Annotated in this window: 92 protein-coding genes and 1 tRNA gene; 46 read left to right on the top strand and 47 right to left on the bottom strand. The window is 30.1% G+C overall.

Annotated elements, in window-relative coordinates; translation table 11 throughout:
• Positions 1-410 precede the first annotated feature (410 nt).
• Positions 411-3,824 (top strand): hypothetical protein, encoded by a 3,414-nt coding sequence (locus tag Q0997_RS14675; protein ID WP_299890116.1) that lies wholly within the window; start codon positions 411-413, stop codon positions 3,822-3,824.
• A gap of 157 nt (positions 3,825-3,981) precedes the next feature.
• Complete coding sequence (locus Q0997_RS14670) at positions 3,982-6,411, top strand: helix-turn-helix domain-containing protein (protein ID WP_299890115.1); 2,430 nt, start codon at positions 3,982-3,984, stop codon at positions 6,409-6,411.
• 39 nt (positions 6,412-6,450) lie between these two features.
• On the opposite strand, the gene Q0997_RS14665 is transcribed toward Q0997_RS14670, so the two are convergent.
• The 4 genes from Q0997_RS14665 to Q0997_RS14650 all read right to left on the bottom strand — a co-directional run bounded on the left by Q0997_RS14665 (position 6,451) and on the right by Q0997_RS14650 (position 11,642).
• On the bottom strand, positions 6,451-7,230 hold the full coding sequence (locus Q0997_RS14665; RefSeq protein ID WP_299890112.1) for a T9SS type A sorting domain-containing protein: 780 nt from the start codon (positions 7,228-7,230) through the stop codon (positions 6,451-6,453).
• Positions 7,231-7,242: 12 nt separating this feature from the next.
• Complete coding sequence (locus Q0997_RS14660) at positions 7,243-8,679, bottom strand: hypothetical protein (RefSeq protein ID WP_299890110.1); 1,437 nt, start codon at positions 8,677-8,679, stop codon at positions 7,243-7,245.
• A 10-nt stretch (positions 8,680-8,689) separates the two neighbouring features.
• Complete coding sequence (locus Q0997_RS14655) at positions 8,690-10,156, bottom strand: SUMF1/EgtB/PvdO family nonheme iron enzyme (protein ID WP_299890109.1); 1,467 nt, start codon at positions 10,154-10,156, stop codon at positions 8,690-8,692.
• A gap of 343 nt (positions 10,157-10,499) precedes the next feature.
• Positions 10,500-11,642 carry an acyl-CoA dehydrogenase gene (locus tag Q0997_RS14650; protein WP_299890107.1) on the bottom strand — a complete coding sequence of 381 codons (1,143 nt, stop codon included), beginning with the start codon at positions 11,640-11,642 and terminating at the stop codon, positions 10,500-10,502.
• Between the two features lie 91 nt (positions 11,643-11,733).
• Here Q0997_RS14650 and Q0997_RS14645 point away from each other — a divergent pair, with 91 nt between their 5' ends.
• From Q0997_RS14645 to Q0997_RS14595, 11 genes are all read left to right on the top strand, one after another.
• Positions 11,734-12,798: an anhydro-N-acetylmuramic acid kinase gene (locus Q0997_RS14645; RefSeq protein ID WP_299890105.1), complete on the top strand. Its 1,065-nt coding sequence runs from the start codon at positions 11,734-11,736 to the stop codon at positions 12,796-12,798.
• Positions 12,799-12,947: 149 nt separating this feature from the next.
• Positions 12,948-14,174 (top strand): Glu/Leu/Phe/Val dehydrogenase dimerization domain-containing protein, encoded by a 1,227-nt coding sequence (locus Q0997_RS14640; RefSeq protein WP_299890104.1) that lies wholly within the window; start codon positions 12,948-12,950, stop codon positions 14,172-14,174.
• Between the two features lie 3 nt (positions 14,175-14,177).
• On the top strand, positions 14,178-15,569 hold the full coding sequence (gene nhaD, locus Q0997_RS14635; RefSeq protein ID WP_299890103.1) for a sodium:proton antiporter NhaD: 1,392 nt from the start codon (positions 14,178-14,180) through the stop codon (positions 15,567-15,569).
• 51 nt (positions 15,570-15,620) lie between these two features.
• Positions 15,621-16,322: a MotA/TolQ/ExbB proton channel family protein gene (locus Q0997_RS14630; RefSeq protein WP_299890102.1), complete on the top strand. Its 702-nt coding sequence runs from the start codon at positions 15,621-15,623 to the stop codon at positions 16,320-16,322.
• Between the two features lie 10 nt (positions 16,323-16,332).
• Entirely contained in the window at positions 16,333-16,725 is a 393-nt protein-coding gene (locus tag Q0997_RS14625; RefSeq protein ID WP_299890099.1) for a biopolymer transporter ExbD, read from the top strand.
• Between the two features lies 1 nt (position 16,726).
• Positions 16,727-17,809: an energy transducer TonB gene (locus Q0997_RS14620; protein ID WP_299890101.1), complete on the top strand. Its 1,083-nt coding sequence runs from the start codon at positions 16,727-16,729 to the stop codon at positions 17,807-17,809.
• 76 nt (positions 17,810-17,885) lie between these two features.
• A complete protein-coding gene (locus tag Q0997_RS14615; RefSeq protein WP_299890100.1) occupies positions 17,886-18,587 on the top strand; it encodes a MotA/TolQ/ExbB proton channel family protein in 702 nt (233 codons plus the stop codon).
• 10 nt (positions 18,588-18,597) lie between these two features.
• On the top strand, positions 18,598-18,990 hold the full coding sequence (locus Q0997_RS14610; protein WP_299890099.1) for a biopolymer transporter ExbD: 393 nt from the start codon (positions 18,598-18,600) through the stop codon (positions 18,988-18,990).
• 35 nt (positions 18,991-19,025) lie between these two features.
• Entirely contained in the window at positions 19,026-19,928 is a 903-nt protein-coding gene (locus tag Q0997_RS14605; protein ID WP_299890098.1) for an energy transducer TonB, read from the top strand.
• A 2-nt stretch (positions 19,929-19,930) separates the two neighbouring features.
• On the top strand, positions 19,931-21,148 hold the full coding sequence (locus tag Q0997_RS14600) for a folylpolyglutamate synthase/dihydrofolate synthase family protein (RefSeq protein WP_299890097.1): 1,218 nt from the start codon (positions 19,931-19,933) through the stop codon (positions 21,146-21,148).
• A 64-nt stretch (positions 21,149-21,212) separates the two neighbouring features.
• Positions 21,213-21,287 (top strand) — tRNA-Val (locus tag Q0997_RS14595).
• A 124-nt stretch (positions 21,288-21,411) separates the two neighbouring features.
• Here Q0997_RS14595 and Q0997_RS14590 read toward each other — a convergent pair.
• Together Q0997_RS14590 and Q0997_RS14585 are read right to left on the bottom strand one after the other, a co-directional pair.
• Positions 21,412-21,900, bottom strand: coding sequence for an outer membrane beta-barrel protein (locus Q0997_RS14590; protein WP_299890096.1), 489 nt, complete (start codon positions 21,898-21,900; stop codon positions 21,412-21,414).
• 50 nt (positions 21,901-21,950) lie between these two features.
• Positions 21,951-23,024 (bottom strand): hypothetical protein, encoded by a 1,074-nt coding sequence (locus Q0997_RS14585; RefSeq protein ID WP_299890095.1) that lies wholly within the window; start codon positions 23,022-23,024, stop codon positions 21,951-21,953.
• 208 nt (positions 23,025-23,232) lie between these two features.
• Here Q0997_RS14585 and Q0997_RS14580 point away from each other — a divergent pair, with 208 nt between their 5' ends.
• The 4 genes from Q0997_RS14580 to Q0997_RS14565 all read left to right on the top strand — a co-directional run bounded on the left by Q0997_RS14580 (position 23,233) and on the right by Q0997_RS14565 (position 27,742).
• Positions 23,233-25,446 (top strand): HAMP domain-containing sensor histidine kinase, encoded by a 2,214-nt coding sequence (locus Q0997_RS14580; RefSeq protein WP_299890094.1) that lies wholly within the window; start codon positions 23,233-23,235, stop codon positions 25,444-25,446.
• A 3-nt stretch (positions 25,447-25,449) separates the two neighbouring features.
• Complete coding sequence (locus Q0997_RS14575; RefSeq protein ID WP_299890093.1) at positions 25,450-26,166, top strand: LytTR family DNA-binding domain-containing protein; 717 nt, start codon at positions 25,450-25,452, stop codon at positions 26,164-26,166.
• Between the two features lie 143 nt (positions 26,167-26,309).
• The gene (locus Q0997_RS14570) at positions 26,310-26,741 is read left to right on the top strand and encodes a hypothetical protein (RefSeq protein WP_299890092.1); all 432 of its coding nucleotides are present in this window, start codon (positions 26,310-26,312) and stop codon (positions 26,739-26,741) included.
• Positions 26,742-26,962: 221 nt separating this feature from the next.
• The gene (locus Q0997_RS14565) at positions 26,963-27,742 is read left to right on the top strand and encodes a dienelactone hydrolase family protein (RefSeq protein WP_299890091.1); all 780 of its coding nucleotides are present in this window, start codon (positions 26,963-26,965) and stop codon (positions 27,740-27,742) included.
• Here the strand turns inward: Q0997_RS14565 and murF are convergent.
• Entirely contained in the window at positions 27,728-29,011 is a 1,284-nt protein-coding gene (gene murF / locus Q0997_RS14560) for a UDP-N-acetylmuramoyl-tripeptide--D-alanyl-D-alanine ligase (RefSeq protein ID WP_299890089.1), read from the bottom strand. The two genes, Q0997_RS14565 and murF, sit on opposite strands and share 15 nt — an antisense overlap.
• Positions 29,012-29,079: 68 nt before the next feature.
• The gene (gene gldJ, locus Q0997_RS14555) at positions 29,080-30,762 is read right to left on the bottom strand and encodes a gliding motility lipoprotein GldJ (RefSeq protein WP_299890087.1); all 1,683 of its coding nucleotides are present in this window, start codon (positions 30,760-30,762) and stop codon (positions 29,080-29,082) included.
• A 265-nt stretch (positions 30,763-31,027) separates the two neighbouring features.
• On the opposite strand from gldJ, the gene porU reads away from it, so the two are divergent.
• From porU to Q0997_RS14520, 7 genes are all read left to right on the top strand, one after another.
• A complete protein-coding gene (porU, locus tag Q0997_RS14550; protein ID WP_299890085.1) occupies positions 31,028-34,903 on the top strand; it encodes a type IX secretion system sortase PorU in 3,876 nt (1,291 codons plus the stop codon).
• 32 nt (positions 34,904-34,935) lie between these two features.
• Complete coding sequence (gene porV / locus Q0997_RS14545) at positions 34,936-36,177, top strand: type IX secretion system outer membrane channel protein PorV (RefSeq protein WP_299890083.1); 1,242 nt, start codon at positions 34,936-34,938, stop codon at positions 36,175-36,177.
• A gap of 94 nt (positions 36,178-36,271) precedes the next feature.
• Complete coding sequence (gene cdd / locus Q0997_RS14540; RefSeq protein WP_299890081.1) at positions 36,272-36,754, top strand: cytidine deaminase; 483 nt, start codon at positions 36,272-36,274, stop codon at positions 36,752-36,754.
• 110 nt (positions 36,755-36,864) lie between these two features.
• Positions 36,865-37,866, top strand: coding sequence for a pyruvate dehydrogenase (acetyl-transferring) E1 component subunit alpha (gene pdhA, locus Q0997_RS14535; RefSeq protein ID WP_299890079.1), 1,002 nt, complete (start codon positions 36,865-36,867; stop codon positions 37,864-37,866).
• Between the two features lie 5 nt (positions 37,867-37,871).
• The gene (locus Q0997_RS14530) at positions 37,872-39,488 is read left to right on the top strand and encodes a pyruvate dehydrogenase complex dihydrolipoamide acetyltransferase (protein ID WP_299890077.1); all 1,617 of its coding nucleotides are present in this window, start codon (positions 37,872-37,874) and stop codon (positions 39,486-39,488) included.
• Positions 39,489-39,586: 98 nt separating this feature from the next.
• On the top strand, positions 39,587-40,576 hold the full coding sequence (locus Q0997_RS14525; protein WP_299890076.1) for a M20/M25/M40 family metallo-hydrolase: 990 nt from the start codon (positions 39,587-39,589) through the stop codon (positions 40,574-40,576).
• Positions 40,566-41,252, top strand: a complete 687-nt coding sequence (locus tag Q0997_RS14520) for an SDR family oxidoreductase (RefSeq protein ID WP_299890074.1) — start codon at positions 40,566-40,568, stop codon at positions 41,250-41,252. Before Q0997_RS14525 ends, Q0997_RS14520 begins: the two co-directional genes overlap by 11 nt.
• A gap of 137 nt (positions 41,253-41,389) precedes the next feature.
• On the opposite strand, the gene Q0997_RS14515 is transcribed toward Q0997_RS14520, so the two are convergent.
• Positions 41,390-41,812, bottom strand: a complete 423-nt coding sequence (locus Q0997_RS14515; RefSeq protein WP_299890073.1) for a hypothetical protein — start codon at positions 41,810-41,812, stop codon at positions 41,390-41,392.
• 184 nt (positions 41,813-41,996) lie between these two features.
• On the opposite strand from Q0997_RS14515, the gene Q0997_RS14510 reads away from it, so the two are divergent.
• Positions 41,997-42,551, top strand: a complete 555-nt coding sequence (locus Q0997_RS14510) for a thioredoxin family protein (protein WP_299890071.1) — start codon at positions 41,997-41,999, stop codon at positions 42,549-42,551.
• Positions 42,552-42,554: 3 nt separating this feature from the next.
• On the opposite strand, the gene Q0997_RS14505 is transcribed toward Q0997_RS14510, so the two are convergent.
• Genes Q0997_RS14505 through Q0997_RS14495 form a run of 3 tightly spaced genes read right to left on the bottom strand, consistent with a single transcriptional unit; the run spans position 42,555 to position 44,450 of the window.
• On the bottom strand, positions 42,555-43,049 hold the full coding sequence (locus Q0997_RS14505; protein ID WP_299890069.1) for a hypothetical protein: 495 nt from the start codon (positions 43,047-43,049) through the stop codon (positions 42,555-42,557).
• Between the two features lie 10 nt (positions 43,050-43,059).
• A complete protein-coding gene (locus tag Q0997_RS14500) occupies positions 43,060-43,563 on the bottom strand; it encodes a hypothetical protein (protein WP_299890068.1) in 504 nt (167 codons plus the stop codon).
• Positions 43,560-44,450: a hypothetical protein gene (locus Q0997_RS14495; protein ID WP_299890066.1), complete on the bottom strand. Its 891-nt coding sequence runs from the start codon at positions 44,448-44,450 to the stop codon at positions 43,560-43,562. Before Q0997_RS14495 ends, Q0997_RS14500 begins: the two co-directional genes overlap by 4 nt.
• 133 nt (positions 44,451-44,583) lie before the next feature.
• Here Q0997_RS14495 and Q0997_RS14490 point away from each other — a divergent pair, with 133 nt between their 5' ends.
• Both Q0997_RS14490 and ctlX read left to right on the top strand, forming a co-directional pair.
• Positions 44,584-45,435, top strand: coding sequence for a DUF4349 domain-containing protein (locus tag Q0997_RS14490; protein ID WP_299890064.1), 852 nt, complete (start codon positions 44,584-44,586; stop codon positions 45,433-45,435).
• Positions 45,436-45,512: 77 nt separating this feature from the next.
• Complete coding sequence (gene ctlX / locus Q0997_RS14485; protein WP_299890062.1) at positions 45,513-46,448, top strand: citrulline utilization hydrolase CtlX; 936 nt, start codon at positions 45,513-45,515, stop codon at positions 46,446-46,448.
• A 1-nt stretch (position 46,449) separates the two neighbouring features.
• Here ctlX and Q0997_RS14480 read toward each other — a convergent pair whose 3' ends face one another.
• Both Q0997_RS14480 and Q0997_RS14475 read right to left on the bottom strand, forming a co-directional pair.
• The gene (locus Q0997_RS14480) at positions 46,450-48,528 is read right to left on the bottom strand and encodes a tetratricopeptide repeat-containing sensor histidine kinase (protein ID WP_299890060.1); all 2,079 of its coding nucleotides are present in this window, start codon (positions 48,526-48,528) and stop codon (positions 46,450-46,452) included.
• Between the two features lie 330 nt (positions 48,529-48,858).
• The gene (locus Q0997_RS14475; RefSeq protein WP_299890058.1) at positions 48,859-49,485 is read right to left on the bottom strand and encodes a chromophore lyase CpcT/CpeT; all 627 of its coding nucleotides are present in this window, start codon (positions 49,483-49,485) and stop codon (positions 48,859-48,861) included.
• A 110-nt stretch (positions 49,486-49,595) separates the two neighbouring features.
• Between Q0997_RS14475 and argS the strand changes: the two genes are divergently transcribed.
• A complete protein-coding gene (argS, locus tag Q0997_RS14470) occupies positions 49,596-51,389 on the top strand; it encodes an arginine--tRNA ligase (RefSeq protein ID WP_299890057.1) in 1,794 nt (597 codons plus the stop codon).
• Positions 51,390-51,391: 2 nt separating this feature from the next.
• On the opposite strand, the gene Q0997_RS14465 is transcribed toward argS, so the two are convergent.
• Positions 51,392-52,969, bottom strand: a complete 1,578-nt coding sequence (locus Q0997_RS14465) for a T9SS type A sorting domain-containing protein (protein ID WP_299890056.1) — start codon at positions 52,967-52,969, stop codon at positions 51,392-51,394.
• Positions 52,970-53,099: 130 nt separating this feature from the next.
• Positions 53,100-53,279 carry a hypothetical protein gene (locus Q0997_RS14460; protein ID WP_299890055.1) on the bottom strand — a complete coding sequence of 60 codons (180 nt, stop codon included), beginning with the start codon at positions 53,277-53,279 and terminating at the stop codon, positions 53,100-53,102.
• Between the two features lie 776 nt (positions 53,280-54,055).
• On the opposite strand from Q0997_RS14460, the gene Q0997_RS14455 reads away from it, so the two are divergent.
• On the top strand, positions 54,056-54,436 hold the full coding sequence (locus Q0997_RS14455) for a Fur family transcriptional regulator (RefSeq protein WP_299890054.1): 381 nt from the start codon (positions 54,056-54,058) through the stop codon (positions 54,434-54,436).
• Between the two features lie 18 nt (positions 54,437-54,454).
• Here Q0997_RS14455 and Q0997_RS14450 read toward each other — a convergent pair whose 3' ends face one another.
• From Q0997_RS14450 to Q0997_RS14425, 6 genes are all read right to left on the bottom strand, one after another.
• Entirely contained in the window at positions 54,455-54,832 is a 378-nt protein-coding gene (locus tag Q0997_RS14450) for a MerC domain-containing protein (RefSeq protein ID WP_299890117.1), read from the bottom strand.
• 241 nt (positions 54,833-55,073) lie between these two features.
• Complete coding sequence (locus tag Q0997_RS14445) at positions 55,074-55,505, bottom strand: DUF3995 domain-containing protein (protein ID WP_299890053.1); 432 nt, start codon at positions 55,503-55,505, stop codon at positions 55,074-55,076.
• Between the two features lie 93 nt (positions 55,506-55,598).
• Positions 55,599-55,799: a hypothetical protein gene (locus Q0997_RS14440; RefSeq protein ID WP_299890052.1), complete on the bottom strand. Its 201-nt coding sequence runs from the start codon at positions 55,797-55,799 to the stop codon at positions 55,599-55,601.
• A 522-nt stretch (positions 55,800-56,321) separates the two neighbouring features.
• A complete protein-coding gene (locus Q0997_RS14435; protein WP_299890051.1) occupies positions 56,322-57,533 on the bottom strand; it encodes a thioredoxin family protein in 1,212 nt (403 codons plus the stop codon).
• A gap of 2 nt (positions 57,534-57,535) precedes the next feature.
• The gene (locus Q0997_RS14430) at positions 57,536-58,543 is read right to left on the bottom strand and encodes a helix-turn-helix transcriptional regulator (protein WP_299890050.1); all 1,008 of its coding nucleotides are present in this window, start codon (positions 58,541-58,543) and stop codon (positions 57,536-57,538) included.
• A complete protein-coding gene (locus Q0997_RS14425; RefSeq protein ID WP_299890049.1) occupies positions 58,536-59,498 on the bottom strand; it encodes a hypothetical protein in 963 nt (320 codons plus the stop codon). The genes Q0997_RS14430 and Q0997_RS14425 overlap by 8 nt, the downstream gene beginning before the upstream one ends.
• Positions 59,499-59,957: 459 nt before the next feature.
• Here Q0997_RS14425 and Q0997_RS14420 point away from each other — a divergent pair, with 459 nt between their 5' ends.
• The 3 genes from Q0997_RS14420 (at position 59,958) to Q0997_RS14410 (ending at position 63,262) form a co-directional block, all read left to right on the top strand.
• On the top strand, positions 59,958-60,587 hold the full coding sequence (locus Q0997_RS14420; protein ID WP_299890048.1) for a SprT-like domain-containing protein: 630 nt from the start codon (positions 59,958-59,960) through the stop codon (positions 60,585-60,587).
• An 83-nt stretch (positions 60,588-60,670) separates the two neighbouring features.
• Positions 60,671-61,750 (top strand): mannose-1-phosphate guanylyltransferase, encoded by a 1,080-nt coding sequence (locus tag Q0997_RS14415; RefSeq protein ID WP_299890047.1) that lies wholly within the window; start codon positions 60,671-60,673, stop codon positions 61,748-61,750.
• Between the two features lie 3 nt (positions 61,751-61,753).
• The gene (locus Q0997_RS14410; protein ID WP_299890046.1) at positions 61,754-63,262 is read left to right on the top strand and encodes a DUF389 domain-containing protein; all 1,509 of its coding nucleotides are present in this window, start codon (positions 61,754-61,756) and stop codon (positions 63,260-63,262) included.
• Position 63,263: 1 nt separating this feature from the next.
• On the opposite strand, the gene Q0997_RS14405 is transcribed toward Q0997_RS14410, so the two are convergent.
• Positions 63,264-64,022, bottom strand: a complete 759-nt coding sequence (locus Q0997_RS14405) for an ABC transporter ATP-binding protein (RefSeq protein WP_299890045.1) — start codon at positions 64,020-64,022, stop codon at positions 63,264-63,266.
• Positions 64,022-64,759 (bottom strand): ABC transporter permease, encoded by a 738-nt coding sequence (locus Q0997_RS14400; RefSeq protein ID WP_299890044.1) that lies wholly within the window; start codon positions 64,757-64,759, stop codon positions 64,022-64,024. Before Q0997_RS14400 ends, Q0997_RS14405 begins: the two co-directional genes overlap by 1 nt.
• 112 nt (positions 64,760-64,871) lie before the next feature.
• Here Q0997_RS14400 and pafA point away from each other — a divergent pair, with 112 nt between their 5' ends.
• Positions 64,872-66,533, top strand: a complete 1,662-nt coding sequence (gene pafA, locus Q0997_RS14395; RefSeq protein ID WP_299890043.1) for an alkaline phosphatase PafA — start codon at positions 64,872-64,874, stop codon at positions 66,531-66,533.
• A gap of 93 nt (positions 66,534-66,626) precedes the next feature.
• Here pafA and Q0997_RS14390 read toward each other — a convergent pair whose 3' ends face one another.
• From Q0997_RS14390 to rsfS, 6 genes are all read right to left on the bottom strand, one after another.
• Positions 66,627-66,893 (bottom strand): acyl-CoA-binding protein, encoded by a 267-nt coding sequence (locus tag Q0997_RS14390; protein WP_299890042.1) that lies wholly within the window; start codon positions 66,891-66,893, stop codon positions 66,627-66,629.
• A 5-nt stretch (positions 66,894-66,898) separates the two neighbouring features.
• Positions 66,899-67,549: a phosphatidylserine decarboxylase family protein gene (locus Q0997_RS14385; RefSeq protein ID WP_299890041.1), complete on the bottom strand. Its 651-nt coding sequence runs from the start codon at positions 67,547-67,549 to the stop codon at positions 66,899-66,901.
• Positions 67,539-68,360 carry a phosphatidate cytidylyltransferase gene (locus tag Q0997_RS14380; RefSeq protein ID WP_299890040.1) on the bottom strand — a complete coding sequence of 274 codons (822 nt, stop codon included), beginning with the start codon at positions 68,358-68,360 and terminating at the stop codon, positions 67,539-67,541. Before Q0997_RS14380 ends, Q0997_RS14385 begins: the two co-directional genes overlap by 11 nt.
• A gap of 3 nt (positions 68,361-68,363) precedes the next feature.
• On the bottom strand, positions 68,364-68,972 hold the full coding sequence (locus Q0997_RS14375; protein ID WP_299890039.1) for an LUD domain-containing protein: 609 nt from the start codon (positions 68,970-68,972) through the stop codon (positions 68,364-68,366).
• A gap of 112 nt (positions 68,973-69,084) precedes the next feature.
• Positions 69,085-71,031: an ATP-dependent zinc metalloprotease FtsH gene (ftsH, locus tag Q0997_RS14370; RefSeq protein ID WP_299890038.1), complete on the bottom strand. Its 1,947-nt coding sequence runs from the start codon at positions 71,029-71,031 to the stop codon at positions 69,085-69,087.
• A gap of 9 nt (positions 71,032-71,040) precedes the next feature.
• Positions 71,041-71,412 carry a ribosome silencing factor gene (gene rsfS / locus Q0997_RS14365; protein ID WP_299890037.1) on the bottom strand — a complete coding sequence of 124 codons (372 nt, stop codon included), beginning with the start codon at positions 71,410-71,412 and terminating at the stop codon, positions 71,041-71,043.
• Between the two features lie 105 nt (positions 71,413-71,517).
• On the opposite strand from rsfS, the gene Q0997_RS14360 reads away from it, so the two are divergent.
• A complete protein-coding gene (locus tag Q0997_RS14360; RefSeq protein WP_299890036.1) occupies positions 71,518-72,249 on the top strand; it encodes a biotin--[acetyl-CoA-carboxylase] ligase in 732 nt (243 codons plus the stop codon).
• Here Q0997_RS14360 and Q0997_RS14355 read toward each other — a convergent pair.
• Both Q0997_RS14355 and pyrE read right to left on the bottom strand, forming a co-directional pair.
• Entirely contained in the window at positions 72,246-72,641 is a 396-nt protein-coding gene (locus tag Q0997_RS14355) for an SRPBCC family protein (protein WP_299890035.1), read from the bottom strand. The two genes, Q0997_RS14360 and Q0997_RS14355, sit on opposite strands and share 4 nt — an antisense overlap.
• A gap of 87 nt (positions 72,642-72,728) precedes the next feature.
• Positions 72,729-73,373 (bottom strand): orotate phosphoribosyltransferase, encoded by a 645-nt coding sequence (gene pyrE, locus Q0997_RS14350; RefSeq protein WP_299890034.1) that lies wholly within the window; start codon positions 73,371-73,373, stop codon positions 72,729-72,731.
• A gap of 133 nt (positions 73,374-73,506) precedes the next feature.
• Here pyrE and Q0997_RS14345 point away from each other — a divergent pair, with 133 nt between their 5' ends.
• Together Q0997_RS14345 and Q0997_RS14340 are read left to right on the top strand one after the other, a co-directional pair.
• Positions 73,507-74,088 carry an NUDIX domain-containing protein gene (locus tag Q0997_RS14345; protein ID WP_299890033.1) on the top strand — a complete coding sequence of 194 codons (582 nt, stop codon included), beginning with the start codon at positions 73,507-73,509 and terminating at the stop codon, positions 74,086-74,088.
• A 239-nt stretch (positions 74,089-74,327) separates the two neighbouring features.
• Positions 74,328-76,196, top strand: coding sequence for a T9SS type A sorting domain-containing protein (locus Q0997_RS14340; protein ID WP_299890032.1), 1,869 nt, complete (start codon positions 74,328-74,330; stop codon positions 76,194-76,196).
• Positions 76,197-76,269: 73 nt separating this feature from the next.
• Here Q0997_RS14340 and Q0997_RS14335 read toward each other — a convergent pair whose 3' ends face one another.
• Entirely contained in the window at positions 76,270-78,018 is a 1,749-nt protein-coding gene (locus Q0997_RS14335; protein WP_299890031.1) for a M14 family metallopeptidase, read from the bottom strand.
• Between the two features lie 133 nt (positions 78,019-78,151).
• Between Q0997_RS14335 and Q0997_RS14330 the strand changes: the two genes are divergently transcribed.
• The 4 genes from Q0997_RS14330 (at position 78,152) to Q0997_RS14315 (ending at position 84,784) form a co-directional block, all read left to right on the top strand.
• Complete coding sequence (locus Q0997_RS14330; RefSeq protein ID WP_299890030.1) at positions 78,152-78,517, top strand: hypothetical protein; 366 nt, start codon at positions 78,152-78,154, stop codon at positions 78,515-78,517.
• Between the two features lie 94 nt (positions 78,518-78,611).
• On the top strand, positions 78,612-80,234 hold the full coding sequence (locus tag Q0997_RS14325; RefSeq protein ID WP_299890029.1) for a SulP family inorganic anion transporter: 1,623 nt from the start codon (positions 78,612-78,614) through the stop codon (positions 80,232-80,234).
• Positions 80,235-80,319: 85 nt separating this feature from the next.
• On the top strand, positions 80,320-82,485 hold the full coding sequence (locus Q0997_RS14320) for an ATP-binding protein (RefSeq protein ID WP_299890027.1): 2,166 nt from the start codon (positions 80,320-80,322) through the stop codon (positions 82,483-82,485).
• A 157-nt stretch (positions 82,486-82,642) separates the two neighbouring features.
• Positions 82,643-84,784: an ATP-binding protein gene (locus Q0997_RS14315; protein WP_299890024.1), complete on the top strand. Its 2,142-nt coding sequence runs from the start codon at positions 82,643-82,645 to the stop codon at positions 84,782-84,784.
• A 67-nt stretch (positions 84,785-84,851) separates the two neighbouring features.
• On the opposite strand, the gene Q0997_RS14310 is transcribed toward Q0997_RS14315, so the two are convergent.
• From Q0997_RS14310 to Q0997_RS14295, 4 genes are all read right to left on the bottom strand, one after another.
• Positions 84,852-85,298: a HEAT repeat domain-containing protein gene (locus tag Q0997_RS14310; protein WP_299890022.1), complete on the bottom strand. Its 447-nt coding sequence runs from the start codon at positions 85,296-85,298 to the stop codon at positions 84,852-84,854.
• A gap of 61 nt (positions 85,299-85,359) precedes the next feature.
• The gene (gene coaD, locus Q0997_RS14305) at positions 85,360-85,818 is read right to left on the bottom strand and encodes a pantetheine-phosphate adenylyltransferase (RefSeq protein ID WP_299890021.1); all 459 of its coding nucleotides are present in this window, start codon (positions 85,816-85,818) and stop codon (positions 85,360-85,362) included.
• Positions 85,819-85,842: 24 nt separating this feature from the next.
• Entirely contained in the window at positions 85,843-86,448 is a 606-nt protein-coding gene (locus Q0997_RS14300; RefSeq protein WP_299890019.1) for a zinc-ribbon domain-containing protein, read from the bottom strand.
• Positions 86,449-86,486: 38 nt separating this feature from the next.
• Positions 86,487-87,461 (bottom strand): D-alanine--D-alanine ligase, encoded by a 975-nt coding sequence (locus tag Q0997_RS14295; protein ID WP_299890017.1) that lies wholly within the window; start codon positions 87,459-87,461, stop codon positions 86,487-86,489.
• A 147-nt stretch (positions 87,462-87,608) separates the two neighbouring features.
• On the opposite strand from Q0997_RS14295, the gene Q0997_RS14290 reads away from it, so the two are divergent.
• The 6 genes from Q0997_RS14290 to Q0997_RS14265 all read left to right on the top strand — a co-directional run bounded on the left by Q0997_RS14290 (position 87,609) and on the right by Q0997_RS14265 (position 92,171).
• Positions 87,609-88,166, top strand: coding sequence for a PASTA domain-containing protein (locus tag Q0997_RS14290; protein ID WP_299890015.1), 558 nt, complete (start codon positions 87,609-87,611; stop codon positions 88,164-88,166).
• Positions 88,166-89,203 carry an RluA family pseudouridine synthase gene (locus tag Q0997_RS14285; RefSeq protein ID WP_299890013.1) on the top strand — a complete coding sequence of 346 codons (1,038 nt, stop codon included), beginning with the start codon at positions 88,166-88,168 and terminating at the stop codon, positions 89,201-89,203. Before Q0997_RS14290 ends, Q0997_RS14285 begins: the two co-directional genes overlap by 1 nt.
• Positions 89,204-89,286: 83 nt before the next feature.
• On the top strand, positions 89,287-89,940 hold the full coding sequence (locus tag Q0997_RS14280) for a VOC family protein (protein WP_299890011.1): 654 nt from the start codon (positions 89,287-89,289) through the stop codon (positions 89,938-89,940).
• A gap of 23 nt (positions 89,941-89,963) precedes the next feature.
• Positions 89,964-90,722: a peroxide stress protein YaaA gene (yaaA, locus tag Q0997_RS14275; protein WP_299890009.1), complete on the top strand. Its 759-nt coding sequence runs from the start codon at positions 89,964-89,966 to the stop codon at positions 90,720-90,722.
• 42 nt (positions 90,723-90,764) lie between these two features.
• Positions 90,765-91,487, top strand: a complete 723-nt coding sequence (locus Q0997_RS14270) for a hypothetical protein (protein ID WP_299890008.1) — start codon at positions 90,765-90,767, stop codon at positions 91,485-91,487.
• Between the two features lie 9 nt (positions 91,488-91,496).
• On the top strand, positions 91,497-92,171 hold the full coding sequence (locus Q0997_RS14265) for a uracil-DNA glycosylase family protein (protein ID WP_299890006.1): 675 nt from the start codon (positions 91,497-91,499) through the stop codon (positions 92,169-92,171).
• Between the two features lie 38 nt (positions 92,172-92,209).
• Here Q0997_RS14265 and Q0997_RS14260 read toward each other — a convergent pair whose 3' ends face one another.
• The 10 genes from Q0997_RS14260 to Q0997_RS14215 form a co-directional block, all read right to left on the bottom strand.
• Positions 92,210-92,539 carry a hypothetical protein gene (locus Q0997_RS14260; protein ID WP_299890005.1) on the bottom strand — a complete coding sequence of 110 codons (330 nt, stop codon included), beginning with the start codon at positions 92,537-92,539 and terminating at the stop codon, positions 92,210-92,212.
• A gap of 277 nt (positions 92,540-92,816) precedes the next feature.
• Positions 92,817-93,467, bottom strand: coding sequence for a hypothetical protein (locus Q0997_RS14255; RefSeq protein WP_299890003.1), 651 nt, complete (start codon positions 93,465-93,467; stop codon positions 92,817-92,819).
• Positions 93,468-93,569: 102 nt separating this feature from the next.
• On the bottom strand, positions 93,570-94,748 hold the full coding sequence (locus Q0997_RS14250; protein ID WP_299890001.1) for a nitrate/nitrite transporter: 1,179 nt from the start codon (positions 94,746-94,748) through the stop codon (positions 93,570-93,572).
• Positions 94,749-95,096: 348 nt separating this feature from the next.
• The gene (locus Q0997_RS14245; protein WP_299889999.1) at positions 95,097-95,858 is read right to left on the bottom strand and encodes an HAD domain-containing protein; all 762 of its coding nucleotides are present in this window, start codon (positions 95,856-95,858) and stop codon (positions 95,097-95,099) included.
• 162 nt (positions 95,859-96,020) lie between these two features.
• A complete protein-coding gene (locus Q0997_RS14240; protein ID WP_299889997.1) occupies positions 96,021-96,608 on the bottom strand; it encodes an HAD family hydrolase in 588 nt (195 codons plus the stop codon).
• A gap of 176 nt (positions 96,609-96,784) precedes the next feature.
• Positions 96,785-97,699, bottom strand: coding sequence for an alpha/beta hydrolase-fold protein (locus Q0997_RS14235; protein WP_299889995.1), 915 nt, complete (start codon positions 97,697-97,699; stop codon positions 96,785-96,787).
• 145 nt (positions 97,700-97,844) lie between these two features.
• Entirely contained in the window at positions 97,845-99,068 is a 1,224-nt protein-coding gene (locus Q0997_RS14230) for a hypothetical protein (protein WP_299889993.1), read from the bottom strand.
• 180 nt (positions 99,069-99,248) lie between these two features.
• Positions 99,249-99,731: a hypothetical protein gene (locus tag Q0997_RS14225; protein WP_299889991.1), complete on the bottom strand. Its 483-nt coding sequence runs from the start codon at positions 99,729-99,731 to the stop codon at positions 99,249-99,251.
• A gap of 261 nt (positions 99,732-99,992) precedes the next feature.
• Positions 99,993-101,009: a hypothetical protein gene (locus tag Q0997_RS14220; RefSeq protein WP_299889990.1), complete on the bottom strand. Its 1,017-nt coding sequence runs from the start codon at positions 101,007-101,009 to the stop codon at positions 99,993-99,995.
• A gap of 160 nt (positions 101,010-101,169) precedes the next feature.
• A complete protein-coding gene (locus Q0997_RS14215) occupies positions 101,170-102,162 on the bottom strand; it encodes a kinase (RefSeq protein WP_299889989.1) in 993 nt (330 codons plus the stop codon).
• Between the last annotated feature and the right edge of the window lie 94 nt (positions 102,163-102,256).

Genomic DNA, 102,256 nt, shown 5'->3' with positions numbered 1-102,256 from the left:
GTAGGTCGTCGCCTTTTTTAATCCTCAACATGTATTTGTTGAGGATTTTTTTTGTTTAATACTTTTATAATCATAATACGTATTGTTCAGATACGTATGTAAGTTTTTAAATAATGAAGTTGTTCTTATTCTCTTCAAATAATTAAGAAACAACTATGCCTACTATTTATGAATTGCTGTTAATAAGCTATTTATGTTTAGTGTTATTATTAACTAAATTTAAATGTATTATTAATTCAAATTTATTGGGTGGGAAAAACTACCCTGATATAATTAGTATGATGGAGTATTTGTCTTTAATTTTATACAAATATCATAATCTGTTATTTTTTCTAGAATAATTAAACGTAAAAAATTAAAGAAGGAATATTAAGATTAATAAACCCCAATCCTAACTAATTATCTAAGTCATGAAGAATTTATTAATGGTAGTTGTATTTGTTTTAACAGCAAATCTTAGTGCTGCACAAACGTTTAATTATCAAGCAGCCGTAAGGGATGCTGGAGGCGATTTAATTATAAATCAAAATATTGGTGTTCAAGTCAGAATATTAGCAGGTTCTACTACTGGTCAAGAGGTGTTTGCAGAACTATGGAATACTGATACAAATCTTAATGGTGTTTTTGATTTGACTATAGGAAACGGTCTAAATATTTCTGGAAATCTAGCATTACTAGATTGGGGAAATGTTAGTTATTTTCTTGAGATTGCTATTGATGAAACCGGAGGAACAACATATATAGTCATTGGAGCAACAGAATTATATGTGGTGCCAATTGCAATGACCTCTTTGCAATTTGAAGCACAAGTAGGAACTACCGATGTAATTCAATTGGCTCAAACAGTGAGTCAAAATACAGGAAGTATTGCTAACTTAAATGGTATCTTTGTTGATCAAACTGCCCGTATTTTAACTCTAGAAAATCAAAATTTGGACGCTAGATTAACACTAGTTGAGACAGAAATAGCACAAAATACTGCAGCCATAGCTTTAAATACGGCTAAAGAAACAAACGCAACACACACCGGTGATGTTACAGGAGCGACAGTTTTAACAATTGCAGAGAATGCCGTTACTACAACAAAAATAAACAATGGAGCAGTAACTGCAAATAAGTTAAATGCTGCTAACGGACATATTTTAATAGGAAATGGAACTACGGCAACAGAATACGTTATTACTGGAGCTGCTAGTATGTCGCCAGATGGTATATTGTACTTAGAACCAGAGGCAGTAACGTCTAACATAATTGCAGATGCTAGTATTGTAACTGCTGATCTTGATGTTGCCGAAATTTCTGGAGGAACAGATGATTTAACGTCTGATACAGAATTAACAGAAGCTTTGGCAGCTCAGGCCTTAAATATAACTGGCACACCTTCAACTATACCCATGTTTACTACAGCTTCAACAGTGGGGAATTCTCAACTATCAGATAATGGAAGTACGATATTTGTAGGGAATGGTCCAGGAACTGGAAATCTTAATGTTGCAGGTAACTTAAATTACACTGGAGATTTTGTGAGTACCGGTACCGGTAATTTATTTTTAAATAGTTGGGATGTTTATACAGATTCTAATGTTTTTAATTTAAGTGAATCTGGTGTAGCACCACGACTTAGTATAATACCTGGAGGAAATGTAGGTATTAGTGTACAAAACCCAACACAGGCTTTAGATGTTTTAGGCAATATAAATGCAAGTGGAGACTTGTACTTAAAAGGCCAAAAGATTATTTCGAATGATGGTTTCGGACGTTTAGAGTTTTTTGATGATGTTGGTAATGAGCATTTAGAACTTAACCAATATTTTACTCATTTTAGTGGAGCCAAAGTGTTAATAGATCAAGATCTAATTCTAACTCAAAAATTAGGATTGGGGAATGGAACGAATGATCCTTCTGCGACACTGGATGTATTAGGTACTGTGAAAATTGTTGATGGAACGCAAGGTATTGCTAAAGTGTTAACTTCTGATGCTTCTGGAAATGCTACATGGCAAGACCCAGCTGCAATCGCAGATGGTTCTATAACAGAAACTAAATTGGCATTTGATACAGCTACACAAACAGAATTAGATTTAAAAGCAAATAGTGCAAGTCCAATTTTTACAGGAGATAATGTAGTATTCCTAAATACAGGGAATTTTAATTTAAATAATAATTTGGGGCAAACATTTTTAAGCAGTAATCAAATTTTTAATGACGCTCAGGATAATTTTTTTAATGGGGTATCTGTAGAATTTAATAATCAAATAACAAATTTTAATAGCGGAGTATTAAACATATTAAATAGCCCACAAGTAGCTGGTCATGTTTTGACAGATGTTAATGGAGATGGTAATGCTACATGGCAGGCACCAGTAATGCAAACTATAGCAGATGGTTCTATTACTGAAGCAAAATTAGCTTTCGATACAGCAACACAAACAGAATTAAATTTAAAGGCAAATTTAACTGGCGCTAGTTTTACAGGAGATATAAATGCAGTAAATATAAATGCATCTAATAATCTTAATGCTACAGGGAGTGTTATTGTTTCAGGAGATGTTCTTGGAACAAATTTACAAGCAATAGGAGGAAATGTTTCAACTAATGAAATAGTTGAATCTACCGCTAACAATGGAGTTATAATAGATGGTGTAACTATAAAAGATAATAATATTGTTACTTCTACAATAACTATAGCTAATGGTGCAGGTGCTAATAAGGTACTAACTTCTGATGCTTCTGGTATTGCCACTTGGCAAGCACCATCGACATCAGGAGCAATTGCAGATGGATCTATAACAGAAGCCAAATTAGCCTTTGATACAGCTACACAAGCAGAATTAAATTTAAAAGCCGATAGCGCTAATCCTACTATTACAGGAATGTTAACCACCGATAATTTAACAGTGAATGGTACTACGAGCATTAATACTGGAAACGTTTCTTTTGCCTCAACAGTACCTTTAGTTGAATTTTCAAACGGACAAACTAATTTTGGTCAAGTAGCATCATTTAATGCTGTTGCAAATTTTAATACATTTCAAACCAATTTTAATACGGGAGATGTAAAGTTTGCTAATAGTTCTATGAATTCTGGTTATGTATTAACAGATGTTAATGGTGATGGTATTGCCACATGGCAAGCACCAACAGCTACAGCAGCAGTAGCTGATGGCTCTATTACAGAAACAAAACTCTCTGCCTCTGTTAATACTAGTTTAGATTTAGCAGATACTGCGGTACAACCAGCTGCATTAAATACAAAAGCAAATCTTGTTAGTCCAACATTTACAACACCAAATTTAGGGGTTGCAACTTCAACATCAATTAATGGTGTGGCATTAACGAATGGAGGTAATCCAACAGCATACTTAAATGCTGCAGGTACATATACTGTACCCGCAGGAGCATCTGCGCCAACAACTTATGTGGTTGGAACCAATTACCCAGAATTAGGTGGTATTGTAATTTGGGTCTCATCAAATGGACAACATGGTTTAGTAGCAGAAGCAACTGATATGTTAACCTCTGGTGTTACTTGGTATAATGCTCAAGACTTGACTAGTAATCCAAGTAACCATAGTGGTGCTGCTAATCAATTTGCAGATTGGCGTGTGCCAACAAGATCTCAGGCATATATAATGCATTCAGTAAATGCTACATCTTTGTATGGTAACTATTGGACTTCTACTGAGTTAAATACACCTCCATCACTGGAAGAAAAAGCGATACGTATGGAATTATACAATGTTGGTCCAACAAATCAAATTACGGAATCACCATTTCCTAAGTCTAACGCAGATGTCAATATGCGTTCAGTTAGAACTTTTTAATTAAGATTAATAATTATACTTACAGTATAATAATATAATCTATTGTAAATTAAACAAAGCCATGATATACTCATGGCTTTTTTTATTTTTCTTAAAAACGCATCATAAATAATTTCCAATTTCATTATCTTCAAACACTATAATTGGAAGATGTTTAATGGATACAAATAAGGAATTAGATTTAGCTTGGAATTTTGTTAGTAACACAGATAGAAACGTGTTTTTAACTGGTAAAGCAGGTACAGGAAAAACCACGTTTTTACATAAGTTAAAGATGAATTCTTTAAAACGTATGGTAGTAGTGGCTCCAACTGGAGTAGCTGCTATTAATGCTAAAGGTGTTACAATACATTCGTTTTTTCAAATGCCTTTTGGACCTATTTTGCCTAATGAAGATACTTCTGGATTTAATAGGAAATTTAATAAAACTAAGATCAATATTATTAAGTCACTAGATTTATTAGTAATCGATGAAATTAGTATGGTTCGTGCCGATCTATTAGACGGTATTGATAAAACTTTACGACGTTTTAGAAATAGAGATAAAGTTTTTGGAGGAGTTCAACTATTAATGATTGGTGATTTGCAACAACTATCACCTGTTGTTAAAGAAAATGAATGGCATTTATTAAAACCGTTTTATAAAAATGCTTTCTTTTTTAGTAGTTTGGCTTACCAGCAATGTAATGCTATAACTGTTGAATTAAAACATATTTATAGACAGGATAATCCTGTATTTATTAATATTCTTAATGAAATTAGAACAAACACATTAACAGAAGCTTCTGCTAATGAATTAAACAAGAGGTTTCAACCTGATTTTATTCCTGAAGAAGATGAAGGCTATATTTCTTTAACAACACATAATAATAGAGCCGAAAAAACTAATAATGAAGAATTAGAAAAATTAAAAGGCAAATCTGTTAGATACAAAGCAAATATAGATGGCAAATTTCCAGAGTTTTCTTTTCCTAACAAAGAAGAACTAATATTAAAAGTTGGAGCTCAAGTCATGTTTATTAAAAATGATAGTTCTGTAGAGAAACGTTATTTTAATGGAAAAATAGGTAAAGTCATTTTATTAGATAAAGATGAAGTTGTTATTAAATGTCCAGATGATGATTATAATATAATTACTACTCCAGAGGTTTGGGAAAATATAAATTATACGGTTGATAAAGAAACCAATGCTATTACAGAAAATAAAATAGGATCCTATACTCAAATGCCTTTACGATTAGCGTGGTCAATTACAATTCATAAAAGTCAAGGTTTAACTTTTGAAAAAGCAATTATAGATGCACAAGGTGCTTTTGCACATGGACAAACATACGTAGCTTTAAGTCGATGTAAAAGTTTAGAAGGTTTAGTTTTAAAAAGTAAAATAAGTTCTAGCCAAATTATTAGTGATAGTAATGTGATTTCTTTTAATAAAATGGCTGAGGAAAATCAACCGAACGAAATAATTTTACAGCAATCAAAGTCTGAATTCCAATTAAATTTAATTTCAGAGCTATTCGATTTTTATAAGCTTTTATATCCAATTCGTCGTATTTTAGATATTTATTACAAGAATAGAGCTAGTATTGAAGGCAATTTAGAAACACCATTATTAACTATTAAAGATTGTGTTACTAGTTTATTGAAGATAGGAAATGGGTTTAAAGCTCAAGTAAAAACTCTACTTTTAGACGAAGAAACTCCAGAATCAAGTAAAACTATTCAAGAACGTTTTATAAAAGCAATTCAATATTTTAGTAATGAAACTAAAAAAAATATAATTGATACATTTAAAACGTTTGGATTTACTACCGATAATAAAGCTATTGAGAAAGATATTAATAAAGCTCTTGATCTTTTTGACGAGTTATTAGGAGCTAAAAAACTATACTTTGAAGGATTAGCTAAAGGTTTTAATACTAACGAGTTTTTAGAATTAAGAGCAAAATCTGTTTTCTTAGCAAAAGACAAACCTAAGAAGCCCAGAAAGGCAGTAATAGATGGTACTACTAATGTTGAATTATTTGAACTATTACGAACATTAAGAAATGATATAGCAAATGATAAAGATTTAATTCATTATCAAGTATTCACCCAGAAAGCATTATATGAAATGTGTGAAACCTTGCCAACAAATAAAAAAGAGCTTTTAAAAGTTAATGGATTTGGTAAAGTACGAGTTGAAAAATATGGAATTGCTATTTTAAAAGTAATACGAGAGTATTGTGATGAAAATAATATTGAAACCTCTATAGATGTTGATATATTTGAAGAGCTTAAACCAAAAAGACAAAAAGGGGATACAAAAAAGATATCTTTAAAATTATTTAAAGAGGGAAAAGCTATAGAACAAATAGCTTTTGAACGGGATTTAAATGTAAATACAATTACTGGGCATCTAGCAAGTTTTTTGTCTTCAGGTGAAGTGAAAATCACCGATTTAATTTCTAAAAAACATTATGAGGAATTAAAAATAATTATCCCAAAACATAAATTTGAAAACCTCTCAGATTTAAAACACCAAATAGATGATAAGTATACTTATGGGGAATTACGTTTGGTTTTAAATGATTTATCTAATAAATAAAAAAGGCTTCAGAAAAACTGAAGCCTTTTTTATTTAAAATTAATCTACAATAAGTCTTTTTATTATTTTAGACTTATCTACAATTATTGAGATTAAATACAAACCTGAAGAGATATTACTAACGTCAATTGTATTTTCTTCAGATAAATCAAGAAATACTTGTTTCCCTAATACATCATATATTTCAATTTTGAAATTAGTTATAGTATTAGGAACTAGAATTTGCACAATATCTTTTGCGGGGTTCGGAAATATTGAATAGCCAGTTATTTCATTTTCAACTGTTCCTAAAGTTGCAAAATTATATGATGTTGTTCCTGTTTGTCCCATATAGTTGTCTGTAGCCGAATCCATAAGATCTCCAGATAATGTTCCTATAAAGAAAGCATTAAAAATATTTGGTGCTGCCATTGCTAATGCAGAAGTATTATCTAATAAACTTATAGAGCCAGTAGTAGGAGATCCGTTAACATCAAATGTAGTTAAAACAATAGGAGTGCCAGCTGTATGAGCGGGCAATACTATATCTTGTACTAAGTTAAATGCTATAGCATCTTCTCCTGGGTTAAATGCATCTATACTTGTAAAAACTGGTACTGAATAACCTCCCGTTACATTAGATATAGTAATGTTATCTGGTATTGTTATCGTAAAGTTTTGATCATTTATGTATGGATGCGGTGCTGTTGAGTTGAAATCAGGCACAGCAGCTACCGAATAATTATATCCACTATTTTGAATAAGTGTTAACTCGTATGTTTGTGCCTGAATTGCTAATGCAAAGACTAAAGCGAGTAATGTTATTAATTTTGTTTTCATTTCTTTTCTTTTTTAATTAGCGCCTTCCGGCAATTGTTGCGTAAAAAGATATGTTGAAGTTGGAGGTCCTCCAAATATTGTATTAGATGGATTGTTAAATATATTACTTCTTATATGTAATATATCACTAGAAGCTCCAGAATAGACTGTAACACCATCCATATCCACATCAGTATTATTATAGCCCTCAGATGGATAACTTGCCACTGGAGGTCCTCCAAATACTGAATTATTAGGGTCATTAAAAACTTGACTTCTTACAGATGGTACATCTGATAATGATCCAGAGTAATTTATACGTCCATCTCCATTTGCATCACCTGCCCATAAAGCATTATTACCAGAAGGTAGTAATACTTGAGCATCTGTTCCAAATGTTGCCGTAATAGGATTTGAAAAATCTATATTAGTTGTTACTACAGATAAAGGAATAGATTTTAAAGTCATAATACCTAAATGATTTCTATGTTTTATAACTACATAATATGAATCTGTAAAGCCTTCTAACGTAATAGTAGATAAACCATCTAACCCAACAACATCTCCGTCACGTTGTAATAATGCAGATCTATCATCTACAATACTAGTATTATCTGTATTGCTTCTAATCTCTATCCACACCCAATCTACTATATCATCTGATGCTAATCCAGTTCCAGATGTTCCTCCGGTATTTAATACAGAAGCATTAATAGTACTCATATCAGGATAAGGACTCATTGTTGGTATAATACCATCTGTTCTTAATATATCGTTCATTAATCCTGGATTCGTTGGATTTATAATAGGTCCTTGTAATATGGCTTTTATAGCTAATCGTAAATCTACTATTTGATTAGGATCTAAGAATACATTTTCTTGTCTTACAGAGAATCCGTCACCATTACTTCCTTGATATAGAACCACTAATGAGATGTTTTCCAGCGTTGTTGCACTTAATATTCTATTTGAAAATCCGTCACCATTACTTCCTTCGTATAGAACTGTAAGTGATGTGTTTTCAAGAGTTGTAGCAGATAGCATTCTGTTAGAAAATCCATCGCCATTACTACCATCATATAATACTGCTAGATTAGTATTTTCAAGTGTAGTAGCAGATAGTGTTCTGTTAGAGAATCCATCTCCATTACTTCCTTCATACAATATTGCTAATTGTTCATTATTAAGTGTAGTAGCCGATAGTATTCTGTTAGCGAACCCATCACCATTACTTCCGTCGTATAATATTGCAAGTGAGATGTTTTCAAGTGTAGTAGCCGATAGTATTCTGTTAGAGAACCCATCACCATTACTACCATCATATAGTATTTCAAGAGAAAGATTTGTAAGTGTTATGGATGATACAGCTGTGTTATCGTATCCATCACCATTAGATCCTTCAAATTGAGCAGCAACTTGCATACTATAGAGAAGAGAAACAAATAATAAGAAAATAATTCTTTTTTTCATCTCCTTCATCTTATGGTGCAGTTCTTACAGCTCTAAAGCCTAGTCTATTATTTCCACTTGCAATTACAGATGCTCCATCAAACCTATCAGAAACTCTAATAAAATCAGAACCATTTAACCAGCTTCCTCCTCTATAACTATATCCATCTCCAGTTGTATTGTTTGGCCAGTTAATAGCTGTTCCATTTCCTGTAGAACTAATAATTCCATTGCCATGAATTCCTGTAAAGTTTCTTCCTTGAGCAGTTCCTACTGTCACACATCTTTCATATAAGTTTCCAGAAAGTTCCATAATACCGTAGTAGCTTCCACCTGTTTCTTCTCGATTATTGTTTACAGCACTCGCAGCGAAAATTCCATTACGTAATGGCCCGTCAATGGCTCCGTTGGTGATAGAATAAATTGCATTTCCAGTGTTTGTTTCTGGGTTTGTAACACGTTCACTTGAAAAGCCAGAGTTTACTAAAGTATAATCGTTTGATGCTATATTAGCACTTCCCCATGCAAATTCTCCAGATTTTGGTAATATAGGTCCTCTACACGCTTTTTCATATTCTAATTCTGTCATAGGTCGCATTCCTGTCCAGTCCATATATGCATTCATGTCTCCTGGATCTAAATATGCAACAGCTCTATCTGGAGCAGTTGTAGTTGCACTTGCTGTACCTCCGGTCCATGAAATTGTATTTCTACTTACTACTGCATCACTATTTTTGTGTGTAGCATCTGTGATGTCTCTGTTCGTTTTTTGTGTTTCTGTTAAACTATTAAAAAAACCTAACCATTGTGACTCTGTAACTTCATATTTCATACTGTAAAAAGCGCCAAATCCTTTAGGGTAAGAAGCAGATAAGCTACCAGTTTGGTCACCTCCGTTTGAATTATCACCAGTATAGTATAAATTTCCTGATGTGTTAGCTATGGTTAATACGTTTTCTGAAGTTACTCGGTATGAAGACGAAGTAGAAAAACCACCAGAATGAAATTTGTTTGTTTCATCACCAGTAGTACCACCTACATAAAAAGAACCTTCTGGCACATATACCATTTCTATGGCAAATACTTGAATGTCTATGATGTCATTAGTGTCTGTAGAACCAAAGTTCCAACGTAATTGTGTGTTTTGAAAATTTACGTTTCCACTTCCGTTTGAGTCTCTATAAATAAAAGCTCCCATACCGTCAGAGGTAACATCTAATGTACTTCCTGATGCAGCAACAGAATTAGCTTGACTTACAATACCATGAGTCCAGTTTCCATTGTTTACTCTGTATTTTATAAATACCCAAGCAGCGTCCCAATTAGAAGGTCCAGAGCTTATTCTCCATGAGTTTTCCCAAAAAAGGTCAAATTCTACGTGTACCCAGTTTGAGACTTCATTTAGATTTTCAAGTGATATATTATTCACTTGGATGTTGTTAGCTCTAGTTGTTAAAGCGAAACAAAACAGCATTAAGATTAGTGTAAATTTTTTCATGAGTTTTAATGTATTGATTAATAATAGTTTGTTTTATTAATGATGTACTAACAAGAAAGGTTAACAAGAATGAAAAGTTTATTTCCTAATAGTACTTTTTAAATGAGTTTAAAAAAATACAATAGGATAGAACAAACTAGTTAGGTACTTTTTGAGTAGTAATGAATCATTAGTTTTAATTTTGATAAATAGCTGATTCAAATCTAAGTAAATACTCTTTTTGATGATTGTGAATTTGTATGGATGGAATGGAATTTTGTGTATTTGGTTTTAATTTTAATTTTTTTGCAAAAAAAAAGCGTAGCCAAATAGCTACGCTTAATAAATAAATATTAGTTTAATATTATCCTCTTATTACGCCTCTAGAAATTACTATTTTTTGTATTTCAGAAGTACCTTCATAAATTTGAGTGATTTTTGCATCACGCATTAATCGTTCTACATGGTATTCTTTTACAAAGCCATTACCACCGTGAATTTGCACAGCCTCAACAGTTTGTTCCATTGCAACTTTTGAAGCATATAGTTTTGCCATTGCACTAGACATGTCGTAGTTGTTACCTTGATCTTTATCCCAAGCAGCCTTCATAACTAAATGTCTTGCAGCTGTGATTTCTGTATACATGTCTGCTAATTTAAAAGCAATAGCTTGGTGATTACATATTTCTGTTCCAAAGGCTTTTCGTTCTTTAGAGTATTTTAATGCAAGTTCGTATGCACCTTGAGCAATTCCTAATGCTTGCGAAGCAATACCTATACGCCCTCCAGATAATGTTTTCATTGCAAATTTAAAACCAAAACCATCTTCGCCTATTCTATTTTCTTTAGGAACTTTTACATCATTAAATTGTAATGTATGTGTATCACTACCTCTAATTCCTAATTTATCTTCTTTAGGCCCAACATCAAATCCTGGAGTTCCTTTTTCTACAATAAAAGCATTAATACCTTTGTGGCCTTTATCTTTATCTGTTTGAGCAATTACTAAGTAAACATCTGCTCGTCCACCACTAGTAATCCAGTTTTTAGTACCATTAATTACATAATGATCGCCTTTATCTATAGCTGTCGTTCTTTGAGAAGTAGCATCACTACCAGCTTCAGGTTCACTTAAACAAAAGGCTCCAACAAACTCACCAGTTGCAAGTTTGGTTAAGTATTTTTGTTTTTGTTCTTCATTTCCATAAGCTTCAAGACCATAGCATACTAAAGAATTATTTACAGATACAATTACAGAAGCAGAGGCATCAATTTTAGATAATTCTTCCATAATTAAAACATAAGATGTCGCATCCATTCCGCTTCCTCCATATTTTGGATCTACCATTATGCCCATAAATCCTAAATCACCCATTTTTCTAACTAATTCCTGAGGGAATTGTTGTTTTTCATCACGTTCTATAACGCCAGGAAGTAATTCGGTTTGTGCAAAATCGCGAGCCGCATCGCGTATCATTAAATGTTCTTCGGTTAAACTGAAATCCATGTCTTAGTATATTGTTAATTTGATAAAATAAGAGTGCAAAGATAACTTTTAATTGTCTTTTTTTCAATAGATATTCCTATTTTTACTTTATATGGTAAAAAAGGAATATAATGTTATTGGAGTAATGTCTGGCACTTCATTAGATGGAATTGATTTAGCACTAGTTACTTTTAATTTTAATGATAAATGGTCCTTTAAAATAAATATAGCTGAAACCATTTCTTATACTGATGAATGGCTAAGACAATTAAAAAACTTAGTAGCATATTCAAAAGAAGAATTAAGAAATCTTGATTTTGAATATACTAATTACCTAGCAGATTTAATTGCTCAATTCATTTCAAAAAATAATGTCAAAAATATTGATGCTGTATGTTCCCATGGGCATACAGCTTTACATAAACCCGAGGACGCATTAACATACCAAATTGGAAATTTAAGTATTCTTGCAGAGAAATTGAATTTAAATGTTGTTTGTGATTTTAGAGTTCAAGATGTTGAGTTTGGAGGTCAAGGTGCACCTTTGGTACCTATAGGAGATGAATTGTTATTTGAAAATTATGATTATTGTTTAAATTTAGGAGGGTTTGCAAATATTTCAACTCAAATAAATAAAAAAAGGATAGCTTTTGATATTTGTCCAGTAAATATTGTGCTTAATAAATATATTTCGAAACTAGGTTTAGAGTACGATGATAAAGGGAGTTTAGCTTCCCAAGGAGAAATAAATAGTGATTTATTGAATGTGTTAAATGATATTCAGTTTTATAAAGAAGGTTATCCAAAATCGTTAGGTTTAGAATGGGTTAATAAAGCGGTTTTCCCTTTAATTGATTCTTATGACCTTAGCACAAAAGATATATTGAGAACTTTTGTTGAACATAGTGCCATACAAATTGCCACTATAATAAATCAAAAGTCGCATGCTTCAGTTTTAGCTACTGGAGGTGGCGTTTTTAATAGTTTTTTAATTTCTAGAATAAAAGATTTAACTAATAATGAAATAAAAATACCTTCTAAAGACATTATAGAATATAAAGAAGCATTAATTTTTGGTTTTTTAGGAGTTTTAAAATTACGAAATGAGAACAATTGTTTGGCTAGCGTCACAGGAGCAAAAAAAGATCATTCTTCAGGTGTCGTTTTTCAATTTTAAAATTTTAATAATTTTAACTTTATCGTTTTTAGTTTTTTATATTTGTTAAATTAAAATTTAACTATCAAGAAATGAATCAACTTTAGCTACACTTCTTTCAAACACCACAGACCTAATTATTAAAGTTTAAAAGATTCAAAACTAACTAAATGAAAGAGTTACTAAAAAAATACGAAAATAAAGAACCCGAAATAGTCTTTAACTGGAAAGATTCTGAAACAGATGCTGAAGGCTGGACAGTTATAAACTCGCTTAGAGGTGGAGCTGCAGGAGGCGGAACAAGAATGCGAAAAGGCCTTGACATGAATGAGGTTTTATCACTTGCAAAAACAATGGAAGTTAAGTTTACCGTTTCTGGCCCAGCAATAGGAGGCGCGAAATCAGGTATAAATTTTGACCCTAAAGATCCAAGAAAAAAAGGAGTTTTAGAACGTTGGTATAAAGCTGTTTCTCCATTATTAAAAAGTTATTATGGTACTGGAGGAGACTTAAATGTTGATGAAATCCACGAGGTTATTCCTATTACAGAAAGCTCTGGCGTATGGCATCCACAAGAGGGCGTTTTTAATGGGCATTTTAAACCAACAGAAGCAGATAAAATAAATAGAATTGGTCAATTAAGACAAGGCGTAATAAAAGTAATAGAAAACCCAGGTTATTCGCCAGATGTAACAAGGAAATATACTGTTGCAGATATGATTACTGGTTATGGAGTTGCAGAAGCAGTAAAACATTATTATGAAATTTATGGAGGAAGTGTTGTTGGAAAACGAGCTGTAGTTCAAGGGTTTGGAAATGTAGGTTCTGCGGCTGCTTTTTATTTAGCACAAATGGGCGCTAAAGTTGTTGGTATTATTGATATATCTGGTGGTGTTATTAATGAAAATGGATTTTCTTTTGAAGAAATCACTAATTTCTTTTTAACTAAAAATGGAAACACTTTAGCTACAGATAATATGGTTCCATTTGCTGAAATGAATGAGCGTATATGGTCTTTGCAAACAGAAATTTTTGCACCATGTGCAGCTTCTAGATTGATTACTCAAGATCAAATAAGTCAAATGATAAATACAGGATTAGAAGTTATTTCTTGTGGTGCTAACGTACCTTTTGCCGATAAAGAAATTTTCTTTGGAAGTATTATGGAACATACAGATGAAAAAGTAAGTTTGATTCCAGATTTTATTTCTAATTGTGGAATGGCAAGAGTTTTTGCATATTTTATGGAACGTAAAGTGCAAATGACTGATGAAGCAATTTTTAATGATACATCTAATATTATAAAACAAGCAATTCAAAACGTTTACAATAGAAACTCTAGTAAGAGTGAGATAAGTAAAACGGCTTTTGAAATTGCATTAAAACAACTAGTATAACATATGGAAACAGTAATTATTCTTGTCTTTGTCTTTGGTTATTTAGCCATTACATTAGAGCATAGTATAAAAATAGATAAGTTGATTCCTGCTTTAGTCATGATGGCTATAAGCTGGGCATTAATATCTTTAGGTATAGATTCATTTCCTTCTTGGTTTGACTCTGCTAAGCATGCTTTAGTTGAAAATTTTCCAGCATTAGGCCATGAAGATAAAATGCATTTAATGGAAGAAACATTATTGCATCATTTAGGTAAGACCGCAGAGATATTAGTGTTTTTATTAGGAGCAATGACCATTGTTGAAATTATAGATTATTTTGATGGTTTTTCAACAATAAAGAGTTTTATCAAAACTAAAAAGAAATCAAAAATACTATGGATTTTTTGTGGTTTAGCTTTTGTACTTTCTGCGATAATAGATAACCTAACTGCTACTATAGTTCTAATTTCTATTCTTCAAAAAATCGTTAAAGATAGAAGCGTACGTATTTGGTATGCAGGTTTAATAATTATTGCAGCTAATGCAGGTGGAGCATTTTCACCTATAGGAGATGTAACAACTACTATGTTATGGATTGGAAATAAGGTTTCTACAGGGTACTTGTTTGGTTATTTATTTTTACCATCGTTGGTTTGTATGATTGTACCAGCTTTTATAGCATCATTTTTACCAGCCTTTAAAGGAAATCTAGAAGTTGAAGCTGAAGACGATAAACCAAAAAGTAGGTTTAGTGGGACAATGCTGTATTTAGGTTTAGGAGCAATAATATTTGTTCCAATTTTTAAAGTTATTACACATTTACCACCTTACGTAGGTATGATGCTTTCTCTTGGAGTTGTGGCTATATTTGCAGAAATCTATAGCTCTTCAAAATTTAGTTTAACAGAAATAGATGATGAAACTAGTGAAGCACATGCGCACCATAGTCCTGTACATCATTCATTATCAAAAATAGAATTACCAAGTATTTTATTCTTTTTAGGAATCTTAATGGCTGTAGCTGCTTTAGAATCTTTAGGAACACTATTTGGTTTTGCATCAACTTTAAAAGAATCAGTACCTTTAATGGGAACTGAAATGGCTGGCACAGAAGTGTCTGATTTGGTTGTTTTATTACTTGGTGTAGGATCTGCAGTAATTGATAATGTACCATTGGTAGCAGCAAGTTTAGGTATGTTTACGGAAAGTATGGATGACCAATTATGGCATTTTATAGCTTACTCAGCAGGTACTGGTGGAAGTATGTTAATTATTGGATCTGCAGCAGGTGTTGTGGCTATGGGAATGGAGAAAATAGATTTTTTCTGGTACCTTAAAAAGATATCATGGTTAGCATTAGCAGGTTTCTTAGCAGGTGCAGTAGCATTTTTATTTACTAGAACATTATTTTAACATACGCTAAATAAAATATTAGCGTTATATTAAACCAACAAAAACCATAATATGTTAAGTACATTAATACAAGACACAGCTCAAGATGCAGATGCATTATTAGAAGGCGAATCAGTAGAGAAGACACTCTCAATAGTAGAACTTATAACAACAGGCGGCACAGCAGGTATTATAATTATAGCCCTATTATTCGTTTTATTTATAGTAGCCTTATATATTTATTTTGAGCGCATATTAGCAGTAAAAGATGCCTCAAAGGTAGATTCTAATTTCATGAATCAAATTAGAGATTATGTTAGTGATGGTAAAATAGATTCAGCACAAAACTTATGTTCACAATCTAATACGCCAGTATCTAGATTAATAAGCAAAGGTATTTCAAGAATAGGCAAACCATTAGAAGATATAAATACAGCAATAGAAAACGCAGGCCGATTAGAAGTTTATAGACTAGAGAAAAACGTAAGTGTTTTAGCAACAATATCAGGTGCGGCACCCATGATAGGCTTTCTTGGAACAGTAATTGGTATGATATTATCAATATTTGAGATTGCAAATTCGGGAGGATCAATAGATATAAAAACATTAGCCGATGGATTATATACAGCCATGACAACAACAGTAGGAGGCTTAATAGTTGGTATTGTAGCCTATATAGCCTATAATCATTTAGTAGTAAAAACAGACAAGGTTGTGTATCAAATGGAAGCTAATTCGTTAGATTTCTTAGATCTTTTAAATGAACCAATTTAATATTTGATATATGAATCTACGCGGAAGAAATAAAGTAACACCAGAATTCAATATGTCATCTATGACCGATATTGTATTCTTATTGCTTATCTTTTTTATGATTGCGTCTACATTGGTTTCAGCCGAAGCAATAGATTTATTATTGCCAAAATCGTCAAGTAAGACGACACAGACAAAAAACGTAAATGTAAGTGTAAACAAGAAGAATGAGTATTTTGTAGATATGAAACAGGTTTCTAAGGATAGATTAGAAGCAGAAGTGTTAGCAAAAGTAGGAGCATCTGGAACAGAGAGTATAACAATACGATCAGATGAGAGTGTGGAGATGAAGAATGTAGTTTATATAATGGATATAGCAAATAGAAATAAGATTAAGTCAACATTGGCAGTAAAGTCACAATAAGATGAAGTATTTAGAAACAAAACACGAGCGTAATTCAGCAAAAATTACAACTTTAATAGTCATTATTTTAGTATTACTCTGTTTTGTTGTCGGTCAAGATTATAAAGAAGAACCAGAAGAATATGGAGTAGCTATTAACTTTGGTAATGCTAGTGCTGTTAATGATAGTGTAGAACCAGATAGTTTTGAGGAATTTGAAGAAACAGAGTCTGAATCGGAAGAAATAGAATCAGAAGATAATGTAGAAGAAGATAATGTAGAAGAAGAGATTGAGGCAGCTACTGAAGAACTGGAAGCCGCAGAAGCAGCGGCTGAGGAAGCTGCTGCAGAAGAAGCCGCAGCAGAACAAGAAGCTGCAGAGGCTGCCGCCGCTGAAGCTGCTGCCGCAGAAGAAGCTGCCGCTGCAGAAAAAATATTAGCGCAACAGGCAGAAGAAGCGCTTAAAATTAAAAATGAAAAAGAAGCTAAAGAAGCAAAAGAGAGATTAGAAAAATTAGAAAAAGAAGCAAAAGAAAAAGCTGAAAAAGCTGCTGCAGCTAAAAAAGCAGCCGAAGCAAAGGCAAAAGCAGATAGAGAAGCAAAGGAAGCAAAAGCTAGAGCTGTAGCCGAAGCAAAAAAAGCAGAAGCAGATAGAATAGCTAAAGCCAAGGCTGCAAAAGCTAAAGCTGATGCCGCAGCAAAAAAAGCAGCTGCAGCAGCGGCCGCAAAAAAGAAAAGTCAAGGATCTGGAGAAGTCTCTTTTGCTTTAATTGAAAATGTGCCAATTTATCCAGGTTGTGAAGGAGGCGATAATAATGCCAAGAAAAAATGTATGAATGAAAAAATTAAGAAATTTCTTGGCGAGAATTTTAATAAAAGCTTAGCATCAGATTTAGGACTTTCTGGAATACAAAAAATGGGAGTTTCTTTTAAAATAAACCAAACAGGAAATGTCGTTGGTATTAGAGTTAAAGCGCCAGACCCAAAATTAGCAGAGGAAGCTAAACGAGTTGCTAATCTATTGCCTAAAATGAAACCAGGAATGCAACAAGGTAAGCCCGTTACAGTTCGTTATTTCTTGCCTCTTAATGTTAAAGCAGATTAACTTTTTACTTAAAAAGACACTTTTTAAAACATTTATACTAATATTAACGTTATATAACCCCAACAAAAACCATAATATGTTAAGTACATTAATACAAGACACAGCTCAAGATGCAGATGCATTAATAGAAGGCGAATCAGTAGAGAAGACACTCTCAATAGTAGAACTTATAACAACAGGCGGTACAGCAGGTATTATAATTATTGCCCTATTATTCGTTTTATTTATAGTAGCCTTATATATTTATTTTGAGCGCATATTAGCAGTTAAAGATGCCTCAAAGGTAGATTCTAATTTCATGAATCAAATTAGAGATTATGTTAGTGACGGTAAAATAGATTCAGCACAAAACTTATGTTCACAATCTAATACGCCAGTATCTAGATTAATAAGCAAAGGTATTTCAAGAATAGGCAAACCATTAGAAGATATAAATACAGCAATAGAAAACGCAGGACGATTAGAGGTTTATAGACTAGAGAAAAACGTAAGTGTTTTAGCGACAATATCTGGTGCGGCACCCATGATAGGCTTTCTTGGAACAGTAATTGGTATGATATTATCAATATTTGAGATTGCAAATTCGGGAGGATCAATAGATATAAAAACATTAGCCGATGGATTATATACAGCCATGACAACTACAGTAGGAGGCTTAATAGTTGGTATTGTAGCCTATATAGCCTATAATCATTTAGTAGTAAGAACAGATAAGGTTGTGTATCAAATGGAAGCTAATTCGTTAGATTTCTTAGATCTTTTAAATGAACCAATTTAATATTTGATATATGAATCTACGCGGAAGAAATAAAGTAACACCAGAATTCAATATGTCATCTATGACCGATATTGTATTCTTATTGCTTATCTTTTTTATGATTGCGTCTACATTGGTTTCAGCCGAAGCAATAGATTTACTATTGCCAAAATCGTCAAGTAAGACGACACAGACAAAAAACGTAAATGTAAGTGTAAACAAGAAGAATGAGTATTTTGTAGATATGAAACAGGTTTCTAAGGATAGATTAGAAGCAGAAGTGTTAGCAAAAGTAGGAGCATCTGGAACAGAGAGTATAACAATACGATCAGATGAGAGTGTGGAGATGAAGAATGTAGTTTATATAATGGATATAGCAAATAGAAATAAGATTAAGTCAACATTGGCAGTGAAGTCACAATAAGATTAAGTCAACATTGGCAGTGAAGTCACAATAAGATGAAATATTTAGAAACAAAACACGAGCGTAATTCAGCAAAAATCACAACTTTAATAGTTTTGATTTTAGTATTACTGTGTTTTGTAGTTGGACAAACGTATCAAGATCCACCAGAAGAGTATGGAGTAGCTGTTAATTTTGGTAATTCTGCAGTAGGCAGTGGTAATGTTCAGCCAGATAAGCCAGTAAAATCAAAAGATTTAAATATAAATAAGCAACTGCAAGAAGCTAATTCTGAACCTACTGAAGCTAAAGAAAGTGAAGAAGTATCAGAGCAAGCTGCTACATCTGAAGCTGTAAAAGAAGATGTTTTAACTCAAGAATCTGAAGAAGCGATTGCAATAAAAAAAGCTAAAGAAGCAAAAAAAGCTAAAGAAAGAGCAGAGGCAGAAGCTAAAGCCAAGGCAGATAGAATAGCAAAAGCTAAAGCAGATGCCGAAGCAAAAAAGAAAGCAGAAGAAGCTAAGAAAAAAGCAGAGCTAGATGCTATGATGGGCGGTATGAATAATACAGATGGTGAAGCTTCTGGAAGTGAAGGAAACGATACTCAAAATGGAGATAAAGGACAGCTAAATGGTAATCCATATGCACCAAGTTATTTTGGAGATTCAGGAACAGGAAATGGAGGTGTTGGCTCTGGATTAAATGGACGCGGGCGCGGACGCTTTAAAGAAATAAAACAAAAATGTAACGAGTCTGGTTTAGTTGTAGTTAGAATTGAAGTAGATAGAAGTGGTAAAGTAGTGAAAGCAGAACCAGGAGTAAAAGGGACTGAAAATACAGCATCTTGCCTTTTAGAACCAGCAAAACAGATAGCATTGTCTGGAAAATGGCCGGCAGATTCTAAAGCACCAACTAGACAAATAGGTTTTGTAAGTATAGACTTTAAATTAGGTCAATAGAAATGACATATAATGATACCGTAAATTGGATGTTTTCTCAACTTCCTATGTATCAAAAACAAGGAAAAAGCGCATATAAGGTAGATTTATCTAATACTATTTTATTAGCCAATCATCTAGGTAATCCAGAAACTAAATTTAAATCTGTTCATGTAGGGGGAACTAATGGTAAAGGTTCCACAAGTCATATGCTATCTTCAATACTTCAAGAAGCAGGATACAATGTTGGTCTCTATACGTCTCCGCATTTAAAAGATTTTAGAGAACGTATAAAAATTAATGGAAAAGAGATTAGTAAACAATATGTTATTAATTTTATAAAGAGGAATAAATTTTTTTTTGAAGAAAATAACCTTTCTTTCTTTGAAATGACTGTTGGTATGGCATTCGAATATTTTGCCAAGAAAAGAGTTGATATCGCAATTATAGAAGTTGGTTTAGGAGGTAGACTAGACTCAACTAATATTATAACACCAGAAGTTTCAGTTATTACTAATATAGGAATTGATCATACCCAATTCTTGGGTAATACTTTAGTTGCTATTGCAAAAGAAAAAGGAGGTATTATTAAAGATAGTATTCCAATAATAATAGGAGAAACCCAAGAAGAAACTCAAGCTGTTTTTAAAAAAATTGCTGGTGAAAAACAATCTAAGTTAGTTTTTGCAGATCAAGTAGAAAAAGAGATGTATAAGAGTGACTTATTAGGGAGTTACCAATCTAAAAACATTAAAACAGTTATTCAAACTATTAAAGAATTAAGGCTTCAAGAGTATAATATCTCAAATAATGATTTAAAAAAAGGGTTAATAAATGTTGTGAAAAACACTAAACTTTTAGGGCGTTGGCAAATAATTCAAGACAATCCTAAAGTAATAGCAGATACAGCTCATAATAAAGAGGGTTTAATTTATACGATTAAACAACTTTTAAAAGAAGAGTATTATCGTTTGCATATTGTATTTGGAGTAGTAAATGACAAGGATTTAGATTCAATAATAGATATATTACCTAAAAAATGTACATATTATTTTTGCAAACCAAATATTCCAAGAGGTAAGAAAGCTAAAGACCTTAAAGATTATTTTATAGATAAAGGCTTCAAAGGAGAAGCTTATGATTCTGTAAATGAAGCGTATAAAACAGCTTTAGATTTAGCAGATAAAAAAGATGTGATATATATTGGAGGTAGTACTTTTGTTGTCTCAGAAATTATTTGAAAATTTTTTCAAAAAACCTTTTGTGAATTCAAAATCTCATGTATATTTGCACACCTAATAATTAGGGCGCGTAGCTCAGTTGGTTCAGAGCACTTGGTTTACACCCAAGGGGTCAGGGGTTCGAATCCCTTCGCGCCCACATAAAAATCCTCACTTAATAAGTGAGGATTTTTTTATTGAGAAATATTTAAAATATAAGTTATAGATAAAACCCCAATGTGAAATAGCATTGGGGTTTTTAGTTATAATATTTAGTTAATCAATTAAAAATTATAACCAATTCCTATATGTAATGTGTTTATGTCATAATTATCTATAGTTCTAGATACTTGTAACCCGTATCTAGCTTGAGCATATAATTTATCAGAAATTAAATAACCTAATCCAGCAGATACATCAATACCAAAAGCACCTTTATCTATATCTTCTAACAAGTAATTTATTTGTGGACCAGCTTGTATATTAAACTTATCTGTAATATTATATTTAACCATTACTGGGACATACAATGAGTTTAAATCTTTTACTAGACTAAAAAGTAATGAAGGTTGTAAAGCTATTTTATCACTCAAATCAAATTGATAGCCGGCACCAGCATAAAAACCGATTTCAGATTCTGATGCGCTTGCCCCCATAACTTCTACAGATGTATTTACTAAAGAAAGTCCTGCTTGAGCCGAAAAGCCTTCTTGAGCCTTTGATGATATTGTAATGCTAAAAGCTATTATTAATGTTAAAAATAATTTTTTCATAATGTTACTTGTTTTTAATATTTGGATTTATAATTAATTGTTTTAAAAATTTATTGTTTGTCGCCATCAAAATCGATGGCCATAATTTCTCCGTCAATACTCAAGTCTTTAAAAGTCATGTCTATTTCAATAGCAGCTGAATATTGCCCTTCTATAACGACTGAAGTATATTCTTCAAAATTGTTTATTCTCCCAAATTGTACACCATGAATAGATGGAAGGTTGTTGCTAAAATCTAATCTGTAAGTTTTACAACCAGTTTCTACTATTTTGCAGATGCCTTTTTTAGTATCGGTTCTATAGCCATTTAATTTGCCTTTGTAAAAACCTATAGCATGTTTTGGTAATTGTGAAATTTCATGTGAACCGCATTCATAATAATGTTGAGATGTATTTTCATGTGAACAATTAGATATAGAACAATTTGTCCAACCATAACAAATCTCTACTTGTACATTAGGTTGGTGATGTCCAATATTAATACTACCATTAATGCTTACTCCAGTACTGTTAGTACTAATGTTAACATTGCCATTATTTATATTAACACTATCATTAGTTGCTCTTATACCTTGGGTTTCATTGTGTAATTCAACTGTGTTATTGTTTCTAATGGTTTGGTTGCCATTTTGTACAAAAACACTATTACTATCTGTTGCTATAGATTGCTCTCCATTGCTAGAAATTATAGAGGTGTTATTTTGGCTATTATGACTAATATCTATTGCTCCGCTAAAGCTTAAAATATTTGAATAGCCGGAAGTTGAGTTAATTACTAAGTCTCCATCTTCATCAACTATAACAGCAAATGTTTTTCCTTTATATATAAAAGAAGAAGTATAGGTGTCATCATCTTTTGAAAATTTTATATTTCTAATAGATTGAATACCATTACTAAAAGTAAAGATATAGCTTGAGTTTCTGCTCCGTTTTATGGTACAACTACCATTGTTTTTCATGGTGTTATTTGTCATTAAACTACCGTTATAGGTACCAATTAAAAAAGAAGGTAACTGGGAGTTTACTTGTACTAGACTTATGTTAAATGCTTTTGTTGTTAAGGCACTTAATAAAATAACAGTAGTAATTATTAGCTTTGTTTGATTTAATGTAACTGTTTTCATAATATTTTGGATTTAATTAATAGTAATACATTTAATTACTTACTGTAAAAGTATTTTGAAAACTGAGATGATAATTTTGTTTGAGGTTGTTTGGTATAATTACGTGGTTTAATGTTATTTTTTACGGGATTAATGATTTTTAAACTAATAAATGATTAACTAAACCAAATACGAATTTTGTATTTTAGTTGTTAGTAAATATGTTATTTTGAAAAGAACACTAGTATTAATTCTACTTTTTTTTGTAAGTGTAGCTTATACACAAGATTTAATATATCAAGACTGGAAGAAAGGTCTAAGTGATATAACAACAAATGACTCTATAATTAATTATAGTAAATCATATATTAATAAAGTGTCAAACTCTCAAAAAGTAGAGATTTACAAGCACATAGCTAAAACTTTTTATACTTCCAGTAGAGATTCCTCTCTATTTTATTACAATAAGGCCATAGAAATTGGTGAGTCTATTAAAAACAAAGAAATTCTTATTGCAGTATATATTTCTCAAGCAGGTTTTTATATGGATATTGAGGATATTGAAAAAGCAGAAGTATCTATAGAAAAAGCAAAATTTTACTATGAAAAATATAATGACAGTAAATATAGTGTCGACTATTATGGGCAATTAAGTAGATTAAAAGGTCTTAAAGGTGAAACTGAAGAATCTTATCGTTTTATGAACAAATCTATAGATTTAGCTCATAAAATTAATGATACAATAACTTTGCCCAATTTGTATCATAATTTAGGGATACAATATTATAATGACAGTAAATTCGAAAAAGCAACATCATCTTTTATAAAAGCTTTAGAATTAAAAGAAAGACAAGGCGTTTTAGATGTAGATGTTACTTATTATATGCTAGGGTATATTTATTCTGAAAATAATAATAAACTTTTGGCTAAAAAATATTTAAAGAAAAGTATAGAAAGCTCAAAAAAATCTGAAAATCAATTCATATTACTTTTTAGTCATGCTATGATTTCTAAAAGCTATACTAAAGAGAAGTTATATGATAAGACTATTAAGCATTTGGATTCGGCAAAGCGCATAGCTCAAAATCTTAAAATGTCTGAACGCGAAGCTCAAATAGATTTAGAAATAGGTCATTTTTACCTTAATCAATATAAAGACTATGAAACAGCTAAAAATTATTATGATGGTGCATATCTTATAGCCAAGAATAGTAATATCCCGCATATAAAGCGAAATGCTGCACGTGCTTTGTTTAATCTTAACTTAATTAAAAAAAAATATAAAAAAGCATATAAATATTTAAATGTATTAGAAGTTGTTGTAAATAACGAATATGCACCTACAATAGATGATAAAAGCGAGGTGTTTTTGGCGAAAGGAAAATATTATAAAGCAACAGAAGATTATGAGCAATCATTAAATAATTATTTGTCATACTATGCTTTAAGAGATTCAATTAGTTCTGTAGAATCCAACACTAAAATAGCAGAATTAGAAAAAAAATATGATACCCAAGGTAAAGAATTAAAAATAATTGCACTTGATAAAGAAAGAAGAGAGCAAGAGCTTTTAACACAAAGAGCTAAATCAAGACAGAATATGTTTTTATTATTGGCAGGATTGTTAGCTTCTGGTTTAGTCTTTGGTTTTTGGATTAACAGTAAGTTAAAAAAACAAAAACGAGAATTGTCAAATGCAAATAATAGTTTAAATAAAGTAAATGGAATTAAAAACAGGCTTTTTTCAATCATAGCTCATGATCTAAGAGGTATGTTAATTCCTTTTCAACGTGCAGGAAAAGTGCTAAGTCATCATGTAAATAAAAAGAATTACGATCGAGTTAAAGTATTGTCTAACGAGTTGCAAAACAATTCTAATAACTTATCTAATATGTTAGATAATTTATTAAACTGGTCTTTAGTACAAATGAATGGTTATGTTTTTAAAGTAGAAGAGTTGTCTTTAAAGAAAGAGTTTGAAAACTTGATCTCAAACTTCAGACAGCACTCTAAAGATAAGGAGACTAATCTTGAATTAATTTACACTAAAGACCATAGTATTCTTTTTGATAAAGGAGCGTTTCATATTATTTTTAGAAATCTCATAGGAAATGCTTTAAAATATACTGAAAACGGAACGATAAAAATTGAATTTGAAAAAGAGTTTAATATTTTAAAATGTTCAGTAAGTGATACAGGAGTAGGAATGAGTGAAAATCAACAGGCTCAATTATTTCAATTTGAAGGAAATAATTCGGCAATAGGAACGCAAGGAGAAAAGGGCACAGGAATTGGCTTGAATTTAGTACATAGATTTGTAACTATGCAAAAGGGGAAAATTTCAGTATCATCTAAATTACAAATAGGAACCCGTTTTGATTTAAGTTTTCCTATTTTAGAAACATCAAAAGATATTGTAGATAGTAATTCCATTTCAGCTTAAAAAATGACAGTATACGTAGTAGAAGATGAAGTCTTTCAATTAGAAGATATTTTAATTACATTAGAAACATTAGAGTATGACGTTATAGGTACTAGTGATGACCCTTTTGAAGCTCAAGAACAAATAGGAGAATTACAACCAGAAGTAGTTTTAATGGATATTCATTTAAACGGTAAACAAGCAGGAGTCGCTTTAGCAAAGCGTTTAGTGGAGTCTCATAATATTCCTATTATTTTTACATCTTCAGAAAAAGGAAAAGATGTTATTATAGAAGCTGCAGAAGTTTCTCCAATTGCATATTTAACGAAACCAATAAATGAAAAAGATTTAAGAGCAGCACTTTTAATAGCTGAAAGTAAAACTTCTAATGTTCAAGATTTTGAAGTTACCTCGAGTGTTGATGAATTGTTTATTAAAAACGGAAATAAACTAATTAAAGTTCTAATATCTTCTATACTCTTTGCGCATACAGATACTAAAAACTACTGCACTATTGTAACAGATGAAGGAAAAAAATATTCAGTTAGGAATTCTATTTTAGGATTACATAAATTACTTAATTCCGAAATGTTTATTCAAACACATCGTTCTTATATTATTAATTGGAAGAAAGTAGATTCGTTATACGAATCTGATCAAACTATAGATATAAAAGGTTATACGGTACCTGTTGGGAGAACTTTTAAGGCTCAATTGTATAAAAAAATAAACATTGTATAAATCTTAAAAAACGTTTAGCAACAACATATAGTAATTCGTCCGCTTTAATATGGCATTAAGCCACATCTTCTAAAATTCAATTTGAATACCCTTTAGTTTTGAATAAAAATTAATCCAAAGTATTAACTTAAAAATTCAAAACAATGAAAACTTTAAAAACACAATTTTCAACAGTAGTAAAAACAGTATTAATATTAACCTTATTATTATCTTTTTCATGTAGTAAAGATGACGATAATTCCGAACCGCAAGGCGTTACTTATGTAACATTGCCAGCATCTGTTATTAATACATATACAGGAACATTAGCATACCAAACACCATCTGCAACAGTTCCAATAGAAAATACAAACGGAACAGCAACAATAGTAGCTACAGGAGATAAAGTTTATAAAATTACATTTAGTGATGGCGTACCCGAGTTAACTGGTTTTAGATTCATTTCCTCAAATGGCAATTTTACATCTGCTACTACTGGTAATAGTTCAGAAGGTGTTTCTATAAATGGAGGGACAGAACTATCAGTAGGAATTACTGCAAATGGAAGTAATTGGAGTTTTTCTGGAGATAATTAAAAATAGATTTAGTCTTATATTAACCTTTGTATTCAAGCTTCAGTAGTAATACTGAAGCTTTTTTTCGAGTTTAATGGATTTTCTCGTATTAAATAATCACAACCAAAAAGTGATAAACACGCAAAGGAATGTCTTTATTTTATATAAGTAAAGATAAAGTAACCAGCTACTTATGTAGCTGGTTATGTTTTATTTTTTATCTTTAATTTAAAATAGTCACAATGAGAAAAATAGTGTTATGCGTTTTATTTTTAAGTCTTATTATAGCTTGTAAAACAGATAAAAAAAAAGAGCAAATTGTTAAGAACGAGATTGAAGTTGTAGAAAAGAAAACTTTAAAAGAAACTATTACTTTTCCGTCTAAAGATGGATTAACAATTACTGCAGATGTTTATAAAGTAAATAATAAACCAGTATCTATACTATTATGCCATCAAGCTGGATTTAGTAGAGGTGAATATAAAGATACTGCTGTTAAATTAAATGAATTAGGTTATTCTGTAATGGCTATAGATCAGCGTTCTGGTAATATTGCAAATGATATAGTTAATGAAACTGCTAAGTTAGCTAAATCTAAAGATCTGGGAACAGCTTTTTTAGATGCTAGACAAGATATAGAAGCTGCAATAGACTATACTTATATAAATAATGGTAATAAAGAAATACTATTAGTAGGAAGTTCTTATTCTGCAACTTTAGCACTTTTAATAGCCAATAAAAATGATAAAATTAATGCAGTTGCAGCATTTAGCCCAGGCGAATATTTTAAAGGAATGAATATTCAAGAATCTATAAAAACATTGTCAAAACCAGTTTTTGTTACTGCATCTAATAATGAAACCAAAGCATTAGAGGAGATGATGAGTAAAGTCAATAAAGAAAAACTAGTACATTATAAACCTAAAGAAAAAGGGATACATGGTTCAAGAGCATTATGGATTACTACTGAAGGTGTAGATGGCTATTGGAAAGCTTTTAAATCATTTTTAAAGCAAATCTAAAATACGCTCTAAAGCCATACCTCTAGAACCTTTAATAAGAATCGTTGCATTTTTATAAGAATTAGAATCAAATACTTCTTTTAAATCTTCAAAAGACTCATAACGCTTAATATAATCTAAATTGCTCGTGCTCTTATAGAAGTGTTCACCAACTAATATGGCTTGTTGAATGTTTAATTTTTCTATTAGGTTACTAATCTCTTGGTGTTCTTCTTCTGAAGAAGAACCAAGCTCAAACATATCTCCAAGTATTACAATTTTACTACTGTCAGACAAATTTTCGAAATTAGAAAGAGCTGCTTTCATACTACTAGGATTAGCATTGTAAGCATCTAAAATAATTTTATTAGTAGACTTTGTAATAATTTGAGAGCGATTATTAGTTGGGACATAGTTTTCAATACCTTTTTTTATAGAATTAATATCTACATTAAAATGTTTAGCAATAATTACTGCTGCACAAATATTTGTAAAGTTGTACTCTCCAATTAAATTAGAATTTATAACAACATTATCAGCTTTAAGAGAAACAAAAGGGTTTGCGTTTGTGGAAATTATATTGTAATAATTTTCATCTGTTTTACTAAATCCAATTTTTTTCGTGTAAGCATTAAGCTTTTCCTTTTGTAAATTATCATCAGCATTTAAAAAAATATGCTTGTCGTTATCCATGAGGAATTTATAAAGCTCGCTTTTACCTTTTATAACACCTTCAATACCTCCAAAACCTTCTAAATGGGCTTTCCCAAAATTGGTAATATAACCAAAGTCAGGTTTTGCTATTTCGCATAAAAATTCAATTTCTTTTAAGTGATTAGCTCCCATTTCTACGATACCAATTTCTGTTTCTTTGGTCATAGATAAAATGGTTAGAGGTACTCCAATATGATTATTTAAATTACCAACAGTTGCTGTAGTATTATATTTTTGAGATAGCGTAGCATTAATAAGTTCTTTAGTAGTCGTTTTTCCATTACTACCTGTTAAGGCTATTATGGGAGTATTTAAGTAATTACGATGATAAGTAGCTAGAGCTTGTAAAGTTGCAAGACTATCATCAACTAGTATGGTTTGAGAAGAAGTATTATATTCTGCTTCATCAACAATTGCATATTTAGCTCCTTTTTCTAGAGCCATTTTTGCAAACTTATTGCCATTAAAATTATCACCTTTTAAGGCAAAGAATAAATTGTTTTGCGAAACTTTTCTAGTATCAGTACTAATACTATTACAGTCCAAAAAAAGAGAATGAATGTAGTTTATTTTCATGAAATAAAAATATAAAAAAAGTCCTAACTAAATTGTTAGGACTTTTAAATAATTTAAGACTAAAAGTATTAGTTTTTAGTTTTGTTTTTATTTTTTGATTTAGAACCTACTCTAGACATAGCACATCTAAATCCAATATAGTCTGTAGCCATATTTTGCGGGAAATAGCGTCTTTGTGCTGGATCTAACCAATATTCTCTATCTCTCCAAGAACCTCCTTTGTATACACGAACTTCATCGTTAATAAGAGATGTTCTTTTGTTCGATTTATCCCATTCTCTAATCATAGTTCCAGTAGAATCGTATTCTATACTGTGATTAGGTGAATTATACATTTTACGTGTAGTTGTTGCAGTTTCTTCAGATTCAACTTCATCATCAAATCCTTCGTCATATAGACGAGAAGATTGTTTGTCTCCATCTCTAAAGTTACGGTTATCACTTCTGTCAAAGTTTGTTCTTAAATACGTCTCATTTTCATCTACAGGTTGAGTTGCAATTTCTCCTGGTAAATCTCGAGCAATAACTTTTCCGTTAGGTAAAGTATCGTATACAATCTCATCAGTAGTAACAATTTTTACTGTACCATCTTCATTAAGAACATTCTTAGTATAAACATTTCCACGGTAATAATTGAAATCGTTAAATTCATCATCTACAATAGGTCTGTAAACATCAGCAACCCATTCAGCAACGTTACCAGCCATATCATATAAACCATAATCATTAGGCTCATAAGATTTTACTTGAGCAGTAATATCTGCACCATCATCAGACCATCCAGCAATACCACCATAATCTCCTTTACCTTGCTTAAAGTTAGCTAATTGATCACCACGAACTTTACGCTTGCCTGAACGAGTATATTGTCCATCCCAAGGATATTTTTTACGTCCTCTATATACATTATAACTTCTTAATTCAGATAAACCTAAAGCAGCATATTCCCACTCAGCTTCTGTTGGTAGTCTATATTTAGGAGAGATAACTCCTGTTTGTCTAGAAGCAAAAACATTTATTTCGTTTCCTTCTTTATCTAATTGAGGTTTTAATTTACCTCCTCTAATTATATCTTCATTTCCACCAAAAGTTTGCGTTGGTGTATTTATATATGTATCTGTATTAAAGTTAGCATCAGCAGTAGCTTCTAAATGGCTATCTTGTTTTAAATAACCTTCTCTTTGAAGCGCCATTTCTTGAACTCTATCCGATCTCCAGTTTGCATATTCAACAGCTTGAATCCAACTAACACCAACTACTGGATATTGTCCATACCCTGGATGACGTAAATAGTTGTTTGTCATTACCTCATTATAACCTAAACGATTTCTCCATACTAATGTATCAGGAACAACACCATCATAAATCTTACGGAAATTTTCATCCTCTGGAGGATAAATTTCTTTTATCCAATCTATATACATTAAGTAATTTTGATTGGTAACTTCAGTTTCATCCATATAGAACGATTGAATATGTTGTTGATTAGGTGTGTTATTCCAATCATGCATAACATCATCTTGAACACGACCCATTGTAAAAGTTCCACCTTCAACAAATACAGTTCCAGGAGGTGTTTCTTGTTCTTTAAATTTAGTGTTGTATTGGAAACCTCCATCTTTAGAGTTTATGTCCCAACCGGTAGCACTATCAGTATTAGAACCTCCTCCAGATCGACCACAACTAACCAAGGTAAGCGAAACCGCTATTGTCATTAGAATCCTTGATAAAATTACTTTTTTCATATTCATACGTTTAAGTAAAATAAATTTTATTTTTGGTGACGCAATATAAGAATTAAAGCCAACTTTACAAGTTATTTTTCGAAAATTGATTAAAAAAAATTGCATTTCATCCTGTTTATTTACATTACATCGATGGTTTTTTTTAGCATCATCTCTGTTTTGAAACTGTATAACGTGCCTTTTTTTAATTTATTATTGTAATTTTGAACTCTTTTTAAGAAAAAATTAAGATACCAATAATAACAATGAAATAACTTCGTTATTAAAAGCAATGAAAAAGATACTATTTGTAATTACTATGCTAGCTTGTGCTACAGTTTTTTCTCAGCAAAAAAAGTTTAGCCTTAATTGGGATGGGGTTAAAACCTTTCAGGCTGGAATATATGATATTCAAGTTCCTGCTTTTGCTTCTAAAGAGAATTTTAAATTTTCTCTTAAGGATGGATTGCAATTTGTTTCACAATGGAGTATTGATACTAAGATTAATGAACAGAGTGTTTCTATATCTAATGTATCTTATGCTACGATATCTAAAGATCAGCTTAAAAATTTAGACCTGTCTACTATTCCTAATACTATAAAAGTAGAACTTAAAAATGCGATTGATAGAGATAAAAATTATGCAGCATTAAGTGTCTCTGCCATTATTAAAAACAATAATGTATATAAAAGAATAACATCTTTTACTATTAATTACAATGTTTCACAAAATAGAGTGTCTTTTAATAGAAACCCACCAATAACAAACTCTGTATTAAATTCTGGTTCATGGTATAGATTTGCTATTAATGAAACAGGTGTTTATAAATTGTCTAAATCATTTTTAAGTCAATTAGGAATCAATACAGCTAATATTGACCCTAGAACCATTAAAATTTATGGTAATGGAGGACAAATGTTACCTTTTCTTAATAATGCAAACTATCCTCTAGATCCAATTGAAAATGCAATTAAAGTAATTGGCGAGGAAGATGGAGTGTTAAACGATAGTGATTATATATTGTTTTACGGGATTGGTCCAAAAGGAAGAGTAGAAGTACCTACAATTAATACTAATTTGAATCCTTATATTGATAATGCGTTTTATTATATTTCTTTTGGTTCTGGATTAGGTAGACGTATTCAACCTTTTCAAGAGCCTACAGATCCAGTAACTTTATCTATTAATAAGTTTCAAGATTATAAATATCATGAAGTAGATGAATTTAGTTTAGGATTGGTAGGACGTAGATGGTTTGGGGATAAATTTGATATTGAAACATCTAAAAATTTCGATTTTAATTTTCCAAGTATAGATACTACCACACCAATAAATATTAAGCTTATAGCTGCTACTACATCTGGGAATACTGTAAATATGCAGGTTAATGCTAATGGAAATGCGCTAACAACACTTGTTATACCTGGAGTTGTTGATCCTAATGTGGTTTCTGAAGTAGAATATGTAGGAGTAGTACCAGTTGCAAATGATAATGTTACCGTACAACTAAATTATGATAACCTAGGCGTGCCAAGTGGAGCAGGTTATATAGATTATCTTTCAATTGAAGCAACACGATTACTAGTTTTTAATAGTATTCCATTAGAGTTTAAAAATAATGAGACAGCTCAAGCTTCTGGAGTTGGAGAATATACTATAACTAATGCAGGTAATTTATTAGAAGTTTGGAATGTAACGGATAATGTTAATGTAACGAATAAAATTAATGATGGATCAGCTACGTTTAGTTATAAATCTACACTAGGGGCTTTAAAAACATATGTTGCTATTGGTAATTCTGGGTTTAAAACACCAATAGTGCCATCAAATACTAGAGTTGCAAATCAAAATATAAAAGGTACAATATTTAATAGCGCTCAAGGTAATTTTGAAGATATAGATTACCTTATTGTTACGCCGAAATCACATTTAAATCAAGCAGAAAGATTAGCTCAAATTAACAGAGTTCAAAATAATTTAACTGTAAGAGTTTTAACAGCAGAGTCTATATATAATGAGTTTAGTACAGGTAATAGAGATATTTCAGCTATTAGAAATGCAGTAAAATATATATATGATAATGCAAGTACACCAGACAATAGGATAAAGTATTTATGTTTATTTGGAGATACCTCTTTTGATTATAAAGGAAGATTATCTTCTAATACTTACAATCTACCATTGTGGAATGCCTACAGCAGTTTTAATTATACTAATTCATTCATTTCTGATGATTTTTATGGTTTTATGGACCCAGATGAAGGTGATTTAGATAATTCAAATAGTACAGATAAATTAGATATAGCCGTTGGAAGAATTCTTGCAGATTCTCCACAAAGAGCTAAGGAAATGGTAGATAAAGTTCAGTTGTATTATGACAAAGAAGCCTATGGAAGCTGGAGAAATAATGTACTATTTGTTTCTGATGATATTGATGAAGCATGGGAACAAATATTGCAAGAAACTACCGATGAAATAGCAGATACACTTTCAGATGAAAAACCATTTTTTAATCCAGTAAAAATACATTCAGATTCATTTCAACAACAAGCATCAGCTGGAGGTGATCGTTATCCAGATGTTAGAACAGCTATTATTGATGCTATTGATGATGGTGCTTTAGTTGTTAATTATTTTGGTCACGGAGGAGAAGATGGGTTTGCCTTCGAAAGAATTTATGAAAAATCTGATGCGCCAAATTTAAGAAACGATTGTAAATTAACAACGTTTGTTACTATTACTTGTGATTTTACAAGATTTGATAACCCTTTGAGGGAAACGGCAGGAGAACTTACTTATTGGAATAAAAATGCAGGTGCCATTGCTTTAATTACTACAACAAGAGAGATTTTTGTAAGTGTAGGAGTAACATTCAATAAGAAATTGGATGAGTATCTGTTTTCTTATAATGATACAGATAATTTTAGTGATTTTGAATATCCTACAATGGCTGAGGCACTTAGATTAACTAAAAATGATCCATTAATAAATGCTCAAAAAGAGTTAGTGTTTTTTATAGGAGACCCAGCTATGAAATTAGCTATTCCTGAACCTAATGTTAGACTAACAAGAATTAATGATTCTCCTGTTGTTGGAAATACAGAGGTTTTAGAAGCGCTTAGTTATGCAAAATTAGCTGGAGAAGTAACCGATATAAACGGAAATGTATTATCTAACTACAACGGAAGATTGATTACTACCATATACGATAAACCAATACAACGCCAAACATTGGGTAATGATAATGTAGCAGAAGGTGGACAAGTAATTAAATTAGATTATGAAACTTTAGGACCTGTTATTTTTAGAGGGCAATCTACAGTCACAAATGGTGAATTTGAATTTGATTTTATAGTACCACGCGATATTGGAATACCTGTAGGTTATGGTAAAGTAAGTTTTTATGCCTCAACAGAAAGCCCTTTAAGCGATCAAACTGGTGCAACAACAAATACACTTCAAATAGGAGGTGTTAATGTAAATGCAGCAGAAGATAATCAAGGACCAAACATTGTCTTGCATATGAATGATGAAAGTTTTGCTTCTGGAGGAATTACTAACGATTCTCCAACTTTATTAGTTAAACTCCAAGATGAAAACGGTATTAATACTGCAAGTGGTATAGGACATGATATTGTTGCTATTATTGATGATGATGAAGTTAATCCATTTGTTTTAAATAATTTTTATGTTACGGAATTAGACGATTATACTAGAGGAAATTTAAGTTTTCCGTTTAGGGATTTAAAACCAGGACTGCATACCTTAAAATTAAAAGCCTGGGACGTTTATAATAATTCATCAGTTGCAGAAATTCAATTTAGAGTATTTGACGAAAACGAAACATTAGTAATCGAAAACGTATTAAACTATCCTAATCCATTTATTAACTATACAGAATTTTGGTTTAACCATAATAGCTCTGAAATATTAAATGTTTCTGTTCAAATTTTTACTATTTCTGGTAAGTTAGTGAGAACATTAAATGGGCAAACAACTGGTGTTGGTACTAAATCTACAAGTTCTACTTCTAGAGATATTGTGTGGGATGGAAGAGATGATTTTGGAGATAAAATAGGTAAAGGAACTTATGTTTATAAACTAAAGGTACATTCACCTACAACGAATAAAACGGTAGAGAAAATAGAGAAACTTGTAATCCTGTAATAAAAAATTATATTTGCTTAATAAATTAGTATATGAAAAATAGAATAATAATAGTACTTACTGCATTTTTAGCCCTTAATTTAAATGCACAAACCACAGTTATAGCTGATAACGACTCAAGAGTTATTACTACCGGAGTTCCTTTTTTATTAATAGCTCCAGATGCTAGGGCAGCTTCAATGGGAGATATGGGAGTAGCTACATCAGTAGATGGCTTTTCTCAACAATGGAACTCTTCAAAATATGTATTTTCAACAGCTAAATCTGGATTTGCTATAAGTTATACACCTTATTTAAGTAAATTAGTAAAAGATATATTTTTAGGAAATGTCACTTATTTTAATAGAATAAATGAACAGAGCGCATTTAGTGCTAGTTTTAAATATTTTTCTTTAGGTGAAATTGAGTTTGTAGAAGATGAATTTTCTGAAGCTTTGATTCAAAAACCTAATGAGTTAACTATTGATTTAGCTTATGGCTTGAGATTAAGTGATCAATTTGCAATGTCTGTAGCCATGAGATACCTGCGTTCAGATTTAAAATTAAACTTTGGAGATAACGATACAACTGCTGGAAGTACTTTTGGAGTAGATATATCAGGTTTTTATCAAAGTGAAGAAGAAGCTTATAATGATTTTAATGGACGTACTAGATTAGGTTTTGCATTACAAAATTTAGGTCCAACATTTAAATATGATCAAGGAGGTCAAGAGAATTTTCAGCCAACAACGCTTCGTTTGGGAGGTGGATTTGACTTTATTTTTGATCAGTATAATAAATTAGCAGTTACAGCAGAAGTTGCTAAACTATTAGTGCCTACACCTCCGGTAACTGGAAAAGAAAGAGAGTTTACAGATGCTAATGGAGATGGTGTTTATAATCCAGATGATGGAGATACTTTAGGAGCAGTAGTAAATGATCGCGTAATTATTGATGGAAAAGAAAATCAAGGAGTAGGTTTTATTTCAGGTATATTTCAATCGTTTGGAGATGCACCAGGTGGTTTTAAAGAAGAGTTACAAGAGTTTACTTATGCAGTTGGAGCAGAATATTTATATCAAGATTCTTTTGCTTTTAGAGCAGGATACTTTAATGAACATGAAACAAAAGGAGCACGTAAGTTTTTTGCATTAGGTGCTGGTTTTAAGTATAATGTGATGAATATTGATTTGTCATATTTATTCTCTGCATCAAAAGTACCAAGCCCATTAGAGAGTACATTACGTTTTTCTTTAACGTTTAATCTAGGAGCTAATACTTATGATGAGTACTAAATAAAGAAAAAACAAAAAATCACAAAAAACTATTGCCAAAAGCAATAGTTTTTTTGTCTAAAATAGTTTCATATATTAGTATTAATATAGTTTTATGAAAGAAATAAAAATAGAATCTACACTTTATGCTTATGAATCAGTAGAAAATCTACCTCAAGATATTCAAGAGTTAATGAGCGAAGCTGTAGAAGTAAGAAACAAAGCCTATGCGCCTTATTCGAAATTTAATGTTGGAGCAGCTCTATTATTAGAGAATGGAGAAGTAATCTCTGGTAGTAACCAAGAAAATGCATCTTATCCTTCTGGGTTATGTGCAGAACGTACAGCTATTTATTATGCAGGAGCAAAATATCCTAATGTAAAAATTGTAAAAATGGCTATAACTGCAGCTTCTCAAAAACAAAAAACAGAAAACCCTATACCGCCGTGTGGTGCTTGTAGACAGGCTATTGCTGAATATGAAATTAATCAAGAGACACCAATAGAGATTTACTTTATGGGAGAAATAGGGAAAGTTATAAAATCTAATTCTTTAGCTAATTTGCTGCCGTTAAGTTTTGATAAATCTAACCTATAACGATTTCGTGAAATTTTATCTAAAAATCTACTCATTTTAGTCAATTTTCATTTTTGCTATACCAATTCAAAGTATTACTTTTGTTATCCGTTGACTTAAAACGAAACTAAATGCAAAAAGTAACAAAAGAAGTATACCTTAAATGGTATGAAGACATGTTGTTCTGGAGAAAGTTTGAAGACAAGCTAGCTGCAGTTTATATTCAACAAAAAGTAAGAGGATTTCTTCACTTATATAACGGACAAGAAGCTGTATTAGCAGGAGCATTACATGCAATGGACTTAACAAAAGACAAAATGATTACAGCTTATCGTAATCATGTACAACCTATTGGAATGGGTGTAGATCCTAGACGCGTAATGGCAGAATTATATGGTAAGGCTACCGGAACATCTAAAGGACTTGGTGGTTCTATGCATATTTTTTCTAAAGAGCATCGTTTTTATGGCGGTCATGGTATTGTAGGAGGTCAAATTCCATTAGGAGCAGGAATTGCATTTGGAGATAAGTATCATGATAAAGATGCAGTTACAATATGTTGTTTTGGAGATGGAGCTGCACGTCAAGGTTCGTTACATGAAACATTTAACTTAGCAATGTTATGGAATTTACCTGTAGTATTTGTTTGTGAGAATAATGGCTATGCTATGGGAACCAGTGTTGAGAGAACAGCAAACCATACAGATATATGGAAGTTAGGTCGTGGTTACGAAATGCCTTCTGGTCCTGTAGATGGTATGAATCCAATTAAAGTGGCCGAAGCATTTGATGAAGCAATAACTAGAGCTAGAACTGGTGGTGGACCAACATTTTTAGAAGTTAAAACATATAGATACAGAGGACATTCAATGTCCGATGCTCAACATTATAGAACAAAAGCTGAAGTTGAAGAATACAAAAAAATAGACCCTATTAAGCAAGTGAAAGACATTCTTTTAGAAAAGAAATACGCTAGTGAAGAGGATATTAAAGTGATAGATAAACGTGTTAAAGCTTTAGTTTCTGAGTGTGAGAAATTTGCTGAAGATTCTCCATATCCAGAAAAAAGCGTGATGTACGATGCTGTATATGAGCAAGAAGATTATCCTTTTATAGACCATAAAATTAAATAACGACTATGGCAGAAGTAATTAACATGCCGCGATTAAGCGACACAATGGAAGAAGGTACAGTCGCAACTTGGTTGAAAAAAGTTGGCGATAAAGTAGAAGAAGGAGATATTTTAGCTGAAATTGAAACAGATAAAGCTACTATGGAGTTTGAATCTTTTAACGAAGGTGTTTTACTTTATGTAGGTATTCAAGAAGGAGAAACTGCCAAAGTAGATACATTATTAGCAATTATTGGAGATGAAGGAGAAGATATTTCTGGTTTGTTAAAAGGAAATACTTCTGAAGACCCTAAAACTGAAGCGTTAAAAATAGATGAGCCAAGCGTAGTTAATACGTCTTCTAAAACAGAAGAAGCATTACCTGAAGGTGTTATTGTAGTAACAATGCCACGTTTAAGTGATACTATGGAAGAAGGTACGGTAGCTACTTGGTTAAAAAAAGTTGGAGAAACTGTTGAAGAAGGAGATATTTTAGCTGAGATTGAAACAGATAAAGCGACAATGGAATTTGAATCATTCCAAGCAGGAACTCTATTACATGTTGGTTTAAATGAAGGAGAATCTGCAAAAGTAGATGCTTTATTGGCTATTATTGGTCCAGCTGGAACAGATGTGTCTTCTCTTGCTAAGAACTTTAAAGTAAATAGTGGTTCTGATGCTACTGTTGTAGAAGAAACCCCAAAAGAAGTAGAAGAGAAAAAAGAAGCGCCTAAACAAGATGTTCAAGCCTCAATTTCAACTTCAAATTCAGGTTCTAATGGAAGAGTATTTGCTTCTCCTTTAGCTAAAAAGATGGCTCAAGATAAAGGAATTAATTTATCTCAGGTAAATGGATCTGGTGAAAACGGACGTATAGTAAAGAAAGATATAGAAAATTATACTCCAACAAGTACAGGAGTACAATCATCTACACCTGTAGCTAAATTTGTAGCTTCTGGTCAAGAAGATTTTGACGAGAAAGCAAATTCACAAATGCGTAAAGTAATAGCTAAACGTTTAGGTGAATCTAAATTTACTGCGCCACATTATTACTTAAATGTAGAGTTTGATATGGAAAATGCTATAGCTTTCCGTGGGCAATACAATTCTATTCCTGATGTGAAAATTTCTTATAATGACATGATTATTAAAGCCTGTGCTTTAGCATTACGTCAGCATCCACAAGTAAATTCGCAATGGTTTAGTGATAAAATTAGAACTAATAACCACGTTCATATTGGGGTGGCAGTAGCTGTAGATGAAGGTTTGGTAGTACCTGTAGTAGAATTTGCTAATGAGCAAAGTTTACCTCAAATAGGGGCTTCAGTTAGAGATTTTGCTAAGCGAGCAAGAGCTAAAAAGTTAACACCAGCAGAAATGGAAGGCAGTACATTTACTATATCTAATTTAGGTATGTTTGGGATTGAAAGTTTTACTTCAATTATAAATCAGCCAAACTCTGCAATTCTTTCGGTTGGAGCTATTGTAGAAAAACCAGTAGTAAAAGAAGGACAAGTAGTACCTGGTCATACTATGAAATTAACATTAGCATGTGATCATAGAACTGTAGATGGAGCTACTGGAGCTCAGTTTTTATTAACCTTAAAAGGTTATATTGAAAACCCAGTAACTATGTTAGTATAAAAAGGTGTTCTAAACACTAAAAAGAATCTTATAATACAAAACCTATTTCGATAAAATGAAGTAGGTTTTTTTTATCTTTAAACTCAAATAAAATTTAGATGAAAAAAACAATTTCAATTATAGTATTAGCATTGCTTTTAATCTCTTGTGGGGCTAAATTAAAAGGTAATGATGGGAAACCTGGAAAAGATGGAGTAAGTTCAAAAACTGTAACTATTACAAGTGATGAGGTTAAAGATATTGTAGCTTTTTTAGCATCAGATGATCTTGAAGGAAGAGATACTGGAAGTGCAGGAATTGAATCTTCTGCAAAAATGATTGAATATAAATTTAAAGAAATGGGGCTAAAACCTTATTTCGATGCAACATCATATAGAGATAACTTTAAAATTGGAGAGATGGACGCTTTTAATGTTGTTGGATACCTAGAAGGTAGCGATTCAAAGTTAAAAGAAGAATTTATTATTATTGGTGCGCATTACGATCATATTGGTATAGGGAAAGATGTTAATGGCGATACAATTGCCAATGGAGCTAATGATAACGCAGCTGGTACAAGTGCTGTTTTATCTTTAGCAAAATACTTTGCTGCAAAAAAGAATAATAAAAGGAGTTTATTGTTTGTTACATTTACTGCTGAAGAAAAAGGATTATTGGGGTCAAAACATTTAGCAGAAAGATTAAAAGAGCAAAATTTTAATCTCTATACTATGTTTAATATCGAAATGATAGGTGTGCCTTTTAAAGCTAGAGATTATGAAGCATTTGTTTCTGGATATGAATTATCAAACTTTGCAGAAAAAGCTAATGAATATGCTGGTAATAAGCTGTTAGGTTTTTCAGAAGTTTCAAAAAAATATAGCTTATTTAAACGCTCAGATAACTACCCGTTTTACCAAGCATTTAAAGTGCCATCTCACACTGTTTCGTCTTGTGATTTAACTAATTTTGATTTCTATCATCATGTAGATGATGAAATAGATAAATTAGATTATCCATTTATGGCTAGTTTAATTAATAAAATGGCACCAGTTATTGAGGCAATGAGTAATACAGCAACTAGAGAAATTAGAATGAATGACAACTAAAAACATAATCATCACTGGAACAAGTAGAGGTATTGGTTTTGAGCTAGTACATTTATTTGCAGATCAAGGACATAATGTATTAGCATTATCTAGAAATGCACAGCCTGTTAGTAATTTGCATTTTGATAATATTACTTCTTTTGCTTTCGATTTAAGTAAAAAAGAAGATTATAAAAAAGTAGAAGACTTTATAAAAAATGAGTGGCAACATGTAGATGTTTTAATAAATAATGCAGGGACATTATTAAATAAACCATTTGTGGAAACCACAATGGAAGATTTTGAATATGTTTATAAAACAAATGTGTTTGGTGTAGCAGAAATGACACGTTCTGTGTTACCTTTTATGAAGAGCAATGGACACGTAGTGACCATTAGCTCGATGGGCGGCGTACAAGGTAGTGTTAAGTTCCCAGGGTTGTCTGCTTATAGCTCAAGTAAAGGAGCAGTGGTTACTTTAACAGAATTGTTGGCGGAAGAATATAAAGAAACGGGACCTAGTTTTAATGTGTTGGCCTTAGGAGCCGTGCAAACAGAGATGTTAGCCGAGGCTTTTCCTGGTTATCAAGCACCAACAACTGCTATAGAAATGGCAGAATATATTGCCAATTTCTCTTTAAATGGGAATAAGTATTATAATGGAAAATTATTGCAGGTTTCTAATTCTACACCTTAAATCAAATCTAATTTATATAACTATAAATATTAAAAGTATAACTAGAAGAATTAATATTGCCCAAGCAATTATGACTTTAAATTGTTTGTAGTTTGTTATAGTATCCCGCCAGAGTTATTTTTTTAATTTAATAAACTTTACGAACGCTCTAAAGCTGCGTAGGCATCTGCTCCAGAAAAAGCTTCTGTAGGGAATACGTTGTATTCTAATACTTCTATAATTTTAATAAGTTGTTGGAAGTCTTTCTTTTTATAGATGTTTTTTAACTCATCATCAAATTTAAAAAACATTTCAGACGTATTGTTCTCTGAGTCTTTTCCGTAGAAAAATAAAATTTCATTATTTTTTGGTTTAAAAAAATGATAGTCAGCTACAATACTAGCATCTTTTAAATAATAAATTTTAAGATTAATTTTTTCTGCATCAATATCTTTTTGAAGGTTTAATTCTTCAGGATGTAATCTATAGCGTGTTACTTGTAAAAGAGAGTCTTGATTGTTGTTTTGAGCTATTGAAAATAAAGAGAAAAAAGAAAATAGGAGTATAAGGGAATACTTCATTTAAGGGAATGGTGTTTTAAGGGTTGCTATCAATTATATAACTAAATTGAGTAAAATATATTAAATAAACAAGTTTTTTGTTAAAATGTTTACCATGGTATATTTTACTTCTTTGTAGTCACGTTATTTTTTAAGGGTTTCATAATTAGTATCTTTGCTATATACGTTAAAAATTAAGTTTTGGATGGCATTAACAGAATCAAATAGTTTTAAAAATGGAACCGTAGCACCAGATTTTTCTTTAATAGATACAATTAGTGGAAAAACAATGAGTCTACAAGAACTAAAAGGAAATAAAGGAACAGTAGTAATGTTTATTTGTAATCACTGTCCTTTTGTAGTACATGTAAATCAAGAATTGGTGAAATTAGCTAACGACTACAAGAGTAAAGATATTGGCTTTATTGCTATAAGTAGTAATGATGTTAAAAACTATCCACAGGACAGACCAGAATTAATGAAACAAGTAGCAGTAAATTTAAATTACCCATTTCCATATTTATACGATGAAACACAGCAAGTCGCTAAAGCTTATGATGCCGCTTGTACTCCAGATTTTTATGTATTTGATGGAGATTTAAAAGCGACATATCATGGGCAGTTAGATAATTCAAGACCAGGAAATGGTTTGCCTGTTAATGGGGAAGATTTGAGACAAGCCATTGAGGCTGTTTTAAATAACAATTCGCCTATTGAAATTCAAAAACCTAGTATTGGTTGCAATATTAAATGGAAATAGTACTTATATGTTTAGCTGTTTATTAATTTCTTTTTGGTAGTTTTTTGTGTAGTGCTCACCAAACGTATCAATAACTACAGCAATAGCAAAATGAATCATTAAAGCTGTTAAGATTCCAAAGTATTGTGGTTTAAGTGTTGCTTTAGATAATATAATTGCTAGAATTAAAAAGAGTGATCCGTAAATACATTTTAGAATAAAAAATAGCTTTAAATTTCTCTCGATTACTATTTTGTCTTTTTCTAAATAATCTTTAGGTGCATTTTCATAAACTTCAATCTTGCTATTTACTTTTGTTTCATTATTTACTATAAAATAGCCCGTTATAAAAACTCCTGCTTCAATAGTGCCTATAATAAGCATAGTTATGGCGAATGCTTTAAATTGAGGTTTAGTTAGTAAAAAGAAAAGACCAATAATTATAGATAGTACTCCAATAATTCCTGTGCTTAACCCTAATAAACGTTCACTTTGTAAATAGTGTGATACAAATTCCATGATTTTAAATTTAATTTTTTTTAAATTTTATCTTTTTTGATTTTACAGCTTTACCATCAATATGTATATTTTGTGTTGTTATTTCTGCCCATATAGAATCTTGTTGGCTTTTATTACTTGAAACAACATCGTAGTATATTTTTAATTTTTGTACGCTATCTGAAAGACTAATTACTTCTCCTTTTAAAGTAACATTTTTAATAAGCACATCACCTAAGGTTTTAAAACTCTCATCTGTATAATTTTTTAATTGAGATTCTATCTTTTCATTAAACTCTGGGTGTTTTTCTTTTAGTGCTAATAAATCGTATAGCTCTTGAAGCTTTTCTGTACTTATATCTTTATAAGAAAAACTATTGTTTCCTATTATTTCAATACGTTCAGATTCTTCAATAGCACTTTCTTTGTATTCAGAGATATCTATTTCATTAGCCTCCATATCCATACTTTTCATGGCATCATTTTTACAAGACATTATAATTAATAGAATAAAAATATAGGTTAGTTGTTTCATTTTACTATAAATTTTAAAGTTGCAATCTTTCCATTCTCTATAGTTTTGTCAAGAATTTCTATGCGTTTTAAGCTTTTAGTTGGAATGGTAAGCATACTAATAAACTCTTCTTTAGAATATAATTCTATAGCAATGTTATTTTTAAATAGTCTATATATTTTTGCATCATTAGCAATAAGTGAGTTTAATGTTGTTATATGCTTTTTCCAGTCTTTAATGTTTCCATTAGCATAATAATGAAGCATTAAAGCATAATCGTCTGGTTTTATTTTAATGACTTGATTGGAATTAGAATTAACGTTTCTAACAATAGTGTCGGTTTTATGATATGGAGATTGGACTACAAACTTAATAACATCACTTTTGCTCTTATAAGAGAAACAACCTAGACTATCTGTTTTTAAATATATAGGAGATTCATTGTCTTGAAGTATTTTAATATCAAGAGGAATAGAAGTAATGTTTTCATTTTTAATAGCATCTATAAAACAAAATTCAAAAGTGTTTTTAGAAGATAGATTTATGGCTAAAAGCGCTATAGGAATAATTATTAAAAACCAAAGTTTTGGTAGTGATCTTTTCTTTGTAAGTTTTTTTTGCGTTGTATTTTCTGCTTTAAAAGTATTCCAATTGGTATAGCCTGCATAATTACATAATAGGTTTAATACATCTATTCTAGGTAATTTTTCTGGCGTATTTTTTATATAAGTATAAAACCATTTTTCACTTATTTTTCCTTTCACTTTATCTAACAAATCATTTTGAAAAGCAGCAATTTCTTCTCCTTTCCAATTTTCAATAGAAGATGTAGTACTATTGTTCTCCAAAAATGTAGTTTCTATAGCTTGTTTTAATGTATCGAAAAGATGTTTGTTAATAGTATTCAAATTAAACTAAATGCTTAATTGTTAGTGTTTTGAAAATTGTAAAACAGTTTACAATTGTTTTACAAGGGCTTTTCAAAAGAAAAGTATGTAAACAAAATATGTTTGCTAAAGTAATTCTTAAAAATATAAAATTATGACAGCAAAAACATTAAAAACAGTATTTAAAATTTTAGTAATAACATTAAGTGTATTCATCTTTGGATGTAAAAATGATTCATACAAAGAATCTGTTATGGCAAATGAAGTAGATATTTCAGAAAACTTCGAGACTATCTCTGCAGAACAAACGATTGCAAAATTTGCCACAGAGCAAACCAATGTACCTTTAGATTTAAAAATTATAAAATCTGCTACAGCTAGGTATCAGGTTAAGAATGTTAAACAAGCTACTAATAAAATTAAAATCGTAGCGCGAGAATATGGCGCGTACATTTCAGATTTAAGGTTTCAAAACGACTTATATAGAAAAGAAAATAGATTTACTATTAAGGTACCACAAAAACATTTTGATAAAGTAATGGATTCTGTAAACGTAATTGCAGATTTTGTGGAGTATGAAAACATAACCACAAAAGATGTTACAGAAGAGTATTTAGATATAGAAGCACGATTAAAAACGAAGCTAGAAGTAAAAGCACGTTACGAGTTAATATTGCGAAAAAATGCAGAAACAGTAGAAGATATTTTAAAAACCGAAGATAAACTACGTATTATACAAGAGGAAATAGAATCTGCTCAAGGACGCTTAAAGTATTTAACAAATAAAGTTGCTTATAGTACAATACAAATAGACCTGTATGAGTCTGTAGATTATAAAGAAGAACCAAAGAGCTATACTAAAACGTTTTGGAGTAAAACTAAAGACGGCCTTTCTAATGGCTGGTCTTTTATAGAAGCATTTATTATTGTTCTTATCAATATATGGCCATTATTAATTATAGGCGTATTTTCTTTCTTTATAATTAGAAAGCGTTTAAAAAAGTAGAGTAGATTTAATAATGAATGAAAATAGAAAATATGAAAATCATATTTTCTATTTTTGCATTTTAAAATTTTCTAAAAATGCAGCAAACAACAAATACTATATTAATGATTCGTCCAATCGGGTTTAGAATGAACGAACAAACGGCAGTAAATAACTATTATCAAAAGGTTTTAGATAATACATTACCCGAAACAGTTAATGCAAAAGCGCAACAAGAATTTGATGATTATGTTGCTAAATTACGTGCTGTTGGTATTAATGTGGTTGTAGTGGAAGACACAAAAGAATTTGATACACCAGATTCAATTTTTCCAAACAATTGGATTTCTTTTCATGAAAATGGGAATGTAGGTTTATATCCTATGTTTGCTGAAAACAGAAGATTGGAACGTCGTGAAGATGTTTTAGAACAATTAGAAACTGCTGGTTTTAAAATTAATGATATTGTAGACTACACATCGGCTGAAGATGAAGATGTTTTTTTAGAAGGTACAGGTAGTTTATTGTTAGATCGCGTAAATAGAAAAGCATATTGTGCATTGTCTCCAAGAGCAGATGAAGATTTATTTATAGAATTTTGTGAAGACTTTGAATACACACCAGTAATTTTTACAGCAAATCAAACAGTAGAAGGAAAGCGTAAAGCGATATACCATACCAATGTTATGATGTGTTTGGGAGAGACGTTTGCCGTAATTTGCCTGGATTGTATAGACGATAAAAAAGAGCGTAAACAAGTTATAAAAAGCTTAACAGATGATGGGAAAGAAGTGATTAGAATCACAGAAGCTCAAGTAAATAACTTTGCTGGTAATATGCTGCAAGTAAAAGGGAAAGATGATAAATTGTATTTAATAATGAGTCAAGCAGCATACGATTCATTATCTGAAGCTCAAATAAAGATTATAGAAAAACACTGCGAAATACTATCTAGCTCTTTAGATACTATTGAGGCTTGCGGTGGCGGAAGTGCTCGCTGTATGATGGCTGAGGTATTTCTACCGAAGGGATAGTTCAAGTGTTTACAGGATCTTCAACTCTAGTTTTAGGCAGTTCCACGAAAAAGGTGCTGCCTTTATTAATTTCACTATCTACCCAAATTCGACCATCGTTAAGCTCTACAAGTTCACGACAAATAGTTAAGCCTAAACCTGTTCCTTTTTCATTACCAGTTCCAATGGTAGTAAAAGTATTATTACCAAATAATTTTTGTTGGTTTTCTGTAGAAATACCAACTCCTGAGTCTGATACACTAAAAATAGCTTTGCTATTACTTATGGTATTAGCTATGGTTATTGTGTCGCCAGATTTACAAAATTTTACTGCATTTGCTAATAAATTTTGAATAATAATCTCAACCATACTTTTATCTGCATAAATAAAATCGCGTAAAGTATTATCAATAAGTAATACGCCTTTAGTTTGCATTTTCTGCTCAATTAATTTTATCTTTTCGTAAAACACTTCTTGAACATCAAACAATGACGGTTTAGGTTTTAAAGATTGCATTTGCGACTTAGACCAATTCAGTAAATTGAATAATAACAAAGAAGCGTTATTGGCATTTTCACTCAATTCAGGTAATAGATTATGAAACTCTTCTTGAGACAATTGGCCTTCTTTTAATAAATCAATAAACCCTTTAGTAGATGTTAAAGAATCTTTTAAATCATGAGACACTATAGAAAACAATTTGTCTTTTACTTTATTTATATTTTCTAAATGTTTACTCTGTTCTAAAATGGCTTCGTTTTGCAATTCTATTTTTTGATTTTTAGCTTCTAAATCACGAGTGTATTTTGCACTAGTATTACGTTTCATATAAAATAAAACGAAGAATACGAGTACAATTGCGAATGCAGCTAATAGTGCATAAAAAATAAGTTTTAAACGATCTAATCTTTCTTTTTCTACTAGATTTTTATCTGTGTCGGCTTTCGATGTTAAAGGGATAACAACATTATCATCTTCAATAAAACTTTCATTTAACTCACTATCATCAATTAAAGGTTTGGCATATCTAGGTTTTTCTGCATCTACCTTTTTTTGAATCTCTATAATTTGATTTTGCCAGCCAAAAGCACCTTCAAAATCACCTCTAGTAGAGTCTAAAGATTTCATGAGTTTATAATTTTTCAATAAACCCAATGTATTATCACTTTGTCTACCTAAATTACCAGCTTCTAGAAGTTGATTTTCTGCTATTTTAAAATTCCTTTTGACTAAATTTAATTCTCCTAGATTGTTAAGAGAGTTAAGAATGCCTTTTTCGTTTTTTAGTTTTCTATTTAATCGTATAGCTTTTACTAAATAGTCTGCTGCAATTTTATAATCTTCTATTTTAATATAAGCACTACCTAATTCTGGAAGAATTTCGGCTTTTAAATCATTATCATTAGTATTAGCATAGTTAAGTGCATTTTCATAATAACGTATGGCTTTATTATAATCCTCTTTTTGAAGATATAATTGCGCTAAATTTTTATTAGATACAATTAGGCCTTTAGTGTCATTTATTAGTTCTTCTACTTCTAAGCTTTTTAAATTATAATCGATTGCTTTTTCGTAAGTGCCATTATTTTGATATGCTTTTGCTAAACTTTTATATGTAGACGCTAATTCATTATTGAGTTGTTTTTTTTCTAAAACTTTAATTGCAGATAGAGCATATCTCAACCCTTTACCATAGTTGCCTCGCTCTATTTCTATAACACCTAATTGACTGTTTACTTTAGATACAGAAATAGTATCCTTTAGTTTTGAAAATAGACTTTTAGCTTTTTTATATTGACTTAATGCATTAATATAATCGTCTTTCTTTTTAAAAATTAAGGCTTTATAATAAACTACATTAGCTAAACCATTCTCATAAGCTATTTCTTCAGATTTTTTTTCAGTTCGTTTAATAAAATTTAAAGCACGATCGTAATTTTCAGATTCGTAAAGAATTTTAATAATTTTTAGAGACGTATTTACTTTCGTAGTATCATTATCTTGAAAGGTTAAATCAAGCATAAGGTTTTCTACCTCGTTATCTTGTGAATAACTAGATATAGCGAAAATTAAACATAAAAGCACTAATAGTTTCTTCATGTTACTCTAAAAAAATTACAACATAAAAATTAACTAAAAGCTTTTGAAAAGTATGTAATAATGGATTACAGTGAATTCAAACATTTGGTTAGGTAAAGTATTAATTATTTGTTGTTAATAGCTAATAACAAAAATTCAAAAAAGTCGATGAAAAAACGAATTTATAGGATTTAAAGTCAATATATTAGTTGAACTGATTAACGGTAAATTTCACCATGTAATATACCGAGAAACTTGTGTTTACGTGTTAAATCACTCGGTTTTTCGATAAAATGCAATTAACTAAATGGAATAGGTTTAAAAGAACGATAAACAGTAGGTTTCACTGTTTTACTTTACTGTTTTATTAAAGATATAACCGCTTTTTTCGGCACCCCAAACGTATTCATTATCTTTATTAAAACCTCTATCCCAAGACATAATTTTATCTTTTGTTATTTCTACTTGAGAGGTTGCATAACTTGCTCCTCTCATAGTGCTTTCGCAAGTATTAATACCAGTTGCTCCTTTGTATGTGTTTTTAGCTATTTTTTGTAAAATAACTTCACATCCGTTTTTAAGTTCTAATTGATCTAAGTTTATAGAATCGAACGCCTTAGGTGTCTTCCATTTTCCAATCCAAAGTGAGTCATTAGGTATTTTATATATATAACTACCAATAGTACTATCACTTAGTTTTTTTAATTCATATACACGCTGCCTGTATGGTTTATTTTGCATGCTACTAAGTGCTTGTTCTACATATAAAAAATGACCTTTGCCTTCCCAAATAGGATACATGTGTAATGAAATATTATAATAAGTACTATCTGCTTTTGCTTGTGCTCCAGAGTCAAAAGAACCTTGCATTAAACTATATAAATTGTCTATAGATGCATCTTTAGCGTCATTAGTTTTAATGTCATCTTTACATGATGTTAAGCAGGTAAGTAAAAATAAAAATGTAAAATATTTCATAAATAAATTGGTTAGTTTTTTAAAAAGATAAAGATATAGAATTACATAGGAAACCTATAATTTACACGAAATAAAAATACTATCTTTGTCCGTCTAAAAAACAACTGTAAATGAGCCTGCAAGACACTTTATCAAATCATGTAAAACAAGCTGTGAAACTAATGTTTCAAGCAGATTTAGAAAGCGTAGAATTTCAAGCAACACGTAAAGAGTTTGCGGGAGATATCACTGTTGTTGTATTTCCAATGCTAAGAGTTGTTAAAGGTAACCCTGTGCAAATAGGTGAAACTATAGGTCAATATTTAGTTGATAATGTTGAAGAGGTAAAAGCTTTTAATGTTGTTAAAGGGTTTTTAAATATAGAAATTAATGATAGTTATTTCGTTACGTTTTTCAACACTATAAAAGATAATGACGTTTACGGATTTATAAAGACTAATACAGAAGATAAAGCTGTTATGGTTGAATATTCTTCACCAAATACAAACAAACCGTTGCATCTTGGGCATATTAGAAATAATTTATTAGGGTTTAGTGTCGCTGAAATTTTAAAAGCTTCTGGTCGCGAAGTATACAAAACACAAATTATTAATGATCGTGGTATTCATATTTGTAAAAGTATGTTGGCATGGCAACGTTTTGGTAATGAAGAGACACCAGAGTCAACTGGGCTAAAAGGAGATAAGCTAGTTGGGAATTATTATGTGAAGTTCGATCAAGAATACAAAAAAGAGATTGAAGTTTTAAAAGGGCAAGGTAAGACTGAAGAAGAAGCTAAAAAAGAAGCACCTATTTTAGTTGAAGCACAAAATATGCTTTTAAAATGGGAGTCAGGAGATAAAGAAACCGTTGCATTATGGGAAACAATGAACCAATGGGTTTATGATGGTTTTAATGTAACTTATAAAAACTTAGGAGTAGATTTTGATAAACTATATTATGAAAGTCAAACCTATTTATTGGGAAAAGAATTTGTTGATGAAGGCTTAAAAACAGGTGTTTTCTTTAAAAAAGAAGATGGATCTGTATGGTGTGATTTAACAGAAGATGGTCTAGATGAAAAAATAGTATTACGTAGTGATGGTACAGCTGTTTATATGACCCAAGATATTGGTACAGCGATACAACGTGTGAAAGATTTTCCTAATGTTGGTGGTATGGTTTATACTGTTGGTAATGAGCAAGAGTATCATTTTCAAGTATTATTCTTAATTATAAAAAAATTAGGATTCGATTGGGCTAAAAATCTATTTCATTTAAGTTACGGTATGGTAGATTTACCTAGCGGTAAAATGAAGAGTAGAGAAGGAACTGTTGTAGATGCAGATGATTTAATTACTGGTATGGCAACTACTGCTCAAGAAATTTCTGAAGAATTAGGGAAGTTAGATGGTTATTCTAAAGAAGAAAAACAAGAGTTATATAAAACCATAGGTCTAGGTGCTTTAAAATATTACCTTTTAAAGGTCGATCCTAAAAAGCGTATTTTATTTGATCCAAAAGAGTCTATAGATTTCCAGGGTAATACTGGACCTTTTATTCAATATACATATGCTAGAATACAATCTATTTTGCGTAAAGCTAAAGTTAATAATGTTGTTTCTTCTAGTTTAGTTGAATTGTCGTTAGAACTACATGACAAGGAAAAAACATTATTAAAGCAATTACAGTTATTCCCAGAAGTGATTCAAAATGCAGCAAATAATCATAGTCCAGCATTAATAGCTAATTACATATACGAATTAGTAAAAGATTATAATTCATTTTTTCAAAATTTACCTATAGTTATGGGCAATGACGATGAGCAATCTATGAATTTTAGAGTACAATTATCGCAAACCGTTGCTAATACTATTAAAAACGGATTTAGCTTATTAGGTATTAATGTACCTGAACGTATGTAAGTTTACTCTATTATAATCTTTTTTGTAAACGTAGCAGTATCTGTTTTAAATTTAATAAAGTACACTCCAGTTTGTAGTTGCTGTTTTAAATCTAGAGTAAAACTACTATCTATATTTTGCTTTTCAATAGAGGTTATTTTTCTGCCTTCTATAGTATAAATATCTAACGTAACTGTATCGTTTTTTATAGCTCCTAAATTAATTGTTATATTTCCATTACTTGGATTAGGATGTAAACTAAATGGAGTATCTAGAGTGTCTTCTTCAACAGATAATGCTGGGTTTACTTGCATGAATATTTTATAATCATCGCAGGCACCTAAAATAATGTCCATTAAGCCGTCATTATTAATATCAATATAATCGTGATCGTAAGTTGAAACGTTCCAAGCATTAATAGTCGAACCGTAAGGATGAATAATATTACCGCTATAGAGGTTTTCATTTTCAAAAATTATAAATCGTCTGTTTGCAGGTGTTTCACATGGAGGTAAATCTGTATCTACACTAGACAAACCAATATCTAAATCACCATCACCGTCAAGGTCAACCATTTTTACATTTCCTCCAAAGCCATCGGTTCTATTGGTAGCCATGCTTTGTTGGGTTACTGTTACGCTTTGGTCTATAGTAACACTTGTTATTTTATCTATATAATCTGCTGCATCATCAACTAAATAAAAATCTAAAAACCCATTATCATTTAAATCTCCAGCAGTAAACATGTATGGATCTGGACCAGGTAATCTATGCCAATTTGTAAAGGTACCTGCACCATTATTAAATAATACTAAAGTCCCTTTAGTATTAAATGGAGCGATATTATTTAAACCTAGGTTTTTTATAATGTCTAGATCGTTATCATTATCTATATCATGAAATTCTACACCTGTACCAAAGCTGGAGTTTCTTAAATCTCCCATTCGTGTTTGCGTTTCCTCAGTAAAAACACCTGTGCCATCGTTTATTAATAAAGCATCTAAAGCATTACCAAAAGGATCATAATTTACCATAAATAAATCTGGATAGGTGTTACCAGTTAAATCACCACTCCAACCGGCACAAAACTGAATAGGATTAACAGTAATGGTTGGTAATCTCGTGCTAGATTCATCTATAAAACCAAGCCAATTTCCATTAGTGTCTTCACCTTGATTAATAAATAATTTGGGCTGGTCTTCAAAAGTGTTAATAATAAAAAGATCTAACCAAGTGTCTTTATTAACATCAACGCAAATAATATCTCTAGCATCTGTAGAACTCGATAAAAATGCAGGCGCATAAACATCGGTTTTGTCTTCTAAAACGCCATTTTCATTCATAAACAATAAATCTGTCTTACCTCCAGCAGATGAGAAAGGTGTTTTTCTAACGACCACTAAATCTGTAAAGCCATCATTGTTAAAATCGCCAACAGCTAAATCTTTTTCTTGATCATCAACTTTTGTATTGTCTGTATTGTCAGATATATTTACAACATTTATTCTAGTACTAGTTTCTTCAACAAAGTCTATCCATTGTGCTTGTGTTTTAAAACAGAATAGACATAGTAAAACTGCAAAAAAGTAATTTGTTTTCATCTCAATCTTTTTTTATTATTAAAAATATAAATAGATTAAGTAATAAGATGTTGGGGATATCTTTTTCTGAAGCTTAAATTTAGTAAAGTAAATTAAATCAATGAGTTAAAAAATGAAATAATCTTTGAATTTAACCAAAAGCATCTTTTTTTAAGTTTTCATCCTGAGCATCGTCTTTTGTATCTAATTGTTCAATAAGATGTTTTGGTAAGTTATCTTTCCTTTTAAATGTCATAGGAAAAGGTATAGCGCATGCAATAGCTATAAATACTATTAACGCTACTAATCGTAGTTGTTTTTTTATATTCATAATTGTGAATTTTGTAATTATTTAAATCGAGAAGAAAAGGTTATTTATAACCTGGTTTAAATAATTGTAGAATTCACAGTGTTTATTAGAAGTTGAGCTTTTAGTATAGAATAGAGACGCCCAGTCTTAAAATGATTATAAAGATTATTCTGCTTAATAAAAAGTATATGATTGTAATCTTCAGTTTTCTTTTTAAAGCTAAAGTATTGTAGTTTATAGAACGAAAACGAGTCGTCTTTTGTTTGTAGTATCTTATTATAATTTACATAATAAGCAAGTTGTTTCCTCGTCTCTTTAATTTGTATCCATTCTGTAGTGTTGCTAACAAAAGTTGTTGTACTAGCATTTCCAGAATAAGAGATTAGCGATGCTAATACCGTTAAACTATAAAGCCATTTATGTAGTTTTAAGTAGAACATTACTATTTAAAGATAGTGAATTTAGAATTGGGAGTTGGGTTTAAAAACTACTATTTTAAAAATGTTTTTATGCTTTTTTATCTAACTTTATGCAAAATTAGTATAAAGAAATTGGCCTTTTGAATCTGTTTTTTTCAATACCTTTCATGAAACTTAAAAAAAATGTGGAAAGATTCAAAAGGTTCAATTTCTAATAAAATTCAAAAAATGTACATAATCCAAAATGTACACAATCTGAAAATGTACATAATCCAAAAAATGTACAAATCAGTTTAATTAATGTAATACTAATGCAACTGAGTTGCAAATATAAATAAAATATTTTGTTTAGCAACTCAGTTGCATTATATTTGTTTTATGGGGATATTAAGAAAAACAAAATCTGTAAAAATATTACTTGAGGAATTTGATAAGAAATCAAGCGCTATTTCAGCTATAACTTTAGTAGAACGTCTTGCTTCAGAGTTAAATAAGACGACAGTTTATCGTGTTTTAGATAAACTTGAAGAAGATAAAGTTTTACATTCTTTTTTAGGAAAAAATGGGCATAAATGGTATGCCAAATGTAATGGTTGTTCTGTATCTGGTCATCAAGATTCTCATCCTCATTTTCAATGTTCAGATTGTGGTAAAGTAGATTGTTTATCTACAGATGTTCTTATTCCAAAAATACCTAACCGTAAAGTAGATGTATCTCAAGTTTTGCTTCAAGGTAAATGTGAAGAATGTTATGTTTAGTGCATCATGTGTCATGATTTATTCGTCGCTTATACAGCATCTATTTGTATTACATTTACAATATTTTAGATTATATAAATGCAGAATCACTAACGCTATTGCGGGAACATAAATAAGATTATCATTTAAAACCAACCACTCCAATTTTTCGTTTACTATTACTAAGAACAGTAGAAACCAACTTAGCCACAATAAAGGCTTTATCCAACTATTTGAACTTGTTTGTGTTGACTTGTAAATCGCAAAAAAGGAAATAATTAAGAAAAAATAATCAATAAACTGCCACCAAGTTGGAGCTGCACTACAACAGGTTACCGAACAAGTTTGTACTATAAAAAGAAAAGGAGTAGCAATACAATGTATTAGACACAAAGTACTTGCAATAGCTCCCAACATATCTGATTTACGCGTTATAAATACCATTTAATTTCTAGTTAATGCAACTGAGTTGCAAATATAGGTAAGAGCTTTTATTAATACAACTAGGTTGAGTTCTTTTTGTAGTTATAATAAAAAAATAAAATTATTGAGGTATTAATTAGTGAATTTAGCCATTACTTCTGTTGTATCTTATAAATAGAAAAGGAGTAACTTATATATTGCTTTTATTGATATAAGTTTTATGTCAACTAGAGAGTTATATATGTATTAATTGAATGAGTATTCCAATGATTCCAATAATTAAACAAAGTGGAGAAAATACTTCTGTATCTGCTTTCGAGAATTTAGTGTTTTTTATTTTTTTGAAAAACCCAACATAATTGAATTCGCCAATAGCACGCAAAATAAAAATAGAAGGTATAAACCAATATCCGTAGTTTATTATCCAATTCGGAATTTGAACATTAATGAGTCCAGATTTTACGAGATATAGTAACCCAAATAGAGTTAATGTGAGTCCTACTATTAAGGTCGCTAATTTAGGAATAGATAAATTACTTAACTCATTTTCTTTTGTGGGAATAACACTTTTTAAACCCCAAACACCTCCAAAAAGCCAATAGAAATGAAATCCACCAAGTACTGTAAAAATTAAGAATAGAAATATAGATAGGGCTACAATAACCATAAGATTGAAATTTTAAAAAAGTGTTCTATATATTAGTTTTAATTCAAACAAATTTAGAGTTATGTATTATAGCTACCACTTAACTTTGGGTAATTAATGTTTTTTAGAAAGTTGATTTCTAATCCTACTTAAAGATTGTGGTGTTATACCTAAATAGCTAGCAATGTGTTTCAATGCGTATTTTTGAAAAAAGTTAGGTTGCTCTTTTAAGAGTAATAAATACCTGTCTTTAGGCGCTAAAAATAACAGTTGTTCTGTTCTACGTTTACTGTTTATAAAAATTTGTTCACTCATAATTCTACCAAATGTATTCCAATAGAAAGAAGTTTCGTAAAGTGAATGTAGTCCAGTTCTGTCTAATAAAATGACCTCAGCTTTTTCAATAGATTGAATCCATAATGTTGATGGCTTTTGGCTTATAAAACTTTCGTAATCTGTAATAAATTCGTTTTCAGATTTTAGTAAAAGATTGGTTTCAATAAGATTATCGTCTCTATGATAAGATCTTATTGAACCAGATTTAATAAAGGCAATGAAATCGCATATATTGGGAGGATTTAGTAATTGCTCATTTTCATTAAATTGAACAATTCTTAAATAAGGTTTTATTGCCTCCCAATCATTTTCTTCTATAGGAAGAAACTTGTTTAGTATGTATTTTAATGTTTCGATTTTTTAATTGTTTTTACTCAATTATGTAATATATAGTTTTATTTAATTAGTGGTTGGATTAGTCTAATCAAATATTAAATAAAAAAGAATACTATGAATTTAGTTTGTTTGTTCTAGATTGAATAAATGAATTTAATCACCTAGTTAACTAATCATTTTAATCAGTTTTTCCATGCTTTCAGTATTCTCTTCTTTCTTTTTGGCAGTTTCTATCGCCAATAGAGCAATTTTTTTTGCTTCTTTTTTATCTCCAGATTTGTACATTAAATAAGCATAAGTGTCTAAATAGGAATAGGTAGGTTCTTCTTTTATAACCACTTTCATCCATTTAAGACATTCTTTTATAATCTCTTGATTCTCGCAATCTTCATAAACTTGCCAACAAAAATGGTTAACATATTCGTTATTAAACTCACCTTTGCTTTTTAAATTTTTATTAATTTCAAAAACCTTGTCCCATTTGTTTTGAGCCTTTAAAAAGTCTTTTTCAAAAGAAGGTAGAATATCGTCTGTCCATTTTTTGCTTAATCCAGCTTTCGCATAGATAACAGCAGCGTCATATTTACTTTGACTTTTTTCTGATATTGCTTGGTCAAATTTACTTGACGTTAAAAAATACATCATTATTTCAACATCGGTTTTGCCGTAAAGGGTTAAATATTTATCTCTGTTTTTTAGAATAGTTTCTGCGATATCATTTGTAGATTCCTTAGCGAAGTATATTAAAGTTGAAAAATATTCTTCTGAAAAAATATCTTTTTCAGTTTTTAAATATTCATTAATCTCTAGAGGATTGATTCTAGTATTAGTTCGATCTATATAATCAACATAAAACTTCGGGTATTTAGATACCTCAATCTTATTAGAATATCCTTTTAATATTTTATTTTTTCTATTTAATTCAATACCATTATTTGTGAACTCTAATACGTTTTTATTTAACGATTGAAAGTCTACTCCTGGAAAACCGTATTTCCTATTTAAAACATATCCTTTTTTATTAATAATAAGCCCTGTTGGATAACTACTTACATGATGTTTTTTGGACAGATGAAAAATACTGTCATTTTCTGCATTGTATTTTAAAAGAATAAAATCCTTTCCAAGAACCTGCTTAATAGAATCGTTTTGAAAGATTAATTTGTCCAATTTCTTACACGGAGCACACCATGTTGTATAAAAGTCGATAAAAATTAATTTATCTTGTAGTGATGCTACTTCTATGGCTTTATTGTAGTCTTGGTCAATAATTATTAAACCTTGCTCAATAGAGCTCAAGTTGTTTTTAGATGGTCCTTTTTCGTTTTTACAACCGAGTAATAATAAGGTTAAAACGATTAATTTTATAGTTTTCAAAATTATTTGGTTTTTAAATGTATTGCCTCTTTTCTAGATTTTATTTTTAATTTAGAATAAATACTACCAACATGCGATTTTACTGTAGATAATTCAATATTACATTCAGCAGATATTTCTTTATTAGTCAACCCATTTCGTATTAAATTGAATATTTTTCGTTCTTGAACACTTAATTTTTTAATGTTTTGATTCTTCTTTTTAAAATAAATTAAGAGGCTTATAAAAAGGATACTAATTGTAATGATTAAAATAATAATGTAGTTTATATTTTTATTATTTGTAGAGCCATTATTAAACGGAAGTTGTTGTCGAAAAGATTTAAAATAAGAACTGTTTTCGTTTTTCCATTTAGATAAATAAGTTTTGTAAAATTCTGGGTTTTTTAAGTAATCTGTTTGAAAATCAATATGGTATATAGCATAAAGCGAAACCAAAGAATTTGAGCTCGTATCTGCTACCACTTTCAGTTTTTCTGAAACGACCTCCTTTATAAATTCTTTTTCTATTATAGAGTTTTCATAGTCTATGGAGTTTGGGTAATTAGATAAGTTTTTAATGTGGTTAAAGGTTTTCATATAGTTAGCTCCTTCAATTCTTGTATTTAAGAATATTGGTATGCCTTCTGTATTGAATAGTTCTATTTTAGAATCTCGTTGCGCTATTAAGAATATAAAGTTTTCGTCGCTACTACCAATAATTAAAGAGTTTGGCGAAACATCTTTTTTAACAACGTGTAAGCGTAATAATGACCATTTATCTGGAACCTTGGTTAAATCAATTTTGAAGTAACCAAGACTGTCAATAATTGCGCTTGTAATTATAATATCATTAGAAACAGCGTATTCTTTCTCAAATGTTTTAATGTATGATACATATATTTTTCTTTCCCAAGTATCATCTAATATCAATTTGCCTGATATTTGACCAGTATTTTTAGAAAACACTTTAGTTTGACTACATAATATTAGAACTAGAATGACTAAAGTGTTTTTTAATATTTTATTCATTCATAGTTGGTTTTATATATTTAGAAACAGACATAGCCACATTACCTTCAGATTCATAGGAAGAAATTTTTATTTTCCAATCTCCAACTTTAGCATCTGGAATTGTTTTATCAAAAGCTCCCGAGGTATATTCTAACGCTTCTTTCTCTTGGTTTGAAATCGATTGTGAATTGAACTTTAATGATAGTTCTCCTTCTTTGGTTCCTTCAGGGTTATAGATTTCAATTAAAGCAGTTCCCGAGCTAATATTTGCTCTTATGCCAATGCGTAATGTTGTTTTAGAAGTGACTTTAAAAAGTATAGGTTTGCTACTATTGTTAGATTGCTTTGAGAGTGTTATATTTTTTGTTAGAATATTTTCAGCATTCTTTCTCCATTCTTGAGCTTTTTTTCTTTCTTTTTCAGCCTTTATTCTTTGAATTTCAGCTAATTTTCTTTGCTTATCAGCTTTTGCTCTTTCAATGTTAGCTTGCTTTATTAGCTCAATAGTTTTTAGTCTTTGTATTCCACTCTTTACTCTTTGTTCATCAGCTTTTTTTCTTTCAATATCTGCTAACTTCCTTAATTCATCAGCTTTTTTTCTCTGGATAACAGCGAGTTTTCTTTGTTTATCAGCTTTTTTTCTTTCTATAGCAGCTAATGCCCTTTGTTTATTAGCTTTTTTTCTCTGTATTTCAGCTATTCTATGTTGTTCTTTTACTTTGGCTAAAAACTCTTCTTTCTGTTTTTCATAACTAATAAGTTTTATGTTAAATTCATTATCTGTTAAGCCTTTTGCTTTTAACTGCTTAATGTAAGCAGCTCTATGAATCTTCCAGCTCTCTTTTGGTGTGAAACTACCCTGAGATTCCGGTGGATAGATATAGTTGTCATTTAAAGAGTCTTTTTTCACTTGAGAAAAGGTAAAGCTGCTACTTACAAGTAAAACGAATAATAAAAATGTGCTTTTTTTCATATTGATAAAATTAATATTAATAATTACTTTGAAAGCAAATTTAATTTGAGTTTTAATGAATTAGTTAATAATTAGGGTAGGAAAAAAGTATGAATGAAGTATGAAATATTAAATACTACCGATTATTAGCTGTCTTATTCTTAGTAAGTTTTTATGTTTAAAAAATTATTGATTTACTACTTATTAACCTCTTTCAATAATTTAGGGTGGGAAAAACTACCCTAATAAAAATAGGATAAGGACTTATTTAGTCTAAACTTAGCGCTAAATTTTACACGCTATTAATCAATCTTATTCACCTCATTCAATTAGCTTAATTGTTTGGGGTGAAATTATATTAATACTAATTGGTAGCAAATGGTTTTTATTTACTGTTTAATAACGTAACAGATAATAGTAAAATCGTATTAATATTGAAATAGCATTGTAAACAAATCACTTTCTCTTATTTTTGTACCAATGCAAAACACCTTACATAAGCATATTCCAGAAGCAGCAATACCTCAAGTTTTACAATTATTAAAATACGATAATTTAGTTGTTTTGGTAAAAAAAGAACGTAAAACACGACATGGTGATTATAAAGCCTTACCAAATGGTAAACATCAAATTACTATAAATGAAAACTTAAATCGCTATCGTTTTTTAATTACTCTTATTCATGAAATAGCACATTTTGAAGCCTATAAACATTATGGCAAATTTATAAAGCCTCATGGGATGGAGTGGAAACGAACATTTCAACATTTAATGCTACCTTTTATTAACCCAGAAGTATTTCCATCGACTATTTTGCCCCTTTTAGCGAATCATTTTAGAAATCCTAAGGCTAGTAGTGATACAGATGCGAAATTAGCTTTAGCTTTAAAACAGTTTGATGCACCTAACAATAAAAACTACATTTTTGAAATACCATACGAAGAAGCATTCAAGTTTAGAAATAATAAAGTTTTTAAAAAAGTAAAAAAACGAGTAAAACGTTACGAATGTGTTGAGATTAAAACAGGAAAAGTGTATCTTTTTAGTCCCAATGCAGAAGTAGAATTAATACGTTCTCATGAAAGCGAGATTGTTGTTAACAAAAAATAGCTGTAACACTTTGTGCAATAGAGAGTCAAACTAATAGAAATTAAGATATTGAGTAGATTAAGGTCTTGCAATAACAAAAAAATATGAATAAAAATTATTATGCAATATTAATGGCTGGAGGCGTAGGATCACGTTTTTGGCCAGTGAGTACTCAAGATTTTCCTAAACAGTTTCATGATATGTTAGGAACAGGAGATACGCTTATTCAAAAAACATTTAAACGTTTAGCAAATCTTATTCCTCAAGAAAACATTTTTATTTTAACTAACGAACGCTATAATGATTTGGTTTTTGAACAATTGCCAGGTGTTACTAAACGACAAGTTGTTTTAGAACCAGCAATGCGTAATACGGCGCCATGTATTTTATACGCCTCATTAAAAATACAAAAAGAGAATCCAGATGCGGTTATGATTGTGGCACCTAGCGATCATTGGATAGAAGATGAAAAAGCATTTAGCGATAATGTACAGGACGCTTTTAATTTTTGTTCTAAAAGTGAGGCATTAATGACTTTGGGTATAAAGCCTACTTTTCCAAATACAGGATATGGTTATATTGAATTTGATAAAAACACCAATGAAACTATTAAAGCAGTAAATCAATTTAGAGAAAAACCAGATTATGAAACTGCAAAAGATTTTATTGCGCAAGGTAATTTTTTATGGAATGCTGGTATTTTTATATGGAGTGTAAAAAGTGTTTTGAAAGCATTTAAAAATAATCAGCCAGAATTATTTTTACTTTTTGAAAATGGTATTGCAGTCTATAATACAGATTTTGAAGACGATTTTATTAGAGATAATTATGGTAAAGCAGAAAATGTTTCTGTGGATTATGCCATTATGGAAAAGTCGCAAAATGTATATGTACTACCAGCGACATTTGACTGGAATGATCTAGGTACTTGGGGTAGTTTATATGATAAGTTAGATAAGGATAATGATAATAATGCAGTTGTAAATGCAAGAACACTTACTGAAGATGCTTCGGGAAATATGATACGCACCAAAAGTGATAAAATAGTTGTCATTGATGGCTTAGAAGATTATATAATTGTAGATAAAGATGAGGTGTTATTAATCTATCCTAAAACAAAAGAACAAGATATTAAAAAAGTACTCCAACAAGTAAAAGAGAAGTTTGGAGAGCAATATGGTTAAAATATGAGTGAAGAAAGTAAATTTAATTTTTCTGAAGAACAGGCTAAAAGCCAAACAGAAAAAAAGGACGAAGCAGTAAAACAATCTAAAGAAACTGTAAAAAAAGATGCCGTTAGTTTTATTGAAAGCACAAAAACCTTTTTTAAAGAGCTTTTAGATTTTAGACATGATACAGATCGTGATGCTACAATAGAGGCTATTAAAGCAGATATACCTTTTAAAGGTGCTACAGCATGGATTTTAATTTGTTCCATATTTGTGGCTTCGGTTGGTTTAAATGCCAACTCTACAGCTGTAGTTATTGGAGCCATGTTAATTTCACCATTAATGGGGCCAATTTTAGGTATAGGTATGTCTATAGCTATCAATGATATAGATACTTTAAAAAAGTCTTTAATAAACTTAGCGGTAATGATTATTTTAAGTTTATTAACGGCTTATCTTTTCTTTAAATTTTTTCCATTACATGAAGATTCATCAGAATTATTAGCAAGAACAAAACCAGATATTAGAGACGTTTTAATAGCCTTTTTTGGAGGTTTAGCATTAATTATTGCGAGAACTAAAAAAGGTACAATAGCTTCAGTGATTTTTGGTGTTGCAATTGCGACAGCATTAATGCCGCCTTTATGTACTGTTGGTTTTGGTTTAGCAAAAGGTGGTGAATACGGATTTAAATATGCCACAGGAGCAATGTACCTATTTACTATTAATACAATATTTATTGCGCTAGCTACATTTATTGTATTGAAAGTGTTACGTTTTCCAATGCTTAAATATGCGAATTCTAAAAAACGTAAACGTATCGCTCAATTGGCTTCTATACTTGCAATATTGGTAATGATTCCAGCTGTTATGACTTTTATAGATGTTTATAAGCAAAGTAAATTTGAAAATCAAATTGCTCGTTTTATAGAAAATGAAATAGAAGGGAATGATGCTTTAAATCTGTTAGACCATGATAAAGATTATGATGATAAAATATTCGAATTAAATTTCTTAAATGAAATTACTGAAGCAACAAAACAAGATTTATTAAATGAAATAAAAAATAATCCTATATACCCAGACTTAAGAGATGTAGCTCTAAAGTTAAAAGGTAATGATACAAAGAGTTATGAATTAATTTCAAATGCATATAAAGATACTCGGGAGGAATTAAAGAAGAGTAAGAATATTATTGCTGGCCTACAAAAAGAAATAAGTGAGCTTCAGGAAGAGGTTACTAATTTAAATAAACAACTAGAACAAAAAACTAACGTTAAGACTGGAATATCATTTACGGCGCTTGCAAAAGACGCTAAAATTAGGTTTAAAGATTTAGAGTTCTTTAGTTATGCTAAAATGTTAGAATCTAAAGATTTTATAAAAGTAGATACTGTATCTGTAGCACGTTTAAAATGGAATACGGCTTTAAGTGATAGTTTAAAAACAATTAAGGAAAAAGAATTAAGTCAATGGTTAAAACAAACCGTAAAGACTAAAAAGGATATTGTTATAAAAAGAGAGTAACTTATTTATTTAAGCTTTCACGTACTTTTCTAAATAGGTTAGAAGAATAGACAAAATCGGTAACAATTTCGTTATCGGTTTTAAATATATTGTGTTTAGAACCTTCCCATTCTTTTAAGCCATAACGTAAGAAAACAATTTTCTCTCCTATTTCCATAACAGAATTCATGTCATGAGAGTTTATTACGGTAGTAATCTCATATTCTTCCGTAATTTCTTTAATTAAATTATCTATAACAATGGCAGTTTTTGGATCTAAACCGGAGTTTGGTTCATCACAAAATAGATATTTTGGTTTATTCACAATTGCCCTTGCAATAGCAACACGTTTTTGCATACCACCAGAAGCTTCGCTTGGCATTTTTTTATGAGCGTCAGGTAGATTTACACGATTTAAAACAAAATCTACGCGATCCATCATCTCACTTTTACTTTGTTTTGTAAACATGCGTAAAGGAAACATAACATTTTCTGCAATGGTCATAGAATCAAAAAGTGCACTACCTTGAAAAACCATTCCCATGTCTGCTCTTAAATCACGTTTTTTGTCTTCAGATAGTTCTGAGAATATTTTACCATCATAAGAGATGCTGCCTTTCTCATAATCAAATAAACCTAAAAGACACTTTAAAAAAACGGTTTTTCCAGAACCACTAGTTCCAATAATAAGATTGGTTTTACCTTTTTCAAATGTGGCACTAATACCTTTTAAAATATGTGCATCTCCAAACGATTTTTCTAAATCTTTTACTTCTATCATTAGCTTAATAACATTTGGGTTAATACATAGTTTAAAAGTATAATGGCAACACTAGTCCAAACAAAAGAAGTGGTACTGGCTTTTCCAACTTCTAATGCACCACCTTTCATAAAATAACCATGATAAGAAGGTATTGTGGCTAATACAAAGGCAAAAAGTAGTGTTTTAATAAAAGCATATACTATTTGAAAAGGGATTAATTCTGTTTGAATTCCAATAATATAATCATCTGCAGAAGAATAACCTCCCAAAACACAAGCGGTTAAACCTCCAAAAATCCCCAAAAACATAGCAATAGAAATCACAAAAGGATATAACATTAAAGCAATAAATTTTGGAAATACTAAATAATTTATAGAATTAATACCCATGACTTCAAGTGCATCAATTTGTTCTGTAACTCTCATGGTTCCAATACTTGATGTTATAAAAGATCCTACTTTTCCGGCCATAATAATAGAAATAAATGTGGGAGCAAATTCTAAAATAACAGATTGTCTAGTGGCAAAGCCAACAAGGTATTTAGGTATTAAAGGATTGTTGATGTTTAACGCAGTTTGTATAGTAATTACGCCACCAACAAAAAATGAAATAAAAGCTACAATTCCTAAAGACCCTATAATTAAATCATCTATATCTTTTAATATAAGTTGTTTCATTACAGACCATTTCGTGGGCTTACGAAACATCTCTAAAACCATTAAAAAATATGTGCCAATATTATGTAGGTACTGCATAGTAATATTTATAATGCTAAAGTATAAAAATCTAATGACGTATTTAACGATTAATTTAAATTAAGATAAACTAAAAAATGTATTTTTGAAAACGTTACAAAACAAAACAAAAATGAGATTTCAATTAAGTTTATTATTTGCACTATTACTTTTTAATTGTAAGGCACAAAACAATATTATAACATCAAAAGATACTGGTAAGGTATCTATAAATACGCAGCCTAAATTAGTAATTGGGATTGTTGTAGATCAAATGCGTTATGATTATTTGACACGATTTTATGATAAATATGGAGATGGTGGATTTAAACGTATGGTGAATGAAGGATTTAATTGTAAAAACAATCATTATAATTATGTGCCAACCTATACTGGTCCAGGACATGCTTCAATTTATACTGGGACTACACCAAAGTATCATGGTATAATAGCAAATAACTGGTACGATAAGTTTATTAAAGAAATGGTGTATTGTGCAGAAGATAGTAATGTCTTGGCGGTGGGAAGTGAGTCTGAGCTAGAGCGTATGTCTCCACATAGAATGAAAACAACAACGTTTAGTGATGAAAATAGATTATTCACACAAATGAAAGGAAAAACCATTGGTATTTCAATAAAAGATAGAGGCGCAATACTGCCTGCTGGACACTCTGCTAATGCGGCTTATTGGTTTAGAGGAAAGAATGAAGGAAACTTTATTACAAGTACTTATTATATGAAGAACTTACCAAAATGGGTTAGTGATTTTAACACATCTAATGTGTCTGAAAGCTATTTGAAAGAGTGGAATACGTTGTATGATATTAATACATATACCGAGAGTGGAAATGATTTAAATGCATATGAAGGCGGATTTAAAGGGAAAGATCAAGCAGTATTTCCTTATGATTTAGCGAAACTTAAAGATCAAAATGCTGGTTTCGATATTATTAAAGGTACACCATATGGTAATAGTATTGTTGCCGATTTTGCTATTGCTGCGATAGAAGGTGAGCAATTAGGACAAGATACTATTACAGATGTGTTAACGGTTAGTTTTTCTAGTACAGATTATGTAGGGCATAATTTTGGAGTGAATTCTAAAGAAATTGAAGATACTTATCTACGTTTAGATAAAGATATCCAGCGTTTACTTAATACTTTAGATTCTAAAGTTGGAGCAGGCGAATATACTGTGTTTTTAACGTCAGATCACGGAGCAGTTGAGGTGCCATCATATTTACAAAGTCATAACATACCAGCTGGATATTTTGATAAAGATGCTTTTAAAAAACAATTAGATAGTTTCATGGCAGAGCGTTTTAAAGCTTCAGATTTAATTGAAAATATCAGTAATAATCAGTTGTTTTTTAATAAAAAGCGCTTAAAGGCTTTAAATATTTCTATAGAAGAAGTGCAAGATGCATTAGTACAAGAATTAATTAATTATAAAAATATAGATAAAGTATATGCTTCTAAGACTTTTCAAACTGCTTCTTTTGGTAGTGGAGTTGAAGCATTATTGCAAAATGGTTATAACCAAAAACGATCTGGAGATATAATAATGGTTAAAGATCCAGCAGTTATTAGCTACAGTAAAACAGGCTCTACACATGGTTCTGGTTTAAATTATGATACTCACGTACCATTATTGTTTTTTGGAAAAGGAATTAAAAAGGGCAGTACACAAGTTAAAACAGAAATTATAGATATAGCACCAACAATATCTGCATTATTGGGTATAAGTTTTCCTAATGGGGCTACAGGAGATGTTTTAGAATTTGTTGTTGATTAAATATTTTGCCATTCCTGTAAAAGCAGGAATTTATTTTAAAGGATGTTATTAAATTGTGGATTCCTACTTTCGTAGGAATGATAAGAAGTTGTTTTATTTTCTATACAAAAAGTAATTATTCACTAGCGCAACATAAGCTTGTTTGGCCTCATCTTCAGAAATATCTTGAATTTGGAATAAGGCGTTAGTCTTAAAGGCGTTAATTATTGGTGTTCGACTACTTGGTCGCTCGTAATTATTAGTTGCTTTTTTATAGTAGGCATAAAGTCTTAATAGAAAATCTGCAGGAAAAGGTTCTGTATGCGCATTTATACGCTCTACAGCATCTTTAAAGGCAATATCTATTTCTTCAGAAGTCATGTCTATTACATTTCGGCAATGATACTTTCACCACCACGAACTTTTTGGTTTAATTCTACTTTAATGTTGGTATCTAAAGGTAAAAATAAATCTACTCTTGAACCAAATTTTATAAATCCAGAGTCACTACCTTGAGTAACATCTTGTCCCGCTTTAGCGTAATTTACTATTCGCTTAGCTAAAGCTCCAGCAATTTGACGATATAATACTTTACCGTAGCTTTTGTTCTCTACAACAACAGTTGTGCGTTCATTTTCTTCACTAGCTTTTGGATGCCAAGCAACAAGGTATTTTCCAGGATGATATTTACTGTATTCTACTTTGCCAGCAATAGGATAACGTGTTACATGCACATTTAATGGAGACATAAATACACTAACCTGTAATCGTTTTTCTTTAAAAAACTCTGGTTCAAAAACTTCCTCTATAACCACAACTTTCCCATCTACAGGAGAAACCACAGTCTTATCATCCGCATTTGTATTACGTTTCGGGTTTCTAAAAAACTGAAGTATTAGATATAAGAAAACAGCAAGTGTAGCAAATAAAAGGTATTGTAACCAATTAATACTTACAAAGCGGTCTACAACCATAAATAGGCCGATAACAATAATAAAAGTGATTAAAATAATTTTATGTCCTTCTTTATGAAACATACTGTAAAATTCTTAAGAATAAATAAATAAATGGTGCTGCAAAAATAACACTATCAAAGCGGTCTAACAAACCGCCATGACCAGGCATAATTACACCGCTATCTTTTACGCCTGCTTGACGTTTAAATTTCGATTCAATTAAATCACCTATGGTACCTATGAAACTTATTATGACACTTAAAATTAACCAGTTATTAAATGTCAATGTTTCGGTATAAGTGAAAATAAAATAACTAGCAATACATGCAAAAAGTAAACCTCCAAGAAAACCCTCAACTGTTTTCTTAGGTGAAATACTTGGAAACAACTTTTGTTTACCAAAGTTTTTACCTACTAAATAAGCAAAAGTATCATTAACCCATACAATAATAAAGGAACCTAAAAGTAATTTAGGTGAATATTCATTTTTATAATATGGAATTAATATTAAGAAAATGAAAGCACTAGAAATATAAAAAGTAGTTAATATATAACGTTTTGATTCAAACATTGGAATTACCTTTTCAGAAAATAAATCCTTGACTAGTAATAAGTGTACAAAAATGGAAATAACCATAAGTATTTGCGTAGCCTCATCGATACCCATTGATGAGTTCATGAATAACCTCCAATAGCCAAATATGATATAAATTACAGTAAATATAATATATGGAACTACACTTTTAAGTTGAATTAGTTTTTTAAACTCGGCTAAACAAAGCAATCCGAATATAAAAAATACAATAATAAGTGCATGTTGAAAAAAAAGAGAGCCTACTAAAAGTGTTACATAAAGTAATCCAGATAGTGATCTAGTTAAAGTTTCTTTCATTGCTTATAGGTCTTCTAAAAGCAACAAATATAAGTTTTTTGAAGCACTACCATAGCTTAAAAAGTCTTTTTCCTCAACGTTTTTAAAATGTTTAATGGTAGTGATATTAGTAGGGAGTTTTTGTTTGTTTTTAGTTTTTATTTGGCGTAAACCTTCGCCAATATTAGTTACAATCTGACTTGTAGTAGCAAAAACGATAAAATTATTAGGGAATTCAGGTAGCTTTTTTTCTGCAATTTGGTTGGATGAAATTAATAAAGAGCCATCATCTGCAATTAAGTTTTCGCATGTTGTAAAAAAGAAAGTAGCATCTTTGGGATAATCTGCAAACGTTAGCGTAGCATTTTTAAAACGATCTTTTAGGTTTTTATCATAAAAATATACTGGTTGTTCTTCCCATTTATTTTCTTTTATAATTGCATTTAGATTTTCATAAACCTCATCTAAATTTTCACTGTACAAGAACTTGCCACCATTAGATTTAAAGTTTATTGTAAAACTTTCATCTATTGGTAGTTTAACCTGAGGCATGTATTTACCTCTTTCATCGTTTTTTATTTCTTCTTTCTCTTTATTAGATTTAGAACGAAAGATGTTTCTAAATATGCTCATTTACATTGTTGCTATTATCAAAACACATAGGGATATTTCGTAAATATAAAAAATCTCAAACGAACAATACTGTTAATTTGAGATTTTTAGATTTATTTAAGTTTTTTATGTGCTATTCTTCTTCCTCAGATTTAACATTAGGTTTAATGTCTGCAAAAGGACGCTTTCCTAAAATCTCTTCTAAATCATCTTTAAATATCACTTCTCTTTCAATTAATCTTTGTGCTAATTTATCCATGACATCACGTTTAGATGCTAATAAATCTAAAGCGCGTTGATATTGGGTTTCTACAATGTTTTTAATTTCATTGTCAATAAGCTCTGCGGTTTTTTCACTATATGGTTTTACAAAACCATTTTCTCCAGCCGGATCATAAAATGTTACATTACCAACTTTTTCATTTAATCCATATATCATAACCATAGCTTTCGCTTTTTTAGTTACGCTTTCTAAATCACTAAGTGCGCCTGTAGAAATTTGATCAAAGACTATTTTTTCGGCAGCACGTCCACCCATAGTTACACAAATTTCATCTAAAAACTTACTTGTTCTAGTTATATATGCTTCTTGTGGTAAATACCAAGCTGCTCCAAGTGATCTTCCACGTGGTACAATTGTCACCTTTACTAAAGGATCTGCATGTTCTAAAAACCAACTTACAGTAGCATGACCTGCTTCGTGATAAGCAATAGTTCTTTTTTCTTCTACAGAGAATAAATTACTTCTTTTTTCAAGTCCTCCAACAATACGATCTACTGCATCTAAGAAATCTTGTTTTTCAACAGCTTTCTTATTGGTTCTAGCTGCAATTAGTGCTGCTTCGTTACATAGATTTGCTATATCTGCTCCAGAAAATCCTGGCGTTTGTTTAGCTAAAAAGTCAATGTCTAAACCTTGTACTTTTTTAAGTGGTCTAAGATGGACTTCAAAAATAGCGCGTCTTTCTGTTAAGTTAGGTAAATCTACATAGATTTGCCTGTCAAAACGACCAGCACGCATTAAGGCTTTGTCTAATATATCGGCTCTGTTAGTTGCAGCTAATACAATAACATTTGTATTTGTGCCAAAACCATCCATTTCTGTTAATAATTGGTTTAATGTGTTTTCACGCTCGTCATTACTCCCAGACATAGCATTTTTACCTCTTGCTCTACCAATAGCATCAATTTCATCAATAAATATAATAGCTGGAGATTTCTCTTTAGCTTGTTTAAATAGATCTCTAACTCTTGAAGCTCCAACACCTACAAACATTTCTACAAAATCTGAACCAGATAAAGAAAAGAAAGGTACTTTAGCTTCACCAGCTACGGCTTTTGCAAGTAATGTTTTTCCTGTTCCTGGAGGTCCAACTAAAAGAGCTCCTTTAGGAATTTTACCTCCTAAAGAGGTATACTTTTCTGGATTTTTAAGGAAATCTACAATTTCTTGCACTTCTTCTTTAGCGCCTTCTAATCCAGCTACATCTTTAAATGTTGTTTTAACCTCTGTGTTTTGATCAAAAAGCTTTGCTTTAGATTTTCCAATGTTGAAAATCTGACCGCCGCCGCCGCCGCCAGCACCGCCAGACATACGTCTCATAATAAAAATCCAAACTCCAATTAATAATACGAAAGGTAATAGGCTAAAAAGCAGGTCACTTAGTTGACTGCTTTCTCTATCAAATTCGTATTCTACAGTAAGCTTGTTTTCTCTAATGACTTTTCTAAATTCATCTTCAAAGATTTTATCATTTCCGTACTCGTAATTATAATTTGGAACTTTAGAACCTATAAAAGAAATTGATTTTTGAACAGATTTTTTATGTTCAGCTTTCTCTTCAGCTTCTTTAGTTAAATAAATTTTAACCCGTTTAGTATTGGTTATAACATCAAATGTTTTAATGTCACCTTGTTCGAGGTAATTAAAAAATTGTGTCGTATTTATTTTATTTGCATCACCTGCATCATTGTTTCCAAAAATGAGAACAGCTAAAAGTGCTGCAACGATACCTCCATATAACCAAGACGTATTAAACTTAGGTTTTTTTGGAGTTTCTTTCTTTTTATTTTCTGCCATGAAATGGATTTAAAATTTTGATTCAATAACTGTTGTTTTGGCATCACCCCAAAGACTTTCTATATCATAATACTCACGAATATGTTTTTGAAATACGTGTACAACAACGTTTACATAGTCCATTAAAACCCATTCGGCATTATCTTCGCCTTCAATGTGCCAAGGTTTATCCTTTAATTCTTTACTTACTTTTTTTTGTATGGCATTAACAATTGCATTTACTTGCGTGTTAGAAGTTCCTTCACAAATAATAAAGTAATCGCAAACTGTATTTTCAATTTCTCTAAGATCAAGAATATTTATGTCTTTTCCTTTTACATCTTCTATGCCGCTAATAATTGTAGTTATTAGTGCATCAGCATTAGCTTGTGTTTTAACCATTAATTAGATTTAATTTGTGCAAAGTTATTATTTTTTGGTTCTTTATACTTTAAAAAAAGGATAAGATTATTATAATAAATAACAATACGAAGATAACCAATTTATATGCGTATAATCAAACTTGATGCCATCGATTCTACAAATACTTTTCTTAAAGAAATTAGTAGTGCAGATGTTATTGAAGATTTTACAGTTGTTGTAGCAAAACATCAAACTCATGGTAAAGGACAAATGGGGAAAATTTGGAGTGTAGAAAGAGGGCAAAACCTTACTTTTAGTGTGTTTAAGAGCATTACGTTTCTATCTTTTGAAAATCAGTTTTGCTTAAGTATGGTTACTGCGTTAGCATTAAAGAAAACCTTAAACGCTTTTAATATACCTAGATTAAGTGTTAAATGGCCAAACGACATTTTGTCAGCAGATAAAAAAATTGGCGGTATTTTGATTGAAAATGTCATAAATCAAAATCAAATTGTGTCATCTATTATTGGAGTAGGGTTAAATGTAAATCAAACAACATTTGATAATTTGCCTAGAGCTACATCAATGAAAAGTTTATTAGGGAATAATTTTGATTTAGATGAGGTGCTTCAAAAATTTATAGATCACCTTAAAGCGTATTTTTTAATTTTAGAAACAGGCAAAATAGAAACCATACGAAAAGAATATCTTTCTAATTTGTTTAGAAAAAATAAACCTTCAACATTTAAAAATATTGAAGGTCAATTATTTTCAGGTTTTATAAAAGGTATTTCTAAAACAGGAAATTTAATAGTGTTATTGGAGGATGAGATTTTAGAGGAATTTTCTCTAAATCAAATCACTTTATTATATTAAACAGCTCTTTGCATATTAGAGGCTAAAGTGTCTATAAACTTACTAATAGGGCCTTTTATCATCATAGCCATCATAGCATTAAATTCTCCTTCAAAAAGTAATTGTACTTCACTAGTATTATCATCAATCGCCGCTATGTTTCCAACTAATGCAAAATCTATTTTACCACCAGCTGCACCTAAAACTATTTTATTTGGCTTTATAGCTTCTTTCTTTTTTAAAATAATTTCTGGCATGCCTTTTAATGCAAATAAAAATTTATCTTCATCTAAAACTTCAAATTTACTTATGTTTTCAGGCATTAAACTTTCGAAATTTTTAACATCAGTTAAAAAGTTAAAAGTGTCTTGAGCAGATTTTTGTATGGTAACTTTTTGGGATTCTAATTTCATCTTATTGTATTATGTTTTTATTAAAAAGTAGTATTCTTAAAAATTTGGTTAATCCTTTTTTAAGAAACAAGTTCTAATTAGTGTATATCAATTTGCGTTCCATTCACTAGGATTGGCATTCCAATTTGATAATGTTTGTAATTGCTCTTCTGTTATATAATTTGTTTCTGCAGCTTCAACAAGTAAATTTTCATAATTACTAAGCGTATGAAGTTGTGTATTTTCATTTTCAAAGTTCTCTTTAGCAATGTCAAATCCATAAGTAAATATAGCAACCATACCTTTTACATTTACGTTTGCATTTTTTAAAGCACGAACAGCATTTAAACTGCTCTTTCCTGTGCTAATTAGATCTTCAACAACAACAACATTTTGTCCGCTTTCTATAAATCCTTCAATTTGATTTTGTCTACCATGACCTTTTGCCTCTGGTCTAACATATATAAAAGGTAACCCTAAATATTCAGCGACTAACATGCCAATACCAATGGCTCCTGTTGCCACACCAGCTATTGCATCTGGTTTACCGTAATGTTGTTCAATAAATTTACCTATTTCTTCTCTAATGTAATTTCTAATAGGAGGAAATGATAGAATAATACGATTATCACAATAGATAGGTGATTTCCATCCAGATGCCCATGTGAAAGGATCGTTAGGTTGTAGTTTAATAGCGTTTATTTGTAATAACACTTTTGCAGCTTGCCTTGCGGCGAATTTGTCAATTATCATAGTTGCAAAAATAAGGAATATTTAATTTTAGAATGATACTTCATGAATGAAAAATTATTTTTTTTAAGATGCTTTTTTCTAAATTAAAAAATGATATTTTTACGACAACCTAAAACGTTTGTAATATCTAACCATGCACTACATTTTTGTTAATGATAAACCTATAATTTTAACTACTAAAGTTGAAAAGGAAACAAATTTTAAAAACTTTTTATTAAAAGATGTTTCTATTGATACAATTATAAAAACAATATCTAAACGAAAAATAGAATCTGTAAGACTTATTCATCATAATCCTAATACTATTCTAAAAAAGTTTCTTGCTAAATTACCAAATGTTGTTGCTGGAGGCGGAAAAGTTTTTAACAATAAAGGAGATGTCTTGTTTATTTTTAGAAACAATAAATGGGATTTACCAAAAGGGAAAAGTGAAGGGAAGGAATCTATAGAAGAAACCGCTATAAGAGAAGTTGAGGAAGAGACAGGTGTTAACGGGTTAAAAATAAATAAGCCTTTAGAAACAACATATCATATTTTTAAAAGGAATGATAAGTTAAAAATAAAGATTACTTATTGGTTTGAAATGAATACCAACTTTGAGGGAGAGCTATTTCCTCAAGAAAATGAAGGTATTACAAAAGTAGCTTGGTTAAATAAAGAAGAGGCAACCAAAGCTCTTAAAAATTCTTATGCAAATATTAAATTATTAATATAATTTAAAGTTAATATTGTTTTTTTTCTTCATAATCTTTTTTGTGTTAAAAGCAATAACTCTAGGTAGTTATATTTTTTTATTCGTTTAATGGTAGTATTTTTCCGATTGAAATTTCTTACATTATTTTGTTTCCTTAAAAAGAACCACTTAAACGAATATTATCGTAAATAGACTAATATAATTTAGCGTGATTGATAGTTTTTTTAGTTTTCGGCGTTATTATCAATTAAATCTAAATTATGAAAACAACATTACTCTACCCATCACGAAAATCCACATTATTAGCGAGTCTAACTGTCTTATTTTCGTTTATTTTTTCAATACAATCTTATGCAACAACTGATTGTGGGCATATTTCAGGCTTTCAATTTTCTAATGGAAATTCTTCTGTAGATATTGTTGATGGTGGTACTTATTCGATAAGTGATCTGCCTTCTAATTTTTATATAGATGTTCTAGTGACGGGATACTCAGAAAGTGCTCGTATTACAGTGAAAAACAAAAATACAGGTCAATATGTGACGGTTTTTGAAAATTATTTGCCATATACTTTTCCTAATGGAGGAAGTGCTTTAAATTATGGACCAGGTAAGTATAGAGTATATTCTAAAATATATAAATATAATAATTGTCAATCTTCTTCTTGCGATTTTGAATATGTAGATTTTACATTAACTAATACTCCGCCATGTGGACAAATTGAAGGGTTAGAGTTTTCTAATGGTACAGATACAGTTGCTATTGTAAATGGAGGAAGCTATGATTTAGGATCATTACCATCTAATTTTTATATAGATGTAAAAGTTTCTGGATTAACAGAAAGTGCATTTAATAGAGTTAGAAACTTAGATACAGGAGAAGTGTTTACTAATGGCGAAAATGTATTGCCATATACATACCCAAGCGGTAATGCAGCATGGAACCTCGGAACAGGAACTTTTCAATTTTATTCTGAAATTTTTAAGTACAATAATTGTCAAGGAACTAAATGCGACCATATATGTATAACATTTACTATTACTGAAGATACTTGTGGGGAAATAGCTGAATATCAATTTGCAAATGGTACAGATGCTATTACAATTGTAGATGGAGAAACATATAATATTAATGATTTACCAGCTGATTTTTATATTAATGGTTTAGTTTCTGGAAATTCTGAAAGCTTTGGATATAAAGTAACAAACTTAGGTACTGGAGAGGTATATAACATTATAGAAAATTATATTGATTATACTTTCCCAGCTGGAAATGCAGCATGGTTTTTAGGAACAGGAACTTTTGAGGTGCAAGGTTCATTATTTAGCGGTAATTATTGTGGAGGAACTAAATGTGATGACGAGACTATTACATTTACATTAGAAGATGTAGTAGAAGAAGTTTGTCAAGCTGCAGCAGGAAACACAATAACAGATGAAACGGTGTTTTTAATTGCTCCAGGAGTTGATAATCCTGTTGTTACAATTATACCCGGTCCAGATACTGTTTTACCTGAAAACTATAGTTATGCTACATTGTTATCTAAAAATAATGTCATTAGATATATGGCTACAGGATTGTCTTTAGAATTAGTACAGCCAGGAAATAGTTTTAAAGTACATTTATTAGTTTATGATCCAACAACTTTAGATATAAATACAATTACATTAGGAGTTACTACAACTCAAGATATTCTAGATACAATTACTAATAATGATTTATGTGCATCATTAGATAGTGAAGGAGTTGCTATAACTATTATTAATGGAGGAGTAGATGAAAAAATGGCTGTTGATGATGTTAAAGTAACAGTAGATCCTATTAAAAATAATACACAAATAGTATCTATTGACGAGAAATCTGAAACTATTAGTGGGAATATAGATATTAAATTATATCCAAACCCAGTAGTTGATGATTTAAATGTGGAGCTATTATTATTAGATTCTGAGGTTATGAATTATAATATGGTAGATTTAAATGGAAGACAAGTACTTTCAGGATCATTTGATAATTCAACATTTGGTAAAACTAAAATTGATGCTAGATCATTAGCTTCTGGATTATATATATTAAGTTTTAAATCTAATTTTAGAACTTTTAGCAAGAAAATTCAAATTAATAAATAAGAATTATTCTTATAGTTGAAATAAAAAAGCTGTTGCAATTGCAACAGCTTTTTTATTTCAACTATTTTTAACTTTAATCTTTTAGAATTCTATAAATAGGATATTGCATATGTGCTTTTTCATAGTTTTCACTATGCTTATGTAACCAGTCTAATTGGGCATACCAGTTTTTTGCAAATTTTTCGTCTTTATTTTTTTTAGTTTCGAATTCTATTTTTAATTCTTCATTGTTGTGAAGTAATTCTTTGGCTTTATCTTCCCATACATATGCCGAAAAGCCTTCTTTTTGTTGTAATATAGTATCAAAGAAATTCCAATTAAAAAAAGAGTCTGGAGCTTGAGGTTCTAATGTTTCAAGTAAATAACGTACTGCATTTTGATTTGTTGAAACGATATAGTCTCCTTTGCTAAAATTAAGACTTGTTTTGTTAGACTCTACAGAAGTATTGTAATGTAAATAATGACCTTCGTATGGCGTTTTTCTTGTGTCATACTTCTTAATTCTATACAGCTCAATAGTAATCGTTGAATCTTTTTTTAATTCTCTTAACGTTACATTATTCAATTGTAATAATTTTATAACATTATGCCAGCCTTTTGGAATTATATATGCCTTTGGAATAGAAACCGTTTTTGAAGATTTAAAGTAATTTTGATAAATAACATCTTTTGTAAAAGGTTTACTTCGATTATATTTTAAGCGGTCTTTTCCAGTAATTTTACTTACAATAGTTTCGCCTTCATAACCTTTAAATTTTAATGTGGAAGATTTTTCGGAATCAACTTGCCAATCTAGAACATAATCTTTACTATTTATAAAGCTTTTCTTATTTTTAATTCTAAGTTTCGAAATTTTATTACCGTTAGATTCCGTAATTTCTATCATGCTTTTCATTAATTCATAAGTACCTTCAACTCGTTGTTTATATGGTTTTAACATATGTGTTTCTACCATCATTCCTAGAGTATTAAACAAAGTCGCATATCCTGTTGAATAACGTGGGTAATCCATAAATTGAGAAAAACCATTATCGGGAACCTTATTGTATACGTTAACATAAGGAGTAATATCCCAATCTTTTTCTTTTAGTTTTTGTTCCAGTTCTGGCATCATTTCATTATTTAGATAATTGCCTAAAACTCCTCCTAGTTTATTATGTTGGGTAAATAAATGTGTAAGTGTATACTGGTAATCTGCACCATTACTTACATGGTTGTCTATAAAAACATCAGGTTGTATTAAATGAAATAGTTTAGTGAAAGTTTTAGCATTTTCAGTGTCACATTTAATAAAATCTCTATTTAAATCGAAATTACGAGCATTGCCTCTAAAACCATAAGATTCTGGTCCGTTTTGATTGGTTCTTGACGTTGAATTGCGATTTAAGCTTCCTCCAACATTATAAATAGGAATAGTTACAATAACAGTACTATCTGGCGTTTTAATTTTCCCTTCAACAATGTCTCTATATAACATCATTGTGGCATCAATACCATCACTTTCACCTGGATGGATACCATTATTAATAAGTATAATGCGTTTTGTTTTTCTTATCTGAGAAAAGTTAAAGTCATTATCGCTATTATATGTTATAACGTGTAGCGGTTTTCCAGAATCAGTAATACCTATAGAGTCAAATGAAATTGATGCATAGGTTTTAGATAAGTTTTTATAAAAGCTAATGGTTTCTTGATAGGTAGCGGTTTTCGTGCCTTCAGATTTTTCAAATACAGTTGTAAAGTCTACGTTAGGTTTTTCTTTTTTAGAAGAACAAGCAATAAAAAAAACAATTAAAATAGATGATAGTAAATAACGCTTCATTATAATAAACTTTACAAAGTTGAATAATATTTTACTCAAACTTAATCAAAAAAAACTCATAAATACCAAGTGAATAATTAGACAATTCTTATTTTATTATATTTGATTGCTTACTTATCTAAACCAACCACTTATGAAAACTTTTAATTTACCTTTTGGTATAATTAATATTCTTAAAGAAAATATAGCTGAAGTTATTATTTCTGAAGGAGTAGAATTTGATAAACAAAATGTAGCTATTTATCACGATTTTTTACTTTCTAATTTAGAAAAACCTTTTTCAATCTTACTTAATAAAAAGCATTCTTACTCCTATACTTTCGAAGCGCAAAAAATTGTTGCTAGTTTAAAAGAAATGAATTGTATAGCTGTTGTAGCATATACAGAGGCACGTAAAATGGCAATAGAAACAATAATTAATATAAATAAACCTCTTAATATAAAATTGTTTGATTATAGAGAAGACGCTTTGAGTTGGATTGTTAGTAGCAATAGGTAATACTTTGATTATAAACCATTACAATACAAATATTACAATAAGCATTTGTGTATCTCTTAATTAAGCGTACTTTTGCAGCTTCAAAAAAGAGATAATGACAGCATTTTTTAGAAAACAAACGGCTAATGCCAAAAATGATATTTTAAGCGGACTTACTGTAGCTTTAGCCTTAGTGCCAGAAGCTGTAGCTTTTGCTTTTGTGGCAGGAGTAGATCCATTAGTAGGTTTGTATGCCGCATTTATGATTGGTTTAATTACTTCTATTTTTGGCGGAAGACCAGGCATGATTAGTGGTGCAACTGGAGCACTAGCAGTAGTAATGGTGTCTTTAGTCGCTGAAGGAAATGATATGGGAGCAGCTGGAGAAAATCTAGGCTTATATTACTTATTTGTAACTGTTATTTTAATGGGTATTATACAAATGCTTGCTGGAGTTTTTAAACTCGGTAAGTTTGTAAGATTGATACCACATCCTGTTATGATGGGGTTTGTAAACGGCCTAGCAATTGTTATTTTCTTATCGCAATTAGGTATGTTTAAAGAAACTATTGGAGATGAAAAAGTATGGATGCAAGGTCAGCCACTTTGGATTATGGTAGGATTAGTTGCTTTAACAATGGGAATTATGTTTGGTTTACCTAAACTAACTAAAAAATTACCAGAAGCGCTAATTGCTATCTTAGTAGTATCTGCAATAGTAATATTTGGAAATCTAGATGTAGCAACAGTAGGAAGTTTTATTAGAGATGGAGGAGGAACAGGTTTAAGCGGTGGTTTGCCAGAGTTTCAAACAGATATATTTAATAAAGTACCTTTTAATTTAGAAACGTTAAAATTTATTTTTCCTTATGCATTAATATTAGCAGCTATTGGTTTAATTGAGTCTTTAATGACATTAAATTTAGTAGATGAAATTACAGAAACTAGAGGGAATTCTAACAGAGAATGTTTAGCGCAAGGAGGCGCAAATATAATCACAGGCTTATTTGGTGGAATGGGAGGTTGTGCAATGATTGGGCAATCTTTAATTAATATAAAAGGAGGCGGTCGTGGTAGATTATCTGGTATTGTAGCTGCATTAGCTTTATTGGCGTTTATTTTATTTGCTTCGGGGTTAATTGAGCAAGTACCAATCGCAGCATTAGTAGGTGTGATGTTTATGGTAGTTATTGGGACTTTTGCATGGAGTAGTTTTAGAATACTTAACAAAATTCCTAAAAGTGATGTTATTGTTTTAATTGCTGTTTCTGCTCTAACTGTGGTATTTGATTTAGCAATAGCAGTAATTGCAGGTGTTATTATTAGTGCATTAGTTTTTTCTTGGGAAAATGCAAAACGCATTCGTGCACGCAAGAGAATGAAAGCAGATGGTACTAAAATATATGAAATATGGGGACCATTATTTTTTGGTAGTATTATAGCATTCAATGAAAAATTTGATGTTAAAAATGATCCTGATCATGTTGAAATTGATTTTGTAGAGTCGCGTGTAAGTGATCATTCTGCTTTAGAGGCTATTTTTAATTTAGTCGAAAAATATGAAGCAGAAAATAAGTCTATTAAATTAAAGCATTTAAGCGAAGACTGTAAAGAGTTATTATATAAGGCTAGCCCCAAATTTAGAGAAGTTATTGTTGAAGACATTGATGATCCTCGTTATCACTTAGCGGCAGACCCTGAGAAGTTCACCAAACCATTATCGGAATATAATTTATAGGATTTAGATTCAAATCAAATCGCTTGAAGTTGATTAAAGTATTTGTAAGTAGTTTTTATTAACTTACATAATATAAAATGTGCCTATGAAGTATGTGTGCTTTTGTTTGGTTGCAATTATGAGTATGGCGATTCCGGTATTTGCTCAACAGCAACCTAACTTACCTTCAGATGTAATGTATAAAGAAGTTGATAGAGCTTTTGAACTATTCCAAAGAAATAAATATGGTGAAGCTATAGAACTTAGTACTCAAGTATTAAATCATGCTAAAAGTACTGGTGATGACTATCTTAAAGCTAAGGCTTATAATGTATTAGGAAATGCATACTACTACATTGAAAAAGATTCACTTAGTTTTAATTACTTGTTCAAGTCTAAAGATTTATTTGTTAAATTAAAAGATACTTCTAAAATAATTATAGCATACAATAATATTGGTGTTAATTATAGAGTATATAAAGATTTAAATAAATCAAATACATACTTTAAAAAATCTTTAGATATAGCAGAAAAGAGTAATTCTAAAACAGCTTTAGTGTATCCTTTATATAATATTGGTGTTAATTTAATTGAGGGTAAAGAGGTTAAGCCTAAAGACTATAAAGAGAGTCTAAAATATTTAAGTAGAGCAGAAGCTCTAGCTGAAGAGCATTATCAAAAAAAAAGTATCAGAGGTGAGATTTTTGAAGTTTTAAGTTATGTCCATCATAAACTAGGAAATAATATAGAGTCATTAGAGTACTATAATAAGACATTAGATTTTGCTAAGAAATACAACTATATAGAAATTATTGCTAATGCACATTCTACCCAAGCAACTATTAATGAAGAGAAGAAAAAATTTAAAGAAGCCTTTTATGCTTTAGATAAATATACAATTGCTATAGATTCTGTTTTTTCAATAAAACAATTTGAAATGGCAAAACAGATTGAAGCAGATAACTTCTTAAGAGAGAATAAGATTAAATTAGAACTTATAGAAAAAGAAAAAAATACTCAAGATATACATATTGCAAGGTCTAGAATTTACAATACCATTTTAATAGTTTTTACTAGTGTATTATTTTTTCTTGCATTTTGGGGATTTAAAAAGAATAGAGAATTAAAAAAAGAAAAAGAAAAAGCAGAAGATTTATCAAGAGTAAAAAGTGATTTCTATTCAGAAATTAGTCATGAACTTAGAACTCCATTATATGCCGTTATTGAGTTGTCTAATTTGTTGCTTAAAGAGGATGTTAATATAAAACATAAAGAATACCTTGAGTCACTTCAGTTTTCCGGGAATCATTTATTGTCTTTAATTAATAATGTGTTACAATTAAACAAAGTTGAATCTGGAACTATGAAGGTTGAATTACTAGATTTTAATTTAAGACATATTATTTCAAATATAATAGATAGTCTTGAATTTGCTTTAAGAGATAGTAATAATATAATACACTTAGAGTATGATAATTCTATTCCAAAAGTAATTGTTGGAGATTCCTTAAAACTGTCTCAGGTTTTTATAAATTTAATTTCTAATGCCATTAAGTTTACTAATAATGGTCGCATAACAGTGAAAACAAAAACAGTTGAAGAATTAGAAAAGACTGTTAAAATTTATTTTGAAGTTACAGATACAGGTTTAGGTATTGCAAAAGAGAAGCAAGATCAAGTTTTTGAAAACTTTTATCAAGAACAAGCAAAAATAGAAAAGTCATATAAAGGTACAGGTTTAGGGTTGTCTATTGTTAAAAGGGTAGTCACTGCAATGGGTAGTGAAGTTAAAATTAATAGTGAAGAAGGAAAAGGGAGTACTTTTTACTTTGAATTAACTTTTCAAAAAAGTAAGAAAGATAGTATGCCAGTTGAGTTGTATTCTAATCAGTTAAAAGAAATAGTTGGTAGCAAAATTTTAATTGTAGATGATAATAAAATAAATCAACTAGTAACTAAGCGAGTGTTAGATCAACTAAAAATAAATTCTATGGTTGTCGACTCAGGAATCAAGGCGATAGAATTAGTGAAAGTTGAGCAGTTCGATTGTATTTTAATGGACTTAAATATGCCAGAATTAGACGGTTATGAAACTACAAAAAGAATAAGAGAATTTAATAAAGATATAGCCATCGTTGCATTAACTGCAGCAACAACAGAAGAAGTAGAAAGTAAAATATACAATTATGAAATTAATGGTTATGTTTTAAAACCTTTTATCACTGCTAATTTTGTTAATGTATTAAATAAATCAATGCGAAAAACAAGATAAATATTTCTTTATTAGTGGCTTATGGTTTGTTCGTTTATGGCACTTGATAAATGAGGATAATTTATAGTTCTACTGTTTAAATAAATTGTGAATTAAATTGTAATTTTTTTACTACATTGTTAATATAAAAAGCCCTGTATATGAAACACTTCTATTATTGTTTTGTTATTTATTCTCTATACAGAGTTATGTTAATGCTCAAGAGCTTACAAAAGCTCAATTAGATTCTGTAACAATTATTATAAAAAATGCTTTCGACTTAAGCCAACAAAGTAAACACAGTGAGGCAATTAAAGTAGGTAGTGAAGTATTAGAGTATGCAAAAAATCACAAAAGTGATTTTTTAAAAGCAAAAGCATTAAATGTTTTAGGAGTTTCTTATTATGCTTTAGGAGAATCAGATAAATCTTTAGAATATTTTTTTAATGCTAAAAAACTATATGAGAAGATAAAGGATACGTCTAGAATTATAGTTATACACAATAATATTGGCGCGTTATATAGGTACAAAGGTAATTACATAGAATCGAATTTATATTTTAAAAAAGCAATGGAAATTGCTGAAAAATATAAAAAGTATGACGCTGCAGTATATCCAACATTTAATATAGGTTATAATTTAGTTTTTGAAAAAGAAGATTATAATCAAGGCATTATATTTATAGAGAAGTCTTTACAATTAGCAAGTGTTGCAAACAATATTAAGTCGGAACGAATAAAAGCAGATGCTTATGAAGTTTTAGGTTACGCTTATTATAAAATAAAAAATAAAGCGAAATCTAAAATGTACTATGATAAAGCTATTGAGCAGTCTGAGGATAATGGCTATTTAGAAGCTTTACAAGCAATTTATAAGAGTAGAGCAGAGCTTTATGAAGAAGAAAAACAGTATGAAAAAGCTAATGCGTTACTTTATAAACTTATTAAAATAAACGATTCTATAACTAAAGTTGCAAAAATTGAGCAAATAAAGGAGATGGAAATTGAGTTTTCTGTTAAAGAGAATAAAAATAAACTAAAACTCATAGAAAGCGAGAAGGCTATTCAGGAAATGATTATTACTAAATCTAAAATGTATAATTTTATTTTAATAGCATTTATCCTTATGTTGCTTATAAATGCATATTGGATATTTAAAAAGAATAAACAGCTTCAACTAGCTAGAAACAAGGCCGAGAATTTATCTAAAGCGAAAAGTGATTTTTATTCAGAAATAAGTCATGAGTTAAGAACACCATTATATGCCGTAATAGAACTATCCAATTTATTATTAAAAGAGAATATAAATGTACAGCATAAAGAATATTTAGAATCTCTTAAATTTTCTGGAAATCATTTATTGTCTTTAATAAATAATGTGCTTCAACTTAATAAAGTAGAATCTGGAAAGATGAAAATTGAAATGATCGATTTCAATTTAAAAAATTTAACAATAAATATTATTGAAAGTTTAGAATATGCTTTGAGGGATAGTAATAATACTATTCACTTAAATTATGATAATACTATACCTAGTATAATAGTTGGTGATTCTTTAAAATTATCACAGGTTTTAATTAATCTAATTTCTAATGCAATCAAGTTTACTAATAACGGGAATATTACTATTGAAATAAAACAACTTGAAAATTATAAAGAGCAAGTTAAAATCTATTTTAAAGTTACCGATGATGGATTAGGAATCCCGAAAAACAAACAATCTCATGTTTTTGAAGATTTCCATCAAGAATATGCTAAAAATAAAAACTCATATAAGGGCACAGGTTTAGGTTTGTCTATTGTTAAACGTATAGTAGATGCTATGGGAGGAAAAATAGAAATTGAAAGCGAGGAAGGAAAAGGCGCGTCTTTTTTCTTTAGCCTTATATTTAATAAAACAGAAAAGATGAAATTGCCAATTACTCAGTACGAAAATCATTTAAAAGCTATTAATAATTGTAAATTACTAATAGTCGATGATAATAAAATTAACCAAATGGTAACTACTAAAGTTTTAGAGCATTTAAACATAGAATCTATAGCAGTAGATAGTGGAAAAAAAGCAATAGAAATTCTTAAAACTGAAACATTCGATTGTGTTTTAATGGATTTACATATGCCAGAACTAGATGGTTATGAAACTACAAATCTTATTAGAGAGTTTAATGAGGATATAGCAATAGTTGCACTTACGGCAGCATCAACGAACGAAGTGGAAAGCAAAATTAAGAACTCAAAAATGGATGGTTATATTTTAAAACCTTTTATAACAGAAGATTTCGTTAAAGCGATTAGTAATGCTATTGTTAGTAAAAAATAAATTATTTAACACCTGCTTTTATTGAATTGTTATTAGCACGGCGAGAATACTATTCAAATAAAAAAGGTTATCTCATAGACCGTTTTAATTGTTCTTTTACACGCTCAAAAGATTTTTTGCTAGTGCGTTCCCATCTATAGATTTTTATTTTTTTTCCTTTATTAGCTTCATTTCTTTTTTTATTATCACAAATATGTTTAGCCCAATTGAAACGCTTTTTTATTATAGTGTTTATAAGCTCATCATTAGAACCTATTTTTTCTAAAGCATTTAAAGCCGCAATAGAAACGTTTTTAACGTTATCATTTATGCTTTTAAGCAGTATAGGAATCGAAGACGGTTTTCCAATTTTTTCTATAGCTTCAGCAGCTAATTTTCTTGTTTTATAGTTACCATGTTCTAATGCATATTCTATTTTATTTAGCTCATTATTTTCCATCCAAAACAATATATCCTTTTCAGAAGGCTGAATAAGATTAGCTTTAAATAACAAATATGTAATTTGGTGAAACATGAAACTTTAGATAAATCATTCTACTAATTAGTATGAAATAAATAGTAAATGTTACAAGTTATTACTGTTTTACACGTACACTATCTGGAACAAGTTTAGTATAATCACCATTATTTCTAATAACATCTCTTACTATGGAAGATGCAATATAAGAAGTGCTAGCTGCAGTAAGTAAAAAGACTGTTTCTATAGGAGCTAAGTCACGATTTGTATGCGCTATGGCTTTTTCAAATTCAAAATCTGCCGGATTTCTTAAGCCTCTTAAAATAAATTCCACATCATTCTTTTTACAAAAATCAACAGTTAATCCTTTATAGCTTACTACTTTTATTTTAGGTTCATGTTTAAAGGCCGCTTTTATAAAATCCATACGTTCTTCTATAGAGAACATATATTTTTTAGAAGCGTTAACACCAATAGCGACTATAACTTCATCAAAAAGTGTTACACCGCGTTCTATAATATCGTAATGGCCTAATGTTATGGGATCAAAAGATCCTGGGAAAATAGCACGTTTCATTTTTCTTTATTTTGATTACTATATTTAATCTCTATCTATTTCAAAAATCGTTTCGTTATTATATAGTTCAATAATTCCTGCTTTAGAAATATGATATTCTTCATTTGTATAGTTTTTATCTACATCAATATCATTAATACCACTTTTTTTATCCACTTCATAATCATTAACTATTAAGTAAATACTATCACTAGTTACTTCTTTTACACGCATTGTAGAATAATAACCTTTTTCGCTCCCATCAATAGAATAAACATCTCCAATTTCTGGAGCATTAATATATTTTAAATTGTTGGCTTTGTTTTGGGACGAAGAGTACATAACAAAAGCAATTATTATTGCTATTACTCCAAATCCTGCAAAATGTTTAATAGGAACACCAGTATGTTTTTCTAATTCAAATTTATTTTGAATTTGTTGAGGTAATTCTTTTAACTTAAATGTCTTTTTACAACTATCACACTCTAAAATGTTTTCTTTTCCAATAGGAAAAAAAGGAATCCAATAAATATATGCGTATTTGCCAAAAACGCTGTAAGTCATATGTGTTTGGTTGTCACAATTTGGACAAGTAACATTACTTAATCGTCCATCTTTTAGCCTTGAAGCATTAGTGCCATAAAATATCATATAGTTAGTTTTAGGTTAGTGATATAAATGTACTATAATTATTTTAAAGCTTCTTCAATGGCGCTATCAAATAATTCTTCCATAGATATACCGGCTTCTGCAGCTTGTTGAGGTAAGATACTTTCGTTTGTTAATCCAGGTACAGTATTCATTTCTAATAAATGCGGTTCATTATCTTTAAAAATAAATTCGCTACGTGAGTAACCTTTCATTTTTAAAATGTCGTACACTTTTTTAGCCACAGTATTAACTTTTTCTTCTTGAATTTTAGTAAGTCTAGCAGGTGTTATTTCTTGCGATTTCCCTAAGTATTTTGCTTCATAATCAAAGAAATCATTATCACTTACTATTTCAGTAATTGGTAATACTTTTGTTTTTCCTTTATAAGTAATAACACCTACCGAAACTTCTGTGCCATCTAAAAAGGATTCAATAATTATTTCGTCATCTTCTTTAAATGCAACAGCAATAGCTTCTTTAAGATCTTGTTTTTTATGAACTTTAGTAATGCCAAAACTACTACCGGCTTTATTTGCTTTAACAAAACAAGGTAAGCCTACTTTGCTAATTATCTCGTCTTCATTTATTTTATCCCCTAGATTTAGATAGTAACTTTCGGCTGTTAATATACCATAAGGTTTTAAAGTACTTAAGCAATCTCTTTTATTAAAAGTCAAACTAGATTGGTACATATCACAACTAGTTTGTGGCATATTTATAAGCTTAAAATAGGCTTGCATAAAACCATCCTCGCCAGGAGAACCGTGAATAGCATTAAAAACACAATCAAAAGTAATTTTTGTTCCATTTACCTCTACCGAAAAATCATTTTTATTAATTGGATATTCTTTGTTATTTGCATCTACAAATACCCATTTGTCTTTAAAAATATGAATACGATAGGCATTGTATTTAGCTTTGCTTAAAGTATTATATACAACATTTCCACTTTTTAAAGAGATTTGGTATTCGCTAGAATATCCACCCATAATAATGGCGATATTTTTTTTCATTTAGACTAAATTTATTTTGGTATGTTTTTACTAATACAATAACTCTTGAGTAATTGAGTTTAGCTAAAATATCATTTATTTTATATCAAACGAAAAACCTTTTAGTTTTTATATATTTGTCCTACCATTTTTAACACGAATTTGTCCATGAGTATTATTAAGTTTTTAACCAGTAAAGTCTTTTTTAAACAATTAGCATTGGCTGCTATAGCTGTAATTGTTTTGTGCTTTTTAATATTAAAATGGTTAAATATAACAACCAATAATGGTGATTTTGAAACAGTACCTAATTTAAAAGGTAAGTCTATTGATATTGCTCAAATAGAATTAGACGAAAATAATTTGGTTATGGAAATTCAAGATTCGGCAAATTTTAATCCAGATTATCCAAAATATTCTGTTATCGATCAAGATCCTAAAGCAGGAGCTAATGTTAAAGAAAATCGTAAAATATATATTACACTAAATCCTTCAGGATATAAAAAAGTAGCAGTGCCAAATTTAGTTGGTAGAACGTTTAGACAAACTAAACCAACATTAGAAGCGCTAGGTTTTAAAATAGGAAAGACAACTTATATAGATCATTTAGGTAAAGATGAAGTAAGAGGTATGCGTTACCAAAATAGAAATATTAAAAAAGGCGAATTACTCCCAAAAACATCAACTATTGATATTGTTTTAGGTAATGGTAATCGCCCTCAATAATGGAAGATTATACACCAAAACAACCCGAAAGCGATAACGAACTATACGAGCATCATGCTTTTACTGTAGATAAAGGGCAAGCTCCTTTACGTATTGATAAATATTTAATGAATCGTATAGAAAATGCAATTCGTAATAAAATTCAAACAGCTGCCAAAAACGGAAATATATACGTTAACGATAAGCAAGTAAAATCTAATTATAAAGTAAAACCATTAGATAAAATTCGAGTCTTGTTTGAGCATCCGCCATTTGAAAACTTATTGGTTGGTGAAGATTTACCACTAGATATTGTTTATGAAGATGATACGCTTTTAGTAGTAAATAAACCAGCAGGCATGGTTGTACATCCTGGTCATGGTAATTATTCTGGAACGTTAATAAATGCTTTAATTTATCATTTTGATAACTTACCAATAAATTCTAGTGATCGCCCAGGATTAGTACATAGAATAGATAAAGATACTAGTGGATTGTTAGTGGTTGCAAAGACAGAGCACGCTATGGCGCATTTGTCTAAACAATTTAAAGATAAAACTAGCGAGCGTGAATATGTAGCTATTGTCTGGGGTAATATGGAAGAAGAAGAAGGTACAATAGAAGGTAATATAGGTCGCCATCCAAAGAATAGATTACAAAATACAGTGTATTTAGACGATGATGCGGATAAAGGGAAACCAGCTGTTACGCATTTTAAGGTATTAGAGCGATTAACATATGTAACTTTAGTGTCCTGTAAATTAGAAACTGGTCGTACACACCAAATTCGCGTGCACATGAAACATATTGGGCACACATTATTTAATGATGAACGTTATGGTGGAGAACGCATACTAAAAGGGACTACATTTACCAAATACAAACAGTTTGTAGATAACTGTTTTAAAGTTTTACCGCGTCAAGCATTACATGCAAAAACTCTTGGTTTTAAACATCCAGACACAGGAGAAATGATGCAGTTTAACACCGCGATTCCAGAAGATATGCAGCAATGCATAGAAAAATGGAGAGGTTATGCTACTCATGTAGATAGCTAGTCTATAATAAAAGCTTATTTCTATATAAAAACTATCAGTTTTAAAGCCTAGCATAGGTTATATTTCTCTTGTATTTTTAGAGTATGATAATAAGAGAAATTATACTTTTTACAAATAATCTTCAGGCGCAAAGACAATTTTATAAAACAGTCTTAAATTTTATAATTATTGAAGATAATGCTACTCATGTCTCATTTAAGACAGGAAATAGTATTTTAACTTTCCAATATAATGAGACGATAAAGCCATCTCATCTGGCATTTAATATTCCAAGTGATTCTATTTATCATGCCTTAAATTGGTTAAAAAAAAGAGTGAAAATTATTGATTATGAAGGCGAAGACATTACAGATTTTAAAGCATGGAACGCTAAGTCTATTTACTTTTATGATGCAGATAATAATATCATGGAGTTTATTGCCAGAGAAGCCATAACAATTAAGAATAATGAGAATTTTACTGCAGATTCTATTGTATCTATAAGTGAAATGGCAATTGCAGTAGATAATATAGAAGTGATATACAATCAAATTAATGCTATTAAATCAATTTCAATTTTTGATGGTAATTTTGATCGCTTTTGTGCCTTAGGAAATAGTGAAGGATTATTTATTCTTATTGATAAAAATAAAAAGAAATGGTATCCAACAATGACTGAGGCATTTACTTCAGATTTTATAATTAAAGGCGATTATAACTTTAGTTTTATAAATGGAAAAATTAAAGAATTATCGTAATTTAGTAACAGAAAAATTAATCTATGAAATTAGTAATATCACCAGCAAAATCTCTTGACTTTGAAAGTAAATTACCAACAACAAAAACCTCTGAATCTGGTTTTTTAAAACAATCTGAAAGGTTAAATAAATTGCTTAAAAAGAAATCTGCAAAAAGCTTATCTAAATTAATGCATATAAGTGATAATTTAGGCCAGTTAAATTACGAACGTAATCAAGATTGGCAATTGCCTTTTACTAAAGATAATGCCAGACCAGCAATGTATGCTTTTAATGGAGATGTATATAGAGGTTTAGATGCTTATACTATACCTAATGATAAATTAGATAAGGTTCAAGATACAGTACGTATTTTATCTGGCTTATATGGTGTTTTAAAACCATTAGACTTAATACAAGCTTATCGTTTAGAAATGGGAACTAAAATGCCTGTTGGTGTAAAGAAAAACTTATACGAATTCTGGAAAAAAGACATTACAAAAGCTCTAAATGAAGAATTAAAAGACGATGAGCTATTCTTGAATCTAGCTAGTGCTGAATATTTTAAAGCTATAGATTTAAAAACTTTAAAAGTGCCAGTAATAAATGTCGCTTTTAAAGAATTTAAAAACGGAGAATATAAAAATATTGCCATTTTTGCTAAGTTAGCTAGAGGTTTAATGTCACGTTATATTATAGATACAAATGCAAAAACATTAGACGATGTTAAAGCATTTAATTATGAGCGTTATGGGTTTAGTGATGCGTTATCTACAGAAAATAATTTGGTATTCACCCGGTAGTTACCGTTTCACTATCTTAGCCACTAAACATAACCTAACCTAATGCATTATTATCTTATTGTTGCTTTTCAAGCGTTTTGTATTTACCATTTAATTAAAAATAGAAATGATTATTATTGGATTTTTTTAATCATTTTTTTGCCAATTATTGGTTGTTTAATATACTTAATAACTCAGGTATTTAATAAACGCGATGCTAATAAAATTCAAGAAAGTATAACAAATATATTAGTGCCTACTAAGCGTGTTAAAGATCTTCAGAAGCAATTAGAGTTTTCAGACACATATCAGAATAAAGTTAATTTAGCAGATGCTTATTTTGATATGAAAGATTATAATAATGCTATAAAATATTATGAAGAGGCAAGTAAAGATGACAGCCAGAATAATTATTTTATAACGTCGCAATTGGTCATTGCCTATTATAAATCTGAAAATTTTGCACAATCCATTGCTTTAGCCAAAACAATACAATTACATGCTGAATTTAAAAAATCTAAAGCACAATTTACTTATGGTTTAGCTTTAGAAAAAACAGGGCGTTTAGATGAAGCTGAAGCACAATTAAAGAATATAGACCAACGATACGATAATTATGAAGAACGCTTGATATTAGCTAAATTTCTTTTAGGAAGAGATAAAAAAGAAAACGCTATAGAACTATTAAAAGATATTTCTGAAGAGTCAAAACACATGACAAAACCAAATAGGCAAAAATATCGTGCTACAGTTGCTGAGGTAGAGAAATTATTAAAAAGCATGTGATTTTTTATCATGTTTAAACATACACATCCATATCAACCATTTATTAAAAAAAATACCCAAAAGTTGATTGTGGGTACATTGCCACCGCCAAGATTTACTACAGGTAAGCTATTAGAGAAAGATGTTAACTTTTGTTATGGTAGTTATTATAATTCATTATGGTTATTTATAGACAAAATTCACAATCTTAATTTACGTTACGATAATTCTCAAGAAGCCATTAACCAGCGAAAAGATTTTCTTATTAAGCATAAAATAGGAGTTTGCGACATTGTTGAATCTGCCGAGCGCGATAAAATTGATGCTTCAGATTTAGGTATGATGAATATTAAACTAAGAGATCTAATAGGTTATTTAAAACAATATCCAAGTATAGATGCGCTTTTGTTTATTGGTGGGAATTCTAAAAATGGTCCAGAATATTTCTTTAGAAAACATTTAAAAGACTATAATTTAAAACTAGAATTAGTTAGAAAAGAAACACCAAAAATACATTCATTTGTCATTCAAAGTGAAAATGAAGACTCTATAAGTAGAATAATACAAACAGTCTCATTAACATCATCATCAGGCGCGGCTAATATATCTATAGGCAGTAACCCATTATACAAACAATTAAAAGCTAGTAATCCAGAGTTTACAACTTTCGATTTTCGAGTCATGCAATATCAAGAGTTTATTTAAAGTTTAATTCATTAATTAAACAGTATATACAAATCAAGTTATTTTAATCCAACACTTTTGTAATAAGCATTTAATTTGTCCTGTTCTTCTTGATTATGGATATGTTCAATTCTTTGTATTAGCCCGTGTTCATTTATGAAGAGTTTTTGTTTACATCTATGCGTGTGTTTTATTCCCTTATGAGTTAAGTAATCTGTAAAATGTACATAAAATTCATTACTTTTAAGGGGTTCTATTTCACTTTGTCCCCATTCGAGGTTATCTAGTTTTTGTCTTCCTTCAATCATATTCTGTTCATAAGACTGGCATATTTTTTCAGGACCAATAAGAACATCTTCTCCAATAAAATAGTTGCAGTCTTGACTCAAGAGTTTCTGTGTTAAATTAAACGCATCGTTGTCCAGCGATTGACCAAATTGTATAGCTATGTCTTTCATCTGTATTGTTTTATTAAATCAGATTGTGTACTTTATAATTAATAAAAATACTAAGAGTAGTGAGAAAAATAATAAGAACTCAATATTAATTAAGTAACACTTAGATAATATGTAGTAGTTTTTGTAATATTAGAACTATATAATAGGTTTTAATGTGCAAAGGATATTGAGTTTCATTATTACGAATTTATATAAAACGTCTTGTTTATTATTGGGCTTTCCAAAACTGTTTTATAGCAGCCAAAGCTTCTGCATCTATTTTAACTTGTTCACCAGTAGCATTGGCAATAATGCCAGATAATCCACCTCCAAATTTTACTTCCATATTTGCCGCATTCATTATAGTATCGCATTGGTGAAGACTAAAATCAAGAATACTACCTTCTTTTAATACTTTACTATAATTAATAGCAGGGTAGTTAGTATTAATTTCCTGTTTAAATATGTTATAATCATGAGTGCCATGAATTACTAAAACAAATTGCGAACCATCGCTATTAGCTTTAAAGCAAGCATCTATAATACATTTAGCAAGAGCATTGGCAGTAACCCCTATGCGCGATATAAATATTTTACCACCAATAAATGGTACGGCTATTTTATTATAGCCATTAACAGACATTAAGGTAAATGAGTTTTTTATAGAGTTAGCAATTGATGTTTCTGTAGGTTCAAAAATACCTCCGCTTTTTGTCATAGCACCAGTAGCAGCGTTTATAATAGCTTTCATGCCTTTAGAATATAAATTGCCAGATGTTGTTATCAAGGCAGAACCTCTTGGTAGCATAGGTTCTCTTCCTGCTGTTTCTAATGATTTATCTAATGTGGTGTCTTGTATAGCAATGGTTTTTTTAAACATGATATATAGATTTTACACAAAACTAAAGCTATTTATAGAGTTGTCTTAGAGTAGTTTTACTACAATGGGAAATAGGTGTTTTTACGTGTAATTAAAACATTATTAGTGTTTTATGTTTTCTTTTTTTAATAAGGCTATTAAGCCTAATATAGGACCTAAAGCTAACACAGTATATATATAAATTGGATTCATAACTTCATGTAAAAGTGTAAGAAGTTGAATGCTAATTATAGTTATAGAAAATCCAATACAATTTACAATGGTAAGTGCAGTTCCTTTCCACTTAGATGGTGCATTATTGGCAACTAGGGCAGAAAACAATGGAGAATCTGCAATAACAACCATACCCCAGAAAAATAAAAAACCAAATAGTATATTAACAGAGTCTATCATGAATATTAAAGGAGAGACTATACAGCATAAGCATGATAATAATAAAATTATCCGGGCTGTTTTTTTAGTTCCTATTTTTATAGAAAGGTAACCGCCAATAACACAAGAAATACCACCAACTCCAATTATTAAAAAAGATAGCATTGGTACGTTAAGGGTAGTATTAGGGTATATTGAACTATAGGTAGATAATAGTATTGGTACAAATGTCCAGAAAGCATACAATTCCCACATGTGTCCAAAATACCCAAATGCTGCAGCTCTAAAATTACTATTTTTAAATACTTTAAAAAAAACAGAGAATTCTATTTTTTGACTTGGATTTCTATAAGGACCATTAGGAACAAACATAATTATTAATATACCGCCAATAAGTGCTAAGCATGACGTACAAATTAATATAAACTTCCATGAAGATAGTGTTACTAGACCTTTAAGTAAATGGGGGAATGCTGTTCCTAATACTAATGCACCAACTAAAAAACTAAGCGATTTTCCAAGACCTTTTTCAAAATAGTCTGAAGCTATTTTCATTCCTATAGGATAAATACCTGCAAGAAAAAAACCTGTACCAAAACGAAATATTAATAGGCTAGTTAAATTATTATTGTCTAATAGCATTCCTGAATTAAATAAAGCTCCAATAATGGCACTTAAAAGAAATACTTTTGATGGAGAAAATCGATCTGCAATGGTTAAAATTGCAAATAATAATGTGCCAGAAATAAACCCAAATTGCACAGCAGATGTGAGATGACCTAAAGCGCTTTGATTAAGTTGAAAATTAGTTGCCAAGTTTTGCATTACGCCATTACCAGCAAACCAAAGTGATGTGCAACAGAATTGGGCGATTACAATTATGGGTAGTATTATCTTAGATCTTTTCACTATAGTTTTTAAAATTGTAGGCTTACCTATTTGGTTTGAAATGCATTATAACAGTTGACTCCAATATTATTTTTATCAAGAATTCAACTGTATTGCTCATATACCGTCTTCTCAATATGGTGAAATATTATGTCGCAATGCTAGTATTTTTCATTTAATTGCGAAATTCAGAAGTAAAAAAAAGAATTTTATTTTTCAAGATTATGTTTTCAAATGTTACACAACGGTCTAGTGTATGATTTCGTTGTGTGTTTAAGCACTAAAGTTAGCAAATAAATCACAGATAGAAAGTCCGCGAGGACTTTCGTAAGTAGGCTCTAACTAGCAATGAATTATACACATTGTTACCTACAGTTTTTTTAACATTCTATTCAGCCAAGATTCTTTTTCTAGTTGAACTGACTTTTTATTAGTTTTAATCAACTGCCATATTTCATCCGTAATCATAGGTTTTAGTTTGTCAATTTTCGCTTGCATTTCGGCTTGTATATTTTTTGAGTATTTTCCCGTATTTAATACACATAAACTATCTTCAATTTCCTCAATAATACTCCATTCACGTTCTGAAATTTTTTTTAAATCACTTTTCGTACCAGTCCTAAAATCAGTCATTACATCGTATTGTCCGTTGTATTTGGTATAAATTCTGTATTTATCAATTCCGATTAATTCAGTTATTTTTTGAGATGCTTCTTTTAGTTTTTCAGAATTAAACCCTTTTGTTAATTCGGTTAAAATTAAGTTTTCTTTTATCTCATTATTCAATCCGTTTAATGATTTATCATCATCGATAATTAGAAAATTAGATATTTTAAATTCCGCAATAAATTTTAATATTTCTTCTTTTCTGTTTTTACAATTAACGTATTCAGGCAAAAATCCAACGATATCGTTTTTTATTCCACGATTTTCAAAAATCACATTAAATTCCGCCAAGGTTTTTACTGTTCTCCTTGTCGAACTTAACCAGATATCAAAATCCGAAAGAGATAGAAGTTGGTTAAAATTCTCAACACAAGATTTATTAAATTCAGAATATCCATCCGAGTGAATTTGGTCAGCTTTCCACGATGGATTTGTTATTAGTACTCCATCTAAATCTAATATCAAAAGTTTCTTGTTTCTCAAATTGTATCTAATGAGTTTGTGTATGGTTAGTTGCTTTGTGACTAAAGATAACAAAAGGGGGCGAGTCTGAGGGAAATTCGGAGAGTTTTCCGATTGGCACAGAGAAATTCAAGCAATTGACTATACACGTTGTTGGCTACTGTATTATTTAAGATTGTTTCTCCAACCTCTTTTTTCAATTTTTCTAACGTTTGTTTTGTCTTTCAGAGTTTTCAAGTATTCGGATAGCGCTTTTAATTCATCATCATCTAGTTCACCTAAATATTCTTTTGGATAAATGGCGTTTCCAAAATTATCACTTGATTTGTGCGGAGTATCATCAATAATAAGGATCTTATCAAGACTAAATCCTTTTTTCTTAACCTTTTTTAAAGGCTTAATAAAATTATAATGATCTAAATATCGACTTTCATAATTACCAAAATTGTCTACGTTCAAAAACCTTTTAGGTTTACATCTGCTTCTTCCCCAAACAAACTCTAATTTCATTTCTTCAGGAAAAATAATTTTAACTACTTCTTCCACATAATCATCTGATGCAGATGACCAAACAGCCACTGAAAAATCATTCTTAATTTCATTTAGAAAGTGATTCAAATATGGTCTAAGATATACGTAATAGTTAAACACTTTAAAATCAGCTTTTCTATTTAATTCCGTTGGAGTAGCATGAACTAGAGTTTCATCAATATCAAGTACCAATAGTATTTTGTTTTCTTCTTTTGGATTCATTTATGAATGGTGACTAGATTTGATTAGATATTGTAGCCAACGGTTTTGTGTATGGTTAGTTGCGTGTTTCAGCAACTAATTTAGTAAACAAAAACGAACGCGAGAAAATTCTGAAGGAATTTTCCAAATAGGCAATTGCCAAAGCAATTAAATATACACGTTGTCGGCTGTAGTGTTTATTTTTTTCCATATAATGTTGTCAGTGTTCCTTTAAAGCAAAATGGAATTACAGACGTATGTGTTTCATTTCTATATATGTGCCAATCCATATCAATATTGTCATAGTTTCTTTTTTTAAGGAACATGCTAAATTTAATCATATTTGATACCATCATTGGGCTTTCATTTTCTCCGGTCGAAATAAATACTTTGGTTGGTTTAATTTCCCAAATTTTATTATTCGTGAATTTAATAATTGCTGGATCTAAAAATATTTCTTCATTAAGTTGAAATGAAGGACTATTTATTCCAAATCGAGTGAAGTAATTGTCAGAATTCAAAAAGCAGTATGCTGTAAATAAACCACCAAGAGAATGACCTGAAATTCCTTTGTCAGAATTAGTTTTATAGTGTTCCTCGATAAATGGGATTATTTCTTTTTTTAAGCATTCTAAAAATTTATCAGCTCCGCCAGTTTTGATAGTTCCTTTTTCCACACCAAAATTCTTCTCAAATTTTCTTTCACTTATTGTATCGCGATGTGGTGTGTAGTCATTAAATCGATTAATTTTTGATTCTATTCCATTTACCTTATGACTGATTCCAACGAGAATCACATCTTCGATTTTCTCAAAATCAATGTAAGATGATTCGAAATATCCAAATGTACTTTTGCCATCCAAAACATAAAGCACAGGATATGTTATACTGTCCTGAATAGAATAATTCTTTGGAAAAGACATATGAATTAAATAATCTTTATTTGTAATTTCAGATTTAATGATATGGTCTGGTTTAAAAAAAATTCGTCCTTTTGGGTCTAATTTTTGGCTAAATAAAGGGTTGCAAAAAATCAAAAAATAAAATGTTATAAATAATAAATTTGGTAGTTTCAAAAAGTTCATTTGTTTAATTCGGAGTTCTTTGCTCACATTACTGTCAACGTTTTTATGTATGGCTCGTTGCGGAAAATTAGCTATGATTTTCCACCGTAATTCGAAGGTAGCAAATTGCAATGAATTCTGATTAAGGAATTCAACCGCAATGAGCTATACACGTTGTTGGTATTTAGTTATTTTAAATAGTTAACCATCCAATTATTGATATATTTATATTATGCGGAGTTTTTATTTCCAGCCATTTGTTATTTTTTGAATGCCATATTTTTAAACCATTAATTTTTCCAGTAATTGTTCCGTCATACATTGCTAAATAGCTGTTTCTCGTATAAATTCTTTGGTTAGATTTTTGATTATAAGGTAGTTCTCCTATTTGTGTGTCTCTATAAAATAATTTTCCACCTTGTGTTTGCCTATAAAAGTTGTGACCTAGATTTTCGTATTCGTATTCCGAACATGTCATTTTAGAAATATTGATTTTAAACTTTCCTTTTTCACAAGAATAAATAATGTTTTTATCAATATCTTTAAAAAAGTATGCATTTCTAATAGATTGCTCAATGTCATTAATAGAGCATATTGTAGCTTCATCACTATTCTCAATATTAACTAATTTTATTGTTGCTTTATTTTTATTTATATGGCTATATAAAAAATTAGTATTATCAATCCAAAGCATTGGAACATCTAATTTTGCATTTGCGAATCTTTTTAGTAAAGTTCCTACGCCAGCATTTTTTACTACTATTTCTTTTGTACCATTCCTGTTTTCTATAAAAATTTTTTTTTGAAAAAGGTTATTTTGATTTATGAAGCTAGTTTTATTCAATTCAGTAGATTCTATTTCTATCACATGTGCAAAATCCTTTTTATTCGTATGATTCTCAACTGATAATTTGTAGTTATTATTACTGGAATAGTACTTTCTATTAGAAGAAAAAAAAGAATCTGAGACTTTTTTATATGTTCTATTTTTTAGGTTATATAAACCATATTCGTTTGGCTTATCCAGATAAAATATTAGTGAGTCTCCTTTTGAATATGAAAATGTGCTATTTTCAGTTTTTAAAATAGAGTTTGTTTTTATGTCTATTATATCTCCAACTCCAGTTATTATATATCTGTTTTTTAGAATTCGATTTATTTTAGAATAATAAACACTATCACTTGAAAAGGTATTTAATGTATCTACACTTTGCAAAATTCCATTTACTAATTTATATCTTAATAATGAACTTTTACGTTTGTAGATATCATAATAACCTATTAATAAAGAAGCTTCATCATTATTTTTATTAACTGATTTTCCCGAATTGTCAGTATAATTAATTGTTCTATTATCGATTTGATTACAAGAAATTGAAAACAGAATTAGAAGACTCAAATAAATTGATATTTTCATATTTGTAATATTCTATAGAGATGATTTCATAATGAATGTCAACGTTTGGTGTAAGGATAGTTGCGTGATTAAGCAACTAATTTAGTAAATAAATCACAGATAGAATATTTCGCAGGAATGTTCGTAAGTCGGCAGTGAACCAAGCAATTAATTATACATAGTGTTAGCTGTAGTTTTTTTTCATATATACAATTTCCAGTTACTGTCAGCTTTAAATCCGTGTTCAGGTTCTGAAAATTCCTTAATTTCTATTTTGTTTTTCATTTCATATTCGAAATGTTCAAGTTGTTTTTGTTTTAAATATTCCACTTTACTTTTTTCACTATTTAGATTCCAAGGTTTAGAGTCACAAACTTTACAAATATTGCTTCTTACAGCTATGATTCCACAAACTTCGCAAGATTTCAGAGAATCAATAATCAAATCAGCTTTTTTAAAGTCAAACTGCCTAAATGATTTAGGAATATTTTGGATAAATTCATACCAGCCAATTTGGTCGTCATTCAGAGCGATTTCGTTTTCAGCTGTTTTTACAATAAGGACTTTGTCATAACTCGAAAACCTTATTGATTTTATCTGATTCCATTTAATATTTTTAGGTTTTGCACCAAAAGGTTCATTTATTATAAAACCATTTTTAGTCAACTCAATGTCAGTTATCACATTCGACAACTTTTTGAAAAGAAACTTTCGCATTAAGTATCCTACCATAAGGTTTGTTTAAATTACAGCCAACGGTTTGTGTAAGAATAGTAAGGGATTTTGAAGGACTGAACTTTCGGTTTATCACTTAGCCAAATTTACAATTTTTCTTTTTTTTAATAGACACGCAAAATTGTAAATTTTGCGGACTTTGTAAAATGCACTGAACTTTGATTTAAGAACCAAAACCCTTATTTTTTTACACTTTGTTAGCCACTTTATTTATTTCCAATCTTTTTCTTTCAATAATTCAGCAATTTCTATTGTGTTTTTTTCTTTAATATTTTCAATTAAATAACTCAAATTAAAATACTTTTTCCCAAACAATCCATTTTTTGATGTTTTTTTGAAATCTGTTTTTTCAAAGTTAGTAACACAAAAGAATTTATGATTTTCTCTTATATTCCAACCTAAATTCACGTTTGCATCATTAATCATTTCGATAATGTTACTTTTTTGAGTTTCGGTTACACTTCCGTTGGTTGCATTTATAATATCTAATTTACCTTTTTCATTAAGATTTGCAGTAATAATATTTTCTATTTTTCCAATTCCTCTAACACTCTTGTTTTTGTATATTCCTAAATAAGTACAACTTGAATATCCTCTATCTGATGGGTCGTAATAAACATTGTTCTTAAAATTATCATTTAAGGTTTTTCCGCAAGCAATGGTTAACATTCTGTATTCATCATCTTTAATCATTCCAACTGAATAACAGAAACTTTCAAAATCGTCTATAATTTGTTGTAATTCAAAATCGTAGTCATTAATTACCTCATTAAACTTAAATACAATGTCTTTAAAAGTTACAGATATGAAACTAATTTTCGTGTTATTTTCTGCATTGTAATTAACTACTTGCTGCTCGATTTCTTTAATTTTATTATTCGAAGGTTTTTTAGGACTTAAACCTAAAAGAATAGAATATTTTTCATTTTTAAAACTATCTAAATGATTAACCAATTGGTTAATTGAAAATTTTTCAGATAGTTTTGTTTCGATTGCTATTTTAAAACTTTCTTGAGTTATTGAACCGTCAGGAATAGAGTTTTTTGCTTTAGTCTGTTGTTTAAACGAAATTCCTACATTAATATCTAAATCATTCGTTAATTCATTCAAGAACAGGTTGAATTTATAAGGAGATTGATTATAAAGACGAGAAAATAATAATAACGTATTATTTGTTATTACATTTTCTTTTTGGGAATATCTTTGAAAGTAATGTATTTCACTCATTTGGATCGTTCGTTTGTATTGTGGCCAACGGTCTCGGCTATGAGTAGTTGCGTGGTTTAGCGGTTAACTTTGCAAGTACACACCAAACTGAAAATCTGCGAGGATTTTCAGAAGTAGGCGAGAACAAGCAATTACTAATAGTCATTGTTGGCAACTGGTTTTATTTTCTTAATCTTTTATCGGCTAAAGCCAAATATTTCAATCCACTTTGGTCAAATATATTTTCCGCTCTTTCAATTTGTAGAGCAGAATAAACCGCATTTGCAAATCCAGGAAGTGCTCCTAAAATAGTTCCTGTTGTAGATGCTGATGCGATTCCTTGATAAGCACCAATTAAACCACAAACGGTACCGAACAAAATTCCATTGAACTTGCTTTCATTCATTTTAGCAGACAATTCATCTTTGCGCTGAGTTAATTCTGCCAATCGTGTGTAGAATAATGGTGTTCCTTCTATAATGTTTGGGTCAAGAGCAATTAATTCCACTTGAGTTCTAAATGCTTGCAATAAGTCAGTGTGTTTTTCTTTAAATTTTATTAGGCGATTTAAATCAATTTCTTGAGGAAATGGGATTAAACTCGTTAGAATTGTTTCTCTTTTTTCCTGTATTTTTTTAAAAGAATTTCGGTAATAAAATGGTTTTACATAATCCGTTGCTGGTAATCTATCGGTTTTAGCACTTATCAGTGTAGCTAAAAAATTCATTAGGTTGTTAGCTGTCTTTTTTTCCACCGAATACCAATTTCCTTCACTTCTTTCGGCTAAACCAAGTTGTTCTAATTGATAGAATATTTCTCCGTCAAATTTATCAGCGTGTATGTTTGCTTTAGGGAACTTATCTTGGTGAATATTTCCTCGATGTCCACTAATAAATCTTTTTTGTGCCTTTTTCAGCTTTTTTCTATTGTCGTGTATTAATTCAATAAAGGGTCGAGTAGATTCCCAAGGATTGTCTAAAACATCAATTGGGTTTATTGGTGTAACAAGTCCACTACGAACCATTTCAAGCATAAATTCATCATAGTTTTGTTCAGGTTCGTAAAAGTATTCTTGCGGAACAATTGAACCAATATTGTCATAATACAAAAGAGTCCTTAAGGTCCAATCTGTGCGAGGAACATCTATGTAAGGATAGTAAAGTAAGTTACTCATTCTGTTTGGTTTTTAACTGTTCGTTAAGATACATAGTTTACACAAGTTAAAGCTTATGTGTTTACACTAAATTAGTTTCTAACCTTGTCGATTG

The organism is uncultured Lacinutrix sp., from assembly GCF_947500325.1.
GTDB lineage: Bacteria > Bacteroidota > Bacteroidia > Flavobacteriales > Flavobacteriaceae > Lacinutrix.
This window is presented reverse-complemented; position numbering and strand designations above follow the sequence as displayed.

Excerpts from the sequence above, each read along its gene's own strand:
- Q0997_RS14675 (WP_299890116.1), top strand. The coding sequence starts at position 411 with ATGAAGAATTTATTAATGGTAGTTGTATTTGTTTTAACAGCAAATCTT.
- Q0997_RS14670 (WP_299890115.1), top strand. The coding sequence starts at position 3,982 with ATGGATACAAATAAGGAATTAGATTTAGCTTGGAATTTTGTTAGTAAC.
- Q0997_RS14665 (WP_299890112.1), bottom strand. The coding sequence starts at position 7,230 with ATGAAAACAAAATTAATAACATTACTCGCTTTAGTCTTTGCATTAGCA.
- Q0997_RS14660 (WP_299890110.1), bottom strand. The coding sequence starts at position 8,679 with ATGAAAAAAAGAATTATTTTCTTATTATTTGTTTCTCTTCTCTATAGT.
- Q0997_RS14655 (WP_299890109.1), bottom strand. The coding sequence starts at position 10,156 with ATGAAAAAATTTACACTAATCTTAATGCTGTTTTGTTTCGCTTTAACA.
- Q0997_RS14650 (WP_299890107.1), bottom strand. The coding sequence starts at position 11,642 with ATGGATTTCAGTTTAACCGAAGAACATTTAATGATACGCGATGCGGCT.
- Q0997_RS14645 (WP_299890105.1), top strand. The coding sequence starts at position 11,734 with ATGGTAAAAAAGGAATATAATGTTATTGGAGTAATGTCTGGCACTTCA.
- Q0997_RS14640 (WP_299890104.1), top strand. The coding sequence starts at position 12,948 with ATGAAAGAGTTACTAAAAAAATACGAAAATAAAGAACCCGAAATAGTC.
- nhaD (WP_299890103.1), top strand. The coding sequence starts at position 14,178 with ATGGAAACAGTAATTATTCTTGTCTTTGTCTTTGGTTATTTAGCCATT.
- Q0997_RS14630 (WP_299890102.1), top strand. The coding sequence starts at position 15,621 with ATGTTAAGTACATTAATACAAGACACAGCTCAAGATGCAGATGCATTA.
- Q0997_RS14625 (WP_299890099.1), top strand. The coding sequence starts at position 16,333 with ATGAATCTACGCGGAAGAAATAAAGTAACACCAGAATTCAATATGTCA.
- Q0997_RS14620 (WP_299890101.1), top strand. The coding sequence starts at position 16,727 with ATGAAGTATTTAGAAACAAAACACGAGCGTAATTCAGCAAAAATTACA.
- Q0997_RS14615 (WP_299890100.1), top strand. The coding sequence starts at position 17,886 with ATGTTAAGTACATTAATACAAGACACAGCTCAAGATGCAGATGCATTA.
- Q0997_RS14610 (WP_299890099.1), top strand. The coding sequence starts at position 18,598 with ATGAATCTACGCGGAAGAAATAAAGTAACACCAGAATTCAATATGTCA.
- Q0997_RS14605 (WP_299890098.1), top strand. The coding sequence starts at position 19,026 with ATGAAATATTTAGAAACAAAACACGAGCGTAATTCAGCAAAAATCACA.
- Q0997_RS14600 (WP_299890097.1), top strand. The coding sequence starts at position 19,931 with ATGACATATAATGATACCGTAAATTGGATGTTTTCTCAACTTCCTATG.
- Q0997_RS14590 (WP_299890096.1), bottom strand. The coding sequence starts at position 21,900 with ATGAAAAAATTATTTTTAACATTAATAATAGCTTTTAGCATTACAATA.
- Q0997_RS14585 (WP_299890095.1), bottom strand. The coding sequence starts at position 23,024 with ATGAAAACAGTTACATTAAATCAAACAAAGCTAATAATTACTACTGTT.
- Q0997_RS14575 (WP_299890093.1), top strand. The coding sequence starts at position 25,450 with ATGACAGTATACGTAGTAGAAGATGAAGTCTTTCAATTAGAAGATATT.
- Q0997_RS14570 (WP_299890092.1), top strand. The coding sequence starts at position 26,310 with ATGAAAACTTTAAAAACACAATTTTCAACAGTAGTAAAAACAGTATTA.
- Q0997_RS14565 (WP_299890091.1), top strand. The coding sequence starts at position 26,963 with ATGAGAAAAATAGTGTTATGCGTTTTATTTTTAAGTCTTATTATAGCT.
- murF (WP_299890089.1), bottom strand. The coding sequence starts at position 29,011 with ATGAAAATAAACTACATTCATTCTCTTTTTTTGGACTGTAATAGTATT.
- gldJ (WP_299890087.1), bottom strand. The coding sequence starts at position 30,762 with ATGAATATGAAAAAAGTAATTTTATCAAGGATTCTAATGACAATAGCG.
- porU (WP_299890085.1), top strand. The coding sequence starts at position 31,028 with ATGAAAAAGATACTATTTGTAATTACTATGCTAGCTTGTGCTACAGTT.
- porV (WP_299890083.1), top strand. The coding sequence starts at position 34,936 with ATGAAAAATAGAATAATAATAGTACTTACTGCATTTTTAGCCCTTAAT.
- cdd (WP_299890081.1), top strand. The coding sequence starts at position 36,272 with ATGAAAGAAATAAAAATAGAATCTACACTTTATGCTTATGAATCAGTA.
- pdhA (WP_299890079.1), top strand. The coding sequence starts at position 36,865 with ATGCAAAAAGTAACAAAAGAAGTATACCTTAAATGGTATGAAGACATG.
- Q0997_RS14530 (WP_299890077.1), top strand. The coding sequence starts at position 37,872 with ATGGCAGAAGTAATTAACATGCCGCGATTAAGCGACACAATGGAAGAA.
- Q0997_RS14525 (WP_299890076.1), top strand. The coding sequence starts at position 39,587 with ATGAAAAAAACAATTTCAATTATAGTATTAGCATTGCTTTTAATCTCT.
- Q0997_RS14520 (WP_299890074.1), top strand. The coding sequence starts at position 40,566 with ATGACAACTAAAAACATAATCATCACTGGAACAAGTAGAGGTATTGGT.
- Q0997_RS14515 (WP_299890073.1), bottom strand. The coding sequence starts at position 41,812 with ATGAAGTATTCCCTTATACTCCTATTTTCTTTTTTCTCTTTATTTTCA.
- Q0997_RS14510 (WP_299890071.1), top strand. The coding sequence starts at position 41,997 with ATGGCATTAACAGAATCAAATAGTTTTAAAAATGGAACCGTAGCACCA.
- Q0997_RS14505 (WP_299890069.1), bottom strand. The coding sequence starts at position 43,049 with ATGGAATTTGTATCACACTATTTACAAAGTGAACGTTTATTAGGGTTA.
- Q0997_RS14500 (WP_299890068.1), bottom strand. The coding sequence starts at position 43,563 with ATGAAACAACTAACCTATATTTTTATTCTATTAATTATAATGTCTTGT.
- Q0997_RS14490 (WP_299890064.1), top strand. The coding sequence starts at position 44,584 with ATGACAGCAAAAACATTAAAAACAGTATTTAAAATTTTAGTAATAACA.
- ctlX (WP_299890062.1), top strand. The coding sequence starts at position 45,513 with ATGCAGCAAACAACAAATACTATATTAATGATTCGTCCAATCGGGTTT.
- Q0997_RS14480 (WP_299890060.1), bottom strand. The coding sequence starts at position 48,528 with ATGAAGAAACTATTAGTGCTTTTATGTTTAATTTTCGCTATATCTAGT.
- Q0997_RS14475 (WP_299890058.1), bottom strand. The coding sequence starts at position 49,485 with ATGAAATATTTTACATTTTTATTTTTACTTACCTGCTTAACATCATGT.
- argS (WP_299890057.1), top strand. The coding sequence starts at position 49,596 with ATGAGCCTGCAAGACACTTTATCAAATCATGTAAAACAAGCTGTGAAA.
- Q0997_RS14465 (WP_299890056.1), bottom strand. The coding sequence starts at position 52,969 with ATGAAAACAAATTACTTTTTTGCAGTTTTACTATGTCTATTCTGTTTT.
- Q0997_RS14460 (WP_299890055.1), bottom strand. The coding sequence starts at position 53,279 with ATGAATATAAAAAAACAACTACGATTAGTAGCGTTAATAGTATTTATA.
- Q0997_RS14455 (WP_299890054.1), top strand. The coding sequence starts at position 54,056 with ATGGGGATATTAAGAAAAACAAAATCTGTAAAAATATTACTTGAGGAA.
- Q0997_RS14450 (WP_299890117.1), bottom strand. The coding sequence starts at position 54,832 with ATGTTGGGAGCTATTGCAAGTACTTTGTGTCTAATACATTGTATTGCT.
- Q0997_RS14445 (WP_299890053.1), bottom strand. The coding sequence starts at position 55,505 with ATGGTTATTGTAGCCCTATCTATATTTCTATTCTTAATTTTTACAGTA.
- Q0997_RS14440 (WP_299890052.1), bottom strand. The coding sequence starts at position 55,799 with ATGAGTGAACAAATTTTTATAAACAGTAAACGTAGAACAGAACAACTG.
- Q0997_RS14430 (WP_299890050.1), bottom strand. The coding sequence starts at position 58,543 with ATGAATAAAATATTAAAAAACACTTTAGTCATTCTAGTTCTAATATTA.
- Q0997_RS14425 (WP_299890049.1), bottom strand. The coding sequence starts at position 59,498 with ATGAAAAAAAGCACATTTTTATTATTCGTTTTACTTGTAAGTAGCAGC.
- Q0997_RS14420 (WP_299890048.1), top strand. The coding sequence starts at position 59,958 with ATGCAAAACACCTTACATAAGCATATTCCAGAAGCAGCAATACCTCAA.
- Q0997_RS14415 (WP_299890047.1), top strand. The coding sequence starts at position 60,671 with ATGAATAAAAATTATTATGCAATATTAATGGCTGGAGGCGTAGGATCA.
- Q0997_RS14410 (WP_299890046.1), top strand. The coding sequence starts at position 61,754 with ATGAGTGAAGAAAGTAAATTTAATTTTTCTGAAGAACAGGCTAAAAGC.
- Q0997_RS14405 (WP_299890045.1), bottom strand. The coding sequence starts at position 64,022 with ATGATAGAAGTAAAAGATTTAGAAAAATCGTTTGGAGATGCACATATT.
- Q0997_RS14400 (WP_299890044.1), bottom strand. The coding sequence starts at position 64,759 with ATGCAGTACCTACATAATATTGGCACATATTTTTTAATGGTTTTAGAG.
- pafA (WP_299890043.1), top strand. The coding sequence starts at position 64,872 with ATGAGATTTCAATTAAGTTTATTATTTGCACTATTACTTTTTAATTGT.
- Q0997_RS14390 (WP_299890042.1), bottom strand. The coding sequence starts at position 66,893 with ATGACTTCTGAAGAAATAGATATTGCCTTTAAAGATGCTGTAGAGCGT.
- Q0997_RS14385 (WP_299890041.1), bottom strand. The coding sequence starts at position 67,549 with ATGTTTCATAAAGAAGGACATAAAATTATTTTAATCACTTTTATTATT.
- Q0997_RS14380 (WP_299890040.1), bottom strand. The coding sequence starts at position 68,360 with ATGAAAGAAACTTTAACTAGATCACTATCTGGATTACTTTATGTAACA.
- Q0997_RS14375 (WP_299890039.1), bottom strand. The coding sequence starts at position 68,972 with ATGAGCATATTTAGAAACATCTTTCGTTCTAAATCTAATAAAGAGAAA.
- ftsH (WP_299890038.1), bottom strand. The coding sequence starts at position 71,031 with ATGGCAGAAAATAAAAAGAAAGAAACTCCAAAAAAACCTAAGTTTAAT.
- rsfS (WP_299890037.1), bottom strand. The coding sequence starts at position 71,412 with ATGGTTAAAACACAAGCTAATGCTGATGCACTAATAACTACAATTATT.
- Q0997_RS14360 (WP_299890036.1), top strand. The coding sequence starts at position 71,518 with ATGCGTATAATCAAACTTGATGCCATCGATTCTACAAATACTTTTCTT.
- Q0997_RS14355 (WP_299890035.1), bottom strand. The coding sequence starts at position 72,641 with ATGAAATTAGAATCCCAAAAAGTTACCATACAAAAATCTGCTCAAGAC.
- pyrE (WP_299890034.1), bottom strand. The coding sequence starts at position 73,373 with ATGATAATTGACAAATTCGCCGCAAGGCAAGCTGCAAAAGTGTTATTA.
- Q0997_RS14345 (WP_299890033.1), top strand. The coding sequence starts at position 73,507 with ATGCACTACATTTTTGTTAATGATAAACCTATAATTTTAACTACTAAA.
- Q0997_RS14340 (WP_299890032.1), top strand. The coding sequence starts at position 74,328 with ATGAAAACAACATTACTCTACCCATCACGAAAATCCACATTATTAGCG.
- Q0997_RS14335 (WP_299890031.1), bottom strand. The coding sequence starts at position 78,018 with ATGAAGCGTTATTTACTATCATCTATTTTAATTGTTTTTTTTATTGCT.
- Q0997_RS14330 (WP_299890030.1), top strand. The coding sequence starts at position 78,152 with ATGAAAACTTTTAATTTACCTTTTGGTATAATTAATATTCTTAAAGAA.
- Q0997_RS14325 (WP_299890029.1), top strand. The coding sequence starts at position 78,612 with ATGACAGCATTTTTTAGAAAACAAACGGCTAATGCCAAAAATGATATT.
- Q0997_RS14320 (WP_299890027.1), top strand. The coding sequence starts at position 80,320 with ATGAAGTATGTGTGCTTTTGTTTGGTTGCAATTATGAGTATGGCGATT.
- Q0997_RS14310 (WP_299890022.1), bottom strand. The coding sequence starts at position 85,298 with ATGTTTCACCAAATTACATATTTGTTATTTAAAGCTAATCTTATTCAG.
- coaD (WP_299890021.1), bottom strand. The coding sequence starts at position 85,818 with ATGAAACGTGCTATTTTCCCAGGATCTTTTGATCCCATAACATTAGGC.
- Q0997_RS14300 (WP_299890019.1), bottom strand. The coding sequence starts at position 86,448 with ATGATATTTTATGGCACTAATGCTTCAAGGCTAAAAGATGGACGATTA.
- Q0997_RS14295 (WP_299890017.1), bottom strand. The coding sequence starts at position 87,461 with ATGAAAAAAAATATCGCCATTATTATGGGTGGATATTCTAGCGAATAC.
- Q0997_RS14290 (WP_299890015.1), top strand. The coding sequence starts at position 87,609 with ATGAGTATTATTAAGTTTTTAACCAGTAAAGTCTTTTTTAAACAATTA.
- Q0997_RS14285 (WP_299890013.1), top strand. The coding sequence starts at position 88,166 with ATGGAAGATTATACACCAAAACAACCCGAAAGCGATAACGAACTATAC.
- Q0997_RS14280 (WP_299890011.1), top strand. The coding sequence starts at position 89,287 with ATGATAATAAGAGAAATTATACTTTTTACAAATAATCTTCAGGCGCAA.
- yaaA (WP_299890009.1), top strand. The coding sequence starts at position 89,964 with ATGAAATTAGTAATATCACCAGCAAAATCTCTTGACTTTGAAAGTAAA.
- Q0997_RS14270 (WP_299890008.1), top strand. The coding sequence starts at position 90,765 with ATGCATTATTATCTTATTGTTGCTTTTCAAGCGTTTTGTATTTACCAT.
- Q0997_RS14265 (WP_299890006.1), top strand. The coding sequence starts at position 91,497 with ATGTTTAAACATACACATCCATATCAACCATTTATTAAAAAAAATACC.
- Q0997_RS14255 (WP_299890003.1), bottom strand. The coding sequence starts at position 93,467 with ATGTTTAAAAAAACCATTGCTATACAAGACACCACATTAGATAAATCA.
- Q0997_RS14240 (WP_299889997.1), bottom strand. The coding sequence starts at position 96,608 with ATGAATCCAAAAGAAGAAAACAAAATACTATTGGTACTTGATATTGAT.
- Q0997_RS14230 (WP_299889993.1), bottom strand. The coding sequence starts at position 99,068 with ATGAAAATATCAATTTATTTGAGTCTTCTAATTCTGTTTTCAATTTCT.
- Q0997_RS14220 (WP_299889990.1), bottom strand. The coding sequence starts at position 101,009 with ATGAGTGAAATACATTACTTTCAAAGATATTCCCAAAAAGAAAATGTA.
- Q0997_RS14215 (WP_299889989.1), bottom strand. The coding sequence starts at position 102,162 with ATGAGTAACTTACTTTACTATCCTTACATAGATGTTCCTCGCACAGAT.